Here is a 107,108-nt window from a genome sequence, read left to right as displayed (position 1 = left end):
TAGCGGCGGCGATGCACCGGTGCTGGCGCGCCTGATCCGTGCCAAGCTGGAAACCTGGATTCCGTCCACCTATGGCCAACTGGCCGGTTTGGCGGCGCGTTTTCGCGCTCAGGTCAAAGGTTTGTACCCGGATGTGCAGCAGCGCCGCGCATTTTGGGAAGACGTGTTCCAGGGCCCGATTGCCGACCGTCAATTGGCCGGGCAGGGTGCTGAAGCCGAGCGCCTGTTGATCGAAAAGGTCAACGGCGCGCCGCCGAATGCACCGGGCGAAGTCTACTTGGTGGGCGCAGGCCCGGGTGATCCGGACCTCCTGACCTTCCGCGCCCTGCGCCTGATGCAGCAAGCCGATGTGGTGCTGTATGACCGCCTCGTAGCCCCCGCGATTCTCGAACTGTGCCGCCGTGACGCCGAACGTGTGTACGTCGGCAAACGCCGCGCCGACCACGCCGTGCCGCAAGACCAGATCAACCAGCAATTGGTGGACCTGGCCAAGCAAGGCAAGCGCGTGCTGCGCCTCAAGGGTGGCGATCCGTTCATCTTTGGCCGGGGTGGCGAAGAGATCGAGGAACTGGCGGCCCACGGCATTCCGTTCCAGGTGGTGCCGGGGATCACGGCGGCCAGCGGCTGCGCGGCGTATGCCGGGATTCCGCTGACTCACCGCGACTATGCTCAGTCGGTGCGCTTCATTACCGGGCATTTGAAGGACGGCACTTCGGACCTGCCCTGGCATGATCTGGTCGGGCCTTCGCAGACCCTGGTGTTCTACATGGGGTTGATTGGCTTGCCGATCATCTGCGAGCAACTGATCAAGCACGGGCGTGCATCGGATACCCCTGCGGCATTGATCCAGCAGGGCACCACGTCCAACCAGCGCGTGTTTACCGGCACCCTGGCGGACTTGCCGCGCATGGTGGCGGAGCATGAAGTGCATGCGCCGACACTGGTGATCGTCGGTGAGGTAGTGGTGTTGCGCGAGAAGCTGAAGTGGTTTGAGGGCGCGCAGTCCCAAGTCTGACAACGCTATGGTGGCCGGTAAGCCTGCTGTGGTGAGCGGGCTTCTGTGGTGAGCGGGCTTGCCCCGCGCTGGGCTGCGCAGCAGCCCCCAAAACCAGACGCCGAGTTCTTTCTGAAAGAACTCGGCGTTTTTACTGGGGCTGCTGCGCAGCCCAGCGCGGGGCAAGCCCGCTCACCACAGTGACTGATCAGCTCCAGACACTTTTGCCGTTCAGTTGTGCCCGATCATGCTTTCCATCAAACACCTGCAACGGCCCCTTCGGCACAATCCCGGTCGGGTTGATCGTGCGGTGACTGGCATAGTAATGCCCCTTGATATGCGCAAAATCCACCGTCTCGGCCACACCCGGCCATTGATACAGCTCCCTTAGCCAGTTCGACAGGTGCGGATAATCCGCAATCCTGCGCAGGTTGCATTTGAAGTGGCTGTAATACACCGCATCAAAGCGAATCAGCGTGGTAAACAGGCGTACATCGGATTCGGTCAGGTATTCGCCGGCCAAGTAGCGATGATCGCCCAGATGCTGCTCCAGGTGATCCAGCTCCGCAAACACATCCTCAAACGCACGTTCATACGCCTGCTGCGACGTCGCGAAGCCCGCGCGGTAAACGCCGTTATTCACGGCCGGGTAAATACGCTCATTCAGTGCGTCAATGGTCGGACGTAGCGGCTCGGGGTAGAAATCCAGGGTATTGCCGGTCAATTCATTGAACGCACTGTTGAACATGCGGATGATCTCCGCCGATTCATTGCTGACGATGCGTTTAAGCTTTTTGTCCCACAGTACCGGCACAGTGACTCGCCCGGTGTAGTCGGCCGTGTCAGCGGTGTAGCGTTGGTGCATGAAGTCGAAATCATCCAGCTTATCGCCGGTGGAGCCGTGGGCCTTGTCGAAGGTCCAGCCGTTTTCCAGCATCAACCAACTGACCACGGACACGTCGATCAGGCTTTCCAGGCCCTTGAGCTTACGCAGGATCAGGGTGCGATGGGCCCAGGGGCAGGCAAGGGAGACGTAGAGGTGATAACGGCCGGCTTCAGCCTTGAAGCCGCCTTTGCCACTCGGGCCCGGCGCGCCATCGGCGGTCACCCAGTTGCGGCGTTGCGCCTGTTCCCGTTGGAATGCGCCGTCTGCGCTACTTTCGTACCACTGGTCTTTCCAGTGTCCTTCGATCAGCAAACCCATGACTGGCTCCTTGGCTAATAAGCGTTGGAGACCAGTCTAAAGTGCTGAGTTCGATTTAAAAGCGCAAAGACCGGGCGCTAATGATCGATTAAATCGATTTGTCCCGCGCGTCCCAGTATTGCTGGGCCAGGACGAACGCCTGTTCCCGTGAATGGCCCAGACCGCGCAAGGCCAGGGCCATAGTCGCGATCAAGGCGAGTTGCGGGTAACTGTCTTCGACATCACCGCGCCACAACGCCTTCAGGTGTTCCGGTTCGAGTGTGGCGGGTTTGACGTGGCGCTGGGCGGAGAGGGCGGGCCACTCTTCGTCCCAGCTTTCGCCGCCGGTGGTGCCGTAAAGGTGGCTGGCCGAGTCGGGGTTGATCTCGATTTCGCCGCCATCGCCCTTCACCACGATCACGTTGTCGCCTAGCAGACCGCTGGCATCGCGGTGCACGCCCTGATAACCCGGATGGAAAATACTTTGCAGGCCCAGGCGCGCATTCAAGGGATTGAGCAAACGCGCCAGGGAGTGGATCGGCGAGCGCAGGCCCAGGGTGTTGCGCAGGTCGATCATGCGTTGCAATTGCGGCGCCCAGTCGCCCAGTGGAATAAACGCCAGGTTGCCTTGCGCATAGGCGGCTTCGACCTGCTGCCAGTTGCGGCACAGCGGGATCTGCAAACCTTCCAGCAGTTGTTCGGTGTACAGCCGGCCCGCCGTGTGCGCGCCGCCGCCGTGCATAAGGATGCGCACACCGTTCTGCGCCAGGCACTTGGCCGCCAGCAGGTACCACGGCAGGTGGCGCTTCTTGCCGGCGTAGGTTGGCCAGTCGACATCCACGTTCAGCGCCGGGGCATCCAGGCGTTCGCGCACGGCTTCGGTGAAGCCGGCGAGTTCTTCCGGGCTTTCTTCCTTGTGGCGCAACAACATCAGGAAGGCGCCGAGCTGGGTGTCTTCGACTTTTTCATCGAGCAGCATGCCCATGGCTTCGCGGGCTTCCTCGCGGGTGAGGTTGCGCGCGCCGCGCTTGCCTTTGCCCAGGATGCGCACGAACTGTGCAAACGGGTGCTCGGCAGGGGTTTCAAGGGTCAGCGGGGCAAAGTCGGTCATAAGCAATTCGTCGGCCTGGGCAGGCCCGCCAGCTTGGCGGCGAGTTTGGCGGGAGTGCCGTTGAACAGTTTGTTGAGGTGCAGGCTGTTGCCCTTTTCCGGGCCGAGCTTCAAGGCGGTGTACTTGATCAGCGGACGTGTGGCCGGGGACAGTTGGAATTCGGCATAGAACTCGCGCAGCAGTTCGAGGATTTCCCAATGGGCCGGGGTCAGCTCCAGCGCCTCGGCGGCGGCCAGGGCATGGGCGACGTCAGCGGACCAGTCGTTCAGGTCGGCCAAATAACCGTCCTTGTCCAGTTCCAGGGTACGTGCGCCTACGGTCAGGGTGTTCATAGCCAGGTGTTGACCTTGTCGTAGTCAATCGACAGCTGCACGAAACCTGGGTAGTCCACGCTGTCAGCCCAGTCCGGGAGCGGCAGGTTGCGCGCCTGCATGTCTTCGGCCAGCACGAACACCTTCACGCCCTGGGTGTGCAGGGCGGGGACGTGCAGCCCATAGGCGCCGTCGCCGCACAGCAGGATCGCGTCCTCGGCGCCGCAGATACGCAGGCAGCTGTCGAGGCGACTGTCGGAAAACGGGGAATGAGACACCACGTGTAAAGTCGACATCAGAGGGTAATCACCTGGTCATAACGGTCAATCAATTGGGAAATAGCGTCGTTGCTCAACGGTTGCGCCTCGGTGGGCGGCGTCAAGCCACGCACGGCCATGCTGTGGCGGCAGACAAAGACATCGTCGATGCCGAACAGCTCCAGTGCCTGCAGGTTGGCACTCAGGTCCTTTTGTTGCACGGCCTTGGCGTTCTGGTGCGCAGCGAGCTGGAACACACCGTCATCCATGAACAGCAAGCCGATGGGCAGATCGAATGCGCCACCGGCCAGCACGATATCCAGCGCTTCCCGTGCACTCGGCCCGGACCACGGTGCCTGACGGCTGATCACCAATAAGGATTTAGACATCTCACGGCCCTCCAAAACAGATCAGGCGGTCGGCATCCTGGATCGCATCATGTAATTGCCCCAGGCCAGACAGCGCCCAGGGCGCATCCAGATTCACCGCTGTGCGCTGATACCGCGTGGCTTCCTCCTGGTTGAGAACGCCACGGCGTAACGCAGCGGCAATGCACACCACGCCATCAAGCTGGTGCTGGCTGACAAACTCACGCCATTGGCGGGCGATGTCTTGCTCATCCTGGGGCGCAACAATGTTGTTGGATGCGCTGTGCACGCCATCCTGATAGAAAAACAGCCGCACAATCTCATGCCCACCGGCCAGCGCCGCCTGGGCGAACAGCAGGGCGCGGCGCGAGGAGGGCGCGTGGGCGGCGGAAAACAGGGCAATCGCAAACTTCATGGAACACTCGGCAAGCAAACGTGGGCCAATGATAAAGCCGCGGCCACGAAAAAGCCCGCCGTGATCAAAACGGTCATCTTTGCTGACTGTTTCGGCGATTGCCGTGAGGGGCAAGGCTGCCTAGTCTGTGGGCAGTCGAAACGGAAATGGAGTGCCCATGTCAGGTCCTTTGGCGTCCCTCAAAGTGCTGGATTTTTCCACCCTGCTGCCCGGCCCGTTTGCCTCCCTGATGCTGGCAGACATGGGCGCCGAGGTGTTGCGTATCGAGTCGCCCACGCGCCTGGATCTGTTGCGGGTACTGCCGCCCCATGATCAGGGCACATCGGCGAGCCACGCCTACCTCAATCGCAATAAACGCAGCCTGGCGCTGGACCTCAAGCAGGCCGAGGCGCTAGAGATCGTGCGGGCGCTGGTGAAGGACTACGACATCCTGCTCGAACAATTCCGACCGGGTGTGATGGAGCGTCTGGGTTTGGGTTATGAGGCATTGAAGTCGATCAATCCCCGGCTGATTTATGTGTCGATCACCGGTTATGGCCAGACAGGGCCCTATAAAGACCGCGCCGGGCACGATATCAACTACCTGGCGTTGGCCGGCGTGGCCAGCTACACCGGGCGCCAGGACAGCGGGCCGCTGCCATTGGGCGTGCAAGTGGCGGACGTGGGCGGTGGTTCGTTGCATGCGGTGGTGGGGTTGCTGGCGGCGGTCATCGCCCGGCAGCAGAGCGGGGTGGGTCAATACCTGGATGTGAGCATGACCGACTGTTCGTTCAGCCTGAACGCCATGGCCGGCGCGGGTTACCTGGCGTGTGGGGTGGAGCCGGAGCGTGAGGGCCATGTACTCAATGGCGGTAGCTTTTACGATTACTACCGCTCGCGGGATGGGCGTTGGATGTCGGTGGGCAGCCTGGAGCCTGGGTTTATGCAGCAGCTCTGCGAGGCGCTGGGGCGGCCGGAGTTGGCGGCACTGGGTTTGTCACCCAAGCTCAAGACGGCGCTGCAGGTCGAATTTGAGAAGCGCAGCTTTGATGAGCTGTGCGCGTTGTTCGCCGGAGTGGATGCGTGCGTGGAGCCGGTGTTGAGCCTGAGTGAGGCGGTGGAACATCCACAGCTCAAGGCGCGGCAACTGGTCAGCCAGGTGCCACGGGGCGATGGGTCGACACAGGCGCAACTGGCTTGCCCGCTGAAGTTTTCCGAAGGGTTACCGGCACCGAGGCATATGGGGGCCGCGATGGGGGCGCACAGTGATGAAGTGTTGGCGGAGCTGGGCCTGAGCCCGCAGCGAATCAGCGAGCTGCGCACAGCCCGCGTCATCGCCTGACGCCTATTCGACGCGGGTTTCGCCGGTAAACACCAAGGTCTGCCGACAGCGCCGACACAAATACCGCCGCCCCTGAGCCACCATGCCATGGCGTTGTGACGAGAACGGAAAGTCACTGTCCGCACACGGGCATCGGTAGATGTAACGGGTCACCTGGCGACGCTTCACCTCATAGGTGTGGCACCGGTCCGGCGGCAGTTCGTAGACCCCGCGCATGATCAATTGCCACTCCTCGCCATGGGGCTGGATGCGTTCGCCAAACAACTGGTGCGCAATCAGATGCGCCACTTCATGGGCCACGGTCTGTTTCAGGAAGTGTTGGCTGTTTTCACGGTACAACTGTGGGTTGAAACGCAGCAGGTTCTCGTGCAAATGCGCGACACCGGCTTTCTGGCCCCGCAGCTTGAGGCTGACCTGGGGGCGTTTGAAGCTTCGTTTGAAAAAGGATTCGGCTTGTAGGAAACAATCTTCGACGCGGGTATTGAGTTGCTCGGGCATGCTGTACATATCTCCAGAGACGTCCAGTATGCCGCAAAGCTGGGTGTTTCCGAATCTGTCAGGCGCCGAATGGTCATGCATGATGCACAAAGCCACCTTGCGGTGGCTTTGCCTAAGGCTTTAAACGGTCAGTTGGTGTAGATCGGGCCCACGCCCAGCCCCCACACGATCACGGTAAACGCCATGATCGCTACCAGTACCACCAGGCCCACGGCCAGTACCGAGCTGGAAAATAGAAAGCCTTCATCCGGGTCGATGTTCATGAAGGTCGGCAGCCCCACATAGAGCAAATACACCGTGTAACAGATGGCCGCCGTACCCACGACCATACCCAGCCACATATGCGGATAAAGCGCGGCCAGCCCGCCGATAAACAGCGGCGTAGCCGTGTAGGTGGCAAAGGCCACGCAGCGCGCCATGCTGGGGTTGGCGTCGTAGGTGCGCGCCATCCAGTGAATGAACGCACCCATCACCGCCACGCCGCCCAGCATGGCGGCGTAGGACATGATGGTCATCCACAAGGCACTTTCCTGGGTCAGCATCACCGGCGCACGGTTGCCGATGACCCAGCCAACCTGGGTGGTGCCGATAAAGGCGGAAACGGCGGGGATCGCCGCAAGAATCAAGGTGTGAGTGAGGTACATGTGGCCGATGCTTTCTTCTTTATCGCCACGGATTTCCCGCCATTCCTGGTCGGGATGGGTAAACAGCCCCACGACGTGATGGATCATGCCAGTCACTCCTGTCGTTATTACCATCGCCCCCCATCGGAGCGCCCACGGGCCAAATGGCCTCAAAGGTCTGGATAGATGTGCGACCTCTAGTCGCAGTATAGGAAGTGATGACCGGAATAACTGTAGGGCCTTTAGAGCAAATTGCGCTGTAAACATTGGGCTTAATCGCGGTGGGGTCTTTTACCGCTAGCCCATTTGATGGTTTTTTTGCGTAAAATACCCGGCTTTTCGTCACACACCTCTAGCGGATCCAAGCGCCATGGGCACTCTTACGGTCAACCAGAACAAGCTGCAAAAACGCCTGCGTCGCCTGGCCGGTGAAGCGGTCGCCGATTTCAACATGATCGAGGACGGCGACAAGGTCATGGTCTGCCTCTCCGGTGGCAAAGACAGTTACACAATGCTCGACGTGCTGCTGCACCTGCAAAAGGTCGCACCGATCAAGTTCGAGATCGTCGCCGTCAACATGGACCAGAAACAGCCGGGCTTCCCCGAGCATGTGCTGCCGGCCTACCTCAAGGCGCTGGGCGTCGAGTACCACATCGTCGAGAAAGACACCTACTCGGTGGTCAAGGAGCTGATTCCGGAAGGCAAGACCACCTGCTCGCTGTGCTCGCGCCTGCGCCGTGGCACGCTGTACACCTTCGCGGATGAAATCGGCGCGACCAAGATGGCCCTGGGTCACCACCGCGACGATATCGTCGAGACCTTCTTCCTCAATATGTTCTTCAACGGCTCGCTCAAGGCCATGCCGCCCAAGCTGCGTGCCGATGACGGGCGCAACGTGGTGATCCGCCCGCTGGCGTATTGCAACGAGAAGGACATCCAGGCTTACTCCGACTTCAAGCAATTCCCGATCATCCCGTGCAACCTGTGCGGCTCCCAGGAGAACCTGCAACGCCAGGTGGTCAAGGAAATGCTGGTGGATTGGGAGCGCAAGACCCCAGGCCGTACCGAAAGCATCTTCCGCAGTCTGCAGAATGTGCAGCCGTCGCAGTTGGCCGACCGCAACCTGTTTGACTTCACCAGCCTGAAAATTGATGAAACCGCCGCCTCGCGCTTTGTCAATGTGGTGAACCTCTGAGCCATTTCAACGCTCTGACACACGGCGCTCGCGGGCGCCGTTTTCAATTCAACTGCCAGGAGAGGGCATGCGCGATTACAAATGGCTGCACGAATACTGTCTGAACCGCTTCGGTTCGGCAGCCGAGCTGGAAGCCCATCTGCCTGTAGCCAAGACCCCGGCGCAATTGCGCAAGATCAGCGATGATCGCTACCTGTCGACCCTGGCGCTGCGCGTGTTTCGTGCGGGCTTGAAGCACAGCGTGGTGGATGCCAAGTGGCCAGCGTTCGAAAAGGTGTTTTTCGGCTTCGACCCGGAAAAAGTCGTGCTGATGGGGGCCGAGCACCTGGAGCGGCTGATGCAGGACACCAGCATCATCCGTCACCTGGGCAAGCTCAAGAGCGTGCCGCGCAATGCACAGATGATCCTTGACATCGAGCAGGAGAAGGGCAGCTTCGGCGCGTTTATCGCCGACTGGCCGGTGACCGATATCGTCGGGCTGTGGAAGTACCTGAGCAAGCATGGACATCAACTCGGCGGGCTGTCAGCGCCGCGCTTCTTGCGCATGGTTGGCAAGGATACCTTTGTGCCGAGTTATGACGTGGTGGCGGCGCTGAACGCGCAGAAGATCGTCGACAAGGCACCCACCAGCCTGCGCGACCTGGCGACGGTGCAGGGCGCGTTCAACCAATGGCACGCCGAGAGTGGGCGGCCGATGTGCCAGTTGTCGATGATGTTGGCTTACACGGTGAATCATTAACCTGTAGTGAGCGGGCTTGCCCCGCGCTGGGTGGCGAAGCCACCCCATCTCAGGCACTGAGTTTTTCCCGCTAGAAATGAGGTGTCCGGGTTTGGGGCGGCTTCGCCACCCAGCGCGGGGCAAGCCCGCTCACTACAGAATCAGTTCACGAGGCGGCGGTTTAGCTGATGCCGCCACCGCACATACAACAACGCCGTACAAAACACCGCCAGACTCGCCAGCATCTCCAACACCCCGAACCACTGCCGGTTCGGGTCATACGCCGCCAGCGCGCCCTTGATGAAATACAGGTTCACCACAAAGCACATCCACGAATGCCCGCGCGCGCTGCCCAACAGCATGCCCGGCGTCAGCACCAGCAGCGGCACCAACTCGATCAGCAGGATCACCCAGGGCCGCGCGCCATGCAGGTCGGCGACGAACAGGTAGTAAACGCAGAGCAAACCCACCAGGCCAAAAAACGCCAGCAGGCTCAGCACGCGTGTCAGCTTGACCCGTGGCTCCAGCCACGCTTGGGGTGGCAGGACCTTAGGCTTTCTGGCCACTGCCGCTCTCCAGCAAGGTAGCGGTCGTTGCCAGGCGCAGGCCCAGGGCACGGCACAGGGCGATTTCATGTTGATCGAGCATGCGCTTGCCGTCGGGGCCGGCGTGATGGCTGGCGCCATACGGCGTGCCACCGCCCTGGGTGTCGAGCAAGGCCTGTTCGCTGTAGGGCAGGCCCGTGATCAGCATGCCGTGGTGCAGCAGCGGTAGCAGCATCGACATCAACGTGGTTTCCTGACCGCCGTGCAGGCTGGCGGTGGAGGTGAACACCCCGGCCGGCTTGCCGACGAGGGCGCCGGTGAGCCATAGGTTGCTGGTGCCGTCGATGAAATACTTGAGCGGCGCTGCCATGTTGCCGAAACGGGTCGGGCTGCCGAGGGCCAGGCCGGAGCAGTGCTTCAGGTCATCCAGGCTGGCATACAGTGCGCCTTCGTCCGGAATGCTCGGTGCCACGGCTTCGCACTCGGTGGAGATCGCCGGCACGGTGCGCAGTCGCGCTTCCATACCGCCTTGCTCGATGCCCCGGGCGATCTGCCGGGCCATTTCGCTCACCGAGCCATTGCGGCTGTAATACAGCACCAGCACATAGGGCGACGTCACGGCAGGATCTCCAGCACGTTTTCCGGCGGACGGCCAATGATGGCTTTGTCGGCGGTTTCCAGGATCGGGCGTTCCATCAGCTTTGGATGTTCGGCGATGGCCGCAATCAACTGGGCTTCGCTGAGGCTGGCGTCGGCCAGGTTGAGGGCCTTGTATTCATCTTCACCGGTGCGCAGCAGTTGGCGGGCACTGATGCCCAGCTTGCCCAGCAGCGCCTTTAATTGCGCGGCGTTCAGCGGGGTTTCAAGGTAGCGCACCACGTTGGGGGTGAGGCCGCGGGCTTCCAGCAGTTCCAGCGCACCGCGGGATTTCGAGCAGCGCGGGTTGTGATAAAGCGTCAGATCGGTCATGTGCGGGTCGCATCTTGCGTAAGGTGGCGGGTATTCTACCCGCGCAGCGACCTGTCCTTAAACCGTAAGAGGCGATAGGTCGCAGCCAACGTTCATTTTTGCGAAGGATTACCCCATGACAAGGCGACTGATCGGTGCATTGGCGATCATCACAACCCTGCTGCTCAGCGGCTGCGGTAACGATTACGGCGTTGACCAATATGGCAAGAAGGTGGCTGCCGAACGCTTGGACAAGCAGTGGCTGGTGGTCAACTACTGGGCCGAATGGTGTGGCCCGTGCCGCACGGAAATCCCCGAGCTCAATGCCTTGGCCGACCAACTGAAGGCGCAGAACGTGGGCGTCTTTGGAGTGAACTTCGACAATGTGCAGGGCGAAGAGCTGAAAGCCGCCAGCGACAAGCTGGGCATCAAGTTCACGGTGCTGGCGCAGAACCCGGAAGAGATTTTCGATATCCCGCGCAGCGAAGCCTTGCCGGTGACCTACATCATCGATGACAAGGGCAAGGTACGTGAGACGTTGATGGGCGAGCAGACGGCGGAAGGGGTGCTGGCCAAACTCAAGGCGTTGCGCGGATAACAAAATGGGAGGGGTTTTGCCCCTCCCATCGATCAGCCTTCTTCAAGCCACAAACGAATCGGCTTGCCCTCGGCCGGCCAGAAACGCGTTTGTTCGATCGGCGAGATGTCCCAACGCTGCACGCCTTGCAGGGCCTGGAAGAAGCGGTGTTCCTGCTCCATCAAGGCCTCGGCGCAGAGTTTGCGGGTGCTGCCGATCTGGCCGAAGCTGAGCTTTTCGCCGTCGACGGTGTAGGGCGCGAACCAGTGGTTGCAGCCGCCGTTGCCGTAGGCACGGCCATCGGCGCCGAGGGTGACGGTCAGGTGCGCGTAGTCCATCAGCGGCCGTTCACCAATCCATTCCACCACATAGCTGTGATCCTGCTTGAGCTTGACCGCATCCCCGGCGCAGCCCGTCAGGGCCGCTCCGACGGCGGCGAGCAGAAGCAGGCCTTTCATTGCGCGGCCTTTTGGCATTTCGGGCAGCGGTGCTTGTCGCCCTCGCTGGCCCAGCCCAATTCGGCAATGCGCGCGTTGGCGGCCGGTTGCAGCGGTTCTTTGGTCAGCTTGGTTTCCACCGCGAATTCAAACTCCAACACGGCCTCGCAGCTGTCGCAGTTGACCTTCCAGGTGTGAATCTCCAGCTCGCCGAACTTCGGCCCTTGGGCCATGGCGACCCATTGGCCCGCCGGGCGGATGGAATAGCGCGCGTCACCTTCGACGGTGAGGCGCATCGACAGGGTTTTACTGCCGCGCAGGGAGACGATCAAAATGTCGCCATGCTTGATCGAGCCACCGTTGCCGGTGACTTGGTAACGGCCCGGCACCAGGGCGCGGCATTCGATCAAGGTGTGTTGCGGGCTCAGCAAACTGAAGCGGAAATCGTGTTCGGCCATGGATCCTCCAAATAGGCGCGGCATCCTATCACGGGTGCTGGCTCATCATGAGCCTGGTATGTGACCGCTGATCATCCTTCGACGAGGTTCTGCGCCTGCCCATCGGCCCACGCGGCAATGTTGGCCAGGGTGGTGCCAGCAATGGCCGCCAGGGCTTCGCGGGTGAGAAACGCCTGGTGGGCGGTAATGATCACGTTGGGGAAGGTCAGCAGGCGCGCGAGGACGTCGTCCTGCAGGGGCAGGTCGGAGCGGTCCTCGAAAAACAGCTGGGCCTCTTCTTCATACACATCCAGTCCCAGGTAGCCCAGCTGGCCGTCCTTGAGCGCCTCGATCAGCGCCGGGGTGTCGACCAGCCCACCGCGCCCGGTGTTGATCAGCATCGCGCCTGGCTGCATCTGCGCCAGGGAGTGGGCGTTGATCAAGTGCTTGCTGTCAGCGGTCAGCGGGCAATGCAGGCTGATGATCTGCGCCTGGGCCAGCAGTTCGGGCAGGCTCACGTAGCGCGCGCCCAGGGCCTGCACCTGTACGTTAGGGAAGGGGTCATAGGCGAGCAACTGGCAACCGAAGCCGGCCATGATTTTGGCAAAAGTGGCGCCGATCTGCCCGGTGCCGACCACGCCGACAGTCTTGCCTACCAGATCGAAGCCGGTGAGGCCGTGCAGACTGAAATCACCGTCGCGGGTGCGGTTATAGGCGCGGTGCAGGCGACGGTTGAGGGCGAGGATCAGCGCGACCGCATGCTCGGCCACCGCATGGGGCGAATAGGCCGGCACGCGCACGATGGTCAGGCCCAGGCGCTTGGCGGCGGCCAGGTCCACATGGTTGTAGCCCGCCGAGCGCAGCGCGATCAACCGCGTGCCGCCCTTGGCCAGGTGCTCCAGGACCGGGGCGCTGAGGTCGTCGTTGATAAAGGCGCAGACCACTTCGTGATGCTCGGCAAGGGCCACGGTGTCGAGGTTGAGGCGGGCGGGCTGGAACTGCAGTTCCAGGCCGGGCGGCAAGGGTTCGCCGAGAAAACTGTCGCGGTCGTAGGTTTGGCTGCTGAAAAGAATGACGCGCATCAAAGGCTTCCTTTTTGATGAGTTCAGGCGTTGACCCGCGCTTCACTGGCGAGTCGGGCAATGGCCATGTCCAGTTCGTCCAGAGCATGCTGGGCCTTGGCGTCGTCTTGCTTGAGCAAGGTTTCGGCGCGGTGGCAGGCAGCCCGCAGTTGCGGTACGCCGCAATAACGGGTGGCGCCATGCAGGCGGTGCACGCGTTCGATCAGCGCGTTGTTGTCGTTGGCGTCACGGGCAAGGGTGATAGCCAGGCGGTCAGCTTCCAGGGAGGCGAGCAACATGGCGAGCATGTCCGCCGCGAGATCTGCCTTGCCGGCGGCCAGGCGCAGGCCTTCTTCATGGTCAAGCACAGGCAGTTGCACGCCAGGGCCAAGACCATCTGTTGCCCTTTCCGGGCCTTGATTGCGCAGGGCCAGGCCGGTCCACTTCAACACCACCTGGGCCAGTTGCCGCTCGCTGATGGGTTTGGTCAGGTAATCGTCCATGCCGCTTTGCAGCAAGGCGCGTTTTTCGTTGGCCATGGCGTGGGCGGTGAGGGCGACCACCGGCAATGGCGTGCCGCTGCGTTCGCTTTCCCACTGACGGATCGCCTCGGTGCTTTGGCGGCCGTCCATGCCGGGCATTTGCACGTCCATCAGCACCAGGTCGAAGGTGTCCTGTTTTACGGCGTCGATGGCGGCATACCCGCTTTCCACGGCACGCACCCGTGCGCCCATGTCCTCCAGCAGCGTCTGCACCAAGAGCAGGTTTGCCGGGTTGTCGTCCACGCACAACACGCGTGGTGCACGGCTGGACAATGGTTCGCCCGGTTCGCTGCGTGACGGGCGCGGGCTGATCAGGTCGGACAGCGCGCGACGCAACTTGCGCGTACACGCCGGCTTGGCCTGCAATTGGCTGTTGGGGTTGGGCACGGACTGGTTGAACAGCATCTGCTCGGTGGTCGGGCACAGCACCAGCACCTTGCAGCCCAGGTGTTCGAGGTCCCACAGGTGCTGGTTGAGGCGCTCGGGCGGGATGTCGTTGGCGGTGACGCCGAGTACCGCAAGGTCGATGGCCTGCTCGGTCTGGTGGGCGCTGGTGATGCCGTTGGTCAGGCTTTCCAGGCTGTTGAACGGTGTGACTTCCAGGCCACAGTCTTCCAATTGATGTTGCAGCGCCTGGCGTGCCAGTTCGTGGTTTTCCAGCACCGCGACACGATGACCCAGCAGCGGCGCGGAAGGCAAGTCTTCGACGTCGTCGCGGGTCTTGGGCAGGTTCAGGCTGATCCAGAATTCCGAGCCTTCGCCCGGCGTGCTGTCGACGCCGATTTCACCGCCCATCTGCTCGATCAGGCGTTTGGAAATCACCAGGCCCAACCCCGTGCCGCCCGGTTGGCGCGACAGCGAGTTGTCAGCCTGGCTGAAGGCCTGGAACAACGCGCGCACGTCCTGGCTGGACAAGCCGATGCCGGTGTCCTGCACACTGATGCGCAATTGCACGCTGTCTTCTTGCTCGTCCTCGATCATCGCGCGGGCGACGATAGTGCCTTCGCGGGTGAACTTGATCGCGTTGCTGATCAGGTTGGTGAGGATCTGCTTGAGGCGCAGCGGGTCGCCCACCAGCGCCAACGGCGTGTCGCGGTACACCAGGCTCACCAGTTCCAGCTGCTTGGCATGGGCGGCGGGGGCGAGGATGGTCAGGGTGTCTTGCAGCAAGTCGCGCAGGTTGAACGGGATGCTGTCGAGCACCAGTTTGCCGGCCTCGATTTTCGAGAAGTCGAGGATTTCGTTGATGATGCCCAGCAGGTTGTCGGCGGATTTCTCGATGGTGCCCAGGTAGTCGAGTTGGCGCGGGGTCAGTTCGCTTTTTTGCAATAAGTGGGTGAAGCCGAGAATGCCGTTGAGCGGCGTGCGGATCTCATGGCTCATGTTGGCCAGGAACTCCGACTTGATGCGGCTCGCCTCCAGGGCCTCCTTGCGCGCAAGGTCCAGCTCGATGTTCTGGATCTCGATGGTTTCCAGGTTCTGGCGCACGTCTTCGGTGGCCTGGTCGATGCTGTGTTGCAGTTCTTCCTGGGCGTTCTGCAAGGTCTCGGCCATGCGGTTGATGCCTGAGGCGAGCTGGTCCAGTTCCTGGCTGCCCAAGGGCGGCAAACGGGTTTCCAGGTTGCCGTCCTTGAGTTGAGCCACGGCTTGCTTGATCTGGCCGATGGGCGAGTTGATCGTGCGGCTGATGCGCAGGGCCAGCGCTGCGGTGCAGATCAGGCCGATGGCGATCAGCAACAGGCTGGCGAACAGGCTGCGGTAGCCACGCAGCAACATGCCGTTGTGGGACAGTTCCACCTCGACCCAGCCCAGCAGGCGGTCGGCTTCATCCGGGATCAGGTCGCCCGCGAGGTTGCGATGGCGGCCAAACACCGGCAGTAAATAGCGGGTGGCGTCATTGCCGGTGCGCTGCAATAAATGGGAACTGTTGCCGACAGGCGGCTGGTTGAGCATGGTCGGGCCGGCGTGAGCGAGGGGCGCGCGGTCTGGGCTGAGAAAGGACACGGCACGCACGTCCGGCTGTTCCAGGGACTGAGTGGCGATGCGTTCGAGCAAATCGGTGTTGCGCGCACTGAGGGCGGGCGCGACCAGGGGCGCCAACTGTTCGGCGATCATTTCACCGCGTTGCAGCAATTGGGTCTGCAGTTCCGAGAGCTGCATCCAGGTGAAATAGCCGCCCAGCAACGAGGCCATCAGGCTGGTCGGTAATAAGGTCAGCAACAGTACGCGGCCTTTTATCCCCATTCTTGTCAGCACGCCACTCTCCTGCTACCACATTGATATCTACGGAATTGCGCGGGCATCCGGCCCGCGCCACCTGCGCAGTGTAGCCATTTGCGCGGCGAGGAATCTTGCAAATTAATGACATACGGCAATCTTGAAGGCATTTGGCGGCCAGTGGCGATTGCCTGCGGCGGGGTTATCTTGAATAATCAGTCATTGAGAATGACTTGCAGATACTAATGAATCCCGTAGCAATTGGCCTGCCCAGTATCCTGACCATCGAAGATGACCCCGTGCTGGGCGCCTATGTCCATGAGCACCTGGAGCGCTGTGGTTTCCACGTCACCTGGTGCCAGAACGGCCAGCAAGGCCTGCAGATGGCGCGCGACCAAGTGTTCGACGTGGTGTTGATGGATATTTTGCTGCCGGGGCTGGATGGGTTGTCGATCCTCACCCATCTGCGCCAGAGCCATTCGATCCCGGTGATCCTGATGTCGGCACTCGGTGCCGAGGCTGATCGCATCAGCGGTTTTCGCCTGGGCGCCGATGACTACCTGCCCAAGCCGTTCAGCATGATCGAGTTGCGCGTGCGCATCGAAGCCATCCTGCGCCGTGTCGCGTTGGACCGACGCCCCTTGCCGAGCCTGGCGCCCGCGCGTGGCGATGCCCGTACCCTGCGTTTTGACGATGAACTGTGCGATGTCTTCCACCTGGACCACTGGGCTGGCCTGACCCGCAGTGAATATCGCCTGCTGGAAACCCTGCATCGCAACGCGGAAGAAGTCCTCAGCAAACCCTTCCTTTACCAGCATGTGCTGCAACGCGGTTATGCGCCCCATGACCGCAGCCTGGACATGCATATCAGCCAGATCCGCCGCAAGCTCAAGGCCATCGGCTACACCGAGCGCGAAGTGCGCACGGTGTGGGGCAAGGGCTATGTGTTGAGCGGTGCCGATGACAGCCTTTAAACGGCCCTTTAAACGCCTGCCGGGCAAGCACTCGTTATTCTGGAAGCTGGCTTGCCTGTTGATTGCCTTCTGCTTGCTGATGATCTGGCTCAGTTGGTCGTGGGGGCGATACATGGAGCAGCAGAACGCCTACCTGTCCGATGAAGCGCGGATCACCTTGAGTGGCTACGCGGTACGTGCGGAACAGGCCTGGAACCGAGGCGGCAATGCGGGCGTCGATGCGTGGCTGCAGGAGATGGGTAAGCGCGAAAGTACCTGGATCGGCGTGATCGGAAATGACTTGCAATCGCTGAGCAGCTACCCGCTGACCGATAAGGAAAGCCAGCGCCTGACCTTTCTGCGTGGCCTGGACTGGCCGGTGAGCCGGCATACCAAAGGCCTGCCGTGGCTGAAAATCCCTTTTCCCGCCGACCCCAGCGCGGGTTCGCTGGTGATCGAATTGCCACAGCGTTTCATGCCGGGACGCTATCAACTGTTCTGGCGGGTAGTGACCAATGGTGTGATTCCCGGTCTGTTTACGCTGTTGCTGTGCGTCGGTCTGTATCGGCTGCTGATCATGCCCCTCAATCAATTGCGTGAGCAGGCCAACGCCTGGCGGGCCGACCAGTTGAATACGCGGCTGTCCCACGACGCCACCAGTCGTCAGGATGAGTTGGGCGAGCTGGGCCGCGCGTTCGACCATATGTCCGAGCGTTTGCAGGGCACCGTGGTGTTGCAGCAGCAACTGCTGCGAGACATGTCCCATGAACTGCGCACACCGCTGAGCCGCCTGCGGGTGGCCTGTGACAGTGAGCAGGACCTGACGCAGCTGCGCGAGCGGCTCGGCCGTGAGATCGACGCCATGCAGCGCCTGGTGGAAGACAGCCTGCAACTGGCCTGGCTGGACACCGAGCGGGCGCCGCTGCCCCAGGAAGATATCCAGCTTCAGGCACTGTGGGACATGCTGCGCGAAAACGCATGTTTCGAGAGCGATTGGCCGGCACCGCGCCTGCCGTGCCTGCTCGGCCCGGAGTGCTGGGTGCGTGGCAACCTGAATGCGTTGGCCCAGGCCCTGGAAAACATCCTGCGCAATGCCATTCGCCATTCACCTTTGGGCGGTGTGGTCAGCCTGGATGGGCGGCGTGAAGGTGACTATTGGCATGTGTGGCTGGAGGATCAGGGCGGCGGGATTGATGACGGCGACCTGGAACGGATCTTCGCACCCTTCACGCGCCTGGACGGATCACGCCCCGGCGACGGTGGCTTCGGGCTTGGGCTGAGCATCGCGCGCAATGCCGTGCAACGCCAGGACGGCAGCCTGTGGGCGGAAAACACCGGAAAAGGGCTGCGCGTGCATCTGCGCCTGCGGGCTTGCTAGGCGCGACGTTGTTTGCGTTTTTTCCATTGGTGGGCCACCCACCAGCGCCAATAGCCCATGGTCAGGCAATACGCGATCGCACCCAACACCAGCCCCAGCACCACTGAACCCAGCAGGAATGGCTGCCATAACGTACTCAATTGGCCGCTGATCCATTCCCAGGTCAGGTCATCCGGCAGGCTGCGCGGCGGCACATTCATCAGCCAGGCGCCAGTCATGTAGGTACAGATAAACACCACCGGCATGGTGATGGGGTTGGTCAGCCACACCAGGCTGACCGCGATGGGCATATTGCCGCGCACGGTGATTGCCAGCACGGCCGCCAGCAGCATCTGCAACGGAATCGGGATAAATGCCGCGAACAAACCCACGGCCATTGCGCGTGCGACCGAGTGCCGGTTCAGGTGCCAGAGGTTCGGGTCATGCAGCAAAGTGCCGAGAAACTGTAATGACTTGTGTTCCCTGATACTGCTGGGGTCAGGCATGTATCGTTTGAATAAGCGCCGGGGCATAAGGGGTCCAGGTCAGTTCGAGGGGCAAGTATGCCCGCATTCTATAAACAGAAAATTCAGACTTTGTGACAAAACATCATAGGCCGTGCTGGGCATCCGGCTAAGACTGAGTGGATCACTGGAAAAGGATGATCCATGAGGACAGGGATGTGCGCGTTTGCGCTGGGGTTGCTGGCCTTGCGCTTTTTACCGGCGTTGCCGACGACCGGTTGGCTGATTGCCTTGCTGGTGCTGGCCTTGATGTTGTTGCCGTTTCGCACGTATCCCTTGGCGTTTTTCCTGTTCGGGCTGAGTTGGGCGTGCATGAGTGCGCAGTGGGCGCTGGATGACCGCCTCAGGCCGGTGTTGGATGGCCAGACGCGCTGGGTAGAAGGGCGGGTCATCGGTTTGCCGCAACAGACGGGCGATGGCGTGCGCTTCGTGCTGACCGACAGTCGGTCGCGTAATGCCCGGTTGCCCACGCGTATCCGGGTGTCCTGGCATGGCGGGCCGCCTGTGCGCAGTGGCGAACGCTGGCGCCTGGCAATCACCCTGAAGCGGCCGGCCGGGTTGCTGAACTTCCATGGGTTTGATCAGGAGGCCTGGTTGCTCGCCCAGCGGATTGGCGCCACGGGCACGGTAAAGGACGGAGAACGCCTGGCACCGGCTGCCAATGCCTGGCGCGACGGTGTGCGTCAGCGCTTGCTTGCGGTGGACGCCCATGGCCGGGAATCAGGCCTGATTGCCCTGGCGTTGGGCGATGGCTCTGGATTGACCGCCGCTGATTGGCAGGTGCTGCAGGACACAGGGACGGTGCATTTGCTGGTCATCTCCGGCCAGCACATCGGTTTGCTCGCGGGCTTGATCTACGGCTTGATCGCCGGCCTGGCGCGCTATGGATGCTGGCCTCGAACCTGGCCGTGGTTGCCATGGGCCTGTGCGCTGGCGTTCGCCACGGCGTTGGGCTACGGCTTGCTGGCCGGGTTTGGCGTGCCGGTGCAGCGCGCATGCGTGATGGTCGGGTTGGTGTTGTTGTGGCGATTGCGCTTCCGTCACCTGGGGCTGTGGTGGCCTTTGTTGCTGGCGCTCAATGGGGTGTTGGTGTTGGAGCCGCTGGCCAGTTTGCAGCCGGGGTTCTGGCTGTCCTTTGCGGCGGTGGCGGTGCTGATCCTGGCGTTTGGTGGCCGGCTGGGGCCTTGGAGCCTGTGGCAAGCGTGGACCCGGCCGCAGTGGTTGATTGCCATCGGGTTGTTTCCGGTCTTGTTGGTGTTGGGGTTGCCCATCAGCCTGAGTGCGCCGTTCGCTAACCTGGTGGCGGTGCCATGGATCAGCCTGGTGGTGATGCCGCTGGCTTTGTTGGGCAGCGCATTGCTGGGGCTGCCCTTCGTGGGTGAAGGATTGCTGTGGTTGGCGGGTGGGGCACTGGATGTCTTGTTCAAGGGCTTGGCGTGGCTCGCCGGGCAAATGCCCGCCTGGATTCCGGCCGAAGTGCCGTTGGTCTATTGGCTGGTGAGTCTGCTGGGGGCCGTGCTGCTCCTGCTGCCCAAGGGCGTGCCATTTCGTCTGCTCGGATTGCCGATGGTACTGTTGGCGGTGTTTCCCCCGCGAGAATTGGTCCCTCATGGACAAGTAGAGGTCGTGCAACTGGACGTCGGCCAGGGCCAATCGCTGATTCTGCGCACCCGTCATCACACCTTGCTCTACGACGCCGGCCCGCGCTCCGGAAGTTTTGACCTGGGCGCACGCGTTGTCCTGCCGTCTCTGCGAAAACTCGGGGTAGAGGAGTTGGACATGCTGCTGCTTAGCCACGCCGATGCCGATCATGCCGGTGGTGCGGCAGCCGTTGCCAAGGGCATGCCGATCAGGCGCGTAGTGGGCGGAGAAACCGACGGTCTGCCTCTGTTGCTGGGCACTCAGCCGTGCGTCAGCGGCGAGCGATGGACCTGGGACGGTGTGACCTTCGAACTCTGGCAGTGGCCGGACGCCATTAGTGGCAACGCGAAGTCCTGCGTCTTGCAGGTGCAGGCCAATGGCGAGCGCCTGCTGCTGACCGGTGATATTGACCGCGCCGCCGAACACGCCTTGCTCGCGTCACCCCTGGCGGTGCGCACTGATTGGCTGCAAGCGCCGCACCACGGCAGTCGCAGTTCTTCGTCCTGGCCCTTTGTGGAACGGCTTGCTCCGCGATCCGTGCTGATCTCGCGAGGGCGCAACAACGCGTTCGGCCATCCCCATCCACAGGTGATGGAACGCTACCGGCGGTTGGGCAGCCAGGTGTATGACAGTGCCGAGCAGGGCGCCGTGCGTCTGCAGTTGGGGGCTTTTACGCCGCCGATTGTTGCGCGCAGTCAACGCCGGTTCTGGCGCGAGCGGTTACCTTAGGCGCGGCCGATGGGGTCTGTGGTCAACGCACCTATATGGTAAAGTGGCGCACTTTTTCGAGGGGACATTCACTGTGTGGGAATTGGTCAAATCCGGCGGCTGGATGATGTTGCCGATCATCATGAGCTCTATCGCCGCACTCGGCATCGTCGCCGAACGCCTGTGGACCCTGCGCGCCAGCCGCGTGACCCCCGAGCATTTACTGGGGCAGGTCTGGGCCTGGATCAAGAACAAGCAGCTCGACAAGGAAAAGCTCAAGGAACTGCGCGCCAATTCCCCGCTGGGTGAAATCCTCGCCGCCGGCCTGGCCAACTCCAAGCATGGTCGCGAGATCATGAAAGAGTGCATCGAGGAAGCCGCCGCCCGCGTCATCCATGAACTGGAACGCTACATCAACGCCCTCGGCACCATTGCCGCCATGGCGCCGTTGCTCGGCTTGCTCGGCACGGTGCTGGGCATGATCGATATCTTCAGCTCGTTCATGGGCTCCGGCATGACCACCAACGCAGCCGTACTGGCCGGTGGTATTTCCAAGGCGCTGATCACCACGGCCGCAGGCCTGATGGTCGGTATCCCTTCAGTGTTCTTCCACCGTTTCCTGCAACGTCGCATCGATGAACTGGTGGTCGGCATGGAGCAGGAAGCCATCAAGCTGGTGGAAGTGGTGCAGGGCGACCGTGACGTGGACCTGGTTGGGGGCAAAGCGTGAAATTTCGCCGCAAGCAACGGGAAAACGTCGATATCAACCTCGCGTCGCTGATCGACGTGGTGTTTATCCTGCTGCTGTTTTTTGTCGTCACCACCACCTTCACCCGGCAGACCGAGCTGCGCGTCGACCTGCCGGAAGCCGTGAGCGGTTCGCCGGCCGAAGACCAGCAAGTCAAGCAACTGGACATCGCCATCAGCGCCGACGGGGTGTTTTCCGTGAATAACCAGTTGCTCGAGAAAAACGACCTGGCCAGCCTGATGGACGCCTTGCAGAAAGAGTCCGGCGGCGACACTAAGCTGCCGCTGTCCATCAGTGCCGATGGCAAGACCCAGCACCAGGCTGTGATCACTGCAATGGACGCTGCCGGCAAGCTCGGTTTCAGCCATTTGCGCATGACCACCGTCGAGGCGGCGGGCCAACCCTGATGGCCCTGTCCGATCGTTTGCTCAAGGCCTGGTACGAGGGCCATCCGGCACTTGCGCTGCTGCGGCCGTTGGAGTCCTTGTATCGCCGGGTGGTGCAGGGCAAGCGTGCACGCTTCCTGGCGGGAGAGGGCGAGATCTATCAATCGCCGGTGCCGGTGGTGGTGGTCGGTAATATCACCGTGGGTGGCACCGGCAAGACGCCGTTGATCCTGTGGCTGATCGAACACTGCCGACGCAGCGGCTTGCGCGTGGGTGTGGTCAGCCGGGGGTATGGCGCCAAGCCGCCGCAGTTGCCCTGGCGGGTCGAAGCCAGCCACAGCGCCGACGTGGCGGGTGATGAACCGCTGTTGATCGTGCAGCGCAGCGGCGTGCCGTTGATGATCGACCCCGACCGCAGCCGTGCGGTCAAGGCGCTGCTGGCCAGCGAAACCCTCGACCTGATCCTCTCCGACGACGGCCTGCAGCACTACCGCTTGGCCCGTGACCTTGAACTGGTGCTGATCGACGCCGCCCGTGGCCTGGGCAACCGCCGTTGCCTGCCGGCCGGGCCGTTGCGTGAGCCGGTGGAGCGCCTCCAGAGCGTCGACGCGTTGCTGTACAACGGCGCCGCCAGTGATCGAGACGATGGCTTTGCCTTTCGCCTGCAACCCACCGCGCTGGTCAACCTGCTGACCGGCGAACGGCAGCCGGTGGATCATTTTCCAGCCGGCCAGCAGGTGCATGCGGTCGCCGGTATCGGCAACCCGCAACGTTTCTTCACTACCCTTGAAACGCTACACTGGCAGCCGATACCCCATGGCTTTGCCGACCACGCGACTTACAGCGCCGAGGTCCTGAATTTTACGCCGTCATCGCCACTGGTCATGACCGAGAAGGACGCGGTGAAGTGCCGCGCCTTTGCCCAGCCCGACTGGTGGTACCTTGCGGTGGATGCGCTGCCGTCGCCGGCGTTCGTCGCTTGGTTCGACACGCAGCTGATGCGTCTGCTGCCTGCCCGTCTTTTGCCTTAAACCGCTGCTTTCCAGGAAACACTCATGGACACCAAATTACTCGACATCCTCGCTTGTCCGATCTGCAAAGGCCCGCTCAAGCTCAGCGCCGACAAAACCGAGCTGATCAGCAAAGGCGCTGGCCTGGCTTACCCGATCCGTGATGGCATCCCGGTGATGCTGGAAAGCGAAGCCCGCACCCTGACCACCGACGAGCGCTTGGATAAATGACCACCGCCTTTACCGTTGTCATCCCTTCCCGCTACGCTTCGACCCGCCTGCCGGGCAAGCCGCTGCAACTGATCGGCGGCAAGCCGATGATCCAGTTGGTGTGGGAACAGGCCTGCAAAAGCAGCGCTGAGCGCGTGGTAGTGGCCACCGACGACCCGCGCATCATCGAGGCCTGCAAGGGCTTCGGCGCCGAGGCGGTGCTGACCCGCGAGGACCACAACTCCGGCACCGACCGCCTGGCCGAAGTGGCCACCCAGCTTGGCCTGGCGCCAGACGCCATCGTGGTCAACGTGCAGGGTGACGAACCCCTGATCCCTCCGAGCGTGATCGACCAGGTGGCCGCCAACCTCGCCGCCCATGGTGAAGCGCGCATGGCGACCCTGGCCGAGCCGATCGAAGACATCGAAACCCTGTTCAACCCGAACGTGGTGAAAGTGGTCAGTGACATTAATGGCCTGGCGCTGACGTTCAGTCGTTCGACCTTGCCTTGGGCGCGCGACGCCTTCGCCAAACAGCCTGACGTGTTGCCGGAAGGTGTGCCTTACCGTCGCCATATCGGCATTTACGCCTACCGCGCCGGTTTCCTGCATGACTTTGTCAGTTGGGGCCCGTGCTGGCTGGAAAACACCGAGTCCCTGGAGCAACTGCGCGCCCTGTGGCACGGCGTGCGCATCCACGTGGGCGATGCGCTGGAAGCGCCGCCCGCCGGTGTCGACACTCCGGAAGACCTTGAGCGCGTCCGTCGCCTGCTGGGGGCCTGATGGAGGTTCTGTTTGTCTGCCTGGGCAACATCTGCCGTTCGCCCACCGCAGAGGGCGTACTGCGCCATAAATTGCGCGAAGCGGGGCTGGCGGGGCAAGTCGAGGTCGCGTCCGCCGGCACGGGCGAATGGCATGTCGGTAACCCGCCGGACCAACGCAGCCAGCGCGCGGCGTTGGTGCGCGGGTACGATCTGTCGGCCCAGCGTGCCCAGCAGGTTTCTCGCGCCGACTTTGCGCGCTATGACCTGATCCTGGCCATGGATCACAGCAACCTGCGCAACCTCAAGGCCCTGCAACCGGGCCAGGGCAAGGCGGAGCTGGACCTGTTCCTGCGCCGTTACGACGCCGAAGTGGACGAAGTGCCAGACCCGTATTACGAAGGTGAACAAGGCTTCGAACGGGTCCTGGACCTGATCGAGCGCGCCTGTGATTTATTGGTGATCGAATTGAAGGGGCGGTTATGACCTTGCAGGTGCTTGCGCAGGTGTCGCTCAAGCCATTCAACAGCTTTGGCATTGATGTGCACGCCCAGCTGTTCGCCGAGGCCCACAGTGACGATGATGTCCGTGAGGCCTTGGCCTATTCAGCCGCTCATGCGGTGCCGCTGCTGGTGATCGGTGGCGGTAGCAACTTGCTGTTGACCCAGGACATTCCGGCGCTGGTGCTGCGCATGGCCAGCCAGGGCATCCGTGTGTTGCACGACGACGGCACGCAGGTGGTGGTCGAGGCCGAAGCCGGCGAGGCCTGGCATCCGTTCGTGCTGTGGACCCTGGAACAAGGCTTCTGCGGCCTGGAAAACCTCAGCCTCATCCCCGGCACCGTTGGCGCAGCGCCCATGCAGAACATCGGCGCCTACGGTGTCGAGATCAAGGACGTATTCGCCGGCCTGACCGCCCTGGATCGCCACACCGGTGAGCTGCGCGACTTCAGCCTGGACGAGTGCAACTTTGCCTACCGCGACAGCCTGTTCAAGCACGAAACCGGACGCTGGCTGATCCTGCGGGTGCGCTTTGCCCTGAGCCGTGCCAGCCATCTCAAACTCGACTACGGCCCGGTGCAGCAGCGCCTGGCGGAGCAGGGGATCACTGAGGCAACACCGAGTGACGTCAGCCGCGCGATCTGCAGCATCCGCCGGGAAAAACTGCCCGACCCGGCAGAGCTGGGCAATGCGGGCAGCTTCTTCAAGAACCCGCTGGTGTCCCAAGTGCTGGCGGCTGAGCTGCAGGCGCTGTATCCGGACCTGGTGGCGTACCCGCAGGCCGATGGGCAGATGAAGCTCGCGGCCGGCTGGCTGATCGACAAGGCCGGCTGGAAGGGCTTCCGTGACGGCGATGCCGGCGTGCATAAATTGCAGGCGTTGGTGCTGGTCAACTACGGCGACGCCACGGGGCACGATATCGCGAACTTGGCCCAGCGTATCCAGCGCGACATTGCAGAGCGCTTCAAGGTCGATCTGGAAATGGAGCCCAACCAGTATTAAGTCCCTTGAAACAAAAATGCCCCGCATCTTTCGATGCGGGGCATTTTTTATTGCGCTGACAATCAGTCGTCGCGGCTCATGATGCCGAAGATCTGCAACAGGCTGATAAACAGGTTGTAGATCGACACATACAGGCTGATGGTTGCCATGATGTAGTTACGCTCACCACCGTGGATGATCGCACTGGTCTGGAACAGGATGCACACCGAAGAGAACAGCACGAAACCTGCGCTGATCGCCAGTTGCAGGCCGCTGATCTGGAAGAACATGCTCGCCACCACGGCCGCCAGCAGCACGAAGAAACCAGCGGTGATGAAACCACCCAGGAAGCTCATGTCCTTGCGGGTGATCAGCACGTAGGCCGACAGACCACCAAACACCAGTGCGGTCATGGCAAACGCCGAGCTGACCACTTCCGCGCCGCCGGCCATGCCGAGGTAACGGTTGAGGATCGGGCCGAGGATAAAGCCCATGAAACCGGTCAAGGCAAATGCCGATACCAGGCCCCAGGCCGAATCACGCAGCTTGTTGGTCAGGAAGAACAGGCCATAGAAGCCGATCAGCACGACAAAGATATTCGGGTAGCCGACGCGCATCTGCTGGGCCACGAACGCCATCACGCCGCTGAATGCGAGGGTAAGGGCGAGCAAGCCATAGGTGTTGCGCAACACGCGGCTGACTTCAAGCTGCTCAGCCTGCGCGTTACCATTCACTGCGTAATTCTGTTCGCGCATGGCGACACTCCTTCGGTTTTGAAACGTTCAGTCGCAAAGATCATAACAGACGCTCTGTAACAAGCTATGGCAAGAGTTTGACAGTGTGTTTCATTCGGGTATTATGGCGCCCGCTGAGACGGGATGGGCTACTATAATCCTGTGATGCACAAGGGAAATTGGCAGAGTGGTTGAATGCACCGGTCTTGAAAACCGGCGGACGTTAATAGCGTCTCCAGGGTTCGAATCCCTGGTTTCCCGCCAAATTAAACGATAAGGCCTCGATTAGTCGGGGCTTTTTCGTATCTGGGGTTTGAGAAGGTTTTTGCTGCTTTTGGCAGGGGTTCCGAAACTTTCGAGTAGGAGTTCCGAAACTTTGCCTATTTGGAGGGTTTCGCAGTCGCCCCGATCCTCCTGTAAACCCTCTTTGTGATCTCCTGTTTGCTGTGTCCCAGCAGCAGGCTTGCATCACCGATATCGATGATTTCCGAAGCGGCCTTCGGTCGGATGTCGCGGAACTGAAACCCTCCTATTTTGGCCGCAAGCAGCGGGTCGCCTTGTTCGATGGCGTTCTGCTGAGCTTTTTCGCGCGCCTTGTCCCAGCGCAAGCGCAACATCCCCTTTGTCATCCGCTTTCCATGCTTGTTGATCAACAGGTATTTGGACGGGTGCCCGGCATTCCTTTCGCCAATTTCCCTGACTAGCCTCCCCAAGCTGTTCTCCCCTGCATCCGTACGCATCAGGATTCTGAGCTTCTGCCCGGTCTTGCCCTGCGTTACCAGGAAGTAATCACCCTCGGTATCGTCGCTGCGCATGATCAGCACGTCAGCAGGCCGCTGCCCGGTCAAATAGCCCAAGTCCATGGCTTCCTTCAGTTCTTGTTCGGCAACGGCGTAGACGGCATTCCAGACAGCCGCATTGGCGTAATAGTCGCGCGGCGCCTCCTTGTTCTTCCTTATGCCCTGACATGGGTTCTCCCGCTCGGTCAGGCCCCATTCCCTGGCCATGTTGAAAACGTGGGAGAGAAGGGCTATCTCACGGTTGGCACGAACCTTTGCTGAACGGGCATCTCGATAACCCGCGATGTTGAAAGGCGTAATTGAATCGATGGGGGCCTCATCAAAGGTTGGACGAAGCTGTTTCAGTTCGGCCATGTTGTCCTTCTGGGTCCGCTCCCCCTTTTTTGGGATGACGTCACGCACGTACCGGTCGAAGATGCCCTTCATCGTTGTCAGATCAGCAGGCTTTTCTTTGGCCTCCAGCTCGGCCCATTTCAGACGAGCTTTGCTCAAATCCGTGCCTAAAGGGATCTCTTTGCCAGCAGAGTCCCGATAGTAGTAGCCGATCCAGACCTTACCGTTTTTTCTTGGACGCTTGCGCCGCACCATCCCGGGTGGCAAGTCCCTGTTTTCATTGTTTCTGGGGCGCATATCAGTTCACTCTGGAGAAGTCAGGCGTCCAAACCGAGCGCGCCGGCGGCGGGTTCGTATCTACGATTGCAGCGTTGACCATGCCAAGCTTCATGCGCGCGAACATCCGGCCCACCAGTGGGCGGCCGCCACGGCTCTCGATGTATACCCAGTTTCTGTCTTTCAACCATTTGCGCTGATGAGCTCGCTGCTTGTAGCCAGTAATCTCGGCGAGTTCGTCGTCCGAGAGGATCTCTGCTTGCATAACTACCTCCCGCCGCCCGTACTGGGCCGCTCTGTCTTGATACTTTCCATTTGGTGTCCTTGCCGCGCTGGGCGTCAGTGGGTGGGTTAGGTCGGGAGAAGGCCTTTCGCTTTGGCTTCGTCCCGGCATTGCGCTCGGAACAGTCGCGCAGATTCCAGCGCCTGCTGCCTGGTGGATGCCTTCCAGGTCGGGCCGACTTGCACGAACTTTCCGCGCAGCTTCCCGCACCAGTGATTGACGAAGTTGCCGTTCTCGATCTGGCTGATGATCCCGGCAGTGGCTTTGGGCGCTGTCGCGTAATCGACCAGCTTTTGTTCGTAGGTCATTTCAGGCATAGGAATACCTAGCCCGCCGCTCACCGGCAGGCATGTAGGGGAATGGAGTGGTGGCTTTTTGCTCGTATTCACCGTTCGCGAATACAGGTGTACAACTTCTAGTAATTCACCCCGATCAAAAGGAGGGCACGTGTCACACAACCTCGATGTACCGATTGCCCACGTTTATCGGGGTCACAAGATGTTTCTCAAGTTCGCCTGGAAGCGTCCAAACGACGATGCACCAGCGGCTGCCAAGGTCATTGAGCCAGCGCCCATCGATGGTATGGGCGAGGTAGCAGCAGAACTGGAAGGCCCATGGCAGGATTACGCTGCAGCGCTGGATGAAGCGATGGTGGCTGCTGAGCGGTGGATCGACAGCCAGTTGCCCTAAGCCCGCTCACCGGCAGGCATGTAGGGGGATTGGGGTTAGTCGCCGCAGAAGCAGTCGATGTCTTCGGCGAGATAGTCAAAATCGAAGTCTGTTTGCCTGGCGCGCTGCTCAGCTGACCAGCCCATTGTTTTGTAATCTGCTCGGTCTTGCCGGAATACCTGGCCGAAGCGTTCTTCGGTGCCCGACCACCAGATCACACGCGACGGGTCTTCGATGATGGTTTTTATCAGCTTCCCTTCGCTCTTCTTCCAGCACAGGTCGCAGTTGCCAAAGTCTGAATCCATGCCCAGATCGAACGGCTGGGCCTTCCAGAACTCTGCTACGTCTTCCTTAGTGACGCCGGCGGTGTAAGAGGGGCAAAGGTTGTCCCAGCGTGTACCGCCGCGGTCGTTGGCAGCCATCATGCGGTGGTAGCGCTTCGGCTCGTCGTATCGAATCCCGACAACACAGTCCCACTCGGTGTAGCCAAGGGCGCGCATGTGCTTCTCGCCGATCTTGACCTTCAGGTAGGCAGTGCACATGTTGTTGGAGAAGTTCGGCAGCACTGGCGGAAGGTTTTTTTCTGTCTTCCGATACGCCGCGTAATACTCAAGCATCATCGTGAAGGGCTCGCCGTTGCGGCTTGCTGTCTCAAAATTCACCAGCTTGTACCACGGTGCATCGTCAGGCTGGCCGTACACTCGGCACCACTCCATCCAAACAACCGGGACATCCCATCGCTTTGAAATCTGGTCTATGAAAATCAGTGTTTCTTCGCGCTCTTTGCCGGTGTTCTGGAAGAAAAAGTGAATATCTGGCGGTAGCTTGAAGTTGTGTGCCTCCAGTATCATCCGGCTCATATGGGCGCTGGTTCGGCCGCCGCTAAGCCCGATCTGGGCCGGGCCCTTGATCAAGTAAGGATTCATGGCCTTGGTCCTTTGTAGATGAACACGTAGGCGAACCAGAGGGTGGCGATCATGGCGTCACCACCTGCTGTTCCTGGCGCAAAGCGTCTTGAACGGCCTCAACGACGCGACGCAAATATGTGAATTCGTGGTTTTCCTCGATCGCCTTGTCGTCGACTGGGTAATGCCATTCATCTCCGAACAGCTCCGTCAGCAGCTTGCTGTGATGCCAGCACTCGTTTGGCGACTCGACGCTGGTCAGAAGCTCGATGTCCTGCCATAGCTCGCGTGCCTCGCTCTTGCTCAGCTCGCCAAGCTCCCAGTCGTGTCGCCCGGTCTGTTGCCGGCGGCGCTGGACGATGCACTTCTTGGCGAAGGCATGGAGCGCGTCACCGCTGAATCGCGTGCTACTGATCCCGCGATCCAGACAGTTCAGAACATATGGCCAATCGCACTTGACCACGAACTCGGCAACCGTGCGAGGCCCCATTCCACCCCAGTAGGCGTTCCAGCTCTTATCCCAGCAGTTGATCGTGATCTTGCCCTGGGCGGTCTGGTAGTTCGGATCAGATTCAATCGGGCAGTCGCGCCTGCCGAAGTCCTCGAGGAATACGGTGATCGGATCAAGACGTGGTGTGCCCGTGATCACCAGCTTCGTTACTGTCGATCGCTCCACCTGGAGAGGCTTGGCGACTTGGCTTTCTTCAGGCATGCCGGGTTCCTTGCCGCTATAGCGGCTGACTTTGAAGGGGGAGGGGTTTATTTAAAATCGGCCTAGACGAGACCGTGGGATGTGCTAGAAATGACATGTCGCGCATGCATTTCAGAGATTTGCTGTTGGGGTGCTGTGTGGCAGACGCTCTATTACTCTGTTGGAGCGGGCCCTCCAGCTGTGGGCATTGATCGGTAGGCTGTCGCATTTAGCCACGAGTTAAACAACTCCCTTCCTCTGGGCTACTAACTCAACGCCTTGGCCTGCCGATCATTTCTACTGATTCAATACCTCCGTCGTTATCAGACGAGCATTCACAATGGTCATTCATGCGTTGGTGTAAAGAAGCGATTTTGTAAGCGAGATGGAGCCAGCGTGACAGTAATTTTCGAATGCGGGATACCTTGCATTTATGAATTGCGTTAAAGTGGAGGTGTATCTTCATGGGGGCGGTGAAATTGGAAGTTAGAGCAATTATTAATGGCTTGGATGTTGTGGCGTCTGGCATTGTTCATGTTGTAGGGCCTAGCATCACGTTGATGCTGGATACTATGCCTGTCGAAATTGTATTCATATCTGATAGTCTAGGGCTTCGTTATACGTCCGAAACTGTAGGTGCGTCCGTAAGAATTAGCCTTTATAATTTTTCAACTATTGGCGACGGAATGGTTGTTCCCGTGTCTATTGCAACATCTGATGGTCGGCCCGTCTATATAACTTTTTGGGTAAATACTATCAATGCTTCGCAACTGGCACGGGAGCTACGATATACCATTTTGATGGGGCCAAAGTTTAATGCTTGAACCAATACAACAGAATCATCCTGAAAAAGTGGACCTTGGGCATGAACGACCCCAGCCAACTGCTGCCTCGTCTGGCCGAATAGCTGAGACGATAGGCACAGGCGATAATGCAAAAAACTCTATTGTTTGGATGACTATTACGTGGAGTTTTTTCATAGGTTCTGCTTTGAGTCTTTTGCTTTTCTCTTTGGTAGTCGCTGAGAAGAATTTTGAGTACGTCAGTGAGATCAAGAGTATTTGGTCAACATTCATTCCGCTCATCACCTTAGCGCTAGGTTATGCGTTTGGTAAGAGTAAGTAGATCAAAGTAAGTGATGCTCATTGTTACGCTGCCTTAATCAACGCTTCAATTATCCGACGCCCCACTAAGGGAGGGACTGCGTTGCTAGTCATGTGCATCGTCAGCCGATGATTGTCCGGGCGCTGTGTATCTTTCGGGAAGGACTGAGCGGACATGGCCTCGTCGGCGGTGATCATGCGCATCCGGTCACCATCGACCACGGCCCATCGGTCCAGGGTCGTGATGGTGCCGATCGGGCGGTCCAGGCTGCGGCCGGTGAGCCCAGACCCGGAACCGTAGTAGGGCATCACGAACCGCTCCCCGAACCGTTCCCGCCCATTTTTCACTCGCCTCTGCGTCGATTCGGCACGGCCTGCTTTGATGATTGGAGACCACTTGCCGGCATTGAAGTCGATAATCTCGCTGGCCGGCACGTGTTGGTGTTGCTATAGCTCTAGGTGTAGCGGTGCCTTGCTGCGTGAGCAGACCATGAACAGCCGCACCCTATGTTTAGGAAAGCCGAGATCCGCACAGTCCACGATGTGCGGGGCAAGCGAGTAACTCAGGCGCCGCATCGCATCTGCCCAGGCCGGGTAGAGAATCCAGTCCATGAACTCCGGCACGTTCTCGATGACGGCAAAGTCGGGCTGGTTTACTTCAGCGTTCGCCACCGGCGCCCAGGCTGTCGAGCGCGAGTTGTCGTGCTGTGGGTTGCCTGCGGTTTTGCCTCGGGCCTTCGCGTGTCCCTGGCAGCAAGGAGAGGCCAGCATCACGTCATGCTTTGGCACTCGCGACCAGTCAGCCTGGTGCAAGTCCTGGCAGACGTGCTGCGTGTCCGGGTTGTTCCTAGTGTGCCACTCGACCGCTGCGGGCCAGTGGTTGGCGGCCCAGAGCACGTTGAGGCCAGCATCTTTTCCGCCGCGGGTCCATCCGCCGAAGCCGGAAAACAGGTCAATTGCTTTGAGCATGAGGGGTCCTTTTCGGTAGGGGCCGGATCATTGATGGTCGTGAGTTCATGCGGTAGCGGATAGGGCGAGAATGTCTTGGCCGCCTCGTGCAATTCCCGCGTGCAGTTCGACCTTGCTCCCGGCCAGCATCCCGGCGATCTGGGCGTTCAGATCCAACTCAACGGACTTTCCTTTTCTCGATTTCCCGATTTCCTGGGTGGCGAGATATTCGCTAATCAGCGCTTTGTCCTGAGCCTGAATCGCAACAAGGTCATGGCCGGTGGCGGGGTGCCCGAGAGGGTCATCGTCGCCTTGAGGTACGAGCGCTTTCAGCTTTGACTGAACCTCCCAAACCCAAGCCAATGCGAAGTGATCGCCGGCTGTTTCTGCCGAATACTGACTGCGATGAACTCCGGATCTGACCTCTGAGCAATAGGTTTTCCGCGCCTGGGTTAGCTTCGTGTGCAGTGCCTCGTACGCGTAAAGGGCGATGTTCTGGGCGGGAGACACTCCGACGAATGTTGCGCATTCAATGACCTGGCCTTTCGCAGAACTCCATGTCCTGCGCCGTAGGGTTGTGCAGCTGAAGGCTTCTGCTACAGCGATGCTGAGCTGCTGATCCCATGCTGGTCGCCGTTTGGTTCGGAAGAGGGCGGACTCAACCTCACCAACATCGCTCAACTTCACATCCATTTCAGTCAGCCGGTACTCCCGCATCAGTGCCTGAGCCTGCCGAAGAGCCGTCGCCGCTTCGTTCTCGTTGGCGCTTTGGGCCATTGCCAGGCAGTGCTTGATCTTGCGGATCGCGCGTTCGAGTTTCTTTTCGTCGGTCTGTTGTGCGGACATAGGGGGGCCTCGCGGGTATAGTTTGCGAACAATTGAAAAGGAGGTCGTATGGAATGCTTGGTTTGTCAGACGCCTGAGGCGGAAACAGCCCGCGACGTTGATCGGGCGCGATTCGATTGCGCTGACTGTGGCGCCTTTGAAGTCACCGGTACTGTTATGCGAATTCTTGATCGTGGCCAGTGGCTCCGCACCACCGCGATGCAGCAATGGATCAGAGAGCAACACGATCTTGGTGTAAAAGTCCCTGTGATTCATAGCGAGATTGCCGAGTACGAGGGGATCACCGGCCCGCTGGCGTGATTCGTTGATATGGGGTATTACGGGTGACCGGCATGGAGCCGGATCAAGAGGAAAATTGATGTTTCAAAGAACAAGTGTTTATCAGGAGTTTTTGCGGGCCTTCCCGAATGCGCAGTTTGTGGCGCTAAGTTACGCGAACGGGTTCGCTGGAGAGGTTGCGGTCGGGGAAGTTAATAGAGTGGCAACTGTAGTCTTCGCCGGAATCTACGAAACAGATGGTTCGACAGTGGGCGAAAAAACATTGACCAACGCAGATGTATCGCCAGCTACGCTACAAGGCCATGACATGCTTCACGCAATTACCGTTGCCGCCCACTTGGCTGACTCCATAGCCAACTCTGTCAGAACACCCTAGTTTTGGTTCAGTGCTGCTGGGGAAGGCGGATCAGGGAGTGTTGCTTGTTCCGCAGTTCCGGCAGTCTTCCCGATAGCGCTGCGCGTCGCTGATGAATCGGCCGCAGCCATCGCAATTGAACATCATCATTTTGGGCCTTCTCGGCTTTGGCAGCTTGATGCCGGTGCCGCGCAGGGCTTCCTTGATATTCACGTCATAGTGTTCGACCAACCGACGGCTATGCGCGTCGATGTAGGGTCTGGGCCAGACCACTGCGCCTGATTGACCGAGCTTTCCGATCCAGACCACGGTGTGAGCTCTCGGCACCACTACAGCCTTCGACAGATCGCTGGTGAATACTCCATCCTCACAAATCCAAATCAGGTTGTTGCCGTTCCGGCACTGCGGCTTCTGGATGTAAAACTCGGCTGCGTCGGGGTTCTGGTCCAGGGCTTCGCTCAACGTCACACACTGGCAGTCGATACCAATACGCGCCCGGGCATCGACGTAGGCCTTTGGCCACGGGATGTCAGTATCGCGGTGATCGCAAGCACCGTCCCGGGTGAACACCTGGGCCTTGGCCAAGTCGGTGACATATCCGGAGCCGCCAAAGCCCCAGAACGACAACCCGTCGCCGACGTAGGCGTGGCTGCGGCTGTCTTGCAGATAGAACTGGTCGTCCATGGATTATCTCCAGTCAGGCGCCGCCCTCCGTGACCGGTGGTGGCAATTCGGTTTGGGTTGGGGTTGAATGCTGCGCTCATCCATAAGGAACTGGAGATTGGCATGTGGAAAGGGCAAGTGTTGCGGGTATTAGGATTAGCTCTGGTGATCTCTGTCACCAGTGGCTGTATCTCTTACACCGAAAAAGCAGCTGAAGGATTACCCACTCTGACGTTGCGCGTATCGGCCTAACCGACAAGTCACTGTTCATTGCCACAATTGATGGCAGGAAAACCAATTTCGCGCTCGGCACCCAAACGGAATATCGACTAGCTCCCGGCAGACATCGACTGGAACTGAGGAAGTGGATCGGCACCAATCCTTCTTTGGAGCAGAAGATTCGGGATGTTGATTTTGTTGCTGGTCGCACGTACAAGCTCACCAACCCTCCTGCAAACACTTGGTGGGACATAATCATTGTCGACACAAGCACCGGGGAGCGCGTAGATCAGCACGTCTCGCCCAAGTGATTGTCCGGCTGCCGCGCCTGGTGGCAATTTGGTTTGGGTTGGGGTATTAACGAGTTCCGGCATCGGGCCGGATCACGGAGAGAAAGATGAGCAATCAGGCGCAAGTTGATGCACTGGAACATCTATTGATCGCAGTCCTGAGTAGCACGCCAGGTGCTCCAAAGGACTATCTGATCGAAAAGGCACAAGGCTCGCTTGCCGGAAGTGATGGCCCCGGTGGCCCGGAGCAAAAGCTTGAAGCGGGAAAATACCTTGCCTACATCGCTTCCCGTATCAGGTAATCGGGTCTTTCGATCTCGTCGTCAGGCTCAGGTGGGTCTTCGGCGAGTGACTTCAGGCCTGCCGCACGAATAATCTGCGACACCTTTTCAGTTACAACAAAAGGTGTCGTGACACACTTGAGCATCTGCGCCGCTGTTTCGAAGTCAGCGGTTATTACGTTGCGCAGCAGGTTCTGAAACACTTCCTGCTGATTGTTGAACCCGTGTTGCTTCATCAGGCGGTTGAGGTCGGCCTTGAATACGCCGGCGACCTCAACCGTAAATTTCTCGACGCCAAATGCAACGTTCTTTTCGTTCGCCCTCTCGCGTTTGCGGCGCTGCTTCTTGGCTTCCGCCGTCAGCTCTTCCTCGGCCATGGCCTACCTCTTCGATTCCACTTGCTGGCAGTGCCAGCCATGTCGGCCGGCGCCGCGCGGCGTTGATCGTGCTGATGCGCCTCATCGGGTTACGCTGATCACTGGGACCATCCCTCGATGTTGATGTTCTTGCCGTCGGCGCGAGCCTCAAGTACCTGGGCGCGGATGACCGCAGCTTTCCAGGTGAAGCACATGCCCATGACCTTGCCGGTGGAGCGCTCGACGACGTGGTAGGCGCCGGCGCCCTTATTGATTACCTGGAAGCGAACCTCTTGTACGGGCTGCTCCTTGCCGATCATGGCGTACATCGCGCTAGTGGCGATGGTTGCGCGGACACGGAGTGCTGCAAGTCCTTCGGTGCGTTCTTGCATTGATGGAGGCATGTCTTTTCCCTCGAGGTTTGAATTAGGCGAGCAGCACCGGTTGTTCGGCGCGGCGTACCATCCGGACTTGCGCTGTACGGCGTTCCGGCACGCGGCGGTCACGTCGCATCGACTCGTCACCGATCATTGCGTGCATGGCGATCAGTGCTGCCAAGACGAAGCACATCGGCGAGATGATCTGGCGACGCATTGCCTCGGCGATCATCGCTGTCTGGCGGGTCACGCCGAGCTTGAACATGGCGCAGGACAGGCGCTTGGCCACGGTGCAGGCTGCAACGTCGAATTGTCTGGCGATCTGCTTGGCCGTCATCCCTTGGGCAGCGGCCAGTAGGTACTGAAGTTCTTTGGGCGCAAGGCCTCTACCGAGGTGACCCTTCCACTCGCCGCTGATGATCTCGTTCATCGTTGTGACTCCCGGTTGTTTTCCCGCTGCACCCGTCACCAGGTGCAGAAGTGAAATCTTCTGGTGTCGCTGCCGGCTTCCCGCTACTGGCGCTGCCGCCGGCCCCATCAAATTATTTGTCCAGCCGCGGGCCTTTCGGCTTGTGCTCCCGCTGGATAACTCGTCTTGGCGCTTTACGCTGCACGCCCGGGTCAGTTGCCAACCCTCTGAACTGTTAAGGCCGGTTCATCGCTGCCTTCCACAAGACCGGTAGTTATCCGGCAGAAATAGAAGTTAACCGCCGGTAAATTGTTAGTCAACACCGCCGGTTAATTATCTTTCTAAGCAGATCGCCTAAGCTATGGGTGTTGTGGATGGATATACAGTGTTTTGGGCGGGGTAGAATCGGGTTGAAAAGCGCATCTAGCAATTTGTCGCGTGGCGACAACTTGAGCGGCATGGACCGTCTAGGACTTCGCGTATCTGCAATGATTAGCTCGCCGCAGGCTCAATTCGGTAGGAAGGTGCTTATCCATCGATTGGATACCGATTGTGATCAGGATTGGGAAAAAATCATGGAGTTGCTTTTGGAGACTGATGGACTAGAGGTGGCTTACTGTGATGATGCTGCTGTGGCGTTACAGTGGGATATTCCTACGGATGACGATCTAGTGATCGAGAGGGAGGTGGATCTAGACGTGGTGAGACAAACCGAGGTTGAGCCGCCTTTCTGATCCTCTTTTCAATCTACAAAGCTGTTCGGTCGACTTTCAAGGTGCAATAATATGATATCGAGTGGATGGCTATCTGCCATCATTTTGGAGAGTGTCTTGTTTCAATCTAGAGGATTCCTACTCAGTGCTGTCTGAGAAAGATATAAAAATTCTGCTTGTTGACTGGCTATTTGAGAGAAAGATGGTCGATGATGCAGTGATTATAAACGAAATGGTCGTAGCCAACTGGTCGCGTAGAGCAGATATTGCCGTCGCAAATGGGAGGCTGTATGGATTCGAGATTAAAAGTCAATTTGACAGCCTTAAGCGCCTTCCGGGTCAGCTCGAGTCTTTCCAGCAGTATTTTGATAAAGTATTGGTTGTTGCCGCTCCAAAATTCATATCAGCTATTCAGAGAGACTATCCTGAGCATATTGGAATTCTTGAGGTTTCAGCGGCTTCAGGCCGACCTCGGTTAAGGCAAGTTCGAGCCGGTAGAATTAATGAGGTTAAAGATGTTGCGAAGCTCACCAGCCTTATTACAAAGATTGAGCTTGAGCGATTCCTTAGAGCTGGCGGAGTTGGTGGCATCGCTAATTTATCGCGGGCAGAGATGGTAAAAATGTGCTCCGATAAAAATATTAAAAGGCTGAGGGGGTATGTGCTTTCTTGCATTAAAGAAAGATACTCTGAAAGTTACGCATCTTTTTTGCGAGAAAGGGAGTTTTTGTCTACGGCAGAATCTTTCGATATGCTGAGCCGGACTGCTAACAGTAGGGTAAAACTTGAGCGGCAATTAGCAGGTTTTGGTCAAGTTGACGGCGTGGAGCCTCGTGCTGAGAAGTTAATTAACTTTGCTGCTCTAGGGGTGGGGGCTGAGGCACTAATCGATTGCATGCCTCAGTCTGTATTGGTGCGTAAGCGCAATTAGATAAGGTCGTCGAAATCTTCTTCGTCAGTCACATAAGAACTAGTAAGGTCAATTTGTCTGCTTATGTGCATGTTAACCCTGGCTGCGATCCAAGATGCTGGTTGCCTCATGTTATCAATCTCACTGTTTGCCGCACTTACTATTTTCTTGGCTCCCCATGTGTCGTCCTCTAGTATCTCTGGGAAGTTTTCGATGAGATCTTCGGCCGCAGAAATATATCCCTGAGAGTTAGTATCAGCCCTGCGTTCGAATACCCAGGCATCGTTCAAGGGGTAGTCAATACGTGCGATAAACTTTCCGCCCTTGGTGGGGTAGACTCTGGAGTGGATTGATCCGTGATCTCCATAGATCACCGCTTCTCGGCCAATTGCAGCGAAAAGCTTAGTTTCAAGCATATCTATGACTCCGCTTTTGCCCTTACTTTTAGGATCAACAAAAGGTATGACCGATGAGGGGAAGCTAGTGGATGTGACGCTTATGATCGCATTATCGACCTCTTCTCTAATTGAGTTGATAAGTGCCACGCTCCCAGCAAGCGATGGGTGGAGAGTGTCGCGAATGTATCCCGCGTCTATAATAACTAAGGCATTGTCTGCGGAGTCTAAGGCTGAAAGGGCTGCGATTATATTATTTGTTTGATCGCTGAAACTGTTGATTTTAAAGGCTAGTTTTTTGAATCCCGAGTTTTCGAAGTGTCGAGCCTGTCGTATTACTTGTGATATTTTTGAGTCCTCAGTGATCTGTACCACTGGAATGACTGGGTGCTCGATTCGCTCAATAAACTCTCTCCATTCTTTGAAATTTGAAGACGGGTTTTTTAGTTCGTGTGTGTCTTTGGTGAGATATGCTGGGTCTGACGTGAGGTCAAGAATTATCGGGCGCCCGCTTGATGCGGTGATGACTTCGCTAAGAGACAGCTTAGTGTCGTCTTGCCGAGGCCATGCACCTAGAGTAAAAATAGGGGTTATAGCATCCTTACAGGCTTCTGCTAACTCGCTATAACCTTTTACCTCTGCTGGACGCGTACGTAAGTTGGGGTAATAATTGAAATTATTAAAGTCAAATGTCATCCGTAACCTCTTCACTTTCGTTGGTTTGAGCTTTTAGTTGAACGTCTTTTTTAGCGCGTGCTGTATTGGAGGTGGGGCGTCTAGCCTTGACCTGGGGTATTGATGTGGTGGAAACAATAAAAGAATTAATTTCGGTTAGGCGCGTTATCGCATATTCGAGTTCACCAACTTTTTTTGTTAGTTCAAGAGCTCTCTGTGCACTCTCCTTGGCTTCGTTTTGTGCTTGCTGAATATTTTCTTTTGCCTCGCAATGAATGCCTGTATTAATGTGAATGAGTTTCACGCATAGTCGAGTTAAGAATATGCCAGTTAAGATTGATGAAATCCATCCTGATAAGCTAAGCCAAAGAGACTTTCCGCCTGAATTGAGCGCGTAAACGGACAAAGCTATACCCACTGCGCTTAGGAAAACCCCAATTAATCCAAAATACAATCCAGATAGTGAGGTGCTATCTGGAAGTTTTGATTCATGCTCATTTGATTTGGTCACTTTCCTTGTAACCCTCTCGTTTCTAAAAGTCTAAATTTTGCGAGCGTTCCAAACCATCAAGACTTTGGCGTGAATAATCACGTCGTCGACCCGCGCAGATTGCTTTTCATAATTACGGTTGTCGGAAATCAGCCATACGTGTTCTTCATCCTTGCGCTGCAGACGTTTGATCAGCAGATCTCCGTGCCAAGTGAGTACATATACGCCTTCGCCCTGGTAATCGTTGACACCTCGATCAACGATTACGGGATCTTTGTCGTTTATAGTTCCTTCCATGCTCTGACCCCATCCGGTGATCATTGCCAAGGCCTGGGCAGCGGTGTAGGTCACGCCTTTCTCACGCAGCACTTCTTCGCGAATCACAACGTTGCGGATGACCTCGCTGTATTCAGCCGGAACCTGGCCGTGCCCCATCGCTGCTCGGATATCGTATTGAGGGATAGAGATGTCTCCATGCTCTAGTGCGTTAGGAAACTTTGATCGGTCAACGGGTGGAGCGGGCGCGGCAAAGTTAGATAAGTCTTCGGCAACCGCCTTAGCGATCTTGTCTTGGGCAGCAGCGTCCAGTGACTTGCCGCCATGCTTGCGCAGCATCTCCAACACTTTCTCAGCTGCCCCATTTGTGTTTCCCGTGCGGCCGTCAATTCTGGCGCCCTGCATTTGGGTGAGCTCCGCAGCTAGCCTTGGGCTGAATCGGGATACAGGCTCGTTCAAAAGTCGCGACAGCACGACTGCGAACTTCGCGTTCAGCGGGTTGGTTCCATTTAAATACATGGCTACTCCCGCCGGAGAAATATCGGCGGCTTCAGCCACTTTGGCCTGCGTCAGGCCGAGAGCATTCTTCTTCTGCGTGAACAGCTTTTTCGCCGCTTCACACTCAGCTTTTAGCTCAGGGGATAAATCTTTCTTTTTCGTCATGCGCGGAATTTAACCGGAGGTTAATTTGGCTGCGTCAACCGGCGGTATTGAATAAATCATAACCGGCGGTTAATATCGTGATCATTCTTCAGTGAGGCAATGCTATGAACCGAACACTGCTGCCCGAGCTTGTTAAGAAAATTGGTCAGATCGCTGTCGCCAAAGGGCTCGATGTAAGCGCTCCTGCGATTGTCAAGGCCGTTAAGGCAGGGCGGACCATTTTCGTAATCGAGAACGACGACGGAACGATGACAGGAGAGGAAGTTAGGCCTTTCCCGAGTCGTCCATTGGCACAAAGTCCAAACGTCTGAGGGAGTTGAGTATGCGTGATCTGGTTTGGCACCAGCAGTGAGCTGATTCAGCTGTTAATTCATACAGTTAATTCGCTACCACTGAAGCATGTCGGGTTCCAAGACGCTTGAATCGCAGAAATAAAAAAACCGCCTGGCAGGGCGGTTCGATACAGCGTTAGAACGAGATGAATAATGATCAAAGATGCCCTCACAGTCAACAGTTCCGGCGATGTCGCGACACTTTCAGGCGAGTCCGAAAAAGTGTCACGACACCACGACTTAAACCAGTCTTCCGCGATGAATGCCGCTCTACTGACTGGCGGCCAGTACTCGCAGACATCCAAATCTCAATTCCGCAAGGCATGCCTCAATCAATTGCAGGCATCTCTGGCACCTGCCCAGGATATTTCCACATGAGCACCATCATTATGAGCTTGTGTTGGCCGTTGCAAGGCATGAGCGGCCCACAGAAGGCTGTCCTGATTTCGTTGGCTGACAACGCAAACGACGAGGGTGTTTGCTGGCCTTCAGTTGCGCGCATTGCTGAGCGCACCTGCCTTGCCGAAAGAACGGTGCAGGGCGCCATCAAGTGGTTGGGGCAGGCTAGAATTTTGTCTGTTCGTGAGCGCATGGGGCGTTCAACGATGTACACGCTCACCCCTGCATCCTATGCACCCCCGCAAGGCATGCACCCCGCAGCAGATGCACCATCACCCCCGCAGCAGACGACGAAAACCCCCGCAGCAGGTGCACCCAGAACCGTAATAGAACCATCAATTGAACCATCACAGGGTGGCAATCGCGCAATGCGATCGCCTTCTTGCCCGGTTCAGGACATCGTTGATTTGTTCAACAAGCTGCTCACTCCTGCACTGCCTGCTGTGATCCTCGTTTCCGAGTCGCGCAAGCAGCAACTTCGTGCCCGCTGGAACCAAAGTGATGTTCACCAGAGCCTTGATTTCTGGGTGGAGTACTTTGGCACGGTGGCCCAATCTGATTTCCTGATGGGGCGTTCGGCCGGGAAGCATGGTTCGACGCCTTTCCGGGCAACGTTTGATTGGTTGATCGCGCCCTCCAACTTCGTGAAGGTGGTGGAGGGTAACTACCATGCGTGATCCGTACAGCGTCGAGGCTGAACATGGCCTTCTCGGCGCGATGATGATGCGCCCTGAGCTGATCGACACCTTGTCCGAAGACTTGTCCGCCGAGGCGTTCTACTTCGCCGAAAACGCCGACGTGTACCGCAGCATTATGGCCGTTCGTGCTGCTGGTCATGCCGTGGACTTTCTTTCCGTTGGTAACCACATTGGCGACCTTGACGGCGGCAGCCCAGGCTTTGCGTATTGCGCGGAAATCGTCAAGAACACCCCGAGCGCGGCCAACGCCAAGACCTACGCCGCCATTGTCAGAGAGCGCGCCGTTGAGCGGGCTCTCTACGCTTTGGGCAGCGAAGCGATGGACATTGCCCACGGTAGCCAGGGCCTGCAGGCGAAGATCGCGGCAGTCCAGGCGGCGGCCATGGCGATCGACTGCGGTTCTGGTGACGACGATATCGTGAAAGCCGGCGATGCCCTGGCGGACCAGCTAGAGGTTTGGCAGGAACGTCATGACTGTCATGCCCGCGGGGAAACTCTGATCGGCTTATCCACTGGCCTGGCGGATCTCGATGAGAAAACAGGAGGGTTGCAGCCCGATCACCTGTACATCGTGGCGGGTCGCCCTGGTATGGGTAAAACCACCCTGGCCATGGGTTTTGTTGTGGATGCAGCAGTGCGGCAGGACAAGTCTGCACTGGTCATCAGCCTGGAGATGAACAAAGGCCAGTTGATCGATAGGGCTGTAGCCGCCGAAGGCCGAATCCCATTGAGCTTGGTTAAGAACGGTACGGCATGCCAAAGCCATGGCGCGGAACTGTCTGCGGCAGCGGGTGTGTTGCGTCGTGCGCCCCTGTACATCGCGGACCGGGCCGGCTCGTCGATTGGTCGCATCCGCTCATTGGCTCGCCGTCACAGGCTGCGCTATGGGCTTGACCTGCTGATGATTGATTACTTGCAGTTGCTGGAGGGCGAGGGTGGCAATCGCACTGAAGAGGTCAGCAGCATCAGTCGCGGCTGCAAACTGCTCGCCAAAGAGCTGGGCATCCCTGTCGTGCTGCTCAGTCAGCTTTCCCGTGAGTGCGAGAAGCGCCCGAACAAACGTCCGGTGCCGTCCGATCTACGTGAGTCCGGCGCCATTGAACAAGACGCTGATGTGATCCTGTTCGTGTACCGCGACGAGGTCTATCACGAGAACACCGAGCACAAAGGTATCGCCGAAATCATCATCGGCAAAGGCCGGGATATTGAGATGGGCACGGTCCGCGCCGCTTTTCTCGGCCAGTACAACCGGTTTGAAAACCTTGCCGCCGGCTGGAGGCCGGAGCCAGTCGAAGAGCTGCCGAAGAAGGTGACCAGCATGGCCGAGCGCTACGCTCCTAAGGGGCGTGTAAATGCCTGATCGCAAACTCGCGGTTCCAAACCCCGATTCCTATCGTTTCGCAGTGTTCTGCTGCTCTTTCAAACTCGACTTGGGCGATCTGCCGGACCATGCCTTGGCGCTCTTCGCGGATGAGGCCATGGCCCGCCGCTATGGAGCCTGTATGTGGCCGGAGACGTACCAGGTCATCGACCGCCTTGCCGCCCAGGAGGGCGTCTATTGAACATTCAAATCCAAACCCTGACGGTCAAACTGTCGGATGCCGAGATTGCGCGAAACGCCAAGATTGAACATGTGCGCGATCTGCGGGATGCAAGTCACCCAGCGCTTCACTTTCGCTACTTGAAGAACCGCACGCGCGGCTCCTGGTATTTGCTCCATAAACGCCAATGGCACCTGATCGGCCATTTTCCCGACCTCAGCAGCAAACAGGTGGTCGCCGCGCTCCCCGCGGTGCGGTTGCGGGTGGCGGCTGACGGCGTGGCCAGCGTATCGGGCTGGGTGTCCGTGGGTGAGCTGCTCGACTGGTTCGGCGAGCGCATGGCCAAGTCGCGGGCGCTCTCCGAAAAGCGTCGCGCGGCCATCAAGTCAGCGATCAGCTGCCAACTCAAGCCGCGGCTGAATGATTTGCTGCTGAGCGACCTCAACGCCCAAACCCTGGACAGGCAACTGATGTGGCCGGCGCAGGAAGAGCTGTCGCTGTCCTACGTTCAGCAGCTGTTTCGCCTCGTCGCCACGGCCTTCCGGCAGGCGCGCAGGCTGGACCTGATCCCTGTCAACCCGATGGCCGAGCTGAAATTTAGCAACTTCACGTCGGCGCGCATTCAGCCCAAGCCTGCCCGGCTGCGCGATGTGCAGGTGCCCGAGTTGGTGACGCTGCTGGCTGAGCGGTTCGACAGTGCGCCAAGTGACGCCATGCTGGCCTTAATGATGCTGTGCCACGGCACCCGAATCGGTGAAACCCGACAGGCGCGTTGGGCTGACATTGCGCTGCCGGAGCGCGAGTGGTTCCTGCCGGCCGAGCACACCAAGACGAAGACTGAGCTGCGCGTGCCGCTGACCGATCAGGTGTGCGGGCTGCTGCGTCGTTACCGTGACCGCCAGGCCGCGCAGGGATATGAGGGGGCTTTCCTGTTCCCGTCGCGCCGTGGCAAGCCGCTGAGTGATAACCAGGCCAGTGCCGTGTTCACTCGGTTGGGGCAGGGCGCCTGGACCAGTCACGATCTGCGCAAGGTCGCCCGCACCGCCTGGACTGACCTCGGCGTCGACGGCCACATCGGCGAGATGCTGCTGAACCACTCGCTGGGCAAGATCGCTTCCACCTACATCAACACCCAGGCCAAAGAGCAGCGCCGCCTGGCCTTGGTGAAGTGGCACCACTGGTTAGATGCGCGTGGCTTCAAGGCGATTCACGCGCAGACAGGCGTTAGATATGAAGATTCGCAAAACCTCGTAGACGCCTTGAACGGCGGGGTCTGTGAGCCAGAACCACAATTTGTTAAGGGCGAGGTTTGAAAATGATGAAAAAGAGTAGTGGCCCAGCATTCCGCACCGCACAGCTCGACCTTGCCAAGTGCCCTGCATGCGGTGGACGCGCGGTGATCAGTGGCGTCTTTCATAAGTTGGCCTGCGTGCAATGCAACGCATCGGGCTGGGTCGCCGCTGAATCTGGTGAGGCGTTGCCGCTAGAGGTGCTGGTGACGCAGCTGAGCATTCGGCTCCAGGCGGCTGACCATCAGATCGAACAATTGAAACGGCCGGCGTTGTTGGGCGGACCGGCAACCCAATACGACGAGAACAACCGCTTCGGCGCCGGCGGCACCAACTACACGGGGGATTGAGCCATGACTATGTACAAAGACGTGATGGGCACCCTTGTGCGAGTGCTGGCAGCGGACAACATCGACAACAGCACCAAGCAGTCTTGGCAGAAGCTGATAGACGCCGACCTTCGCCAGGGCGGCAGCGGGAGCACGTTGTCCGTGCGCGACAAGTTCGATTACGACTGCTGCCTGTACGCGCTGCTGCATCGTCAACTCGATCCTGCGCAGTGGGATGTGCTGGTGGCCAAGTACTCTACGCACAAGGCCAACAAGGTGGGTGCCATTGGCAGGCTGGTGTCTCGTATGGTCTCCCCGGCACCTCAGTTGTTCATCTACAAAGCCCTCACAGCCTGGGCGATCCCGAAGCTTAAAGGTTTGCAGGTAGGCAAGCGTTCTACCGACATGATCGTATTGCCTGCAGAGTTCTACGACATGAACACATGGGATCTTGCGGGTACTCCCGAGCGAACTCGCCGTAACTGGCGAGGCGGTATCTACAAGCGTTTGGAGCAACTTGAAGAGCAGGCCGTGATTCATGCGACCGAGATATTCGACAACGAGCAAATCTTTGTAGATGCCGCTTGACCTGTTGGCCGACTGGCCGTAAATTGCTCCCATCATGTCGATCTTGCGTGTAATGAAAGACGACAAAATAACCCGGCTTCTGTGTCGGGTTTTTTTATGGAGAGTTTAAACATGGAGCCGGTTCAGGTTACGGCATCTGCACTCAGCGGTATTGACATCGCTAAGATCGTTTTGGCAAGTGGTGTGGTGGCTGCTGTAATTGGTTGGATCAAGGACTATTTGTTTAAAAGCCGTGATCGAGCTCGAGATGCGAAGTTTAACGCCATCAGCGTCATCGCAAAACTCGACTTGTACTCGCTCCAGTCGCGGCAAAAGATCCGGGATTATCACGAGCTTACTGCTCAGCTTGTTCCAGAGCGCGACTATCAAAATTGGCCCAGATGTACTTATCCTGAGTTGGAAATAACGACCGATGAGTTAAGACTCTTGGATTCAAAAAATGCCAGTGTTCTAACGTGGCTGAATACAGAGAAGATGCTTGCTAGCGAGTACCTTTATGGAGTTTACGAGTCCTCTTTTGACCCTACAGATGTGCACTCGCATAAGGCTGATATCGTCGGTTATTTCGGGTATGAGGCGTTCCTTTTGGCAGAGGCGCTGAGAAAGAAGCACCGCCTTCCTGCCTTTGGGCAAAGGTGGGGTGTAGATGATGATTTTTCGGATCTCTGCTCTAGCTGGGAAGATACAAAGAAGGCAGTAGCTAAGCAGAAATAGAACCCAGCAGGGGCGAAACCTCAACCGGACTATCAGCATCACTAATTTTGAGCCTCGGCACGTGCCGGGGCTTTTTCATTCATAGCTCCCAGATGGGAGGAACCCGAGATGCCGAACATGCCAGATAAGCCAGACACCTGGGCGTTGATGCTTGCGTGGCTGAGCCAGCATGCGCCGATCCTTTACCCGGCCGGGCTGTCCTTCGCCATGGCCGTGCTGCGCATCACCTACGGTGGTGGCTCGCGCCGGCAGATGCTTGTGGAAGGCGTGCTGTGTGGTGGCCTAACGCTGACTATCATCAGTGGTCTTGAGTTCTTCGGACTGCCTCAGAGCATGGCGACCTTCGTAGGAGGTTGGGTCGGCTTCCTGGGCGTGGAAAAGATCCGGGCCATCGCTGATCGTGTGACTGACTTCAAACTCCCCGGCCGGAACGTCGAATGATGCGAGTTGCGCACCAAAATGGCGCGCCACGGACGGCCGGGGACCCTGGGGATCTTCGAGGGACACGGGGCATAGAACCCGCGGGAAAGCGTTAGCCACAGGGTTTGAAAGTTAGTTGACAGCGGTTGACAGGTTGACAGGATTTGCGTGTAAAAAATTCTCCACATCGGGAACGCTATCAGTAATCCGGAGGGCGGTATTTTCCACGCTCATCCCCCGTGAACACTGGTGTTAGCGTCCTTTTTTTGCGCAAGAGGATTTGACAGCGAACGTCGAAAAAAACGACAGGAAACCACCGAAAATCGCTGTCAACCTTGCCGGGTTAGTTGACAGAGTTAGTTGACAGGATTGGTTGACGAGGTCGACCTGGTTTCAAAAGGGAGGCCACATGACTTTTATGACTCGCAAGCAGTATGGCGAGATGAAGGGATGGTCCAGGCAGTATGTCGGGAAACTGATTCAGTCCAGGCGACTGGTCTTGAACGAATCCGGATTAGTGGACGTTGGCGCGAGCGAAAAGCTGCTGTCTATGACCAGTGATCCAAGCAAGGCAGGTGTTGTTGCGCGTCACAAGCGCGAGCGCTCTCCCAAGGACGCGCCTACGAGCAGTACAGCAGTCGTTACATTGCCGAGCCTCGATGGCTCCGCAATGCTGCAAGTTGGTGATGAGCCTGACTTTCAGAAGTCTCGCGCTATGCGTGAGCATTATTTGGCTCTGCAAGAACAAGCTAACTTTCACCAGCAGCAGGGCTCGCTTGTTTTACGTAAGGCTGTGGAGGACGGCGCATATGGCGCGGGACGTCTAGTACGCGATCAGTTGCTTGGTATCGTCGCGCAACTAGCGCCGGAGTTGGCCGTTATGACCGACCCATGGAAAATTGAAAGACACTTGACGGCGGCCATCCGCCGCTCACTAGAAGACGCCGAACGAATTTCTTCAGCGGACCGAGAACACGCCCTGACTCCGAGTTGACCTTATGCTAGCGGAACACCCTGACGGTACAGAACTGTATCGCGAGGCGTACTTCCGTGGCTTGCGCCCGGACCCGGACGTGTGGGTGGATGAGTGGGCTGATGAGTTCATGCGTATTCCGCGTGATACCGGTGCCGCCGAGCCTGGTCAGTACCGCACATCGCGAACGCCCTATGCTCGTGAACCGATGCGCTGTCTGTCGCCTGCCCACCCTTGCAAGCGGGTAGTGACCATGGTCGCTTCCCAGTTGATGAAAACGCAGATCGGCCTGAATTGGATAGGCGGCCTGATCCACATGGCACCGTCGAACATCCTGGCCCTGCTGCCCAGCCTCGGGTTGGCCAAGCGGGTGTCCTCGCGCATCGGCAAAACCATTAAGGCCACTCCCGTCTTGCGCGAGCGTGTGGCGGCCAATCGGTCACGCGATGCACGCAACACCCTGGACACGAAAGAGTTCGAAGGCGGCACGCTGTATGTGACAACCGCGGGTTCGGCTGCGAACCTTTCGGAGTTGTCCGCTCGCTACATCTACGGCGATGAGATTGATCGCTGGGAGACTGATCTTGGTGATGAGGGTGACCCGGTTGAGCTCGCAGAAACCCGAGGCAGTACCTTCGGACGCAATGCCAAGTTCTACTTTTCCAGCTCGCCGACGATCAAGGGCGCGTCGCGCATTTCCGATCTTTTTGAGACCAGCGATCAACGCTATTACTACGTGCCGTGTCCGGACTGCGGTCACCTGCAGGTTTTAGAATGGGAGCGCCTGCATTACTCCGAGGACTACAGCGTGGTGCACTACCAGTGCGCCGGCCCTGAATGTGATGTGCTCATCGAGGAGCATCACAAGGGTGAGATGTTGAGCAAAGGGGAGTGGCGAGCCAGCTCAGCGGGTGACGGTGAAACCGTAGGGTTCAATCTCAACGCCCTTTACTCACCGCCAGGCTGGACGAGCTGGGCATCGCTGGCAAAGCAGTTCGAAAAAGCGAAAAAGGCCCAGGGCAAAGGCGATATGGAACCTATGCAGGTGTTCTACAACACCCGCTTGGCCAAGGTATGGGACAACGCGCAAGAACAAACCAGCGCCGACGTGTTGCGCAATCGCGCTCGATTGGAAGCCTACAGCCTTGGTTCGATGCCTGACGGCGTTCTGATGTTGACCTGTTCGGTCGATACTCAGCATGACCGCCTTGAACTCATGGTGATGGGCTGGGGTGTCGGTATGGAGCGGTGGGTGATCGATTATCAGGTGATCGCGGGCAACCCTTCGGATGAGCGAACCTGGTTAGCGCTGGATGAGTTGCTTAAGGCTCGTTATCGGCATCCGTGTGGTGCCGATCTGGGGATACTTGCAACAGCGGTGGATTCTGGTGGTAACCACCATGATGAGGTTTACCAATTCTGTCGACTGCGCCGGTGGCGAAACATTTTCGCGATCAAGGGAGCAAGCAAGCGGGGCAGGCCGGTGATTGCGCAGCGGCCATCCAAGGTTGATGTGACGTGGAAGGGCCTGACCGAGCGGCACGGTGCGGAGCTTTGGATTGTCGGCACTGACACGTCCAAGGATTGGATCTATAACCGTTATCTGATCGAGGAAGGCCCAGGCGCACTGCATTTCGCCAATGATTTGCCGGATGATTTTTTCGACCAGTGCGTTGCTGAGCGCAAGGTGACTCGCTACGTCAAAGGCTATAAAAAAATCGAGTGGGTCAAAGGCAAAGCTGAGCGTAACGAAGCGCTCGACCTGATGGTGTACTGCCTAGCGATGGCGCATTACTTGGGTATCAATCGTTACCAGGAACACGATTGGGAAAGAGTGAGCCAGGCTGTGTTCAACGCCGGTTCGGAGGCGGTTCAGAGCAAGCCGATTCAAGGGGAGCGTATGAGTCGCCCAGTGGGCGCGCCGTTATTGGCTACACCTTCATTGGCGCAACACGAACAACCTGTTGCTCCAGTCGCCCTGGCGCGGCCCGCTGCACCCCCACAACGCCGCATATCCACCAGCGGTTACCTGAAGAGACGTTGATATGTCGTTTACCCTGAAGCACCTCGAAGCCATCGAGCGCGCGATTGCGCGCGGTGAAAAGACTGTGCGCTACAGCGACCGAACGGTGGAGTACCGCTCCATCGACGAACTGCTCAAAGCCCGCGACGAGATTCGTACATCGCTAACCAACGCAGCCGGGCCGCGTTCTCGCTTGGTGCGGCTGACCCACGGAGGCAAAGGACTCTAATGGCCCGACACTATCCGACGCTGACCCGTAACGGATTCCTGCTGCCGTCGAACATCAAGGCCAGTTATGAAGGCGCCGGGGAGGGCCGGCGTTCGGCCAGTTGGGAGGCCAGCGACAGCGGCATTAACAGCATCAATACCCCGGCCTTGCGCAACCTGCGCGCTCGTTCGCGGGCGGCGGTGCGCAATGACCCGTACGCGTTCAACGTCATCGACAAACGCGTCAGCAACCTGATCGGCACCGGCATCACGCCCAGGCCGACCACGGATGACGTGGCACTGCGCAAAATCAAACAGCAGCTATGGGATGATTGGGTTGACGAGGCGGACGCCGATGAGCTGACCGACTTCTACGGTATGCAGGCCCTTGTAGCACGCACCGTTGAAACGGTCGGCGAGTGCTTTGTGCGGCTCCGGCCACGCAGCCCCAGCGAAGGCTTGGCGGTGCCGCTGCAGTTGCAGGCGCTGGCCCCTGAGTTCGTTCCTCACGACAAGTTTGAGATGGCCAAAAACGGCAACGTTATCCGCGCGGGGATCGAGTTCAACCCGGCCGGCAAGCGTGTGGCGTACTGGATGTACTTGTCGCACCCGCGCGACTCGTCGTCGTTGAATGCGGGTTACAACCAGTTGGTGCGCGTTCCGGCAGCACAGGTGTTACACATCTTCGAACCCATGGAGCCTGGGCAACTGCGCGGTGTGCCGCGTTTGGCACCAGTGTTGAAGCGCTTGCGCAGCTTGGACAACTACGACGACGCGGTGCTGTTTCGCCAGGAAGTGGCGAACCTTTTCGCGGGCTTCATCAAGCGACCTCCTCCAGAGGGCGGGCCACTGACACGCAACCCTATGACCGGGGAACCCTTGGTCACTGACCGCGATGGTTTCACGCCGATGGTCGCGCTGGAGCCAGGCACCATGCAGGAGCTGGGCCCGGGTGAAGAGGTGGAGTTCTCCAAGCCACCGGACGCCGGCAACAACTACCCGGACTTCATGCGACAGCAGCTGATGGCTGCGGCGGCCGGATCGGGCACGCCGTACGAGATCCTTACTGGCGACATGCGCGAGGTCAATGACCGGGCGCTGCGGGTGGTGCTCAACGAGTTCCGGCGCCGCCTGGAGCAGCTTCAATTCGGCGTGTATGTGCATCAGCTGTGTCGCCCGGTGCGGGCTGCGTGGATGGACATGGCGGTGCTGTCCGGCGCCCTGGCGTTGGAAGACTACGCGCAACGTCGGCGCGAGTACCTGCGTACACGTTGGGTGCCGCAGGGTTGGGCCTACATCCAGCCGGTGCAGGATGTGCAGGCGCGTCAGATGGAAGTGCGGGCTGGCTTTGCCTCTCGCAGCGAGATGGTGCTGCGCACCGGTTACGACGCGGAAACAGTCGACACGGAGAACGCCGCCGACCTCGCTAGAGCCACGGGCCTCGGCCTCAACTACAGCACTCTTGAAGCCATCGAGACGATCGATGACAAGGAACAACCATGAGCAAAAAAGCGAAACCTCGTGTTTATGACAAGGCGGGCAAGCAGGTAACGGTCGCAGACAAGAGCTGGTACACCGTCCAGGCCAGCGGCGAGGCCGAGCAACGCAGCATTGAGATCTTCGTCTACGGCGAAATCGGCGCCTGGGGCATCACCGCCAATCAATTCGTACAAGCGCTGCACGCCATCGATGACGGAGTTTCTCCGGTGGTCGTTGCGTTCAACAGCATCGGCGGTGATCTGTTCGACGGCCTTGCGATCCACAACGCTCTGTCGCGCTTGGGCGAGCGCTGTACCGGGCGCATTGATGCGCTGGCGGCCAGTGCGGCCAGCGTGGCGGTCTGCGGCGCTCACCGGGTGGTGATCGCAGCCAACGCGATGTTGATGATTCACAACCCGTACACCTTCACCGGTGGCGATGCGGAAGACTTCCGCCGCGTCGCCGATGTGCTGGACCAGACCCTGGAAGCGATCATCGCGGCCTATAAAACCAAGGCACCGGACATCGACGAGGCCGAGCTGCGGCGCATGGTCAACGCTGAAACCTGGCTCACGGCCAACGAAGCTCTGGCACTGGGCCTGGCCGATGAAGTGGGCGATGGCCTCAAGGTCAGCGCCTGTCTCGGCCAGGGCAGCGTGCTGCAACGCTTTCAGCATGCCCCGCCTGAGCTGCTCGCCCAGCTGGATGAAGAGCCGGAAACCGATCCACTGGAACCGGATCCCGTACCGGTACCGGATGCGGCAAAGCTGGCGCTGATGGTTACGCAAGGCTGCGCAGCAGCAGGCATCAGCAACCTGGTGGAACCTCTTCTTGCTGCCACCAAGCTTGAGAGCGAAGCGGTGATCCAGGCGGCACTGACCAATGCGAAAGCGTTGCATGGCCTTTGTGTCGCGGCACGTCTGCCAGAGCTGACCGTCGAGTTCGTCGCCGCCGGTTTGGATGAAGCTGCAGTCCGGGCGCGGCTGTTCGACAAACTGGTGAGCAGCGGCGGCACCTTTGAAATCAATAACAGCCTGCCGCTGGACAACGACCCGGCCCCCAAGGTCCAGGCCAAGCAGACCGACCCTCAATCGATCTGGGCTTCCCGTCAGGCGGCGCAGAACGGCAACTCGAAAGGAGCAAAAGCATGAAAATTGAATCGATGCACGCGGGCGAGTTTTTGCTGTCCGAAGGTGCCGGCAATATCTCCCGCGAAGCGATCAACGTCGCTGCCGGTGCCGCCCTGGAGCCGGGTCAGATCCTCGGCCTGGTCACGGTCACCAGCGAGTTCGCGCCGTATCAGCCGACCGCCGAGGACGGCTCCGAGAACGCTATTGCGATCCTCTACGGCCCGCTGGGTGAATCGGACGTTGTTCGTCGCGGCCGTGCCATCGTGCGGCTGGCCGAGGTCAGCGAAGCGCATTTGACCGGCCTCGACCTCGCTGCTGAAAAGGCACTGGGCGTTAATCACATCATCGTCCGTTAAGGCGATACCCACTTAATTCATCCCGCCGAGTGCGGGATTTTTCGTTTCTGGAGAGTACCCCATGGCCGATATCGCCATTTTTGAAGACGATGCATTCAGCGTCTCCTCGTTGACAGCTGCAATCAATGACCAGGAATACCTGCCGGGCCGCATCAGCAGCCTGGGTCTGTTTCGCGAAGAGGGCATCAGCACCCTGACCGTGCAGATCGAGAAGGACGGCGACACTCTGGCACTGGTGCCATCGGGTGAGCGGGGCACCTCGGGCTTGGTGGTTGGCGGGACCAAACGTACGCTGATCCCATTCAACACCGTACACCTGCCGGAGCGCTTCACTATTAAAGCGGATGAGATCCAGGGCATTCGCGCCTTTGGCACCCGCAGTGAGCTGCAAGCGGTGCAGGATGTTGTCAACAAGCGATTGGCCAAGGCTCGCCGCCAGTTGGATGCCACCCACGAATTTCAACGCATGGGCGCTTTGAATGGCCAGGTGCTGGATGCCGACGGCAAGACCGTGCTGTTGGATATCTATGATCGCTTCGGCGTGGAGCGTCAGAAGTTGAAAATGGGCCTCAATGCTCCTGATACCGAACTTCGGGTCAAATGCGGCGAAGCCCTAGATATGCAAGAGGACGCACTGGGAAGCGTTACCAGCACTGGCTCCCGCGCCATGTGCGGCAAGAACTTCTGGAACAAGCTGATCGTTCATAAGTCGGTCAAAGAAACCTACCTCAACACCATGCAAGCCGCCTCCCTGCGTGGTGATGCCCGTGAAAGCTTCGAGTTCGGCGGGATCGTCTGGGAGCGTTATCGCGGCAAGGTGGCTGGCATTTCGTTTGTCCACGACGATAAGGCTCTGTTGATCCCCGAAGGCGTGCCGGACCTGTACATCTCGTCCTTCGCACCGGCCGATTACATGGAAACGGTCAACACGCAGGGCATTCCGTACTACAGCAAGATCGAGCCGCTGCCATTCAACAAGGGCGTGGCCGGGGAAGCCCAGTCCAACCCGCTGCATATGTGCACGCGGCCTCGGGCGCAGATCCTGCTGGAGATGTAAGCGTGGGCTTCCGCGAACTGATCGATGACATCGACGGCGTGGTGTTCGAAACCCTGGGCGACACCGCCCAGATCGAAGGTCGCGCCGAGCCGGTGTTGGGTATGTTCATGGCGCCATGGACGGCGCCGAAGTTTGGCAAAACCCAAACGGCCATCCGAGAACCGCGCTTTGAGATCCGCGTACGTGATTCGGACGGCCTGAGCAAAGGCCTGCGCGTCACTGTCGATCTGCCTGTTCTGGACGGCGGCGGGGAATATGACCTGCTGCAGCTGGAGCCCGGCGGTGATGGCCTGGTGGCCCTGATCTTGAGGAAGCGTCCATGAGTGTCGGCAGCTACGTACAGCAGAAGCGCGACGGCGGATTGATCAACATTCAGCCGTCACTGGCGGATGTGAAGCGCTTTCAGAATTTCGGCCGGCTGGTGCCAAAGGCAGCCGCCGCTGCACAGCGGCGTGCGATCAATAAAACCTTGGGGTGGCTGCGTACGCATATTGCCAGGGCGGTGGGTAAACAAGAGCGCATCGCCATTGGCGCCGTCCGGCAGCGCTTGCGGGCTTACCCCACCAGTGGCGGTGCGATGCGCGGCAAGCTGTGGTTCGGCCTCAACGCGATCGAGGCCAGCCGCATCGGTCGGGCACATCAGACCGGCAGGGGCGTTTCGGTGGCAGGGCGTCGCTATCAGGGCGCATTTTACAAACAGGTGTACGGCAACAGCGCAGATATCTGGATCCGTACTGCCAGCAAGCACTTCAACAGCGATGACTACCCTGAGGCGACTCAGGGCCGGCGACGCAGTGGTTTCGTTGAGGAAAGCGACAATCGCTTTCCTCTGGCAAAAGCCAAGGTATCGCTGGAGCAGGCCCGGCCGCACTTTGAGGCGTGGATCAAACGCGCCGATGAACAGCTGCTGGTTGTCCTAGAGCAAGAGCTCAACTACGAACTGCAGAAGTATCTGAAGGGGAGCGCCAATGTCCGATGAGCCGTTCAGCCTGAGTCAGCTGTACCAGGCTATCGAGCAACACCTGACGGAGCATCTGTCGGGTATTAAGTCGGTGGTTTTTTGGCCGGAGATCGAGGAAAACCGAGGAATCCCACTGCCTTCTGTGTTTCTCGAAATGGCCGAATTTGAGCCGGGCATCGATACCGGTACCGGTGAATCCAGCCTGATCTGTAAGTTTGAGGCCCGGGTGATTGTTGACCCGATCCAGGCCAATCATCATGAGCAGGCCGTGCACCTGGTTTCGCAGCTCGCGGTGTTGCTCCGGCAGCAAAGCTGGGGCCTTGAAGTCAACGTCGCGCAATTTGTGCGGGCGACTCAGGATTGGACCAAGCCTGAGCTGGATGGATATGTCGTCTGGGTCGTTGAGTGGACTCACCATGTCTATCTGGGGGCTGAGGTTTGGCCTTTCCCCGCGGAGAAACCGAGCATGCTCAAACTCAACCTGGAAGCCTACCGGAACGATGATAATCCTGGCGGTGCGCCATGAGCTGGGCCCAGGGCGAGCATGACCGCATGATCGCCGCGATGATCATGCCGTGCGTGGTTGTCGGAGTGGATCTGATGGCCCCGGCCGTGCGGGTCAAGTCCGGCGATTGGGTCAGTGCCTGGGTGCGCTGGCACAGCCAGGCCGCCGGCAAGGCCCGGCATTGGCGCGCGCCGAGCCTTGGCGAGCAAGGGATTTTGTTCAACCCCAGCGGCCAGGCCGGTATGGGAACGTTTGTCCCTGGGTTATTCGGTGGTGCCGGTGCTGCCCCGGATAATCGGGATCACGTCGAGGTGTGGCGCTTCGATGATGGGGGCTCTCTAGTCTATGACTGGGAGGCTAAAAGCTACACCATCACCGTGCCCTCGGGTACGGTGAGCATCAAGGTCGGGGAGACTGAGGCCGTCGTTACGGATAACGCGGTGACGGTCACGACGACCAACGTCAAGTTGATTGCTGACGTGGCCATCGAAGGGTCGTTATCCGTAACGCAAGATGTATCGGTCCAGGGTGCTTTGCATGCGGTGCAAGACATCACCAGTGCCGGCAAGATCCTCGACGCAGGCGGCAACAGCGCAAACCACAAACACTAGCCGTTCAATTTCACAGGCCCGCCGCGCGCGGGCTTTTTTGTGCCCGGGGGAAACCATGGCCAAGACTTCTGAAACACCAGTCGCCGGCGCCGAGCCAAGCTCAACGTTTCGCGACAAGTTCTACAACTCGCGCACTCTGATCCTACCGCGCAGCGGCCGCGCTCTGGCGGTTTTCAAGGCGCACGTGTCGGTACAGGCAACGGATGCCGAGGCGCTGGAATACCTCAAGGCCCATGAGGAATTTGAACTGCTGCAGGAGTGATTTAGATGATCGGAATGGACCGCCATACCGGCCAGCCCATTTCGGGCCTCGCGCGTCTTCGACAGAGCATTGAGGACATTCTGAGTACCCCGCTGGGCAGTCGCCGGCAGCGCCCTGAGTACGGCAGCAAGCTGCGCCGGTACGTGGACCTGCCGGTTAACGAGGGTTGGAAGGGGGCCGTTCAGGCCGAGGCGAGCAGGGCGTTGGGGCGCTGGGAGCCGAGCTTGAAGTTGGAGCGCTTGCAGGCTGTCTCTGTCCTGGGCGGGTTGATTAAGATTCAAGTCACCGGTAGCTACCTGGGCGACAGCGTATTTCTAGAGGTAAGTGCATGAGTATCGTTGACCTGTCGGAGTTGCCGGCGCCGGACGTGCTTGAGCCCCTGGACTTTGAAGAGGTCTACACGGAGTCGCTCGGCGTGTTCCGTGAGTTCATGGGCGACAACTGGAGCGCGCCACTTGAAAGCGATCCGGTGGTCAAGTTGCTGGAAGCCGGCGCCTACGCGCGCATTGGTGATCGCGCCCGGGTTAACGATGCGGCCAAGGCGCTGATGCTGGCCCATGCGATTCGGGGTGACCTCGATCAGCTTGGGGCGAACGTCAACACGCCGCGCCTGGTGATCCAGGCCGAAGACCTGCGCGCGGTTCCGCCGGTGGAGAAGATCACCGAAAGTGACGACGCTTACCGCGAGCGTATCCAGATGGCCTATGAGGGCCTGACGACGGCCGGGCCGCGCAACAGTTACAAGTTGCATGCGCGCAACGCCTCGGCCCTGGTGGCGGATGCGTCCGCTGAAAGCCCCGAGCCGGCATGCGTTACGGTAACGGTGCTGGGGCTGGAAGGCGACGGGTCAGTCGGCCCCGATTTGCTGGCCGTGGTTGCAAAGGCCGTCAACGATGAAAACGTCCGACCGCTGGGCGACCGGGTGACGGTGCAAAGCGCCCAGGTGCTGCCGTATCGAATTGATGCAGTGCTGTACATGAAGGGCCCGGGCCCTGAAAGCGCTGTAGCGCGGGACGAAGCTGAAAGGCGCCTGGCGGCCTGGATCAACCCGCGCAAACGCCTGGGTGTTGAGGTGGCGCGTTCTGCTGTAGACGCGCAGCTCCACGTACCAGCGGTTTCGCGGGTCGAGCTGATCGGCTGGCAGGATCTGGCCCCTACAGAGGCGCAGGCGGCGTTCTGCACAGGTTACAGCGTCAAGCTGGGGGAGTGACATGAAAAGCCTACTCCCGATCAATAGCACACAGCTGGAGCGTGCCATTGAGGCGGCGAGTACGGATCAAACCGTGATCCCGCTGCGCTCGCTCTACAACCCCGCGACGTGCCCCGTTCATTTGCTGCCACACCTTGCGTGGGCCTGGTCTGTCGATCGCTGGGACGATCGTTGGACCGTGGCGGCCAAACGCAACGCGGTACGGGCGTCGTTTTATATCCACTCACGCAAGGGAACCATCGGCGCGCTGCGCCGTGTGGTCGAGCCGCTTGGCTATCTGCTGGAGGTGATCGAGTGGTGGCAAACGGTGCCCGAAGGCCCGCCCGCGACATTCGCCTTGCGGGTTGGCGTACTCGACACCGGTATCACCGAAGAAATGTTCGGTGAGCTTGAGCGCCTGATTGACGACGCAAAGCCCGTGAGCCGGCACCTGACCGGCCTCGACATAACGCTAGAAACGCGCTTGGACGCCTATGCCGGCTTCGCTGTTTATCACGGTGATGAAATCGACGTTTACCCCTGGGCCAACCCGGATATCGAGGTGGTGATCCAAGGGCACACAGGCGTAAGCGAATACACCCTCGACGAACTGGATGTGTACTCACATGGTTGATAAAAACTCTCTTTTTGGCGGCATGATCACCACGCAGGGGGCCGCCAAGAAAACCAACTGCGATGCCCTCGGTATTCCGTGGGAGCCGCGTTACATGCTGATCGGTGATGCCAATGGTACCGATCCGGTGCCCAGCCCATCACAAACCAAGCTGGTTAATCAGGTCTATCGGGCACAAATCAATCAGCTGCGGGTGTCTCCGACTGACGCCAATGTGTTGATTGCCGAGGTGGTGTTGCCGCCTGACGTGGGCGGCTGGCATGTCCGCGAGCTTGCTCTGGAGGACAAGGACGGTGTGTTTAGCGCGGTGGCTAATGTGCCGCCGAGCTACAAGCCGTTGCTCGCTCAAGGCTCGGGGCGTAACCAGGTGGTGCGGATGCACATCATCACCAGCGGAACCTCGAACATTCAGCTGAAGATTGACCCGTCGGTGGTGCTGGCAACGCGTCAGTACGTCGATGAGGCGGTTGGCGGGCTTCTGCCGGCGAACAAGCCCGCAGGGACTTACACCAAAGTCACGGTCAATGACCGGGGTGTTTTCGTTTCTGGATCCAACCCGACCACACTGGCGGGTTATGGCATCACGGATACCTACACCAAGGATCAAATCACGGCGATGATCGCTCAGGCATCGGCGTTGCCGGTGGGCTCGATGATTGCTTTTCCCGTGAACAAGGTGGCGCCTGGCTTTCTGGAACTGGACGGGAGCGTCAACAGCGCCGCTACATACCCCGACCTGGCCACGTTTATGGGCGGGGCGTTCAACAAGGGCGATGAGGGGGCTGGTAACTTCCGCCTGCCTGAGTCGCGCGGCGAGTTCCTGCGGGGCTGGGACCACGGACGGGGTGCAGATGTAGGACGGGGTCTGGGTAGCTTGCAGGCGGAGGCGATAAAATCTACCCCACTTAACCCTGGATTTAATGTGCTTACTGGTGGGGCCACAACCGCAAACGTATCGGTGGGGGGCGGTCAATTCGCTTCGCGGCCTGCTACCGAACTCTCAGTCGGTAGCGGTTCTGAAACCCGTCCACGTAACTTGGCTGTTATGTGGTGCATCAAAGCCTGGAATGCGCCAATCAATCAGGGAAACATTGATATTGCCGCGCTAGTTGCGTTGGCGGGGCAAGGAACGGAAACCAATCAGGGCACGGCTAAGATTTCCACTCAAGCACTGGTTGATCAGGGCGCGGACGACTCTACAATCGTCACGCCAAAGAAATTACGCTGGGGTGTTTACTTTAGTTTTGGGACAAATGGATATGTGGCTTTTCCAACTTGGCTAGGAGGCTGGATTATTCAGTGGGGATCAGTGAACGATAACGTCTCAGATGCTTTCAACGCGCCTTTTCCAATTGCCTTTCCAGCGGCGGTTTATAAGGTTATTCCTGTTATGCGTGGCGCTATGAGTGACAATCAAAGCGTTAGTTGTTACTGGGATAAGTCAGTAACTACGTTAAACACTGCGCGAGTTGCACGGCGTTACAATAATAACGGCGGCAGTGTTGGTACGGCTGCTCAAGGCTACGAGTATGTGGCGATTGGGAAATAACAGGATATCTCATGCAAAGGCTTTACAGTAAGAGTACACAGACAACTTACCTTCTTGGGCTTCACTCAATGATCCCCGATGATGCCGTCGAAATTAGTGAAGAATTGTATTTATCTGTTATTGGGAATCCTGGTCCTGGAATGGTTCGCGCTCATGACGAAAAGGGACTGCCCTATTTGATCGATGCGCCTGTGCTAGTTCTTGATCCTGCTGCGCAGGAGCGCGAATGGCGCGACGCTTCGCTTGCTTCGGTTATGTGGTTGCGCGAGCGTCATCGTGATCAGGTCGAAATTTTGGAGCAGACGACGCTGACCGCCGAGCAGTTCGCGGCGTTGCTTGTATACATGCAGTCTCTGCGAGATTGGCCGCAATCGCCGGAATTCCCGGATAGCGAGCATCGACCCCAAGCCCCGGCCTGGATCGCCGGCCAAACCGAATAACGCCCCGCACTGACGGGGCGTTTTCTTTTTCCGTTACGCGTAACACGACAACCCCACGGCCTCGCTTATGCGGGGTTTTATCATTTCTGGAGTTCAATCATGAGCGGATTTTTTCACGGCGTTACCGTGACTAACGTGGACACCGGCGCGCGCATTGTCTCGCTGCCGTCTTCCTCGATTATCGGCCTTTGCGACACCTTCACCCCGGGACCGAAGGCAACGGCCAAGCCTAACCAGTTACTGCTGATCACTCGCGAAAGCGAAGCGGTGGCGGCCTGGGGCGAAGACGCGGCGATCACCAAATCCATCAAGGCGATCTATATGCGCGCCAAGGCGGTGATCGTGGCGTGCGGCGTCGAGAAGCTTGCTACCCCGGCTTTGCAAACCTCGGCCATCATCGGCGGCGAACTGGCCGACGGCCAGCGTGCCGGCCTACAGGCACTGTTGGACGGTAAGAGCCGCTTCAATGCCCAGCCCCGCCTGCTGATTGCACCGGGGCATAGCTCGACGCAGGCCGTGGCTACGTCGATGGACGCGCTTGCCGGCAAGCTGCGCGGCCTTGCCATCGTCGACGGCCCGAACACCACCGATGAGGCGGCCATTGCCTACGCCAAAAACTTCGGCAGCAAGCGTGTGTTTCTGGTTGATCCGGGTGTGCAGACCTGGGACACGGCTCTGAGCGAGACCGTCGATGCGCCGGCCTCGGCCTGGGTGGCCGGCCTGTTCGCCTGGACCGATAACGAATACGGCTTTTGGGCCTCGCCGTCGAACAAGGAGTTTGTCGGCCTCACTGGTACCACGCGGCCTATCGAGTTTTTGGACGGTGACACGACGTGCCGGGCCAACGTACTCAACAACGCAAACATCACCACGATCATTCGCGACGATGGCTACCGCCTGTGGGGCAACCGTACCTGTTCCAGCGATCCGAAGTGGGCCTTTGTGACGCGTGTGCGCACCCAGGACATCGTCATGGACGCGATCCTGTACGGGCACAAGTGGGCGGTCGATCGCTCGATCACCAAAACCTACGTCAGCGACGTGACCGAGGGCCTGGAGAACTTCATGCGCGATCTGAAGAAACAAGGCGCGGTTATCAACTTCGAAGTGTTTCCCGACGATGAGCTTAACACGGCCAGCCAGTTGGAGCAGGGCAAGGTCACTTGGCGCATTCGTTTCACCGACGTGCCACCGGCGGAAAACCCTACGTTCCTCGTTGAAGTCACCAATCAGTGGCTCACCGAAGTAATTGATTCCAAGGCCTAAGGAGGCTTCGCGATGTCCATGATTCCCCAAACGTTGTTCATGATGAATATGTTCATTGACGGCATGAGCTTTGCCGGCGACGTGCCGACCTTGAGCTTGCCCAAGATGAAAATCAAAACCGGCGAGTATCAAGGCGGCGGTATGGATGCCCCGATTGATATGGATCAGGGCATGGAAAAGCTGGAGGCGTCTTTCAGCACCAAGGGCGTTCGCGTGGCTGCAATGAAGCTCTTTGGCCAGGCCGATCAGACTGCGTTCAACGGTGTGTTCCGAGGCTCGTTCAAGGGCCAAAAGGGCGCCACCACGGCGGTGGTCGCCACCATTCGCGGCATGCTCTCGGAGCTGGACCCTGGCGAGTGGAAGCCAGGCGGTGACGCTGAATTCAAGTACGCCGTGAGCGTCAGCTATTACAAGCTGGAAGTTGGTGGCGTGCGCATGTTTGAAATCGATCCTGTCAACGCGGTTCGCGTTATCAACGGCGTTGACCAACTGGCAGCTGTTCGCCGCGACCTCGGCCTTTAAGGAAAACACCCATGCCTCAAGACATCAACAAAATCCCGGAATGGCTGACGATCGCCGCTGACTCGGCAACCATCAAGCTGTCCAAAATCGTCAAGGTCAATCAGATCGAAACTGATCAGCTGACCATACGTTCCCCAACCGTTCGCGAGGTTCGTGCCGCGACCAAAGCCGCCCCGGACGATGAGGAACAAAGCGAAATGATCCTGTTTGCCAGCCTGACGGATGCAGGCCAAAACGATCTGGGGGAACTGAGCGTGCGTGATTACAAGCGCCTGCAGGCCGCCTATTTTCGCCTGGTGCGCGAGGACCGGGTTTAACGAAGAAATACAGAGGAAGCTGGCTCAGCGGCTGGCCCGGGAAATGTCATTCTCGGCCAGCGAGATTGAGGCCATGCCGTTCTCAACGATGATCTGGTGGCTCAAGGAGTGAGCCGCCTTCACCTTTTCGGAGTGACCCCATGGCGAATAACCTGGCGCTTGGTGTCGTGATCGGCGGTGCTATCAGTTCGACCGTCGGCGCTGCCTTCAAGGATGTTGAAGGGCGCATCAAGAAACTCAGTGACCAGGGCACCAAGGCCCGGGTACTTCAAAGCACCATTGGCGACACAATCCGCCTGCGTGATGAGTGGAAAAAAGCCCATGACACCGGCTCTGCTTCAGCAGATGGCCTGCTCAAAAAATTGGAGTCCAATCTCAAGACCCTGAAGGAGCAGGGCGTCGAGGTCGGCAAATTGCGTAATGAGTACCAGAAGCTCGGCCAGGTGGCCCGTGGGGCTGAGCTGAAAACGCTTGGTCATACCCAAATCCAGCAGGGCAAGGAAGGGCTAAAGGGCTCGCTCGGCCAGGCTACAAAGCTGACAGCGGCAGTCGCCATACCCACCAAGATCTCCGGCGACTATCAGGCGCAAGTGCGCCAGATGTCGCTATGGGCGCACACGGCCGGTACTGAAGACGAAGGCAAGATGGCGCAGATGGTTTCGACCATCGCAGACGACAAGGGCATGAGTCGCCAGCTGCTCGCCAACGCGGTCGGTGGCCTGATCGAAAAAGGCGTTGAGTGGAAGGAGGCGAGCGAATACGCCGGCCAAATTGCCGACTTGATCGACGGCCAGGGCATGGAAGCCGAAACCATCGCAACCTTGATCAACTCGTTCAAGGAGGCCGGGGTCAAGAAAGAGGACATGGCCGGCATGCTGGGCCAGGTGGCGGCGGCGGGCGATATCGGCGCCTTTGGCCCCAAGGACATGGCGCGGTACCTGCCGTCCATGCTCGGCAACATCAAGCGCCTGGGCATGGAAGGCCCGGAGGCGGTGCGCTTTCTGGGGGCCAGTTTGCAGTCGCAATACTCGCAAACGCAGGACTCTGCGGCCGCTGCAACGAACATGAACAACCTGTTGAGCGCTGTGATCAGCAGCACCAGCCAAGAGCGTTTCGCCAAGGAAGGCTATGACCTGGCCGGCTCTATTCTGGCTGCGACGAAAACCGGCAAGGCGGCCAACCCGGTCGATGCCTTCATCATGCTCAGTCAGGAAATGATCAAGCGTCAGGATCCCGCGAAGGCCAAGAAGATCGAAGCCCTCAAGGCGAAGATCAAGGTGGCTGCGGATGGCAGCGCCGAGGAACAGCAGGCCATGGTGGCCCTGACTGAGGCGGCCGGCCTGGCCAACATCGTCAGCGATCAGAGCGCCAGTGCGGGTTTGCTCGCGCAAATCAAATACGGCGACAAGATCAAGGCCGATATGGTCACGATCAAGGACACCGACGGCAAGACCAAGATCGAGGCCGACGCGGCCAAGGCCCGGGAGACTTCCAATCGCAAATGGTCGGCGGCCACGGCAGGCATGGAAGCGTCCATGATCAGCCTGGGTGACGGCCTGCGACCGCTGACCGACAAGGTGGCGGATGGCTTGGGCAAGGTCGGTTATGCACTGGCTGACCTGGCGAACAAGTACCAGCCCGTAACGGCGGTGATTGCCGGCGTGGCGGCCGGCGCTGTCACGCTGGGCGCGGCCTTGAGTGCGCTGAAGATTGGCCGGGGGCTGTTGAACATCGGCCGTGGGTCGCTGATGGGCAACCCGAACATCCCTCAAAAGGTGATCGTGACCAACCTTCCGGCAGGCGGATTGGGTGGCTTGGATGGCGGTGTGGACGGCGGCAGTAAGGGCAAGGGCGGTAAGGGTGGCAAGGTTGGCATGGCGGTGAAGGGGATCGCCGCGCTGGCGGTCGTTGAGGCCGGTTTCAAGATCAAGGACACCTACGACAACGCCACGACGCGGGATGAAAAGGCCGAAGGCTACGGCGAAGCGGCAGGCGGTTTGGCGGGTACGCTCGCCGGCGCTGCGGCCGGTGCGGCGATTGGCTCGGCGGTGCCGATCATCGGCACGGTGGTTGGCGGGTTGCTGGGCGCTTACCTGGGCAGCATGGGCGGCGATGCCCTGGGCGGATACCTGGGCAAGTCATTCTTCGGTGGCGATGATGGGCTGAAGAAAATGCCGGACGCCGGGCCGCTGATGATGGCCAATGCCGGCAAGGACATCCCGCCTGTGATGGGCGGTATCGCGGCGTCCTTTGCGCCCAAGGGCACTGGCACCGGCCCGCTGTTGATGCCAGTGGCGGTGAAACCGCCAGGCCCAGTGGGTGGCGACGTGGTGCGCTCACTGGCCTCACAACCGACATCGAGCCCGCCCGGGGCGCTTTCGCTGATGGCCGTGCCGGCTAAGCCACCAGCGCCGAAGATCGAGCAGAAGGTTGATATCAGCGCGCCCCTGCATCTGACGGTCCAGGGCGATGTGAAAGATCCTGCGCAGCTTGCTCGTGAGCTTCAGCCGTACCTTGATCAACATCATCGGGATCTCGCCCAGCAGCTGGAGAGCCGCAAGCTCTACGACGACGCGCATCTTTGACCTGGGGGATTTATGGGCTACATGGATCAGTTGCAATCAAGCGTGAAGTACCTGGCTGCGGCGGGTGAGACCGGCCGCCGTAGCCTGGATGGGATGATCGGGCCAGTGGACGGCGCGATCAGTGAACTCAGCGGGGCCGCGTCGGAGCTGGAGGGCGCGCCCTTTGTGGGGCCTGCCATTGGCGAAAAGCTACAGCGCGTTATGCGTGGCGTTACGGCGGCCCAGGCGAAGGTTGGCCAGGTGGTGTCGGTTTACAGCGCGGCAAGCCGGGCGGCGTCTCAGATTGATGAGCGCCTGGGGGCACTGAAAGAGCAGGCCGGGCGGGCGGCAACGGTGATCAACAGCCTTGCCGGAAAGGCCAACCCTTCGCTGTCGGGCATTCTCCCAACCGGGGCCTTTGCAGCGGATGCCACGCCGGCGCCGGAGGCTGTGAAACCCTTCCCGCACCTGATGATTATGCAGCCGCGTGATCCGAAACAGCAGCCGTACTTCTTCAACCTGGGCACGGCAGCCTTTGATGAGCTGCGCCGCTCGACTGCTTTTCGTTGGGCCTCTCAGGAGCGTCTGACGCGTCGACCGGCACAGCAGGCAATCGGCATGGGTGAGGAGAAACTGACGCTCAAGGGCGCTATTTTTCCGGGCTTCAGGGGCGGCATTAAGCAGTTGGACACCTTGCGAAGCCTGGGCGGCAAGTTGCAGCCCCTGACACTGACCACCGGTTACGGCGATGTGCTGGGTACTTGGTGCATGACCAGTGTTGAGGAAGAACAAAGCGCGCTGCTGGCTGGCGGCATTCCGCGTAAGCAAGGCTTTACCCTGGAGTTTGTGCGCTATGGCGACGACATGCAGAACGTCTGATGGGGATCTGCTGGATACCATCTGCAACAACTACTACGGACACCTGAACGGCACGCTCGAGGCCGTGCTGGATGCCAATCAGGGCCTGGCTGATGAGGCCCAGCCTTACCGGGCAGGGGTTGTGATTGTCCTGCCGGACATGCCGGCACCGACTGAAGAACTTGTGATGCTTTGGGATTAGCCAGGCCTGGCTGTCCTTTTTTTCCGTTACGCGTAACGGCCGCCAACATTCCCCCGCGTTGGCGGGGTAACTGGATGAACCATGACCCCTCGCTTTCGCGTCGTTGCAGACGGTAAAGACATTACCGCGCTGATCAATGACCGCCTGTTGCTGCTGAAAACCACTGATAAGCCTGGCATGGAGTCGGACGACTTTGAGCTACGCATTGACGACCGTGACAGCGCCGTAGCGCTGCCCAAGCGCGGCGCCGGCATCGAGATCTACCTGGGCTACGCCGAGACGTCCATGGTTCGCCTGGGGCGTTACATGGTGGACGAAGTCGAGATATCCGGCCCGCCTGACACCATCGTCGTGCGCGGCAAGGCTGGTGACATGCGCGGCACCGGCAAGACGGTGCGCAGTGGCAGTTGGGAAGACGTGCCACTGTCCAAGATCGTGGCCGACGTGGCCGCCCGCAACGGCTGGACGCCGGTGTGCAACGTCTCCACGAACGTGCCCCGGGCTGATCAGCTCAGCGAGTCGGACTTTAATTTCATCACCCGCATTGCCAAGCAGCACGACTGTACGGCCAAGGTGGCCGATGGGAAGTTGATTGTCATGACCCGCGACGGCGGCACCAGTGCAAGCGGTAAGACCTTCGGCGCCGTCACCATCACGCGCCAGGACGTTAGCCGGTGGCAGTTCCGCCTAGGTGATCGCAACACGCACAAGGCGGTGGCCACCAAGCACCAGGACAAGAAAACAGGTGAGCTGAAGCTCATCAGCCTGGACAACACCGATGCGCCTGATGGGTTGCCGGCGGTTCACACCGACCGGCATATCTACCCCAACAAGACCGCTGCGGAACAAGCCGCCAAGGCTCGCCTGACGGCCTTCAATCGGTCCTCGGCAAGTGTTCGTCTTGAAATGCTTGGGCGCACTGATCTTTTTGCTGAGCGATCAGTTAACGCCAGTGGCTTTAAGGCCGGCATTGATGGTGAGTACCTGGTTGACTCGGTGGAGCAGGTTTTCACCCAGGCGGGCTGGTCGACCACCGTTGAGTGCAACGGCGGCAAGAAAGGTAAGGCCAAGGCCAAAAGCAAGCAGACGAAGAAATCCAAGGAGGTCAAGGTTTTAGAGCTTTGACGTCACCCCCTGAAACGCCCGCTTAACCACTTTGACCGCCGCCGCTTGGCGGCTTTTTTATGCCTGGAGAAAACTAATGGCGCGACTTTCCGAATCACTCGCCGGCAGCAGTAACGTGCTGGCCTTCCTCGATATGCTCGGATGGAGTGAGGGCACGAGCACCTCACCGGCCACGGCTATGGACGGTTACGACGTGATCGTGACCGGCATCGACCGCAAACCCGAAGTGTTTAAGGACTTCACTGATCACCCTTTCGCGAAGGGGCGTGCATCGAAGGTCATCAATAGTAAGGGGCTGACCTCCAATGCATCTGGCCGCTATCAGCAGATGCTGAGGGACTGGCCGCACTACAAGGCCCTGCTCAAGCTGTCGGACTTCAGTCCGATCAGCCAGGACCTGTTGGCGCTGCAGCACATTCGCGAGTGCAGGGCATTGCCTGACGTCCTTGCCGGACGGATTGAGACGGCTATCGCGAAGTGCCGGAACATCTGGGCCAGTCTACCGGGCGCCGGGTATGGCCAGCGCGAGCACCGGCTGGGGGATCTGCTGAAGCGGTATCGGCTGGCGGGCGGAGTGATGTCATGACGCCCGCGCAGATCCTGGCAGCAATCCTGCTGGGGATGGTGATCAGCGCCGTCGGCACCTGGCAGCTCCAGGATTGGCGCCTCGGCAAGACGTTAGCGGAGCAGGGCGCCCAGTTCCAGACGGATTTAGCCGCGATTGGCAATGCTGCTGCAGCTCAGGCCCGCACTGAGCAGGTCAGGCGGCTGGCCACGGAGCTGCAGCTTGCTTCCTCCGATCAACAACATACCAAGGAATTATCCGATGCCAAGCGTAATCAAGCTTTGCTGCGTGACCGCATTGCTACTACTGAACTACGGCTGTCAGTCCTTCTCGACGCCACGGATTCAGCCAGTGGCTGCAACATGCCTGCTACCACCCGCACCGTCGGCGTGGTTCATGCAGCCCGTCGAGCCCAACTTGACCCAGCGCATGCTCAAAGAATTATCGCCATCACCGACACCGGTGACCAAGGACTGATCGCGCTGAGGGCGTGCCAGGCTTACGTCCGTGCAATTGCACCGTGAGATCAATGTACTACTCTCTCGGGGCGGGTTCGTATTGCGGTCATTTAGTTTATTGAAGGGCGCCATGGATAAGAGGCTTGCAGGCCTTTCGTTTCTGCTAACCCTAGGCTGGGTAACGGCAGTAGCGTTTGTAATGTGGTATTTCTCGGAGCCTTAGCGAAGGGGGCGGATCAGTTCGGGCCCCTTGTTCCTGACGTTTCCAACAGCTGCATCGACCTTGAACCATTCAAAGGCCTCGGACGGCTCTCCCTGATGCAAAACTATCTGTTCGGCACGTTCCTTGGGGGTTGCCGGATCAAGCCATTCGCGGGCTAGATCAGGCGTCAGCACCACGGGCCGCCTGTCGTGAATGTCCACCATCCCTCCTGCGCTGTCGGCCGTGATGATCACGAAGCCGTCATGCTCGCCGGGACCTTCATCGGCGTCGGGTAGTTGGCCAATGGAGGCACACAGTACGGGCGCGCCATCGCGGCGGCGGATCAAATAGGGCTGCTTCTTCGGGCCACCTTCATCCACCCACTCAAACCAGTTGTCGATAGGCGTGATTGCCCGATGCGGCCAGATCGTCCGAAAGAACGGGCCGTGAGCGACTTTCTCGACGCGAGCATTGATAGGCGCGGCGCGGTCCTTGGCCCAGCGTGGCCGCCATCCCCATCGTATGGAGTCGGCGTGCAACAGATCGCCCTGAATGTGCAGCAATGCCACCTGGGTACTGGGAGCAACGTTGTAGCGTTCGATTAGCTGGTCGCCCACGGAGTTGGCCAGGGCATTCGGCATGCTCAGCGCTGCAACGAAGTCGTGGATTCCTCGGTACTGCGTCAATCTTCCGCACATGGCCAAGCCCTCTGTGTTCGCGTGAGCTTAGACAATCGTGGTTGGGCGAGGTCTCATTTCATTCACGATCAGCCGAAGTGCTTCCGCCTCTCGTTTGTTCGCGTTGTTTGAGGTTGTCAGGTCCGCGATGTGCTTCCTCATTTCTGCTGCTTCGGCCCCACGCTGCCGGAGGTAGCCAGAGAACTGATCCTTAATCGCTCGAGTTTCGTCGAGCATCGCGATCAAACCAAAGATGTCCTCTCTCGCCTTGCGTAGTTGCAGGTTTAGTTCTTGGATCTCGTTCTCCAGCAGCAGGCAATGCTGTTGATACATTTCGAGAGGCGAGGGGAGGCCAAGCCACTCGCAAGTGTCTTCATCGATGAGCATGGTTTAGGTAGTCCGATAGCTGTGTGTGTATACAGTAATCGGCGTTTGAGCCTGACGCGATTTGAGGCGACGAGCTGTAGTGGATTGGATTACTCCGGGGACATCAAAACAGCGAGGGTGAGCTTTATGAACTCTTCGTTCTCATCGATGGTGTGTAACGCTCCTCGAATGTTCTCTGCGACTTCAGCGGAGCCACGCTGCTCAACCCAGTTCGACAGCTCCATGATGGAAGCTTCAAGGGCTAACTGGTTTTCGTATAATTTGGAGAGGAGGGAAGGCAGTAGATCCGAGTTCGGCATGGCTGATTCTCCTTAGAATTGTCAGCGTAGCAGGTGGGACCTTTTGCGCCTTGAGCCTTGAATTTGATCAAAGCTCCAGCGAGATGTGGTGGGGCTATAAACTGACCAGTTTCGCTTCTATTTTGGGCTTAGGTGAAGCTTGGCGCTTTCCCAAGCACGTCGGGCTTCCTCATATTTTGCATCGGCCAAGTCTTTCGCCGCTTGGAAATTTCTCACTGTTTCATCGGTTGTGGGACGATCACTGAGCAACGCGTAAGCCAATTCATTTAGTACATCTGCTTCAGCAAACAAACGATTACTCTCCGCTGTTTCCTCGGCCCAAGCACGTTTGGATATCGCCTTACATCTCATTTCGCCTCCTTGTGGTGATTGATGCCACAATTCTGGCGCCAAAAATATCTACCTCAAATGTGGACTCAAAATAGATATATGCAATGATGGCTTAATGCCTCTCTGTGATTGATTTCGTCGAAAAATACCTTCCGGTAGTGATCGTCTGGCTGGGTCTTCGATAAATGGTTATAAATTATTCTTGGTGATCATTAATCGATTAGCAATTACCGCTTCTGAATCTATGTTATACCCGCATATCTTTAACCTTGCTATTGAACGCCTATCAAGTACTGATACGCCTGAAAGAATTGGTTACGTACTACAACGGCGCATAGTTACCCTGCAACCGCACGGTTGTCCGTTTTTACGACATTCGTCTGAACTTCTCCTCGTGGCTAACCCTCGCAAAGGTATCTATTGACGGAGAAAATATGATGAAAAATTATCCGAAGCCGCCCTTCAAGGCTCAACAGCAGCCCGTACCAGGGGATCAACGCAAGATGGACCCGTTGCCCGATTGCGGTGAGAAAACATACATAGGCTCAGGCCGATTGGCCAACAAAGTAGCGTTGATTACCGGTGGCGACAGCGGCATAGGGCGTGCAGTGGCCATCGCATTTGCACGTGAGGGTGCAGATGTGGCGGTTTCTTATCTGGATGAGCACGAGGACGCCAAGGAGACGGCGAGTTGGGTTGAAGCGGCGGGTCGTAAATGCCTTCTGCTGCCAGGTGATCTCGAAAGCGCAGATCAGTGTGTAGCAGTCGTTAAAGACACTGTAGGGGAGTTTGGACGTATTGATGTGCTGGTCAATAACGCGGCGTTCCAAATGACCTATGAAAGCCTAGAAGACATACCCGACGAGGATTGGTTGAAAACCTTCAACGTTAACGTCACTGCGATGTTTCGCATCTGTAAGGCTGCACTGCCTCATATGGACAGAGGTAGTTCGATTATCAATACCAGCTCAGTCAATTCCGACGCACCCAACCCTACCTTACTGCCATATGCAGCGACGAAAGGCGCAATAGCTAATTTCACAGCAGGCCTAGCGCAGATGCTTGGCAAGCGTGGTATTCGCGTCAACAGTGTTGCCCCAGGGCCGATCTGGACCCCACTAATTGTGTCGACGATGACAGAGGATTCCGTGAAGGAGTTTGGTGGTAGCACGCCACTGGGACGTCCTGGACAGCCGGTAGAGGTTGCACCTATCTACGTTCTGCTAGCGTCAGATGAGGGCAGCTATATATCGGGTGAACGCTTTGGCGTGACGGGGGGTAAACCTATTCTTTAAGTAAAGCGCGGCATTGAATGAATCGCCCCTGGTTTCCTAGACACTCTCCAAGCTCAGGAAATAGCGTTTCTCATATTCTATTGGAGACAGCTGCATAGCACTGCTGTGTCGGCGTTTAGGGTTATAGAACATTTCGATGTAATCGAAAATATCACTTCGGGCTTCTTCACGGGTTGTGTAGATCTTTCGTCGGATTCGCTCCCGCTTCAAAAGCTGGAAAAAGCTCTCGGCTACGGCATTGTCGTGGCAGTTTCCCCGCCGGCTCATGCTGCTGATTACATTGTTAGCCTTCAAGAAGCTTTGCCAATCTGAGCTACTGAACTGACTACCTTGATCTGAGTGAATCATCACTTGCTGCTGTGGCTTACGTCGCCACACAGCCATCAACATTGCGTCGATAGCCAGGTCGCTGCACATCCTTGGCTTCATTGACCAACCAATTACTTGGCGTGAGAACAGATCCAGCACTACCGCCAGATAGAGCCATCCTTCATAGGTGCGGATGTAAGTGATATCTGTCACCCAGACCTTGTTCGGCTCACTGACCTTGAACTGCCGCGCGAGGTGGTTGGGCGAGGCCACTGTTGGTTTTCCACCGTAAAACCCTGGACGCCGCCGATAGCCCGTTTGCGAACGCAGCCCCTCCGCCTGCATCAAGCGCCCGACTCGATTTCGTCCGCATTCCTCTCCCAGCTCACGTAGGTCATCGTGAATTTTGCGGTAGCCGTATACACCTCCGCTTTCTAGCCAAGCGTGTTTGATCAAGCCAAGCAGACGTTGATCTTCTTTTGCTCGGGCAGATTGAGGCTCGGCCAGCCAGGCGTAGTAGCCGCTGGGGTGCACCTTGAGGGTTTGGCAAAGGCGCCGCACCGGGTAATCAGTCGAGTGCTTCTTGATGAAGGCGTACTTCAGCCGCACTCCTTGGCAAAGTACGCGGCGGCCTTTTTTAAGATGTCTCGCTCTTCCGTCACGCGCTTGAGTTCAGCGCGCAGCTTGCGCAGTTCGGCCTGCTGATCGTCGTCTTGCTGACGCTGCTCTTGGGGCTTGCTGTAGACCTTGATCCAGGCGTAAAGGCTATGCACGGACATGCCCAGGCGCTGGGCGACATCGGCGACAGGTTTGCCTTTTTCGGTCACTTGCTTGACCGCTTCGATCTTGAATTCTTCGGGGTAACGCTGACGACTCATGGCACCTCCTATTTGGGCCTCATTATGAGGCTTGGAGGTGTCTAGGAAACCAGGGGCGATTCAGATAGAGAAAGGCCTGCTCTAATCATTACTGATTTTATGATGCCGGTCATGGACGGCCTAGAGTTCGCTACAGCTGTGCGAGCACTTCCTTCCGGTAACGATTTGCCGATCATCTTGATGAGCGGTGCTCAGGCGCACATCGGCATGCAGAGATCGGATCTGTTTGATGCAGTATTGGCAAAGCCATTTAATATCGATTTGATCATCGCCGAGGTTAGAAAGCTCTTAAGGTCCGAGTAGCTGGCAACCGTTCAAAACAATGTGAGCCACCCTGGGTTTCGTAGATACTCTTGGTATCCGTTTTTGGATGATAGAACCCATTCATGAACTGCCGCCTCGGGTTGATTGCGGTCTGCCTTGACAGGCAGCAACCGGCCAAAGGCGGACGCTTGTTCACGACCCGATGAGCACGAAAGGGGCAATTTCAGGGATCATGCGAGGTTGCTCATTTCGATTTTTTTAAGCAAATACCTCCCAATGATCACAGCACGCCGCTCTGTATGTGCACTGCGTAGGCTCCGCATCTGATATGCGTCGCAACGCTTCAAGCACAAAACTTCTGTTGTTACGCAATGCGACTCCTCTTTTGTGGTCTGTAACCCTGACTCCGCAAAAGGAAAGGCTTCATGTCGATACGCCCTCTGCTTGGCCTGATTGCATTGCCGTTGTTCGCAGGTTGCCAGTATTTGCCCCACACCAACTACTTCACCGCGCCCGAAAACGAGCCCAATCCTGCTTGGGTACGTATCGTCGACTACACGCAACATGCCGAAGTTTACCAATACGAAAACGGTAAACGTTCGGGCGGAGCCGTTCGCACCGGCCTCCTGCCGTTCACCCATACACAGGACGTGGGCATGCCCAAGGCAGGGCAATACCTCACATGGGACTATTACGAAACGCAGATCCGGCCCGGTATCGAAACGCAGGTGGATCTTTTCTGGGAGGGGGCACGCACTCGCTCCTGCCACATCTCGACGAAGTTTACTCCCCAAGCCGGACTCTATTACCAGTTCAGGCTGACATCCGGCTCATCAGGCAGCTGTAGGGTGTACGCATCGCTGATTGAGCGCGACAGAGAAGGAGAAGGTTGGCATCTCACGACGAATCCGCAGGTGACCTATAACGGTGATGGACCGACGGCCCAAACCTATTACCAGAACAGTAGGTTTAAGGACCCCGATTATCATCCACCTGAAGCTCTGTATCCGGGGACGGACATTCGCTAGACAGGTGCACGACTACAAGGAATCGTTAATTGGCTAGCGCAAAATACTTCCGAACGCTCGGCGAGCGAGCCTCAAAAGATGTCTTCGCATGGGCGGCATTTGTTGCGCAAACAGAATTCCTGTGGAAAGACAGAACGTCAGTCCAGGACGCCGTCGCCTGGCAGCGTATTTGGTTCGAGCTGGAAATACTCAACGGGCTTGCGTTGGCGCATTGGGAGGATGATGGAAAGCCTATTAACTGGTCGTGTCGCTGGAACACCGACTATCGACAAGAAGCGTCGGCCCTGGCGAATGACTTGCTGGAGCTTTTGGGCAATGCAGAATCATCTGGAGGCTGAACCATCACGCTGGCCTCACACATAGTGCCCAGAAGTCGGATTGCGGCGAACAACAACCCGACGGTCAGCTCAATAGGCATCTAAACCGCTCTTCAGGGAGTTCCTCTGCAAAAATTGCGTAGGCTTTCAGCAGCACACCCTCAAAATATGCCAGATTATCCATCCCCATCCGCGCGCTTGTGCAATAGAGCATTTTATAAACCGCTCACACCGTATTGTTCCTCGCTGCGTTGATGCTCTTTTGGCTCATACTGCGCGTCGAGGTTGTAGAGTGATCACGGAGTGACTGCTTCTGGCCGAACGCGGCCATATGATTTGTCTCACGAGTCGTGGGCTATTGGTGGATTGTGTTCGGTCGGCAGGACGTTGGGGGAGGGGCAAAACCGTTCCCAAACCAAAACCGCACCCCTTGCAGAATGCGGCCTGTAGCTTGGTTGGTAGCTGCAAGTAAAGGAACGCCAGCGACCGTCAAGGCACCAGCCCGCTTGATTTTGCATAGCGGTCTTGAAAACCGGCGGACGTTAATAGCGTCTCCAGGGTTCGAATCCATGGGTTCCCGCCAAACATGAACGAGAAATCCCGCGAGCCAGAGGCTTTGCGGGATTTTTTATGCCTGCGATTTCGTTATCGCCGGGTGCGGTATCCCCATAGTGCATTGCCGATGTAAGTCGATGAAAGAATCGACCCGACATCCATGGCAGGAACGCACAGATGAATTGCAACGAACCGATAAAAAACGAAAATGCGCGGGGCATCGATGTGTCGCGCTGGCAGGGCGATATTGACTGGAGCCGCGTTGCGAAGGCGGGCATCACCCATGCAATCGCCAAAATGACGGAGGGTGGAGACTACACCGATCCAAAATTTGTCACGAACTTCCAAGGCATGCAGGCTAACGGTTTGAAAGCCGGGGTCTATCATTATTTCCGTGCCTTGAGCAGTACGCCGTGCGAGCAGTTGAACAACATCAAGGGGCGTTTGGCCGAGGTGGCGTTCAAAGCCGGGCGGGATAGGCTGGTGATTGATGTCGAGACCAATCGCAACGAAGGTGCCAGTCCGGATCAGATGGCCGATGCCCTGTTTCAGTTGGTGACGCTGGTCAGGGTTTCGCTGCTGGAGGGGGCATACCCGCATATTTACGCCTCTCCCAGCATCTGGAGTAGCCGCGTGGCCTGGCGCAAGTACGACTTCAGTGAGTGCCCGCTGTGGATTGCCCATTGGGAGGTGGCTCAGCCCACGGTACCTGAAACCTGGAGCGCCAAGGGCAAAAGCTGGGAGTGGTGGCAGCACAGCAGCAAGGGTCAGGTTGACGGCATTCAGGGGGCGGTAGACTTGGATTGGGTCAAGTCTTAATGGCCAACATCACAACGGCCCCATTCTGGGCCGTTGCTATTGAGGACCTTCAGCATAGGTGCTCCGAAATTTTGCCTATTTGAAGCGCTTGGCGGATGCATGTCTTGCATGGCCCCTATCATCTGCTCTGCGAACGAGCTTTTTCTCGTCATCTCTTTGTTTTTTTACTACTATTACCCGTCTGTGCGCTCAAGGAAGAGAGGCTGAGCGCCTTGAGTCTGGTAGAAATTTACACTCGAACATTGAGTGAGCTATTGCTTTTACCCAGAACCTTACGACTCAGCCAACCATAATTACTTCTTGGTGAAACCGATGGATAAAATGTGTGGCATCGTTGTAGTGGTAGGACTTGCCCTCGCGGGATGCGCTACGAAAACTCCAGAAAAAACTGAAGTGACTCCACCCCCCGCCGTCGTCCATGAAGTACCACCTGAAGTCGCACCTGCGTCGTCTGCCAATTACACTGTGCGATATGAGGCTGCACCTGCTGCTGACGCCCAAGCCCACGCCTCGCCAGAGGCCGCCCAGCCAGAGTCGGAAACAACTCGCGCCGAGCAATGCCGTAAAGAGCTGGATGTTCTGAAGGTTTACAACAAGCCGTCCTACGTTAAATACGAGGCGGAATACCAAGCCATTGCTGCCAAGACCGCTAAATACATGGAAATCAAAGACTCATTGGGTCCTGATTTGAACTATATGGTCATGCCCGCCTATCAATTTCAAATTCGTGAATTCTGCTTCCGGGTGAAGACTCGTCTGTCGGAGCTTGTGCTGCGCCAAGCCAAGTAATGCAGGCAGACCCACCGCGAGTGCTTCTTGGTCCAAGAAGCTCTGGTGAGTCGCGTAAGGCTTGAAAATGCCCTGACCTGTCGGGGCATTTGCTTGGTGTCGGTCAGTTACAGCGCAACCTTTTCACCCGATACATCTCCCCATCGGCATGACTCAGCAGCGTATCCGCATCCTCCCCGTCCCCTGGGTAATACGCCACGCCGACGCTGCAGGACGGCATCTTCACCCCGCCAAACTCAGCGCCCAACGGCTCAGCCATGACCGCCAGGATCTGCGCCACTTTCCCGGCTACTGCGTCCTGCGACTGGATGTCCGTGATCAGCACCGTGAATTCGTCCCCGCCCATCCGCGCCACCAAGTCGCTTTCGCGTACGCAGCGCTCCAGTCGTCGGGCAATCACGCACAGTACGCGATCGCCCATGGCATGCCCGTGGACATCGTTGATGCCCTTGAAGTCATTGATGTCCAGAAACAGTAAAGCCAGGGTGTGGTTGTGGATTTTTGCGGTGTGCAAGGCACTGTCGAGGCGCTCATTGAACAGCGACCGATTGGTGAGGGCTGTGAGCGGATCATGATGGGCAAGGAAGCGTAGTTCTTCCTCGGCCTGGGTGAGCGCCGTGACGTCGCGCGCGACACCGATCCGCGCACCGACGTCCTTGGACCAGAAGGCCGCCCACAGGATGTGCACAACGCTGCCGTCCTTGCGCAGGTAACGATTGCGGAAGTCGACATGGGCTTGGCCATTCATGACCCGAACAATGGAGGCACGCGTGCGCGCCAGGTCTTCAGGGTGCATGTAGTCGGTGATCAGGGTGCCGGTGAGCTCTTGGGCGCGGTAACCGAGCAGTGCCTCGCAGGCATCACTCACGAATACAATCTGGTTATCGCTGTCGACGACGAAGACCGTATCCAGCATCAAGTGGATCAGTTTGGGATAGAGGGCTTGCAGGTCAACGGGCATGGGGCATAGGGCGTCCGGTTCAGATGGCCGATCATAGCCCGATCATCACGTAAGGCGGCTAGGGGGATTGCAAATTTTTAGTGCCGTTCATGCCAATTGTGCCCCGAGTGTTCAAAACCGCCGGCCAACCGTATGATCGGAGCCAGCGTCTTATGGAGGCGCCGAGACTCACCCCCTATATAAGGACATGAGCATGCAAAAGCACTTCGGCAATTCAGGCCTGTTCAAGGCTGCTTCGTATCTCTGCGACGACACCCTCGGCAGTGGCATTGCCCGCTGGGCGTTGAAAAACAGTGCGTTGAATACGAAGGAGTTTTTGATATGTCCAAAGAATTACTCGGAGTTTCTGCTCTAGGCTTGATGATCGTTGGTGAGTTTTGTGCAATCTACAGCGAGGTCGTTACCGCCAGGCTGGCCCAGGCCGGCGACGGCTCATGGCAAGCCTTCATCATGCCGGTAGTGGTGATGTGTTTTGCGGGGCTTTGTCTGTTGGGGGCGTATTGGCTGGGTTATCGGGCGGTGGGTGATATCTGGGTGGTCACGGTGGTTTCCGTCACTTCGTTATTGCTGCTGGAGCCGGTCGTGATCTGGGTGCTGTTCCAGGAGTTTCCCGGACGAGGCGCATTGATCGGGTTTTGCCTGGGCGCCTTGGGCATGCTGGCCACTGTCTTGTTGTAGCTGCACGGTCTGGCCCGGCAATCACTTGTCGGGCCAGAGGCGGGGTTGTCGTTGGCAATACCTTCCACCGCCGCAACGGCGGCTGGGTTTTAACGCCGTGAAACGCAGCTCAGCAAAAAAGCTGGGCTACCGAAAGCAGGCAAATCACTTGAACAACCATTTGTGCACGAATTGGATGTTTCATTGCCGTCACCCTCATATACAGCTGCTGGTGAGTATGCCGTGGGCGATGTAGACAAACGCGCCAGGCCGTTCAAAGGTTGAAATTCCACCCTGGATCGCCAACAACACACGCAACTGTTGCAATCAGTATAGAGCCTGGAAAAAATTCTTCACGTTTGAGCGGATTCATCGGCCCAGCGGTCTCTGGTTACAACTATCTGCCTGGGGCCACTGCACTTTTCTGGATTTCTCCGCTCTATCCTTGTCCCAGCCCCGCCGATCCCCCGCGTGGGCAGATGAGCCAGATCGGGTGCCGATGGATCGCACGTTTCCTTGTTTCAACCTTCGACGGATTCGCCAGCCCTTGCTGCTGGCAGCCTTGCTGATGCTCTGTGCCGCCGGTTGCAGCCAGCAACAGGGCCGGGATATCGCCAAGCAGTTCAGCAATGGCAAGCCCGATGAGTTCTTCCAGACCAGTGTCGATCGCATGGCGACGCTGGGCATGCGCGACAACCTGCAGAGCTTGTATTTGCTGATGAACAAGCTCTATCTGCGCAATCCCAGCCAGTGGCGGCAGTCGGGGTACCCGGACGCTGTGACGGCAGCGCGGGAGATTCGCCAGGCCATCGAGCAACGTCGATCCCTGCCGCCACTGGGCGATCGTCGTGACCTGGCGGCGCTGAGTTATTCCTTGGGGCCGGACTTCAAGGGCGACCGGGTCGGCGCTTTCATCTATGCCATTGGCAGCATGATCGTTACCGCGCACGGTGGACGCACCGAGTTCTATATCACCGATTCGATCAACCCGCAGTTCGTCAGCAATGCCGCGCGTAATATCGAAAAGGCCACCTGGCTGCTGAGCAAGCGCCAGGATGCGAATGGCGTTCTGCTGCTGTTTTCCAACGAGATTTCGGAGGAGGGCAGCAACCTCAGTTTTGCGGTGGAGTTCGGCAAGATCGTCGCGCGCCTGGACCTGCTGACCCAGATGCTCGATGAACGCTACCGCCGTATCGGTTTGAACTATGCGCAGAGTTTGTTGCTGATGAACTTTCTGCCGGTGCAATAAACGGCGCAGCGTCAGCATAAAGGTGCGGTGTTTCCCTTTCCCACGTAGGAATCGGCCTATCTTGCCGCCCAATGCTTGAAACACCCCTCAGTCATCAATAGCCTCGGATTTTTCTGAAATGTGAGGCCTTTACCATGGGTAAGCGAAAAACGGTTTGGCCTACTGAAAGAGAAATTCGTTTGCGCTTTATCCTGTTTGCCGTGATCGATGCGGCGAGTGTTCAGGGTGTCTGCGCCGAACTGTTGTTGCCTGCGCACAAACTCTTGCGTGATTCGCCGACCGAGGCGCAGTTGCTCGATGCCCTGCGCGAGATTCTAGCGACAGATGAAATGGAGGGTTTCAGGCTTACACCAGGGTCGGAAGCCGATGAATTGATGCAAATGCTGATGCGACCTGAACGTTAAGCGTGTCCTGTTAGATCGTTTATTTCCATAACGTTGGTCGACATTCCTGGAACGAATATCCATAACGTCGTTTTGGCTCGCCTAACAAGCGCGCTGGATGCAATAGCGTCCAAATGTCAGCTATCACATCCAATGTCACTGTTTTATTCAACTAAGCTTCCCTCCGAACACCCATTCCTGCTGCTCTGCCGCCGTCTTGCGCCGCCGTTCTCCGGCTTTAGAATCGGCGCCAGAACTTGCTCATTTCCTGTCGATTACGGAGTTTCGAAGATGATGAATGCCATGCAGATGCCAATGAACACCGCCATGCCGATGATGCCGATGATGGGCATGCCGATGATGATGGCCACCCTGAAATGCGAAATGGCCGCGGATGCCATGATGTGCACCATGAAGCCGGCCGCCGGCATGGACATGGCTCAGTTCAAGACCAACGCCGAAATGATGGCGATGATGATGAACTGCGGCATGCCGATGATGATGCAGTGCGCCAACATGTCGATGATGTGCATGTCGGCCGATGCCATGGCCATGATGACCGGCATGAACATGATGCCGATGATGGGCATGCCAATGCCGATGATGAAGTGCGTGATGGAATGCACCCTGATGGGTGACAGCATGATGTGCAAAATGATGCCAATGCCGGGCATGAGCATGGACATGATGAAAAACTGCTGCATGCTGATGAACAAAATGATGAACGACTGCGCCATGCCGATGATGATGAGCTGCAACGGCATGCCGATGATGTGCTGCACCTGCTGATAGGTCCGGCGCACTAAAAAACGCCCCGATGATTCGGGGCGTTTTGCATTTCAGTCCAGGCGCTCTGGGTAAGTGATCACCAGGAAGGCCACCGCCTCGCTGTCTGCCGGGTTGCGGTAGCGGTGGGGCTGATCGGCGTAGAACAGGATCGAGTCGCCGGTAGAAAGGAGGTAGCGCTCATCGTTGACGCTGACCTCCAACACCCCTTGGGCCACCACCAGGTTTTCCTGGATACCGGGCCCGTGGCCTTCGGAAATTTCCTCGCCCAGCGCCCGCAGGCGGATCTCGTAGAACTCTGACTGGCGCGCCGTATCGTAGGGGAACAACGCTCGGCTGATAAACGCACCATCAGCACTGACCAGGCGCTTGCTCTGTTGCGCCGGCAGCACCTCCACCCCCTCAAACGCGCGGTCCTCCAGAAACGCCGCCACCGACACCTTCAGACCCTTGGCAATTTTGCACAGCACCTTGATCGACGGCACGCTACGCCCGGATTCGATCTGCGCCAGCATCGCCCTGCTCACGCCACAGGCGCGCGCCAATCCATCCAGGGACAAATGGCGTTTACTGCGCAGGCGTTGCAGGTTGTGGGCGACGCACTGGCTGATCACATCGTCGTCAGTGCTGGGCTTGGGCAGTGGTTCAGGTGGTTCGGGAATCACGTGCAGGGAATTCATCGGCCTTACGCCCGGCGGGTATCGCTGGACGAGGCGGCTTGAGCGGTAAACACCGCCAGCCCGGCACGCGCTGCGTACATCACCCACATCAACTCGGCCGCTGCACGCGCTTGGCGGCGTTTACGGTGGAGAGTGAAGTCGATGACGGTGGCGGATACTGGCATGGGGGCGATCTCGGGGTGCGTGGGTGACTCAGTCACTCCACAGTAATGCGTGGTGGTTATTTCTTTAAATACTGAGTTTGCATGTGGTAATTCGATTTTGGACTTAGCAAATAATCTCGATCCGACCCTGTTGTCGGAAGGGTCTGCTCCGTTAATAAGGAGTGACCTGGCGGGCGTCCCAGCCTTCCCACCACGTGCCCCCCCGAATTCCAAGGACCTGCCCGATGCTGTTGCGCCACCCTCCGTTGCTGTTTGCCGCCCTGACGTTAAGCTCGCTGGTGCATGCCGAAGACCTGCAATTGGCCCCGGTCGAAGTCACCAGCAGCGAAGCCAGCGCCGGTGAAGTGGCCGAGGCGCAGCTCAAGAGCGTGCCCGGCGGCACCAATTACATCGACATGAACAGCGTGCAGCAGGGGCGGGTGAGCACCAACGAAGACGTATTCAAGTACCAGGCCGGGGTGTACGCCAAGGCGGCGAACAACGAAGGGGTGAAGCTCTCGATTCGTGGCTCGGGCCTGAACCGCAGCCCCGGTTCCCATGCCTCCGGCCTATACGAAATGTTCGACGGCCTGCCGCTGACCGGCCCCGGCGGCACACCTTATGAGCTGAAAGACCCGTTGTGGCAAAGCCGCGTCGAGGTGCTGCGTGGCGCCAACGGCTTTGACCAGGGCGCCTTGGCCCTCGGCGGCGCCGTCAACTACGTGACGCGTACCGGCTACGACGCGCCCAAGCTGCAACTGCGCTATGAAGCGGGTAGCAAAGGTTATGCCCAGAGCGAAATCAGCTCGGGCCAGGTGCTGGGGGATGCCGACTACTACATCAGCCTCACCGACTCCGAGTCCGACGGCTACCAACGGCAGAGTGCCGCCACCGGCAAGGGCGTGGCCGCGAACTTCGGCTACCGGTTCAACCCGGACCTGGAAACCCGCTTCTACTTCCGCTACCGCGAAACCACCAACGACACCCCTGGCAAACTCACGCGCAGCCAGATCAGCCACGACCCACGCGCGGCCAACAGCCTCAACGCCGCCCGCGATTCCAAGCGCCTGCAACCGGGCTCCACCTGGATCGCCAACAAGACCACCTTGCAGCTGGATGACAATGCCCGGGTCGAAGTCGGCCTGGCGTACCACGACTACCCGATGGACCTGCGCGAAGGCACCAATCGCCTGAAAGTCGCCTACACCGATATCAGCAGCACCCTCAATTACATCCGCCAGGACACGCTGTTCGGCCACGACAGCAAAACCACCGTCGGCCTGCGCACCACCCAGGCGATGCCCAACAACGGTGCCTCGGAATACGTGCGCACGCCGGCCGGCAACACCGCTGGCTACGCGCCGGGCACCAAGACCCGTGACTACAGTTACCTGGGTTCCGATACCGTGCTGCACATCGGCAACGACCTGGAACTGGCCCCCGACTTGTGGTTGACCACCGGCCTGGCGGCGATCTATACCCGTCGCGAAACCCGGGTCACTTATCCCGAAGGCCAGGCACCGCTTAGTCAGCACGATTGGGACTACGCCCCGCGCATCGGCCTGCGGTATGACTTCACCCCGCAACTGCAGGTGTACGGCAACCTGAGCCGTTCGGTCGAGCCGCCGCATGCGTGGTCGATGATCTGGGGTTCCAACAAATACTTCCCCGCAGGCAGTGGAGCGGCCACCGGCCTGCAGCGCGAAGGCGTGAGCCTGAAAAACCAGACCGCCACCACCCTGGAAATCGGTGGCCGTGGTGAAGCATGGCTCGGCCAGTGGGACCTGGCGCTGTACCGCTCCGAAGTGCGCCATGAATTGCTCACCGTGGAGACCCAGGCCCAGACGTCAACCAGCAACGCTATCGTCGCTGAAAACAATGCCAGTCCGACGATTCACCAGGGCGTGGAACTGAGCCTGTTGAGCCCGTTGTGGGAGGGCGGCCGCAACGGCCGGCTCACCCTGCGCCAGGCCTACACCTTCAGCGACTTCCATTACCGTGATGACGACCGTTTCGGCGACAACACCTTGCCGGGCATCCCCAAGCACTACTATCAGGCGCAAGTGCGTTACAGCCATCCGACCGGTTTCTACACCAGCCTCAACACCGAGCATTCATCAAAAGTGGCGGTGGACTACGCCAACTCCTACTACGCCGCGTCCTACACCCTTCTCGGCGCCACCTTCGGCTACGACGCCCCCCAGCAGGATTGGCAAGCCTGGGTCGATCTGCGCAACCTCACCAACCGCCGTTACGCCAATACCGTCACGCCGGGGTATGACGATAAAGGCTTGGATGTCGCGCGTTCCACCCCGGCGGATGGCCGTGGCATCTACACCGGCGTCTCCTGGAGCTGGCGCTGAGCCCTTGCCCAAACCCCGTTTTACTGGCATTGTCTGCGCAATTGGTAACTCTTCCCATTTGAGATCTTTTTGCGCATGCATGACATTCCGGCCGCGCTGGGCGATTCCGCCCGGCAGCAGACCCTCACGGCGATGTACAGCGAGCACCACGGTTGGTTGCATGGCTGGTTGCGCAAGAAACTTGGGTGTTCCCAACATGCTGCCGACCTTGCCCATGACGCGTTCATTCGCGTCTTGATGCTGGCCGAACCCCAACAGATCAAAGAGCCGCGCGCGTTCCTGGCCACCACGGCAGGGCGGTTGCTGATCGACGGCGCCCGCCGCCGTCGCATCGAAAAAGCCTACATGGAAGCCCTGGTGATCCAGTGCGAAGACGCCGGCATGCCCGACCCGGCGGCGATTCATGTGGCGCTGCAAGCCCTGGAGCGCATCGCCGAAATGCTCGCCGGGTTGCCGGCCAAGGCGCGCGAAGCGTTTCTGTTGAGCCGCCTCGATGGGCTGACCTACAGCGAAATCGCCACGCGCCTGGACGTGTCCTCCAGCACCGTCAAAAACTACATCTCCAGCGCCTTGGTGCACTGCTACCACAGCCTGCACCCGGCAGACCCGCTGGCATGAGTTCCGAACAGATCATCCAGCAAGCGGCGCAGTGGCTGACCCGCCTGCACGACGAAAACGTCACCGAAGCCGACCGCCAGGCGTTCAACACCTGGCGGTCGGCCGACCCGCGTCACGCCGTGGCCATCGAACGCATGGGCGCACTCTGGGGCAGCCTCGATACGCTGCCGGCCAAACCCGCACGCATGGCCCTGAACCGCGCATTCGCCCCACGACGTCCGCGCGGTGCGCAGGTGGTGGGTTTGCTTGGCGTAGTCTTGTGCGGCTGGCTGGGCCTGCAACATCTGCCGGTCTGGATGGCCGACCAACGCACTGGCGTTGGCGAGCGCCGCCAGATCGCCCTCGAAGACGGCAGCCAGTTGCAGCTCAACAGCAATTCGGCGGTGGACGTGAAGTTCGACGGCCATCAACGGGTCATCGAACTGCTGCAAGGCGAGCTTTGGGTGGACGTGGCCAAGGATGCGCAACGGCCCTTCGTGGTACGTACCGACCAAGGGACGGCTACGGCATTGGGCACCCGTTATCTGGTCAAGCGTGCGGCAGACGGCACCACGGTGGTCACGGTGATTGAATCCACCGTCGCGGTCCAGGGTGATGCCAGTGACGGTGTGAAGGTCACCGCCGGCCAGCGTTCGGTCCTCGATCACGGTCGCGCCCAGCCGCCGCAATCCATCGGCAACAGCGACCCGGACGCCTGGACCCGTGGCCTGCTCAAGGTCAACGACCAACCCCTGGGCGAGGTGCTGCAAACCCTCGCCAGCTACCGCCACGGCATGCTGCGCTTCGATCCCCAGGCCCTGCAAAACCTGCGGGTGTCCGGCGTGTTCAAGCTGGATGACACGGCGGCGGCGCTGTCGTCACTGGCGGACAACTTGCCGATCCAGGTGGAGTACTTCACCGACCTGCTGGTGGTGGTCAAGCCGCGCTAGCTTTCGTGCTGGCGCAGGCGCTTGTACAAGGTGTTGCGGCTCACCCCCAGCTCCCGCGCCAGGTGGGAGATGTTGCCGCCGGCCGCCTTCAAGCGCTGGTTCAGGTCGATGCTGTCATCCAGGTATTCACTGGCGGGCAGTGGCGGCTCCACCTTCAAGTCCACAAAAAAATCATCCGGCAGATGTTCCGCGCGGATCGGCTGTTCTTCAGCCATGGCCAGCGCCACCTGCAACACGCTGCTCACCTGACGCAGGTTCCCCGGCCACGGATGCTGCTCAAACAGCGCCAGCACTTCGGCGCTCAGGCCCGCCCATTGAGTCGGCTCGCGGTGTTGCTGCCACAGTTGCTGGAACAGTGCCTGCTTGTCGGTGCGCTCGCGCAACGGCGGCAGTTCCAGGGTCAAGCCGCCGATGCGGTAGTACAGGTCCTCACGGAAACGCCCGGCCTGTACCAAGTCCCGCAATGCGCGGTTGGTGGCCGAGATGATGCGCAAATCCACCGGGAACAACTCGCTGCTGCCCACCGGCTGCACGCAACGTTCCTGTAGCACCCGCAGCAGACGCGCCTGGGTCGGCAGGGGCATATCGCCGATTTCATCGAGAAACAGCGTGCCCTTGTCGGCCTTGCGGATCAGGCCGATGCTGCCTTTCTGATTGGCGCCGGTAAAGGCGCCTTTTTCGTAGCCGAACAGTTCCGATTCCACAAGCTCAGCCGGAATCGCCGCACAGTTCACCGCGATAAATGCCTTCTGGCTGCGCGAACTGGCCTGGTGCAGGGCTTTGACGAACACTTCCTTACCCACGCCGGTCTCGCCGTGGATCAGCAGCGGAATGTCCTTCTCCAGTAAACGTTCGGCCTGGCGCACGGCTTTTTCCACGCGCACGTCGCCGAAGTGCAAGGTCTTGAGGCCAATCGGCGCGGGCTTCGGTGGCGTCGGTTCGGTGAACACCCGTGCCTGCACCGATGTCTGTTTGGGGCGTCTCAGCAAGCACTGGAAACGGTTGCGTCCCGCGGCTTGCAGAGAGAAGGGCAGCCCTTCTGGCTGGTTCAACAGCTCCAGCAATGACACCTTGAACAAACTGTCGATCATCACCCGCGACAAGCTGATGCCCAGCAGGTTGTCGGCACGCCGGTTGGCCGACAGCACCTGGCCGCTCTCATCAAAAATCAACAGGCCGGCCCACTGGCTGTCGAGGTTGCTCAGGCCGGTGTTGAAGGTCAGTTGGAAGTGCTCACCGCGAAACAGGTTGAGGATCAACCGGTTTTCCACGGTCTGGCTCATCATCTTGACCATGCCCAGGGTGTGGGAGGGCGGCAGGTAGCTGTCGCTGGACACATCCAGCACCGCGATGATCTCGCGCTGGGCGTCGAAGATCGGCGCCGCCGAGCCGGTCATGAAACGGTTGGCCTTGAGGAAGTGTTCATCGTGCTCGATATGCACGGCCTGGGCACACGCCAGCGCGGTGCCGATGGCATTGGTGCCGCTGGAGCGCTCCATCCAACTGGCGCCAGGGTTGAAACCGCGCGCCAGCTTGGGCTCGATAAAACGCTGGGTGCCCCAGCTGGTCAGCACCTGGCCCTGGTTGTCGGCCAGCATGATCAGGCAATTGGAATTGCTGAGGATGTTCTCGTAGTAGGGCAGCACTTCCTGATGGGTGGTCTGCACCAGCGAGTGCTGGCTTTCCAGCAATTGGCTGATGCCCTCGGCGGGGAGTTGGTCGAAGCTGGGCGTGCTCTGGTGGTCCAGGCCGAAGGCGCGGCAACGGCGCCAGGATTCCTGGATAAGGGTGTCGTGAGCCAAGGGTTCGGCCATGGGCGACCTTCTGCTTTTTATTGTTTTTATGGGGCCCCGCAGGCGCGGGGGCCTAATTAGTGTTGTTCAGTACTGTTCATTGTCAACCCCCTGAGTGTTCAGTTGTTCAGCCAGGGTTGTTCATTTCTGTTCACTCCTGAACATCGAATTCTTGCCATTTCCTTGTGGATCAAGCACCTGACGGTTCTGGCACGAAACTCGCTCTAGCTGATTGCCAGATTCATTCCAATAATAAAAAAGGTCGTGTCATGTCATTGACCCTGGAAAATGTCTCCCGCGTTGTCGAAGGCCAGACCTGGATCGACGACGCCACCCTGCGTTTCGAAGCCGGTTCCTTCAACGTCCTGCTCGGTCGCACCCTGTCCGGCAAGACCAGCCTGATGCGCCTGATGGCCGGCCTGGACAAGCCCAACAGCGGTCGCATCCTGATGAACGGCGTGGATGTCACGCAAAAACCGGTGCGCCTGCGCAACGTGTCGATGGTGTACCAGCAGTTCATCAACTACCCGACCATGACGGTGTTCGAGAACATCGCTTCGCCGTTGCGCCAGGCCGGTGTGTCCCACGAGGTGATCCAGAGCAAGGTGCTGGAAACCGCAAAAATGCTGCGCATCGAAAAATTCCTTCAGCGCCACCCGCTGGAACTCTCCGGCGGCCAGCAGCAACGCACGGCCATGGCCCGCGCGCTGGTCAAGGACGCCGAGTTGATCCTGTTCGATGAGCCGCTGGTGAACCTGGACTACAAACTGCGCGAAGAACTGCGTCAGGAAATGCGCGAGCTGTTCGCCGCGCGCCACACCATTGCCATTTACGCCACCACTGAGCCCAACGAAGCCCTGGCCCTGGGCGGCACCACCACCATCCTGCACGAAGGCCGGGTGATCCAGAGCGGCAAGGCCGCCGAGGTGTATCACCAGCCGCAGACGGTGCTGGCCGCCGAGCTGTTTTCCGAGCCGCCGATCAACCTGATGCCGGGGCGCATCAGTGGCAATGAAGTGAGCTTCGCCAATTTCGTGCACTTCCCGCTGAACGTCGACCTGCGTCCCATTGGTGAAGGCGAGTTCCGTTTCGGCGTACGCCCCAGCCATATCAGCCTGGTGCCGAGCAACGATGACGACCTGGAGCTGGCGGTCACCGTGGAAGTCGCGGAGATCAGCGGTTCGGAAACCTTCCTGCACGTGCGCAGCGAGCATTTCCTGCTGGTGCTGCACCTGCCGGGGGTGCACGAATACGACGTCGATGCGCCGATCCGCGTGTACATCCCCACCCATAAACTGTTTGTGTTCGATGGTCAGGGCCGTTTGGTCCAAGCCCCCGGACGCCGTGTCGCGAGGGTTGCCTGATGGCCGAGATCCATTTGCAGAACCTGGCGCATAGCTACAGCCCTACGCCGAGCGGCCCTGAGGACTACGCCATCCGGGAAATGAACCACGTGTGGGAGCAGGGCGGGGCCTACGCCTTGCTCGGGCCGTCGGGCTGCGGCAAGTCGACCTTGCTCAATATCATCTCCGGCCTGCTCAGCCCGTCCGAAGGCCAGGTGTTGTTCGACACCAAAGTGGTCAACGACCTCACCCCGGAAAAACGCAACATCGCCCAGGTGTTCCAGTTCCCGGTGGTGTACGACACCATGACGGTGTTCGACAACCTAGCGTTTCCGCTGCGCAACCAGGGCATGGCCGAGGCGAAGATTCACAGTAAGGTGCAGGAAATTGCCGAAGTCCTCGACCTGCAAAACCTGCTGAGCAAAAAGGCCCGCAACCTCACCGCCGACGAAAAACAGAAAGTCTCCATGGGCCGTGGCCTGGTGCGTGACGACGTGTCGGCAATCCTGTTCGATGAACCGCTGACGGTGATCGACCCGCACCTCAAGTGGAAGCTGCGGCGCAAGCTCAAGCAGATCCACGAGCAGTTCAACATCACCATGGTCTACGTCACCCACGACCAGTTGGAGGCCTCGACCTTCGCCGACAAGATCGCGGTGATGTACGGCGGGCAGATCGTGCAATTTGGCACGCCCCGTGACCTGTTCGAACGGCCGAGCCACACCTTTGTCGGCTATTTCATCGGCAGCCCCGGGATGAACCTGATCGAGGTGCTGGCCGAGGCGGGCGGGGTGCGCTTTGCCGGCACCCATCTGCCGTTGTCCGAGGCCCTGCAGCAACGCATTGCCAACACCGATTACAAGAAATTGCAGGTGGGCATCCGCCCGGAATTCATCCACGTGTGGGACGAGCACAACCCTGACGCGCTGCAGGCCGATGTCACACACCTGGAAGACCTCGGCACCTACAAGATCATTACCCTCAACCTGGATGGCGCCATGCTCAAGGTGCGCCTGGCCGAAGACAAACCGGTGCCCGAAGGCCAGGCCTCCATCAGCTTTCCTGCGCAGTGGCTGATGGTGTACGCCGACGATTACCTGCTGGAGGTGCAGCCATGAACAAGGTGCAGAACAACAAGGCCTGGTGGCTGGTGTTGCCGGTGTTCCTGCTGGTGGCGTTCAGTGCGGTGATCCCGATGATGACCGTGGTCAACTACTCGGTGCAGGACATCTTCGACCAGTCCAGCCGCTACTTTGTCGGTGCCGATTGGTACAAGCAGGTGTTGCTCGACCCACGTTTGCATGACTCGCTGCTGCGCCAGTTCATCTACTCGGCCTGCGTGCTGCTGATCGAAATCCCGCTGGGCATCGCCATCGCCCTGACCATGCCGACCAAGGGGCGCTGGTCGTCGCTGGTGCTGATCATCCTCGCCATTCCGCTGCTGATCCCGTGGAACGTGGTGGGCACGATCTGGCAGATTTTCGGCCGTGCCGATATCGGTTTGCTGGGGTATAGCCTCAACGCCTTGGGCATCAGCTACAACTACGCCGCCAACACCATGGACGCCTGGGTGACGGTGCTGGTGATGGACGTATGGCACTGGACGTCGCTGGTGGCGCTGCTCTGCTACTCAGGGCTGCGGGCGATTCCGGATGTGTACTACCAGGCCGCGCGGATTGATCGCGCATCGCCCTGGGCGGTGTTCCGACATATCCAGTTGCCGAAGATGAAAAGCGTGCTGCTGATCGCGGTGATGTTGCGCTTTATGGACAGTTTTATGATCTACACCGAGCCGTTCGTCCTCACCGGCGGCGGGCCGGGTAACGCCACCACGTTCCTGAGTCAGACGCTGACCCAGATGGCTGTAGGCCAATTCGACCTGGGCCCGGCGGCGGCTTTCTCGCTGGTGTATTTCCTGATCATCCTGTTGGTGTCCTGGCTGTTCTACACCGCCATGACCCACTCCGACGCCAACCGCTGAGGCCGCCAACATGAGCAAGCGCAAGGTTATCCCGCTGCTGATCTACATCCTGTTTCTGCTGGTGCCGATCTACTGGCTGCTGAACATGTCCTTCAAGAGCAACACCGAAATCCTCGGCGGGCTGACGCTGTTTCCGCAGGATTTCACCCTGGCCAACTACAAGGTGATCTTCACCGATCCGAGCTGGTACACCGGTTACCTCAACTCGCTCTACTACGTAAGCCTGAATACGGTGATCTCCCTGAGCGTGGCGCTGCCGGCGGCCTATGCGTTTTCGCGCTACCGCTTCCTGGGCGACAAGCACCTGTTCTTCTGGCTGCTGACCAACCGCATGGCGCCGCCGGCGGTGTTTTTGCTGCCGTTCTTCCAGCTGTATTCGTCGATTGGTCTGTTTGACACGCATATCGCGGTGGCTTTGGCGCACTGCCTGTTCAACGTGCCGTTGGCGGTGTGGATCCTGGAGGGCTTCATGTCCGGGGTGCCCAAGGAAATCGACGAAACCGCCTACATCGACGGCTACTCGTTTCCCAAGTTTTTCGTGAAGATCTTTATCCCGTTGATCGGCTCCGGCATCGGCGTGACCGCGTTTTTCTGCTTCATGTTTTCCTGGGTCGAACTGCTGCTGGCGCGCACCCTGACCTCGGTCAACGCCAAGCCCATCGCGGCGGTGATGACGCGCACGGTCTCGGCGTCGGGTATCGATTGGGGCGTGCTGGCGGCGGCGGGGGTGTTGACTATCCTTCCCGGCATGCTGGTGATCTGGTTTGTTCGCAACCACGTGGCCAAGGGCTTTGCCCTTGGCCGGGTCTGAGGAGTCGATGATGGAATGGATGGCCTGGACCACCCCCACCGCGCTGTTCTTTGGTGCCATAGCCCTGATCCTCGCGGGCATGACCACCTGGGAATTGCGTTCGCCGAGCATCCCTCGGCGCGGTTTGTTACCGATCAGCACCACCCGTGGTGATCGTTTGTTTATCGGTCTTCTCGGCAGCGCCTACCTGCATTTGCTGGTGATCGGCGCTACCGACTGGAGCATCTGGGTGGCGTCCGCGCTCTCCCTGGTATGGCTGTTGAGTGTGATGCGTTGGGGCTGATGCCCTTGTGAATAAACAACCTGGAGGTCTCTATGTTGAATAAGAACAATAAGCTGCGACATAGCATTTCATTGGCCGCCGTACTGGCCCTCAGTGGTTTGAGCGCTTCGGCCTGGGCCGATGCGTACGAAGATGCCGCGAAAAAATGGATCGGCAGCGAATTCAAACCGTCCACCCTCACGGCTGAACAGCAGCTTGAGGAACTCAAGTGGTTTATCAAGGCGGCGGAACCGTTCCGTGGGATGAAGATCAACGTGGTGTCGGAAACCCTCACCACCCACGAGTACGAGTCCAAGGTGCTGGCCAAGGCCTTCAGCGAAATCACCGGGATCAAGCTGACCCACGACCTGCTGCAGGAAGGCGACGTGGTGGAGAAGCTGCAAACCCAGATGCAGTCCGACAAGAACATCTATGACGGCTGGGTCAACGACTCGGACCTGATCGGTACGCACTTTCGCTACGGCAAGACCGAATCCATCACCGACCTGATGGCCAACGAGGGCAAGGACTACACCTCGCCGACCCTGGATATCAAGGACTTTATCGGTATCTCCTTCACCACCGCGCCGGATGGCAAGATTTACCAGTTGCCCGACCAGCAGTTCGCCAACCTGTACTGGTTCCGCGCCGACTGGTTTGAGCGCGCGGACCTGAAAGCCAAGTTCAAGGAAAAATACGGCTATGACCTCGGCGTGCCGGTGAACTGGTCGGCCTATGAAGACATCGCCAAATTCTTCAGTGAAGACGTCAAGGAAATCGACGGCAAGCGCGTGTATGGGCACATGGACTACGGCAAGAAAGACCCGTCCCTGGGCTGGCGCTTCACCGATGCCTGGTTCTCCATGGCCGGTGGCGGCGACAAGGGCTTGCCCAACGGCTTGCCGGTGGACGAGTGGGGCATTCGCGTGGAGGACTGCCACCCGGTCGGCTCCAGCGTCACCCGCGGCGGCGACACCAACGGCCCGGCCGCCGTGTACGCTACCCAGAAATACGTGGACTGGATGAAAGCCTACGCGCCACCGGAAGCGGCAGGCATGACCTTCTCCGAATCCGGCCCGGTGCCTTCCCAGGGCAACATCGCTCAGCAGATCTTCTGGTACACCGCGTTCACCGCCGACATGACCAAGCCGGGCCTGCCGGTGGTAAATGCCGACGGCACGCCGAAATGGCGCATGGCGCCGTCACCGGTCGGACCTTATTGGGAAAAGGGCATGAAGAAGGGCTATCAGGACGTAGGTTCCTGGACCTTCCTCAAGTCGACACCTGAGAAGCAAAAACTCGCGGCGTGGCTCTACGCGCAGTTCGTGACCTCGAAAACCGTCTCGTTGAAGAAAACCATCGTCGGCCTGACGCCGATTCGTGAGTCCGACATCAACTCCCAAGCGATGACCGACATGGCACCGAAGCTCGGTGGCCTGGTGGAGTTCTACCGCAGCCCGGCACGCGTCGAGTGGACCCCGACCGGCACCAACGTGCCGGACTACCCACGCCTGGCACAACTGTGGTGGAGCAACATCGCCGCCGCCGCCAGCGGCGAGAAAACCCCGCAGCAAGCACTGGACAACCTGGCCAAGGAACAGGACGCGATCATGACGCGCCTGGAACGCTCCAAGGTGCAACCGGTGTGCGGCCCGAAAATGAACCCCGAGCGTGACGCGCAATACTGGTTCGACCAACCGGGCGCGCCGAAACCGAAACTGGCCAACGAGAAGCCGAAAGGCGAGACCGTGGCTTACGGCGACTTGCTCAAACAGTGGGAGGCTGCGCGCAAGTAATTGCGTTGAGTGAGGGAAAAGAAGAACGGCACGCTTGTGTGCCGTTTTTTTCGTTCGCTGGTTGGGCTGCATTTCATCAGGAGGTCCAAGACAGTGCAGCAAGTTGCGACTAAACTGCTGCGTATTCATACAGGAGATTCTCTGATGGGTGTTCCACTTTCCCCTATCGTTTCCGAATTTGAGACCGAGGAGCAGGCGAGTCGCCATGATCTCTGGTTCCGGGCAAAAGTCGAAAAAAGCTTGGCCAATCCTGGCCCCGGCGTACCTCATGACGAAGTGATGGCGCGGGCTGAGGCAATCATTCTGGAAGCGGAGCGCAAACAAAGGGCTAAGGCCTGATGCTGGGGGTTGTTTGGCTTGATGAAGCCATTGCCGACCTGATTGATATCGTTACCTTCATTGCCGCAGAAAACCCAAGCGCTGCAAGACGTCTCAAGAATCGCCTTGAGAGCGCGCCTTTACCGTTGACTGAACATCCTTACCTCTATCCCAATGGTCGAATACCGGGTACCCGCGAAGTCGTGGTGCACCCTAATTATGTATTGGTCTATCGAGTGACGGCTGAACGGATAGAGATCATCAACGTCCTGCATGCCCGTCAGGAATATCCCTGATTTATCCTTCGCGCCGCCTGGCATCCCCCAGAATCCGCGCCGTATCCCTCGCCGGCGGCAACCCGAACACCCGCGCATAGTCCCGGCTGAACTGGGTCGCGCTTTCATACCCCACCTCAAACGCCGCACTGGTCACGCTGCTGGCACTGGCCACCATCAACGTGCGCGCCTGCAGCAGCCGCACACGTTTCTGATATTGCAACGGGCTCAGGTTGGTCACCGCCTTGAAGTGTCGGTGAAATGCCGAAACGCTCATTGCAACCTTCTGCGCCAACGCCTCCACACGAATCGGCTCGGCATAGTCACGCCGGATCCACTGGATCGCCCGGCTGACCCGCGCCATGGCCGTGTCCGGCGCGGCAATCTCGCGCAACATCCAGCCGTGCGGGCCTTGCAGCACGTGGTAGAGGATTTCCCGTTCATACGCGGGCGCCAAAGCGGCAATCGCCACCGGGTCGCCCATCAGGCGCAGCATGCGCACCCAGGCATCCATCAAGGCGGGCGTGACGGCCGCCACGGAGAAACCGGCTTCCTGTTCGCAACGCCCGTTGGGGGCCGGCAGGTCATTGAGCAGGGTGGTCAGCACGGTCGGATCAAGCGTCAGGCTCACCGCCAGGTAGGGTTCGCCCGTGATCGCCGGGTTCACCACGCCGACTGCGGGTAACTCGATGGACATCACGAAATACGTCGCCGGGTCGTAATGCAGCGTGCGGTCGCCCACAGTCATGCACTTACTGCCCTGCAGGATCAGGTTGATCATCGGGTCATACACCGCCGCCAGCATATGCTCGGGAATCGCGCCCTGGACCATCGCCACGCGCGGGATGCCGGTCTCGGTGCGGCGGTTTTCGGCCTTGGCAGCCAAGGCGCGCAGTTCGATCAATTGAGTATTCATGGTGGCCATGCTGTGCCTTGCGTTGAGCCTTGCGCAAGCAAAAAGCAGAAACAGGCAAGATTGGAGTAGGAACGGCTGCGTCGAGGAGTGGGGCGATGGCTACTGTGGTGACTCAACTTTTCAGCAGTGGAGCAGGCCATGGGCGTTATCGTGATTACCGGAGGCAGCCGTGGGATCGGTGCCAGTACCGCCGAGCTGTGTGCACGTCAGGGGCATGGCGTGATCCTCACCTTTAAGCGCAACCCGGATGCGGCACAGGCGGTGGTCCAGCGCATCGAGGCCAGCGGCGGTAAAGCTGTTGCGCTGGAATTGGACGTTGCGGCTGTCAGCACATTCCCTGTCTTCCGTGAGGCGGTGACGCACGTCTTACACACCACCTGGGGCGCAAGCACCTTGAGCGGCCTGGTGAACAACGCCGGCTACGGCCTGTTCAACCCCCTTGAGTCGGTGACCGAGGCGCAGTTCGACGGCTTGTTCAATGTGCACCTCAAGGGGCCGTTTTTCCTGACCCAAACCCTGCTGCCGCTGCTGGAAGAACACGCCAGCATCGTCAACCTCACCAGCGCCACCACCCGCGTCGCGACGGCGGGCGTCGCGCCTTACGCCGCATTCAAGGGCGGCCTGGATGTGCTCACGCGCTACATGGCCAAGGAGTTCGGTGAGCGACGTATCCGCGCCAATGCGGTGTCGCCCGGAGCGATTCGCACCGAACTGGGCGGCGGCTTGAACGATGAATTCGAAGCGCTGCTGGCCGGGCAAACCGCCCTCGGCCGTGTAGGCGAACCGGAAGATGTGGCACGGGTTATCGCCCTGTTGCTGTCGGAAGAAGGTCGCTGGATCAATGCCCAGACCGTCGAGGTCGCGGGCGGCTACATCATCTGAATCAGGAGGCTCCACCATGCTCGATCATCTGTTTATTTCAGTGAGCGATATCCAACGGTCGATCCGTTTCTACGAAGCCACCCTGACGCCGCTCGGCATCACCGCGCGGCATGACTACGACGGCAAGGACGGCCCACCCGGCCATCCGGACCTGAAGGGCTTTGGCGCCCACGGCCGGATGTTCTTCTGGCTGCGCGAAGGCGTGGTGGAAGGGCGAGCGGTGCATGTGGGCTTCGTCGCCAATAACCGCGCCGAGGTGGAAAACGCCTACGCCGCCGCCCTGGCCAACGGCGCCACCGACAACGGCGCACCGGGCGCACGCCTGCACTACGACCCCAACTACTACGCGGCCAATGTCCTCGACCCGGACGGCTACAGCCTCGAATTCGTCTACAAGAACTGGCAGCACACCCCATGAAAACCCTGATGATCTACGGCGCCACCGGCTACACCGGACGCATGGCGGCGCACCACGCGAAAACACTCGGACTCAACCTGGTGCTGGCCGGCCGCAACGCCGAGCGCCTGGCCTCCCTGGCCGCTGAGTTGGACGCGCCTTACCGCGTGTTCACAGCGGATGCCGCCCAGTTGGACGGCATCGACGTGCTGCTCAATTTCGCCGGGCCGTTCGCCCAGACTGCCGGACCGCTGATGCGCGCTTGTATCGTCAATGGCACTGACTACCTGGACATCACCGCCGAAATCAACGTGTACCGCCTTGCCGAGCAACTCGGCGCCGAAGCGGATGTGATGTTGCTGCCCGGCGTGGGCTGGGACGTGGTGCCCACCGACTGCCTGGCCATGCACGTCGCCAGTCGTGTGCAGCAGCCGCAGTCGATAAAAATCGCCTTGCAGGTGCCCGGCGCGATGTCCCGTGGTTCGGCCCTGAGTGTCAGCGAGATCCTCGGTGCTGGCGTGATGGCGCGCATCGAGGGTGAACTGGTCGCCACACCGGACGCCCAGCCTCAGCACCTGGACTTTGGTGACGGACTCGCACTGTGTGCGCCGCTGTCGTTTGGTGACCTGGTGACCGCCTGGCACTCCAGCGCCATCCCGACGATCGCCATGTACGTGCACATCACCGGCGACGCCTTCCCCGAGGGCGACTTGTCGCTGCTGCCCGACGGCCCCACCCAGGCCCAGCGCGACGCCCATCGCGCACGCGCCGTGGCCGAAGTCACCGGCCTCGACGGCTCGGTGGCGCGCTCTGTGATCGAGACCGTCAACGGCTACAGCTACACCCCACTGGCCGCTGTGGAAGCGGCACGCCGGGTGCTCGGCGGCGAACGCCGGGCCGGTTTCGAAACCCCGGCCAAACTGTTCGGCGTGGGCTTTGCCCAGACGATTGCCGGCACCCAGATCATCGATTATTAATCGCCACAGGAATCGCCCCATGACGTCTACTGAGTTTCAAACCACCGTCGACACGTTCGCGGTGATCGACACCCTGCATCGCTTTGCTGCGGGCATCGACCAGAACGATCCGACCCTGCTGGCTTCGGCCTTCACTCAAAACGCCGTGTCGGATTTTCGTCCGGCGGCCGCCAAGGCCGGCTTTGAATACCCCGTGCTGGAAGGCCGCGACACCATCGTCGCCGCGCTGTCGGGTGCGCTCAGCCAGCTCGACACCACACACTCCGTGAGCAACGCGCGCGTGACGCTGGACGGCGACAGCGCCCGCCTGGACGCGCTGGTAGAGGCGCAACATGTGCCGCAAAGCGACCCGTCGCGGCACTACTTGATGAAGAACCGTTATGACGTTGAGTTGGTCAGGGAGGCCAGCGTCTGGCTGATCCAGCGGGTGACGGTGGATAACGTCTGGCGTTCGGGCGACCCTGCGGTGCTGGCGGGCGTTTAGGCCGCCTGCGGCTGAACCTGCAATACCCCCTCTACCTCCTTGACCAACCCACTGGCCAAAAACAGCGGTGCCAGGCGTTTGTGCAGTTGCGGTTCGACAAACTCCTTCACCGTGTCCAGCGCCAGCACACCGCTCAATGGCAACTCGGCCTTGGTGTAAGACAACCAGGCTTTCTTCAACGCTTGCAACACATCGCTGCCCGCCGTGGTGGCGAAGCGGCGGTGGGTGGGTTTGCCGTCGAAGGTGAAGGTGTGCTGGAACTCATAGCCGGTTTCATTCCCTTGGCTGGCCGTGCAGCGGATGCAACTGCATGGGCCGTCGCTGAAGGCGCTGCGCAGGTAGGCGTTGAAGTCCACCACGGGTTTGAGTGACAGGCGCTTATCCACCTCGAACAGGTCCCCGGTCATTTTTTCGTCAGTGTTCAACGTCCATTTCCTCGCAGGTTCGGCAGTATTTCAAAGCGCGGCACAATACCAGCCGAGCGCCTGTTTGTGGGGTATTTGCATAACAATAGACCCCGATATTCTTTTCCAGTCTTAAAAATCGCCGCTAGGCTCCATCACCTTCTTAAAAAACCGGCAGATTCCTATGACGTTCAAGCGTTCTTCCCTGACCTTGCTGGCTGCTGCAACCGCCCTGATCAGTATCGGCGCCCAAGCCGAAGGCAAGATCAGCATCGCCCAGCAATTCGGGATCGGCTACCTGATCCTCGATGTGGTGCGCGACCAGCACCTGATCGAAAAGCACGGCAAGGAACAGGGCCTGGACATCCAGGTGGAGTGGAACAGCATTTCCGGCGCCACGGCGATGAACGAGTCGCTGCTGGCGGGTGCGTTGGACGTGGTCTCGGCCGGGGTGCCACCGATGCTCACCCTGTGGGACCGCACCCAGGGCAAGCAGAACGTCAAGGCCATCGCCTCCCTCGGCTCGATGCCCAACTACCTGCTGACCAACAACCCCAACGTGAAAACCCTCAAGGACTTCACCGAGAAAGACCGCATCGCCGTGCCCGCCGCCGGCGTGGGTTTCCAGTCGCGCACCTTGCAGATCGAGACTGCCAAGCAGTTCGGCGACGCCAACTACAAGAAGTTCGACGACATCTCCATCAGCCTGGCTCACCCGGACGCGACCGCCGCGCTGATTGCCGGTGGTTCGGAGATCAATTCGCACTTCTCCAGTCCGCCGTTCCAGTACCAGGAACTGTTGAATCCCAACGTGCACAAGGTGCTCAGTTCCTACGACATCCTGGGCGGGCAGGCGACGTTCAACGTGCTCTACACCACGCAGAAATTCCACGACGAAAACCCCAAGACCTACAAGGCGTTCTATGACGCGCTGGCCGAGGCCGAGACAATTATCAAGGCCGACAAACCGGCTGCGGCCAAGGCCTATATTCGCGTAGAACAGTCGAAGTTGCCGTTGGACCTGGTGGAGAAAATCGTCCAGGACCCGGAAATCGACTTCACCATCGTGCCGCAGCGCACTTACATCTACGCCGAAAAATTGCAGGAACTCGGTGTGCTGAAAAACAAGGCCGCCAGCTGGAAGGACTACTTCTTCGAAGAAGCCCATGGCGGCAATGGCAGCTAAGCGGCAATCAAGCTGCGCTTGATCCAGTCATACAAGTCATTCCCCTCGCTCGACAATTCACTGTTGGCCCGCCGGCACAGGTAGTACTGGCGGCCATCATTGACCTCCCGTTCAAACAACTTCACCAACTCGCCACTGGCTACCAAGGGTGCCACCAGCGGCTCGCGCAGCAAGGCGCAGCCGAGGCCGGTGAGCGTGGCGGTGAGCGCCAGTTGGCCGTCTTCCAGCAACAGCCCATTCAGCGCCGTGGCGTCCACGTCGGCTGCTTCGAACCATTGGCCCCAGGTGCCGCGTTCTTCGTCGTGCAGCAGTGGCAGCTGGCTTAACGCCTCGGGCGAGTCGATGGGGCCGTGTTGCGCCAGGAAATCACGGCTGCAATAGGGCGTCACCGCGCCGGAGATCAGCGGCTCACTGTGATAACCCGGCCAATGCCCGGTGCCGAAGCGGATCGACAGGTCGGCCGCATCGCTGGGGTAACTGCGGTGGTTGGCGTAGGTCACGTTGATGTCCAGCGCCGGGTGGTCCTTCAGAAAATCCGCCAGGCGTGGGATGAACAGGTTGATGCCAAAGAGCGGGATCAGGCTGATGGTCACCTGGCGCGTGGCGCTTTTTTCGCGCACGTGCTCGGTGGCGCTGCGCAGTACGGCGAAGGCCGAACGAATCGCGCGGTAATACTCGCGGCCTTCATCGGTCAGCACCAGGTTGCGGCCCTGGCGCAAGGTCAGTGGCTGTTGCAGGAAATCTTCGAGCAAGTGCAGTTGATGGCTGATGGCCGAGGCGGACACGTCCAGCTCGCGCGCGGCGGCATTCACGCCGCCATGGCGCGCGAACGCTTCGAAGGTGCGCACGGCACGCAGGGGAGGGTCGTTGGCTAATTGTTCTGATTTATTCATGTATTGAATTAAATACTAACTTTTAATCTGAATAAAGAGCCATAAGTGCCGTATCTATGGCGTAAATGGCCTGTTATTCGTTTGATATATGCATATGACTTTCTGATATTTGATAAAAACAGAATAGATGCTTAGTGTGCCGCCCTTGCACGCACTGAGGTTTCTGGTCCTGATGGATGGGTTTATCCAACAACTGCTCAATGGCTTGATGACGGGCAGTCTCTACGCGCTGGTGGCCCTGGGTTACACCATGGTCTATGGCATTTTGCGCATCATCAACTTTGCCCACGGCGACGTGTTGATGATCGGCGCGTTGGTGGGGTTATCGGTGATCCGCCTGGTGCAGGCCACCTGGCCTGCGCTGCCGCCAGTACTGGTGCTGTTCTGTGCAACGGTGGTGGCCATGGCGTTTTGCGCGGTCCTCGCAGTGGTCATTGAACGCGTCGCCTATCGCCGCCTGCGCCATGCTCCGCGCCTGGCGCCCCTGATCAGCGGGATCGGCGTGTCGCTGTTGCTGCAAACCATTGCCATGCTGGTCTGGACCCGCAACCCACAGATGTTCCCGCAACTGCTGCCACTGGCGCCGATTGAAGTGTTGGCCGGAGCCTCGGCGCACCCGGCGATTACCAACGTCACGGCGCTGACCACCATTGCCATCGCCTTGTCGGTGATGGTCGCGCTGCTGGTGTTGGTGGAGCGCACGCGCTTCGGCCGGGCCATGCGTGCCGTGGCGGAAAACCCCCAGGTCGCCAGCCTGATGGGCATCAGCCCCAATCGGATTATCGTGATCACCTTCGCCATCGGCGGCGCCCTGGCAGCACTCGCCGGGATCATGATGGCCAGCAACTATGGCAGCGCGCATTTCTACATGGGCTTTTTGCCTGGCATCAAAGCCTTCACTGCCGCGGTGCTGGGCGGTATCGGCAACCTCAAGGGTGCCATGCTCGGCGGCCTGCTGCTGGGGCTCATTGAAGCCCTGGGTACCGGTTACCTGGGCGCGGCCACGAATGGCGTGTTCGGCAGTAATTACCAGGATGTGTTTGCCTTTATCGTGTTGATCGCGGTGCTGGTGTTCCGTCCTTCCGGGTTGTTGGGTGAACGTTTGGCGACCCGCGCATGATCAAGTCTCTCTCGCCTAATAAACGCGCCAGCCTTGGCTTGCTGCTGTTCGCCGTGGCCCTGGTATTGGCGCCTTGGATCGTCGGGCATGCCGGCGGCAACACCTGGGTGCGTACCCTGGACTTTGCCCTGCTGTACATCATGCTCGCCCTCGGCCTGAACATCGTGGTTGGCTACGCCGGGCTGCTGGACATGGGCTTCATCGCGTTTTATGCGGTGGGCGCCTACCTGGCCGCGTTGCTCTCGTCACCGCATTTGCTGCAACAGTTCCCGGCATTGGCGGCGCTGTTGCCGGCAGGGATGCACACCTCGATCTGGCTGATCTTGCCGTTGGGCGCACTGCTCGCTGCCGGTTGCGGCGTGGTGCTCGGCGCGCCGACCCTACGCCTGCGCGGCGATTACCTGGCCATCGTGACCCTGGGCTTTGGCGAAATCATCCGCATCCTGCTGCGCAACCTCGATCGCCCGGTGAATATCACCAACGGGCCCAAAGGCATTGCCCAGGTCGATCCGGTCAACCTGCTGGGCGTGAACCTCGGTCGCGCCCAGGAGCTGTTCGGCCTGCGCCTGCCGTCGGTCTACCTCTATTACTACCTGTTTGCTGCGCTGGTGGTGCTGATTCTGTTTGCCTGCATCCGCCTGGAGCGCTCGCGCATCGGCCGCGCCTGGGTGGCGATCCGTGAAGACGAAGAGGCGGCGCAGGCCATGGGCGTGAATACCGTGCGCCTCAAGCTGTTGGCGTTTGCCATCGGTGCGGCGTTCGGCGGGGTAAGCGGGGCGCTGTTCGCTTCGTTCCAGGGCTTTGTTTCGCCGGAGTCCTTCACCCTCAACGAGTCCATCGCCGTGTTGGCCATGGTGGTGCTGGGTGGCATGGGCCATATCCCTGGCGTGATCCTCGGCTGCGTGCTGTTGGCCGCCTTGCCCGAAGCCTTGCGCGCGAGCATGGGCCCACTGCAACAGGCGCTGTTCGGCCAGGTGTTGGTGGACCCGGAAATCATCCGCCAGTTGTTCTACGGCCTGGCGCTGATCCTGGCGATGCTCTACCGACCGGCCGGGCTGTGGCCCAAAGGAGTGGCACGATGAACGCACCCCTGTTGCAGATAGACCAGGTCAACAAGCACTTCGGCGGTGTTGCGGCGCTGACCGATGTGAGCCTGAGCATCCAGCCCGGTGAGATCTACGGGTTGATCGGTCCGAACGGCGCGGGCAAGACCACGTTCTTCAATGTGATGACCGGCCTGTACACCCCGGACTCCGGGCGCTTCCAGCTCGATGGCCGTGACTACCAGCCCACCAGCGTGCATCAGGTGGCCGAGGCCGGCATCGCCCGTACGTTCCAGAATATCCGCCTGTTCAATGCCATGAGCGCCCTGGAAAACGTCATGGTCGGGCGCCATGTGCGCACCCGCAACGGCTTGTGGGCGGCCTTGAGTCGTCACCGCCGCGCGCAGGAAGAAGAGGCGCAAACCCGCGCCCATGCCCATCGTTTGTTGGCGTATGTAGGCTTGGCCGGCTTTGCCCATTACCGCGCCGACAGCCTCAGCTACGGCCATCAACGCCGCCTGGAAATTGCCCGCGCCCTGGCCACCGAGCCACGCTTGCTGGCCCTGGATGAACCGGCGGCGGGCATGAACGCCAGCGAGAAAGTGCAACTGCGCGGCCTGCTGGAAAAGATCCGCGACGACGGCCACACGCTGTTGCTGATCGAACATGACGTCAAGCTGGTGATGGGCGTATGCGACCGCATCAGCGTGCTCGACTATGGCCAGGTTATCGCCGTCGGCCCACCCGCCGAAGTGCGTCAGCATCCGGCGGTGATCCAGGCCTATCTGGGAGCCAGTGCGCATGTCTGAAGCCTTGTTGAGCGTCGAGGGCTTGCAGGTGCGCTATGGCGCCATCGAAGCCGTCAAGTCCCTGGACCTGCATATCGCTGAAGGCGAGCGCGTCACGCTGATCGGCGCCAATGGCGCGGGCAAGTCCTCCAGCCTCAAGGCCTTGACCGGCTTGCTGCCGGCGGCCAAGGGGTCGATCCATTTTGCCGGGCAATCGATTCTCGGCCAGGCCCCGGAACAGCTGCTGCGCCAGGGCATCGCCATGGTCCCCGAGGGGCGCGGGATTTTCGCGCGCATGAGCGTGTTGGAAAACCTGCAGGCTGGCGCCTTTTTGCGCCGCGATAACGCGCACGTGCAGCGCGAAATGCGCCAGTTGTTCGAACACTTCCCGCGCCTGGAAGAGCGTCTGCACCAGTCCGCCGGGCTGCTGTCCGGTGGTGAGCAACAGATGCTCGCCCTGGCCCGTGCACTGTTGTCACGCCCGCGCTTGTTGATCCTGGACGAACCGTCCATGGGCTTGGCACCGATCATGGTCGAGAAGATTTTCCAGGTGATCGACGACGTCTGTCGCCAGGGCATGACCCTGTTGCTGGTGGAGCAGAACGCACGGCTGGCGCTGCAAGTCACCGACCGTGCCTACGTGATGGACACCGGGCGCATCACCTTGACCGGCCCTTCCCAGGATTTACTTGAACACCCCGAGGTGCGCAGTGCTTACCTCGGTGAATAAAACCATGACGCTACCGGACGCCCGGCGTGTTCCGACCCGCCCGACACTTAGCAGGAATAACCCATGAACACCTTGAAGAAAACCGCATTGATCGGCCTGACCCTGAGCAGCCTGGCCAGCGCCGTGGCCCAGGCTGACCAGACTGTGTTGATCGGCCTCGCCGGCCCGCTCACTGGCCCGTCGGCCCGGATCGGCAAAGACCTGGAAAACGGCGCGCAACTGGCCATCGACCAGGCCAACGCCAAGCACCCGAAGATCAACGGTGAAGCCGTGACCTTCAAGCTGGTGTCCGAAGACGACCAGTCCGACCCACGCACTGCCGTCACCGTGGCCCAGCGCCTGGTGGATGAAGGCGTGGTGGGCGTGGTCGGCCACTGGAACACCGGCACCAGCATCCCGGCGGCACGGGTTTACCATGACGCGGGTATCGCCCAGGTGGCGCCGGTGGCTACCGGTCACGCTTACACCCAGCAAGGGTTCGACACCAGTTTCCGCATCATGGGCCATGACGACGATGGTGGTCAGGTCGCCGGCGACTATGCCCTGAAAACCCTCAAGGCCCAGCGTATCGCCGTGATCGACGACCGCACCGCGTTTGGCCAGGGCCTGGCGGACCAGTTCGTCAAATCCATCGAAGCCGGTGGCGCCAAGGTGGTGTCCCGCGAATACGTGGACGACAAGACCATCGACTTCAGCGCGGTGCTGACCAATATCCGTAGCCAGAACCCGGACCTGATCTTCTTCGGCGGCGTCGACGCCCAGGCCGCGCCGTTGGCCCGTCGCATCAAGCAACTGGGGATCAAGGCGCCGCTGATGGGCGCCGGTGGTTTCGTCAGCCAGACCTTCCTGCAATTGGCGCAGAACGAAGGCGAGGGCGTGATCGCCCTGGAGCCGGGCCTGGCGATTGCGCAGATGCCAGGCGGCAAGGCGTTCGAGCAGGGTTACAAGGAACGCTACAAAACCAACATCGAACTGCACGCGCCGTTCGCCTACGACGGTGTGGGGGTGTTGGTGGCGGCTATCGAGAAAGCAGATTCGGTGGACCCGCAGAAATACCTGCCGGTGCTGCGCGCCATCAGCTATGAGGGCGTGACCGGCACCATCGCCTTTGACGGCGAAGGCAACTTGAAGAAACCGACGTTCACCGTTTACCAGGTCAAGGCCAATCAATGGCAGCCGGTGAGTGTGGCGGGCGGTCAATAATCGTATTGTCGGGTGCCTGCCGGGCACCCGATTCTGTGGAGCTGATGGAGGCACACAATGAGCAAACTGGAAGGTGAACTGGGCATCCTCGCCCGGCGGCGCATCGAGGCCGAAATCATCAAGCCGATCTACGAGATCCTCAAGCGCGAACAGGGCAAGGACTTTGCCGCTGCGGTGATCGGTGAAGCCGTGGGCAATGCCGCGATCCAGGCCGGCAAGCATTTTGCGTCGCTGGAAGAGCAGGGCGCTGACCTCAAGAGTTTCGTCGAGCTGCAAGTGCTGTGGGAGAAGGACGACGCGCTGAAGGTCGAGATCATCGCCAGTGACGCCGAGCACTACGACTACGACGTCAAACGCTGCCGCTACGCCGAGATGTACCACGAGATGGGCCTGGGCGAGATCGGCCACCTGCTGTCGTGCAACCGTGACGAGTTGTTTATCGTCGGCTACAACCCGGACATCCAGTTGACCCGCACCCAGACCATCATGGGCGGCGATCACCGTTGTGACTTCCGCTATCGGGCCAAACCCCATGAGTAAGCTGGCCCGTGTGAACGGCGAACGCCTGTGGGCTTCGCTGATGGAAATGGCGCAGATCGGCGCCACCGAAAAAGGCGGCGTATCACGCCTGGCGCTGACCGACGAAGACCGCCGTGGCCGCGACCTGTTCGTGCAGTGGTGCGAGGCGGCCGGTTGCAGCATTCGCGTGGACGCCATGGGCAATATCTTCGCCCGTCGCGCAGGGCGCTTCGACGATTTGGCCCCGGTGATGACCGGCTCCCACGGCGACTCCCAGCCCTTTGGCGGCAAGTACGATGGCATCTACGGCGTGCTTGCGGGCGTGGAAGTGCTGCGCACCCTGAACGACCTGGGTATTGAAACCGACAGGCCCATCGAAGTGGTCAACTGGACCAACGAAGAAGGCTCACGCTTTGCGCCGGCGATGATTTCGTCGGGCGTCTACGCGGGCGTGTTTGACCTGGAATACGGGCTGTCCCGTGAAGACAAAGCCGGCGTGACCATTGGCCAGGCGTTGCAGCAAATCGGCTATGCTGGCACCGAGCCGGTGGGCGGCCAAGCCATCCACGCCGCGTTCGAACTGCATATCGAACAAGGCCCGATCCTTGAAGCGCAGGGCATTACCATCGGCGTGGTCACCGGCGCCCAGGGCCAGCGCTGGTATGAATTGGAACTGAGCGGCCGCAGCGCCCACGCCGGCACCACGCCCATGGACCATCGCCTGGATGCCTTGCTCGGTTTTGCCCGGGTGGTCGAGGCCGTCAACGGGTTGGGCCTGGAGCAGGGCGCCGAAGGGCGGGCCACGGTGGGCATGGCGAATATCTTCCCCAACTCACGCAACGTGGTGCCGGGGCGGGTGTTTTTCAGTGTGGAATTCCGTCACCCGGACGAAGCGGTCTTGGCACGCCAGGACCAGCAGTTGCGCGATGCCGTGGCGCAGATTGCCGACGGCATTGGCTTGCAGTACAGCGTGAAGCAGATCTTCCAGTACGCGCCGATTGCCTTTGACGCAGGCTGTGTCGAGGTCGTGCGGGCGTCGGCGCAGGCGTTGGGCTATAGCCATCGGCCGATGATTTCCGGCGCCGGGCACGATGCCTGCTACCTGAACCAGGTGGCGCCGACGGCGATGATCTTTGTGCCCTGTGTGGATGGGTTGAGCCATAACGAGGCGGAAGACATTTCCCAGGAGTGGTCGACGGCGGGTGCGGATGTGTTGCTCCAGGCGATGCTGGCGAAAGCCTCAGCCTAGCGAAAGAACTCACCCGGCGTCGCCTCGAACTGCTGGCGAAACGCATTGATAAACGCCGAGGTGGATTCATACCCACACCCCAGTGCCACATCCGTTACCCGCTCGCCCTGCTCCAGGGCGGGCAGGGCGGTGAGCAATCGCAAACGCTGGCGCCACGCCCGAAAGGTCAGCCCGGTGTCGCTCAGGAACAAGCGGCTGAGGGTCTTCTCGCTCACCCCCAGCTTCTGGCTCCACTGGCCCAAGGTCGTCTGCTGCTCCGGGTGTGAATTCAAGCTGCGATAGATCTGGCGTAAACGCGGGTCCAGCGGCAGCGGCAGCATCAAGTCGACTTGCGGCGCCGCCGCCAGTTGGTCCAGCACCACTTGGGCCAAACGCCCATCCGGCCCATCCTCGGCATACTCCACCGGCAGTTCGCTGAAACTGCGGATCAACTCCCGCAGCAAACTGCTCACCTCCAGTACATGACAGCGCTCATCCGCCCAGGTGGTGACGCTGCAATCCAGGTACAGGCTGCGCATCTCCGTGTGGGGCGAACTGAACACGCGGTGCGGCATACCGGCCGGAATCCACACCGCGCGCTGAGGCGGCGCGACGAAGCGGCCGACACTGGTCTGGATCTCCAGCACCCCGGAAATCGCGTAGGACAATTGCACCCACGGGTGGCTGTGGCGACGGGTCAGCGCACGATTGGGCAAGGATTCGGTGCGTCCGTACACCGGCCGTGGCAGGCTGGAAAGCCCAGGCACACTGCGGCGGACGGTCTTGTCATGTCCTTTAGACGG

Annotated in this window: 133 protein-coding genes, 1 tRNA gene and 2 pseudogenes (2 of these 136 only partly in view); 92 read left to right on the top strand and 44 right to left on the bottom strand. The window is 59.3% G+C overall.

The window, feature by feature from the left end:
- Positions 1–1,015: the 3' portion of a siroheme synthase CysG gene (gene cysG, locus OZ428_RS20510; protein ID WP_269131108.1), read on the top strand. It extends 380 nt beyond the left edge of the window; the window shows 1,015 of its 1,395 coding nt (coding positions 381–1,395); its start codon lies beyond the left edge, outside the window; it ends in the stop codon at positions 1,013–1,015.
- 187 nt (positions 1,016–1,202) lie between these two features.
- Here cysG and OZ428_RS20505 read toward each other — a convergent pair whose 3' ends face one another.
- From OZ428_RS20505 to tusD, 6 genes are all read right to left on the bottom strand, one after another.
- Positions 1,203–2,198, bottom strand: a complete 996-nt coding sequence (locus OZ428_RS20505) for a glutathione S-transferase family protein (RefSeq protein WP_269131107.1) — start codon at positions 2,196–2,198, stop codon at positions 1,203–1,205.
- A gap of 88 nt (positions 2,199–2,286) precedes the next feature.
- Positions 2,287–3,288: a glycosyl transferase family protein gene (locus OZ428_RS20500; RefSeq protein ID WP_016977545.1), complete on the bottom strand. Its 1,002-nt coding sequence runs from the start codon at positions 3,286–3,288 to the stop codon at positions 2,287–2,289.
- A complete protein-coding gene (locus OZ428_RS20495) occupies positions 3,285–3,620 on the bottom strand; it encodes a TusE/DsrC/DsvC family sulfur relay protein (protein WP_269131106.1) in 336 nt (111 codons plus the stop codon). Before OZ428_RS20495 ends, OZ428_RS20500 begins: the two co-directional genes overlap by 4 nt.
- On the bottom strand, positions 3,617–3,895 hold the full coding sequence (tusB, locus tag OZ428_RS20490; RefSeq protein ID WP_033896811.1) for a sulfurtransferase complex subunit TusB: 279 nt from the start codon (positions 3,893–3,895) through the stop codon (positions 3,617–3,619). Before tusB ends, OZ428_RS20495 begins: the two co-directional genes overlap by 4 nt.
- Positions 3,895–4,245 (bottom strand): sulfurtransferase complex subunit TusC, encoded by a 351-nt coding sequence (gene tusC / locus OZ428_RS20485; protein WP_033896810.1) that lies wholly within the window; start codon positions 4,243–4,245, stop codon positions 3,895–3,897. The genes tusB and tusC overlap by 1 nt, the downstream gene beginning before the upstream one ends.
- Position 4,246: 1 nt before the next feature.
- Positions 4,247–4,639 (bottom strand): sulfurtransferase complex subunit TusD, encoded by a 393-nt coding sequence (gene tusD / locus OZ428_RS20480; protein WP_033896872.1) that lies wholly within the window; start codon positions 4,637–4,639, stop codon positions 4,247–4,249.
- Between the two features lie 157 nt (positions 4,640–4,796).
- Here tusD and OZ428_RS20475 point away from each other — a divergent pair, with 157 nt between their 5' ends.
- Positions 4,797–5,960 carry a CaiB/BaiF CoA transferase family protein gene (locus OZ428_RS20475; protein WP_269131105.1) on the top strand — a complete coding sequence of 388 codons (1,164 nt, stop codon included), beginning with the start codon at positions 4,797–4,799 and terminating at the stop codon, positions 5,958–5,960.
- A 3-nt stretch (positions 5,961–5,963) separates the two neighbouring features.
- On the opposite strand, the gene OZ428_RS20470 is transcribed toward OZ428_RS20475, so the two are convergent.
- Together OZ428_RS20470 and OZ428_RS20465 are read right to left on the bottom strand one after the other, a co-directional pair.
- Positions 5,964–6,458 (bottom strand): SprT family zinc-dependent metalloprotease, encoded by a 495-nt coding sequence (locus OZ428_RS20470; protein ID WP_010209629.1) that lies wholly within the window; start codon positions 6,456–6,458, stop codon positions 5,964–5,966.
- Positions 6,459–6,586: 128 nt separating this feature from the next.
- Positions 6,587–7,189 carry a Yip1 family protein gene (locus OZ428_RS20465; protein ID WP_016977555.1) on the bottom strand — a complete coding sequence of 201 codons (603 nt, stop codon included), beginning with the start codon at positions 7,187–7,189 and terminating at the stop codon, positions 6,587–6,589.
- 262 nt (positions 7,190–7,451) lie between these two features.
- Here OZ428_RS20465 and ttcA point away from each other — a divergent pair, with 262 nt between their 5' ends.
- Together ttcA and OZ428_RS20455 are read left to right on the top strand one after the other, a co-directional pair.
- Complete coding sequence (gene ttcA, locus OZ428_RS20460; RefSeq protein ID WP_269131104.1) at positions 7,452–8,276, top strand: tRNA 2-thiocytidine(32) synthetase TtcA; 825 nt, start codon at positions 7,452–7,454, stop codon at positions 8,274–8,276.
- Positions 8,277–8,343: 67 nt separating this feature from the next.
- On the top strand, positions 8,344–9,015 hold the full coding sequence (locus OZ428_RS20455) for a DNA-3-methyladenine glycosylase I (protein ID WP_028616779.1): 672 nt from the start codon (positions 8,344–8,346) through the stop codon (positions 9,013–9,015).
- 140 nt (positions 9,016–9,155) lie between these two features.
- Here OZ428_RS20455 and OZ428_RS20450 read toward each other — a convergent pair whose 3' ends face one another.
- The 3 genes from OZ428_RS20450 to arsC are packed head-to-tail and all read right to left on the bottom strand — an operon-like array spanning position 9,156 to position 10,508.
- Positions 9,156–9,560: a DUF2069 domain-containing protein gene (locus OZ428_RS20450; RefSeq protein ID WP_269131103.1), complete on the bottom strand. Its 405-nt coding sequence runs from the start codon at positions 9,558–9,560 to the stop codon at positions 9,156–9,158.
- Positions 9,544–10,158 (bottom strand): NAD(P)H:quinone oxidoreductase, encoded by a 615-nt coding sequence (gene wrbA, locus OZ428_RS20445; RefSeq protein WP_028616777.1) that lies wholly within the window; start codon positions 10,156–10,158, stop codon positions 9,544–9,546. Before wrbA ends, OZ428_RS20450 begins: the two co-directional genes overlap by 17 nt.
- Positions 10,155–10,508 (bottom strand): arsenate reductase (glutaredoxin), encoded by a 354-nt coding sequence (gene arsC, locus OZ428_RS20440; RefSeq protein WP_028616776.1) that lies wholly within the window; start codon positions 10,506–10,508, stop codon positions 10,155–10,157. Before arsC ends, wrbA begins: the two co-directional genes overlap by 4 nt.
- Before the next feature lie 115 nt (positions 10,509–10,623).
- On the opposite strand from arsC, the gene OZ428_RS20435 reads away from it, so the two are divergent.
- Positions 10,624–11,085, top strand: coding sequence for a TlpA disulfide reductase family protein (locus OZ428_RS20435; RefSeq protein WP_033896806.1), 462 nt, complete (start codon positions 10,624–10,626; stop codon positions 11,083–11,085).
- A 32-nt stretch (positions 11,086–11,117) separates the two neighbouring features.
- Here OZ428_RS20435 and OZ428_RS20430 read toward each other — a convergent pair whose 3' ends face one another.
- The 4 genes from OZ428_RS20430 to OZ428_RS20415 form a co-directional block, all read right to left on the bottom strand.
- On the bottom strand, positions 11,118–11,522 hold the full coding sequence (locus OZ428_RS20430) for an META domain-containing protein (protein ID WP_033896805.1): 405 nt from the start codon (positions 11,520–11,522) through the stop codon (positions 11,118–11,120).
- Positions 11,519–11,959 carry a hypothetical protein gene (locus OZ428_RS20425; RefSeq protein WP_033896804.1) on the bottom strand — a complete coding sequence of 147 codons (441 nt, stop codon included), beginning with the start codon at positions 11,957–11,959 and terminating at the stop codon, positions 11,519–11,521. The genes OZ428_RS20430 and OZ428_RS20425 overlap by 4 nt, the downstream gene beginning before the upstream one ends.
- A gap of 71 nt (positions 11,960–12,030) precedes the next feature.
- Complete coding sequence (locus OZ428_RS20420; protein WP_269131102.1) at positions 12,031–13,020, bottom strand: 2-hydroxyacid dehydrogenase; 990 nt, start codon at positions 13,018–13,020, stop codon at positions 12,031–12,033.
- A gap of 23 nt (positions 13,021–13,043) precedes the next feature.
- Entirely contained in the window at positions 13,044–15,797 is a 2,754-nt protein-coding gene (locus OZ428_RS20415; protein ID WP_269131101.1) for a response regulator, read from the bottom strand.
- Positions 15,798–16,003: 206 nt separating this feature from the next.
- Here OZ428_RS20415 and OZ428_RS20410 point away from each other — a divergent pair, with 206 nt between their 5' ends.
- Together OZ428_RS20410 and OZ428_RS20405 are read left to right on the top strand one after the other, a co-directional pair.
- Entirely contained in the window at positions 16,004–16,732 is a 729-nt protein-coding gene (locus tag OZ428_RS20410; RefSeq protein WP_269131100.1) for a response regulator transcription factor, read from the top strand.
- Positions 16,719–18,089 carry a sensor histidine kinase gene (locus OZ428_RS20405; RefSeq protein ID WP_269131099.1) on the top strand — a complete coding sequence of 457 codons (1,371 nt, stop codon included), beginning with the start codon at positions 16,719–16,721 and terminating at the stop codon, positions 18,087–18,089. Before OZ428_RS20410 ends, OZ428_RS20405 begins: the two co-directional genes overlap by 14 nt.
- Here the strand turns inward: OZ428_RS20405 and OZ428_RS20400 are convergent.
- Positions 18,086–18,601 carry a DUF2062 domain-containing protein gene (locus OZ428_RS20400; RefSeq protein WP_033896799.1) on the bottom strand — a complete coding sequence of 172 codons (516 nt, stop codon included), beginning with the start codon at positions 18,599–18,601 and terminating at the stop codon, positions 18,086–18,088. The two genes, OZ428_RS20405 and OZ428_RS20400, sit on opposite strands and share 4 nt — an antisense overlap.
- 135 nt (positions 18,602–18,736) lie before the next feature.
- Between OZ428_RS20400 and OZ428_RS20395 the strand changes: the two genes are divergently transcribed.
- The 8 genes from OZ428_RS20395 (at position 18,737) to murB (ending at position 25,557) form a co-directional block, all read left to right on the top strand.
- Positions 18,737–20,962 carry a DNA internalization-related competence protein ComEC/Rec2 gene (locus OZ428_RS20395; protein WP_269131098.1) on the top strand — a complete coding sequence of 742 codons (2,226 nt, stop codon included), beginning with the start codon at positions 18,737–18,739 and terminating at the stop codon, positions 20,960–20,962.
- Positions 20,963–21,035: 73 nt separating this feature from the next.
- Positions 21,036–21,671, top strand: coding sequence for a MotA/TolQ/ExbB proton channel family protein (locus OZ428_RS20390; RefSeq protein ID WP_033896796.1), 636 nt, complete (start codon positions 21,036–21,038; stop codon positions 21,669–21,671).
- Complete coding sequence (locus OZ428_RS20385) at positions 21,668–22,096, top strand: ExbD/TolR family protein (protein ID WP_010209650.1); 429 nt, start codon at positions 21,668–21,670, stop codon at positions 22,094–22,096. The genes OZ428_RS20390 and OZ428_RS20385 overlap by 4 nt, the downstream gene beginning before the upstream one ends.
- Entirely contained in the window at positions 22,096–23,106 is a 1,011-nt protein-coding gene (gene lpxK, locus OZ428_RS20380; protein WP_269131097.1) for a tetraacyldisaccharide 4'-kinase, read from the top strand. Before OZ428_RS20385 ends, lpxK begins: the two co-directional genes overlap by 1 nt.
- A gap of 24 nt (positions 23,107–23,130) precedes the next feature.
- Complete coding sequence (locus OZ428_RS20375) at positions 23,131–23,316, top strand: Trm112 family protein (RefSeq protein ID WP_003174668.1); 186 nt, start codon at positions 23,131–23,133, stop codon at positions 23,314–23,316.
- Positions 23,313–24,077, top strand: coding sequence for a 3-deoxy-manno-octulosonate cytidylyltransferase (kdsB, locus tag OZ428_RS20370; RefSeq protein ID WP_269131096.1), 765 nt, complete (start codon positions 23,313–23,315; stop codon positions 24,075–24,077). Before OZ428_RS20375 ends, kdsB begins: the two co-directional genes overlap by 4 nt.
- A complete protein-coding gene (locus OZ428_RS20365) occupies positions 24,077–24,541 on the top strand; it encodes a low molecular weight protein-tyrosine-phosphatase (protein WP_010209653.1) in 465 nt (154 codons plus the stop codon). Before kdsB ends, OZ428_RS20365 begins: the two co-directional genes overlap by 1 nt.
- The gene (murB, locus tag OZ428_RS20360) at positions 24,538–25,557 is read left to right on the top strand and encodes a UDP-N-acetylmuramate dehydrogenase (RefSeq protein WP_269131095.1); all 1,020 of its coding nucleotides are present in this window, start codon (positions 24,538–24,540) and stop codon (positions 25,555–25,557) included. The genes OZ428_RS20365 and murB overlap by 4 nt, the downstream gene beginning before the upstream one ends.
- Before the next feature lie 62 nt (positions 25,558–25,619).
- Here murB and OZ428_RS20355 read toward each other — a convergent pair whose 3' ends face one another.
- Positions 25,620–26,291, bottom strand: a complete 672-nt coding sequence (locus OZ428_RS20355; protein WP_016977342.1) for a Bax inhibitor-1/YccA family protein — start codon at positions 26,289–26,291, stop codon at positions 25,620–25,622.
- Positions 26,292–26,443: 152 nt separating this feature from the next.
- Here OZ428_RS20355 and OZ428_RS20350 point away from each other — a divergent pair.
- Positions 26,444–26,534, top strand: a tRNA-Ser gene (locus OZ428_RS20350).
- Between the two features lie 116 nt (positions 26,535–26,650).
- On the opposite strand, the gene OZ428_RS20345 is transcribed toward OZ428_RS20350, so the two are convergent.
- The 3 genes from OZ428_RS20345 to OZ428_RS20335 form a co-directional block, all read right to left on the bottom strand.
- A complete protein-coding gene (locus OZ428_RS20345) occupies positions 26,651–27,700 on the bottom strand; it encodes a tyrosine-type recombinase/integrase (protein WP_269131094.1) in 1,050 nt (349 codons plus the stop codon).
- A 1-nt stretch (position 27,701) separates the two neighbouring features.
- Complete coding sequence (locus tag OZ428_RS20340; RefSeq protein WP_269131093.1) at positions 27,702–27,944, bottom strand: DUF4224 domain-containing protein; 243 nt, start codon at positions 27,942–27,944, stop codon at positions 27,702–27,704.
- An 86-nt stretch (positions 27,945–28,030) separates the two neighbouring features.
- Positions 28,031–28,279, bottom strand: a complete 249-nt coding sequence (locus tag OZ428_RS20335; protein ID WP_218646907.1) for a hypothetical protein — start codon at positions 28,277–28,279, stop codon at positions 28,031–28,033.
- Between the two features lie 130 nt (positions 28,280–28,409).
- Between OZ428_RS20335 and OZ428_RS20330 the strand changes: the two genes are divergently transcribed.
- Positions 28,410–28,652: a hypothetical protein gene (locus OZ428_RS20330; RefSeq protein ID WP_269131092.1), complete on the top strand. Its 243-nt coding sequence runs from the start codon at positions 28,410–28,412 to the stop codon at positions 28,650–28,652.
- A gap of 35 nt (positions 28,653–28,687) precedes the next feature.
- Here OZ428_RS20330 and OZ428_RS20325 read toward each other — a convergent pair whose 3' ends face one another.
- Complete coding sequence (locus tag OZ428_RS20325) at positions 28,688–29,557, bottom strand: hypothetical protein (protein WP_269131091.1); 870 nt, start codon at positions 29,555–29,557, stop codon at positions 28,688–28,690.
- A gap of 49 nt (positions 29,558–29,606) precedes the next feature.
- Positions 29,607–30,248, bottom strand: a complete 642-nt coding sequence (locus OZ428_RS20320; RefSeq protein WP_269131090.1) for a hypothetical protein — start codon at positions 30,246–30,248, stop codon at positions 29,607–29,609.
- A 443-nt stretch (positions 30,249–30,691) separates the two neighbouring features.
- Between OZ428_RS20320 and OZ428_RS20315 the strand changes: the two genes are divergently transcribed.
- Positions 30,692–31,051 carry a DUF6864 domain-containing function gene (locus OZ428_RS20315; protein ID WP_269131089.1) on the top strand — a complete coding sequence of 120 codons (360 nt, stop codon included), beginning with the start codon at positions 30,692–30,694 and terminating at the stop codon, positions 31,049–31,051.
- Between the two features lie 324 nt (positions 31,052–31,375).
- Here the strand turns inward: OZ428_RS20315 and OZ428_RS20310 are convergent.
- Together OZ428_RS20310 and OZ428_RS20305 are read right to left on the bottom strand one after the other, a co-directional pair.
- Positions 31,376–32,299, bottom strand: a pseudogene (locus OZ428_RS20310) (DNA cytosine methyltransferase).
- Between the two features lie 45 nt (positions 32,300–32,344).
- Positions 32,345–33,124: a DUF2786 domain-containing protein gene (locus OZ428_RS20305; RefSeq protein ID WP_269131088.1), complete on the bottom strand. Its 780-nt coding sequence runs from the start codon at positions 33,122–33,124 to the stop codon at positions 32,345–32,347.
- Between the two features lie 48 nt (positions 33,125–33,172).
- Between OZ428_RS20305 and OZ428_RS20300 the strand changes: the two genes are divergently transcribed.
- Complete coding sequence (locus tag OZ428_RS20300; RefSeq protein WP_259174949.1) at positions 33,173–33,424, top strand: hypothetical protein; 252 nt, start codon at positions 33,173–33,175, stop codon at positions 33,422–33,424.
- A gap of 385 nt (positions 33,425–33,809) precedes the next feature.
- Here OZ428_RS20300 and OZ428_RS20295 read toward each other — a convergent pair whose 3' ends face one another.
- Positions 33,810–34,442, bottom strand: coding sequence for a hypothetical protein (locus tag OZ428_RS20295; RefSeq protein ID WP_269131087.1), 633 nt, complete (start codon positions 34,440–34,442; stop codon positions 33,810–33,812).
- A 595-nt stretch (positions 34,443–35,037) separates the two neighbouring features.
- Here OZ428_RS20295 and OZ428_RS20290 point away from each other — a divergent pair.
- Complete coding sequence (locus tag OZ428_RS20290) at positions 35,038–35,232, top strand: hypothetical protein (protein ID WP_269131086.1); 195 nt, start codon at positions 35,038–35,040, stop codon at positions 35,230–35,232.
- Here OZ428_RS20290 and OZ428_RS20285 read toward each other — a convergent pair.
- The 3 genes from OZ428_RS20285 to OZ428_RS20275 all read right to left on the bottom strand — a co-directional run bounded on the left by OZ428_RS20285 (position 35,208) and on the right by OZ428_RS20275 (position 36,374).
- Positions 35,208–35,588: a hypothetical protein gene (locus tag OZ428_RS20285; RefSeq protein ID WP_269131085.1), complete on the bottom strand. Its 381-nt coding sequence runs from the start codon at positions 35,586–35,588 to the stop codon at positions 35,208–35,210. The genes OZ428_RS20290 and OZ428_RS20285 overlap by 25 nt on opposite strands.
- 98 nt (positions 35,589–35,686) lie before the next feature.
- On the bottom strand, positions 35,687–35,971 hold the full coding sequence (locus OZ428_RS20280; RefSeq protein ID WP_259174946.1) for a hypothetical protein: 285 nt from the start codon (positions 35,969–35,971) through the stop codon (positions 35,687–35,689).
- 22 nt (positions 35,972–35,993) lie between these two features.
- A complete protein-coding gene (locus OZ428_RS20275) occupies positions 35,994–36,374 on the bottom strand; it encodes a LuxR C-terminal-related transcriptional regulator (protein WP_269131084.1) in 381 nt (126 codons plus the stop codon).
- Between the two features lie 437 nt (positions 36,375–36,811).
- Between OZ428_RS20275 and OZ428_RS20270 the strand changes: the two genes are divergently transcribed.
- Both OZ428_RS20270 and OZ428_RS20265 read left to right on the top strand, forming a co-directional pair.
- Positions 36,812–37,087 carry a DUF1654 domain-containing protein gene (locus OZ428_RS20270; protein ID WP_269134209.1) on the top strand — a complete coding sequence of 92 codons (276 nt, stop codon included), beginning with the start codon at positions 36,812–36,814 and terminating at the stop codon, positions 37,085–37,087.
- Positions 37,088–37,211: 124 nt separating this feature from the next.
- Positions 37,212–37,997, top strand: coding sequence for a sce7726 family protein (locus tag OZ428_RS20265; RefSeq protein WP_269131083.1), 786 nt, complete (start codon positions 37,212–37,214; stop codon positions 37,995–37,997).
- On the opposite strand, the gene OZ428_RS20260 is transcribed toward OZ428_RS20265, so the two are convergent.
- Genes OZ428_RS20260 through OZ428_RS20250 form a run of 3 tightly spaced genes read right to left on the bottom strand, consistent with a single transcriptional unit; the run spans position 37,994 to position 40,475 of the window.
- The gene (locus OZ428_RS20260; protein ID WP_269131082.1) at positions 37,994–39,067 is read right to left on the bottom strand and encodes a beta family protein; all 1,074 of its coding nucleotides are present in this window, start codon (positions 39,065–39,067) and stop codon (positions 37,994–37,996) included. The two genes, OZ428_RS20265 and OZ428_RS20260, sit on opposite strands and share 4 nt — an antisense overlap.
- Complete coding sequence (locus OZ428_RS20255; RefSeq protein ID WP_269131081.1) at positions 39,057–39,557, bottom strand: hypothetical protein; 501 nt, start codon at positions 39,555–39,557, stop codon at positions 39,057–39,059. Before OZ428_RS20255 ends, OZ428_RS20260 begins: the two co-directional genes overlap by 11 nt.
- Before the next feature lie 30 nt (positions 39,558–39,587).
- Positions 39,588–40,475 (bottom strand): LexA family transcriptional regulator, encoded by an 888-nt coding sequence (locus OZ428_RS20250; RefSeq protein ID WP_269131080.1) that lies wholly within the window; start codon positions 40,473–40,475, stop codon positions 39,588–39,590.
- A 104-nt stretch (positions 40,476–40,579) separates the two neighbouring features.
- On the opposite strand from OZ428_RS20250, the gene OZ428_RS20245 reads away from it, so the two are divergent.
- The 36 genes from OZ428_RS20245 (at position 40,580) to OZ428_RS20070 (ending at position 68,104) form a co-directional block, all read left to right on the top strand.
- Positions 40,580–40,786 (top strand): Cro/CI family transcriptional regulator, encoded by a 207-nt coding sequence (locus OZ428_RS20245; protein WP_269131079.1) that lies wholly within the window; start codon positions 40,580–40,582, stop codon positions 40,784–40,786.
- A gap of 174 nt (positions 40,787–40,960) precedes the next feature.
- The gene (locus OZ428_RS20240; RefSeq protein ID WP_269131078.1) at positions 40,961–41,185 is read left to right on the top strand and encodes a hypothetical protein; all 225 of its coding nucleotides are present in this window, start codon (positions 40,961–40,963) and stop codon (positions 41,183–41,185) included.
- On the top strand, positions 41,182–41,883 hold the full coding sequence (locus tag OZ428_RS20235) for a helix-turn-helix domain-containing protein (protein WP_269131077.1): 702 nt from the start codon (positions 41,182–41,184) through the stop codon (positions 41,881–41,883). The genes OZ428_RS20240 and OZ428_RS20235 overlap by 4 nt, the downstream gene beginning before the upstream one ends.
- Entirely contained in the window at positions 41,876–43,264 is a 1,389-nt protein-coding gene (gene dnaB, locus OZ428_RS20230) for a replicative DNA helicase (protein ID WP_269131076.1), read from the top strand. Before OZ428_RS20235 ends, dnaB begins: the two co-directional genes overlap by 8 nt.
- The gene (locus tag OZ428_RS20225) at positions 43,257–43,466 is read left to right on the top strand and encodes a hypothetical protein (RefSeq protein WP_269131075.1); all 210 of its coding nucleotides are present in this window, start codon (positions 43,257–43,259) and stop codon (positions 43,464–43,466) included. The genes dnaB and OZ428_RS20225 overlap by 8 nt, the downstream gene beginning before the upstream one ends.
- Positions 43,463–44,758: a tyrosine-type recombinase/integrase gene (locus OZ428_RS20220; protein WP_269131074.1), complete on the top strand. Its 1,296-nt coding sequence runs from the start codon at positions 43,463–43,465 to the stop codon at positions 44,756–44,758. Before OZ428_RS20225 ends, OZ428_RS20220 begins: the two co-directional genes overlap by 4 nt.
- A gap of 5 nt (positions 44,759–44,763) precedes the next feature.
- Positions 44,764–45,084 carry a hypothetical protein gene (locus OZ428_RS20215; protein ID WP_185706757.1) on the top strand — a complete coding sequence of 107 codons (321 nt, stop codon included), beginning with the start codon at positions 44,764–44,766 and terminating at the stop codon, positions 45,082–45,084.
- A gap of 3 nt (positions 45,085–45,087) precedes the next feature.
- Entirely contained in the window at positions 45,088–45,651 is a 564-nt protein-coding gene (locus tag OZ428_RS20210) for a hypothetical protein (protein WP_269131073.1), read from the top strand.
- Between the two features lie 111 nt (positions 45,652–45,762).
- Entirely contained in the window at positions 45,763–46,365 is a 603-nt protein-coding gene (locus OZ428_RS20205) for a hypothetical protein (RefSeq protein ID WP_269131072.1), read from the top strand.
- A gap of 108 nt (positions 46,366–46,473) precedes the next feature.
- Positions 46,474–46,806, top strand: a complete 333-nt coding sequence (locus OZ428_RS20200; RefSeq protein WP_178918740.1) for a phage holin, lambda family — start codon at positions 46,474–46,476, stop codon at positions 46,804–46,806.
- Positions 46,807–47,194: 388 nt separating this feature from the next.
- The gene (locus tag OZ428_RS20195) at positions 47,195–47,779 is read left to right on the top strand and encodes a terminase small subunit (RefSeq protein ID WP_269131071.1); all 585 of its coding nucleotides are present in this window, start codon (positions 47,195–47,197) and stop codon (positions 47,777–47,779) included.
- Positions 47,780–47,783: 4 nt separating this feature from the next.
- Positions 47,784–49,802 carry a phage terminase large subunit family protein gene (locus OZ428_RS20190; RefSeq protein WP_269131070.1) on the top strand — a complete coding sequence of 673 codons (2,019 nt, stop codon included), beginning with the start codon at positions 47,784–47,786 and terminating at the stop codon, positions 49,800–49,802.
- Between the two features lies 1 nt (position 49,803).
- Positions 49,804–50,010, top strand: a complete 207-nt coding sequence (locus tag OZ428_RS20185; protein ID WP_269131069.1) for a phage head-tail joining protein — start codon at positions 49,804–49,806, stop codon at positions 50,008–50,010.
- A complete protein-coding gene (locus OZ428_RS20180; protein ID WP_269131068.1) occupies positions 50,010–51,491 on the top strand; it encodes a phage portal protein in 1,482 nt (493 codons plus the stop codon). Before OZ428_RS20185 ends, OZ428_RS20180 begins: the two co-directional genes overlap by 1 nt.
- Positions 51,488–52,618 (top strand): head maturation protease, ClpP-related, encoded by a 1,131-nt coding sequence (locus OZ428_RS20175; RefSeq protein ID WP_269131067.1) that lies wholly within the window; start codon positions 51,488–51,490, stop codon positions 52,616–52,618. The genes OZ428_RS20180 and OZ428_RS20175 overlap by 4 nt, the downstream gene beginning before the upstream one ends.
- Positions 52,615–52,953 carry a head decoration protein gene (locus OZ428_RS20170; protein ID WP_269131066.1) on the top strand — a complete coding sequence of 113 codons (339 nt, stop codon included), beginning with the start codon at positions 52,615–52,617 and terminating at the stop codon, positions 52,951–52,953. Before OZ428_RS20175 ends, OZ428_RS20170 begins: the two co-directional genes overlap by 4 nt.
- Positions 52,954–53,014: 61 nt before the next feature.
- Positions 53,015–54,010 carry a major capsid protein gene (locus OZ428_RS20165; protein ID WP_269131065.1) on the top strand — a complete coding sequence of 332 codons (996 nt, stop codon included), beginning with the start codon at positions 53,015–53,017 and terminating at the stop codon, positions 54,008–54,010.
- 2 nt (positions 54,011–54,012) lie between these two features.
- A complete protein-coding gene (locus OZ428_RS20160; protein ID WP_269131064.1) occupies positions 54,013–54,333 on the top strand; it encodes a head-tail joining protein in 321 nt (106 codons plus the stop codon).
- Positions 54,330–54,989: a hypothetical protein gene (locus tag OZ428_RS20155; RefSeq protein WP_269131063.1), complete on the top strand. Its 660-nt coding sequence runs from the start codon at positions 54,330–54,332 to the stop codon at positions 54,987–54,989. The genes OZ428_RS20160 and OZ428_RS20155 overlap by 4 nt, the downstream gene beginning before the upstream one ends.
- Positions 54,979–55,497 carry a hypothetical protein gene (locus OZ428_RS20150; protein WP_269131062.1) on the top strand — a complete coding sequence of 173 codons (519 nt, stop codon included), beginning with the start codon at positions 54,979–54,981 and terminating at the stop codon, positions 55,495–55,497. The genes OZ428_RS20155 and OZ428_RS20150 overlap by 11 nt, the downstream gene beginning before the upstream one ends.
- Positions 55,494–56,087 (top strand): phage baseplate assembly protein V, encoded by a 594-nt coding sequence (locus OZ428_RS20145; RefSeq protein ID WP_269131061.1) that lies wholly within the window; start codon positions 55,494–55,496, stop codon positions 56,085–56,087. The genes OZ428_RS20150 and OZ428_RS20145 overlap by 4 nt, the downstream gene beginning before the upstream one ends.
- Positions 56,088–56,142: 55 nt before the next feature.
- Positions 56,143–56,349 carry a hypothetical protein gene (locus OZ428_RS20140; protein ID WP_269131060.1) on the top strand — a complete coding sequence of 69 codons (207 nt, stop codon included), beginning with the start codon at positions 56,143–56,145 and terminating at the stop codon, positions 56,347–56,349.
- Between the two features lie 5 nt (positions 56,350–56,354).
- Positions 56,355–56,681 carry a GPW/gp25 family protein gene (locus OZ428_RS20135; protein ID WP_269131059.1) on the top strand — a complete coding sequence of 109 codons (327 nt, stop codon included), beginning with the start codon at positions 56,355–56,357 and terminating at the stop codon, positions 56,679–56,681.
- Positions 56,678–57,559: a baseplate assembly protein gene (locus tag OZ428_RS20130; RefSeq protein WP_269131058.1), complete on the top strand. Its 882-nt coding sequence runs from the start codon at positions 56,678–56,680 to the stop codon at positions 57,557–57,559. The genes OZ428_RS20135 and OZ428_RS20130 overlap by 4 nt, the downstream gene beginning before the upstream one ends.
- A 1-nt stretch (position 57,560) precedes the next feature.
- Positions 57,561–58,172 (top strand): phage tail protein I, encoded by a 612-nt coding sequence (locus OZ428_RS20125; RefSeq protein ID WP_269131057.1) that lies wholly within the window; start codon positions 57,561–57,563, stop codon positions 58,170–58,172.
- Positions 58,165–59,721 (top strand): phage tail protein, encoded by a 1,557-nt coding sequence (locus OZ428_RS20120; protein ID WP_269131056.1) that lies wholly within the window; start codon positions 58,165–58,167, stop codon positions 59,719–59,721. Before OZ428_RS20125 ends, OZ428_RS20120 begins: the two co-directional genes overlap by 8 nt.
- An 11-nt stretch (positions 59,722–59,732) precedes the next feature.
- Positions 59,733–60,161: a phage tail assembly chaperone gene (locus tag OZ428_RS20115; RefSeq protein ID WP_269131055.1), complete on the top strand. Its 429-nt coding sequence runs from the start codon at positions 59,733–59,735 to the stop codon at positions 60,159–60,161.
- Between the two features lie 99 nt (positions 60,162–60,260).
- The gene (locus OZ428_RS20110) at positions 60,261–61,427 is read left to right on the top strand and encodes a phage tail sheath family protein (RefSeq protein ID WP_269131054.1); all 1,167 of its coding nucleotides are present in this window, start codon (positions 60,261–60,263) and stop codon (positions 61,425–61,427) included.
- Positions 61,428–61,445: 18 nt separating this feature from the next.
- Complete coding sequence (locus OZ428_RS20105) at positions 61,446–61,949, top strand: phage major tail tube protein (protein ID WP_269134208.1); 504 nt, start codon at positions 61,446–61,448, stop codon at positions 61,947–61,949.
- 11 nt (positions 61,950–61,960) lie between these two features.
- Positions 61,961–62,266, top strand: coding sequence for a phage tail assembly protein (locus OZ428_RS20100; RefSeq protein ID WP_269131053.1), 306 nt, complete (start codon positions 61,961–61,963; stop codon positions 62,264–62,266).
- Between the two features lie 140 nt (positions 62,267–62,406).
- Complete coding sequence (locus OZ428_RS20095; RefSeq protein ID WP_269131052.1) at positions 62,407–64,851, top strand: phage tail tape measure protein; 2,445 nt, start codon at positions 62,407–62,409, stop codon at positions 64,849–64,851.
- 12 nt (positions 64,852–64,863) lie between these two features.
- A complete protein-coding gene (locus tag OZ428_RS20090; RefSeq protein WP_269131051.1) occupies positions 64,864–65,709 on the top strand; it encodes a phage tail protein in 846 nt (281 codons plus the stop codon).
- Positions 65,684–65,890 carry a tail protein X gene (locus OZ428_RS20085; RefSeq protein WP_269131050.1) on the top strand — a complete coding sequence of 69 codons (207 nt, stop codon included), beginning with the start codon at positions 65,684–65,686 and terminating at the stop codon, positions 65,888–65,890. Before OZ428_RS20090 ends, OZ428_RS20085 begins: the two co-directional genes overlap by 26 nt.
- Before the next feature lie 81 nt (positions 65,891–65,971).
- Positions 65,972–67,015, top strand: a complete 1,044-nt coding sequence (locus OZ428_RS20080; RefSeq protein ID WP_269131049.1) for a phage late control D family protein — start codon at positions 65,972–65,974, stop codon at positions 67,013–67,015.
- A 76-nt stretch (positions 67,016–67,091) separates the two neighbouring features.
- On the top strand, positions 67,092–67,601 hold the full coding sequence (locus tag OZ428_RS20075) for a glycoside hydrolase family 24 protein (protein ID WP_269131048.1): 510 nt from the start codon (positions 67,092–67,094) through the stop codon (positions 67,599–67,601).
- Positions 67,598–68,104, top strand: a complete 507-nt coding sequence (locus OZ428_RS20070; protein ID WP_269131047.1) for a lysis system i-spanin subunit Rz — start codon at positions 67,598–67,600, stop codon at positions 68,102–68,104. Before OZ428_RS20075 ends, OZ428_RS20070 begins: the two co-directional genes overlap by 4 nt.
- Positions 68,105–68,257: 153 nt before the next feature.
- Here OZ428_RS20070 and OZ428_RS20065 read toward each other — a convergent pair whose 3' ends face one another.
- From OZ428_RS20065 to OZ428_RS20050, 4 genes are all read right to left on the bottom strand, one after another.
- Positions 68,258–68,938 (bottom strand): SOS response-associated peptidase family protein, encoded by a 681-nt coding sequence (locus tag OZ428_RS20065; protein WP_269131046.1) that lies wholly within the window; start codon positions 68,936–68,938, stop codon positions 68,258–68,260.
- A gap of 27 nt (positions 68,939–68,965) precedes the next feature.
- On the bottom strand, positions 68,966–69,304 hold the full coding sequence (locus tag OZ428_RS20060; protein WP_269131045.1) for a hypothetical protein: 339 nt from the start codon (positions 69,302–69,304) through the stop codon (positions 68,966–68,968).
- An 89-nt stretch (positions 69,305–69,393) separates the two neighbouring features.
- Positions 69,394–69,603, bottom strand: coding sequence for a hypothetical protein (locus tag OZ428_RS20055; protein ID WP_269131044.1), 210 nt, complete (start codon positions 69,601–69,603; stop codon positions 69,394–69,396).
- A 117-nt stretch (positions 69,604–69,720) separates the two neighbouring features.
- Positions 69,721–69,954: a hypothetical protein gene (locus OZ428_RS20050; protein WP_269131043.1), complete on the bottom strand. Its 234-nt coding sequence runs from the start codon at positions 69,952–69,954 to the stop codon at positions 69,721–69,723.
- Between the two features lie 416 nt (positions 69,955–70,370).
- On the opposite strand from OZ428_RS20050, the gene OZ428_RS20045 reads away from it, so the two are divergent.
- The gene (locus tag OZ428_RS20045; RefSeq protein WP_269134207.1) at positions 70,371–71,228 is read left to right on the top strand and encodes an SDR family oxidoreductase; all 858 of its coding nucleotides are present in this window, start codon (positions 70,371–70,373) and stop codon (positions 71,226–71,228) included.
- 36 nt (positions 71,229–71,264) lie between these two features.
- On the opposite strand, the gene OZ428_RS20040 is transcribed toward OZ428_RS20045, so the two are convergent.
- Positions 71,265–72,415 (bottom strand): IS3 family transposase gene (locus OZ428_RS20040; protein WP_096010408.1). Its coding sequence is split into 2 segments (ribosomal slippage): positions 71,265–72,181 and positions 72,181–72,415, totalling 1,152 coding nucleotides; the frame shifts between segments, so codons are not numbered across the junction.
- Between the two features lie 63 nt (positions 72,416–72,478).
- Here OZ428_RS20040 and OZ428_RS20035 point away from each other — a divergent pair.
- The 5 genes and pseudogenes from OZ428_RS20035 to OZ428_RS20015 all read left to right on the top strand — a co-directional run.
- Positions 72,479–72,718, top strand: a pseudogene (locus OZ428_RS20035) (response regulator); the annotation flags it as partial.
- A 386-nt stretch (positions 72,719–73,104) separates the two neighbouring features.
- Positions 73,105–73,707: a hypothetical protein gene (locus OZ428_RS20030; RefSeq protein ID WP_269131042.1), complete on the top strand. Its 603-nt coding sequence runs from the start codon at positions 73,105–73,107 to the stop codon at positions 73,705–73,707.
- A gap of 29 nt (positions 73,708–73,736) precedes the next feature.
- Positions 73,737–74,045, top strand: coding sequence for a hypothetical protein (locus OZ428_RS20025; RefSeq protein WP_269131041.1), 309 nt, complete (start codon positions 73,737–73,739; stop codon positions 74,043–74,045).
- A gap of 711 nt (positions 74,046–74,756) precedes the next feature.
- Positions 74,757–75,398: a glycoside hydrolase family 25 protein gene (locus OZ428_RS20020; protein WP_269131040.1), complete on the top strand. Its 642-nt coding sequence runs from the start codon at positions 74,757–74,759 to the stop codon at positions 75,396–75,398.
- 312 nt (positions 75,399–75,710) lie between these two features.
- On the top strand, positions 75,711–76,187 hold the full coding sequence (locus tag OZ428_RS20015; RefSeq protein ID WP_269131039.1) for a hypothetical protein: 477 nt from the start codon (positions 75,711–75,713) through the stop codon (positions 76,185–76,187).
- A gap of 103 nt (positions 76,188–76,290) precedes the next feature.
- Here the strand turns inward: OZ428_RS20015 and OZ428_RS20010 are convergent, their stop codons facing one another.
- Complete coding sequence (locus OZ428_RS20010) at positions 76,291–77,148, bottom strand: GGDEF domain-containing protein (protein ID WP_269131038.1); 858 nt, start codon at positions 77,146–77,148, stop codon at positions 76,291–76,293.
- Between the two features lie 193 nt (positions 77,149–77,341).
- Between OZ428_RS20010 and OZ428_RS20005 the strand changes: the two genes are divergently transcribed.
- The 5 genes from OZ428_RS20005 (at position 77,342) to OZ428_RS19985 (ending at position 80,226) form a co-directional block, all read left to right on the top strand.
- Positions 77,342–77,503, top strand: a complete 162-nt coding sequence (locus tag OZ428_RS20005; RefSeq protein ID WP_269131037.1) for a hypothetical protein — start codon at positions 77,342–77,344, stop codon at positions 77,501–77,503.
- Between the two features lie 5 nt (positions 77,504–77,508).
- A complete protein-coding gene (locus OZ428_RS20000) occupies positions 77,509–77,826 on the top strand; it encodes a hypothetical protein (RefSeq protein ID WP_269134206.1) in 318 nt (105 codons plus the stop codon).
- A gap of 478 nt (positions 77,827–78,304) precedes the next feature.
- Complete coding sequence (locus OZ428_RS19995; protein ID WP_269131036.1) at positions 78,305–79,054, top strand: hypothetical protein; 750 nt, start codon at positions 78,305–78,307, stop codon at positions 79,052–79,054.
- 134 nt (positions 79,055–79,188) lie between these two features.
- Positions 79,189–79,458 (top strand): hypothetical protein, encoded by a 270-nt coding sequence (locus OZ428_RS19990; RefSeq protein WP_038843675.1) that lies wholly within the window; start codon positions 79,189–79,191, stop codon positions 79,456–79,458.
- Positions 79,459–79,728: 270 nt separating this feature from the next.
- Positions 79,729–80,226 carry a hypothetical protein gene (locus tag OZ428_RS19985; RefSeq protein WP_269131035.1) on the top strand — a complete coding sequence of 166 codons (498 nt, stop codon included), beginning with the start codon at positions 79,729–79,731 and terminating at the stop codon, positions 80,224–80,226.
- Between the two features lie 50 nt (positions 80,227–80,276).
- On the opposite strand, the gene OZ428_RS19980 is transcribed toward OZ428_RS19985, so the two are convergent.
- Both OZ428_RS19980 and OZ428_RS19975 read right to left on the bottom strand, forming a co-directional pair.
- Positions 80,277–80,903, bottom strand: a complete 627-nt coding sequence (locus OZ428_RS19980) for a helix-turn-helix domain-containing protein (RefSeq protein ID WP_269131034.1) — start codon at positions 80,901–80,903, stop codon at positions 80,277–80,279.
- Between the two features lie 5 nt (positions 80,904–80,908).
- Positions 80,909–81,067 (bottom strand): hypothetical protein, encoded by a 159-nt coding sequence (locus OZ428_RS19975; protein WP_269131033.1) that lies wholly within the window; start codon positions 81,065–81,067, stop codon positions 80,909–80,911.
- A gap of 224 nt (positions 81,068–81,291) precedes the next feature.
- Between OZ428_RS19975 and OZ428_RS19970 the strand changes: the two genes are divergently transcribed.
- The 3 genes from OZ428_RS19970 (at position 81,292) to OZ428_RS19960 (ending at position 84,956) form a co-directional block, all read left to right on the top strand.
- Complete coding sequence (locus OZ428_RS19970) at positions 81,292–83,409, top strand: TonB-dependent receptor family protein (RefSeq protein ID WP_269131032.1); 2,118 nt, start codon at positions 81,292–81,294, stop codon at positions 83,407–83,409.
- 75 nt (positions 83,410–83,484) lie between these two features.
- Positions 83,485–84,027 carry a sigma-70 family RNA polymerase sigma factor gene (locus tag OZ428_RS19965; RefSeq protein ID WP_269131031.1) on the top strand — a complete coding sequence of 181 codons (543 nt, stop codon included), beginning with the start codon at positions 83,485–83,487 and terminating at the stop codon, positions 84,025–84,027.
- Entirely contained in the window at positions 84,024–84,956 is a 933-nt protein-coding gene (locus OZ428_RS19960) for a FecR family protein (RefSeq protein WP_269131030.1), read from the top strand. The genes OZ428_RS19965 and OZ428_RS19960 overlap by 4 nt, the downstream gene beginning before the upstream one ends.
- Here the strand turns inward: OZ428_RS19960 and OZ428_RS19955 are convergent.
- Entirely contained in the window at positions 84,953–86,770 is a 1,818-nt protein-coding gene (locus OZ428_RS19955) for a sigma-54-dependent Fis family transcriptional regulator (protein WP_177077974.1), read from the bottom strand. The two genes, OZ428_RS19960 and OZ428_RS19955, sit on opposite strands and share 4 nt — an antisense overlap.
- 248 nt (positions 86,771–87,018) lie before the next feature.
- On the opposite strand from OZ428_RS19955, the gene OZ428_RS19950 reads away from it, so the two are divergent.
- The 8 genes from OZ428_RS19950 to OZ428_RS19915 all read left to right on the top strand — a co-directional run bounded on the left by OZ428_RS19950 (position 87,019) and on the right by OZ428_RS19915 (position 93,556).
- On the top strand, positions 87,019–88,113 hold the full coding sequence (locus OZ428_RS19950; protein WP_033896779.1) for an ABC transporter ATP-binding protein: 1,095 nt from the start codon (positions 87,019–87,021) through the stop codon (positions 88,111–88,113).
- Positions 88,113–89,210, top strand: coding sequence for an ABC transporter ATP-binding protein (locus tag OZ428_RS19945; RefSeq protein WP_269131029.1), 1,098 nt, complete (start codon positions 88,113–88,115; stop codon positions 89,208–89,210). Before OZ428_RS19950 ends, OZ428_RS19945 begins: the two co-directional genes overlap by 1 nt.
- Positions 89,207–90,073, top strand: a complete 867-nt coding sequence (locus tag OZ428_RS19940; protein ID WP_010209674.1) for a carbohydrate ABC transporter permease — start codon at positions 89,207–89,209, stop codon at positions 90,071–90,073. Before OZ428_RS19945 ends, OZ428_RS19940 begins: the two co-directional genes overlap by 4 nt.
- Before the next feature lie 10 nt (positions 90,074–90,083).
- Positions 90,084–90,884, top strand: a complete 801-nt coding sequence (locus OZ428_RS19935) for a carbohydrate ABC transporter permease (RefSeq protein WP_003174634.1) — start codon at positions 90,084–90,086, stop codon at positions 90,882–90,884.
- Positions 90,885–90,894: 10 nt separating this feature from the next.
- Entirely contained in the window at positions 90,895–91,167 is a 273-nt protein-coding gene (locus OZ428_RS19930) for a DUF2160 domain-containing protein (RefSeq protein WP_016977309.1), read from the top strand.
- Positions 91,168–91,199: 32 nt separating this feature from the next.
- On the top strand, positions 91,200–92,942 hold the full coding sequence (locus OZ428_RS19925) for an ABC transporter substrate-binding protein (protein WP_269131028.1): 1,743 nt from the start codon (positions 91,200–91,202) through the stop codon (positions 92,940–92,942).
- A gap of 144 nt (positions 92,943–93,086) precedes the next feature.
- Positions 93,087–93,281, top strand: a complete 195-nt coding sequence (relB, locus tag OZ428_RS19920) for a type II toxin-antitoxin system RelB family antitoxin (protein ID WP_095015673.1) — start codon at positions 93,087–93,089, stop codon at positions 93,279–93,281.
- Entirely contained in the window at positions 93,281–93,556 is a 276-nt protein-coding gene (locus OZ428_RS19915) for a type II toxin-antitoxin system RelE/ParE family toxin (RefSeq protein WP_269131027.1), read from the top strand. Before relB ends, OZ428_RS19915 begins: the two co-directional genes overlap by 1 nt.
- Before the next feature lies 1 nt (position 93,557).
- On the opposite strand, the gene OZ428_RS19910 is transcribed toward OZ428_RS19915, so the two are convergent.
- Positions 93,558–94,451, bottom strand: a complete 894-nt coding sequence (locus tag OZ428_RS19910; protein ID WP_269131026.1) for an AraC family transcriptional regulator — start codon at positions 94,449–94,451, stop codon at positions 93,558–93,560.
- 138 nt (positions 94,452–94,589) lie between these two features.
- Between OZ428_RS19910 and OZ428_RS19905 the strand changes: the two genes are divergently transcribed.
- From OZ428_RS19905 to OZ428_RS19890, 4 genes are read left to right on the top strand one after another with little or no spacing between them, the layout of a single operon-like run.
- A complete protein-coding gene (locus OZ428_RS19905) occupies positions 94,590–95,333 on the top strand; it encodes an SDR family NAD(P)-dependent oxidoreductase (protein ID WP_269131025.1) in 744 nt (247 codons plus the stop codon).
- 16 nt (positions 95,334–95,349) lie between these two features.
- A complete protein-coding gene (locus OZ428_RS19900; RefSeq protein WP_033896774.1) occupies positions 95,350–95,751 on the top strand; it encodes a VOC family protein in 402 nt (133 codons plus the stop codon).
- On the top strand, positions 95,748–96,707 hold the full coding sequence (locus OZ428_RS19895; RefSeq protein ID WP_269131024.1) for a saccharopine dehydrogenase family protein: 960 nt from the start codon (positions 95,748–95,750) through the stop codon (positions 96,705–96,707). Before OZ428_RS19900 ends, OZ428_RS19895 begins: the two co-directional genes overlap by 4 nt.
- Before the next feature lie 19 nt (positions 96,708–96,726).
- Complete coding sequence (locus OZ428_RS19890) at positions 96,727–97,191, top strand: nuclear transport factor 2 family protein (protein ID WP_061448885.1); 465 nt, start codon at positions 96,727–96,729, stop codon at positions 97,189–97,191.
- Here OZ428_RS19890 and OZ428_RS19885 read toward each other — a convergent pair.
- Positions 97,188–97,616, bottom strand: a complete 429-nt coding sequence (locus tag OZ428_RS19885; protein ID WP_269131023.1) for a hypothetical protein — start codon at positions 97,614–97,616, stop codon at positions 97,188–97,190. The genes OZ428_RS19890 and OZ428_RS19885 overlap by 4 nt on opposite strands.
- Positions 97,617–97,779: 163 nt before the next feature.
- On the opposite strand from OZ428_RS19885, the gene OZ428_RS19880 reads away from it, so the two are divergent.
- Positions 97,780–98,781, top strand: a complete 1,002-nt coding sequence (locus tag OZ428_RS19880) for an ABC transporter substrate-binding protein (protein WP_038847017.1) — start codon at positions 97,780–97,782, stop codon at positions 98,779–98,781.
- Here the strand turns inward: OZ428_RS19880 and OZ428_RS19875 are convergent.
- Positions 98,778–99,674, bottom strand: a complete 897-nt coding sequence (locus OZ428_RS19875; RefSeq protein ID WP_269131022.1) for a LysR substrate-binding domain-containing protein — start codon at positions 99,672–99,674, stop codon at positions 98,778–98,780. The genes OZ428_RS19880 and OZ428_RS19875 overlap by 4 nt on opposite strands.
- 172 nt (positions 99,675–99,846) lie before the next feature.
- Between OZ428_RS19875 and OZ428_RS19870 the strand changes: the two genes are divergently transcribed.
- The 7 genes from OZ428_RS19870 to OZ428_RS19840 all read left to right on the top strand — a co-directional run bounded on the left by OZ428_RS19870 (position 99,847) and on the right by OZ428_RS19840 (position 106,326).
- The gene (locus tag OZ428_RS19870; RefSeq protein ID WP_269131021.1) at positions 99,847–100,794 is read left to right on the top strand and encodes a branched-chain amino acid ABC transporter permease; all 948 of its coding nucleotides are present in this window, start codon (positions 99,847–99,849) and stop codon (positions 100,792–100,794) included.
- Positions 100,791–101,876 (top strand): ABC transporter permease subunit, encoded by a 1,086-nt coding sequence (locus OZ428_RS19865; protein WP_269131020.1) that lies wholly within the window; start codon positions 100,791–100,793, stop codon positions 101,874–101,876. Before OZ428_RS19870 ends, OZ428_RS19865 begins: the two co-directional genes overlap by 4 nt.
- The gene (locus OZ428_RS19860) at positions 101,873–102,646 is read left to right on the top strand and encodes an ABC transporter ATP-binding protein (RefSeq protein ID WP_016977293.1); all 774 of its coding nucleotides are present in this window, start codon (positions 101,873–101,875) and stop codon (positions 102,644–102,646) included. The genes OZ428_RS19865 and OZ428_RS19860 overlap by 4 nt, the downstream gene beginning before the upstream one ends.
- On the top strand, positions 102,639–103,355 hold the full coding sequence (locus tag OZ428_RS19855; protein ID WP_061448877.1) for an ABC transporter ATP-binding protein: 717 nt from the start codon (positions 102,639–102,641) through the stop codon (positions 103,353–103,355). Before OZ428_RS19860 ends, OZ428_RS19855 begins: the two co-directional genes overlap by 8 nt.
- A 63-nt stretch (positions 103,356–103,418) precedes the next feature.
- Entirely contained in the window at positions 103,419–104,558 is a 1,140-nt protein-coding gene (locus OZ428_RS19850) for a branched-chain amino acid ABC transporter substrate-binding protein (RefSeq protein ID WP_269131019.1), read from the top strand.
- 57 nt (positions 104,559–104,615) lie between these two features.
- Positions 104,616–105,098: an L-2-amino-thiazoline-4-carboxylic acid hydrolase gene (locus tag OZ428_RS19845; protein ID WP_016977290.1), complete on the top strand. Its 483-nt coding sequence runs from the start codon at positions 104,616–104,618 to the stop codon at positions 105,096–105,098.
- Positions 105,091–106,326 (top strand): Zn-dependent hydrolase, encoded by a 1,236-nt coding sequence (locus OZ428_RS19840; protein WP_269131018.1) that lies wholly within the window; start codon positions 105,091–105,093, stop codon positions 106,324–106,326. Before OZ428_RS19845 ends, OZ428_RS19840 begins: the two co-directional genes overlap by 8 nt.
- On the opposite strand, the gene OZ428_RS19835 is transcribed toward OZ428_RS19840, so the two are convergent.
- Positions 106,323–107,108 carry the 3' portion of an AraC family transcriptional regulator gene (locus OZ428_RS19835; RefSeq protein WP_269131017.1) on the bottom strand. The gene runs 3 nt beyond the window's last position, so 786 of the gene's 789 nt are visible here — the last part of the coding sequence; its start codon lies beyond the right edge, outside the window; its stop codon occupies positions 106,323–106,325. The two genes, OZ428_RS19840 and OZ428_RS19835, sit on opposite strands and share 4 nt — an antisense overlap.

The sequence above is a fragment of the Pseudomonas sp. GXZC genome (genome assembly GCF_026967615.1).
In the GTDB taxonomy this organism is placed as follows: Bacteria; Pseudomonadota; Gammaproteobacteria; order Pseudomonadales; family Pseudomonadaceae; genus Aquipseudomonas; species Aquipseudomonas azotoformans_A.
Note: the sequence above shows the minus strand (reverse complement) of the source record. Positions and strands in the feature narration are given on the sequence as shown.

Coding starts and splice junctions, on each gene's coding strand:
- OZ428_RS20095 (WP_269131052.1), top strand. CDS start 62,407: ATGGCGAATAACCTGGCGCTTGGTGTCGTGATCGGCGGTGCTATCAGT.
- OZ428_RS19905 (WP_269131025.1), top strand. CDS start 94,590: ATGGGCGTTATCGTGATTACCGGAGGCAGCCGTGGGATCGGTGCCAGT.
- OZ428_RS20155 (WP_269131063.1), top strand. CDS start 54,330: ATGAGTGTCGGCAGCTACGTACAGCAGAAGCGCGACGGCGGATTGATC.
- OZ428_RS20325 (WP_269131091.1), bottom strand. CDS start 29,557: ATGAATCCTTACTTGATCAAGGGCCCGGCCCAGATCGGGCTTAGCGGC.
- arsC (WP_028616776.1), bottom strand. CDS start 10,508: ATGACCGATCTGACGCTTTATCACAACCCGCGCTGCTCGAAATCCCGC.
- OZ428_RS19945 (WP_269131029.1), top strand. CDS start 88,113: ATGGCCGAGATCCATTTGCAGAACCTGGCGCATAGCTACAGCCCTACG.
- tusC (WP_033896810.1), bottom strand. CDS start 4,245: ATGTCTAAATCCTTATTGGTGATCAGCCGTCAGGCACCGTGGTCCGGG.
- OZ428_RS20125 (WP_269131057.1), top strand. CDS start 57,561: ATGAAAAGCCTACTCCCGATCAATAGCACACAGCTGGAGCGTGCCATT.
- OZ428_RS20120 (WP_269131056.1), top strand. CDS start 58,165: ATGGTTGATAAAAACTCTCTTTTTGGCGGCATGATCACCACGCAGGGG.
- OZ428_RS20170 (WP_269131066.1), top strand. CDS start 52,615: ATGAAAATTGAATCGATGCACGCGGGCGAGTTTTTGCTGTCCGAAGGT.
- OZ428_RS20430 (WP_033896805.1), bottom strand. CDS start 11,522: ATGAAAGGCCTGCTTCTGCTCGCCGCCGTCGGAGCGGCCCTGACGGGC.
- OZ428_RS19925 (WP_269131028.1), top strand. CDS start 91,200: ATGTTGAATAAGAACAATAAGCTGCGACATAGCATTTCATTGGCCGCC.
- OZ428_RS19990 (WP_038843675.1), top strand. CDS start 79,189: ATGGGTAAGCGAAAAACGGTTTGGCCTACTGAAAGAGAAATTCGTTTG.
- OZ428_RS20165 (WP_269131065.1), top strand. CDS start 53,015: ATGGCCGATATCGCCATTTTTGAAGACGATGCATTCAGCGTCTCCTCG.
- OZ428_RS20045 (WP_269134207.1), top strand. CDS start 70,371: ATGAAAAATTATCCGAAGCCGCCCTTCAAGGCTCAACAGCAGCCCGTA.
- OZ428_RS20145 (WP_269131061.1), top strand. CDS start 55,494: ATGAGCTGGGCCCAGGGCGAGCATGACCGCATGATCGCCGCGATGATC.
- OZ428_RS20395 (WP_269131098.1), top strand. CDS start 18,737: ATGAGGACAGGGATGTGCGCGTTTGCGCTGGGGTTGCTGGCCTTGCGC.
- OZ428_RS20270 (WP_269134209.1), top strand. CDS start 36,812: ATGGACCGTCTAGGACTTCGCGTATCTGCAATGATTAGCTCGCCGCAG.
- OZ428_RS20205 (WP_269131072.1), top strand. CDS start 45,763: ATGGAGCCGGTTCAGGTTACGGCATCTGCACTCAGCGGTATTGACATC.
- OZ428_RS20280 (WP_259174946.1), bottom strand. CDS start 35,971: ATGCCTCCATCAATGCAAGAACGCACCGAAGGACTTGCAGCACTCCGT.
- OZ428_RS20180 (WP_269131068.1), top strand. CDS start 50,010: ATGGCCCGACACTATCCGACGCTGACCCGTAACGGATTCCTGCTGCCG.
- OZ428_RS19855 (WP_061448877.1), top strand. CDS start 102,639: ATGTCTGAAGCCTTGTTGAGCGTCGAGGGCTTGCAGGTGCGCTATGGC.
- OZ428_RS20135 (WP_269131059.1), top strand. CDS start 56,355: ATGATCGGAATGGACCGCCATACCGGCCAGCCCATTTCGGGCCTCGCG.
- OZ428_RS20375 (WP_003174668.1), top strand. CDS start 23,131: ATGGACACCAAATTACTCGACATCCTCGCTTGTCCGATCTGCAAAGGC.
- OZ428_RS19840 (WP_269131018.1), top strand. CDS start 105,091: ATGAGTAAGCTGGCCCGTGTGAACGGCGAACGCCTGTGGGCTTCGCTG.
- OZ428_RS20055 (WP_269131044.1), bottom strand. CDS start 69,603: ATGCCGAACTCGGATCTACTGCCTTCCCTCCTCTCCAAATTATACGAA.
- OZ428_RS19980 (WP_269131034.1), bottom strand. CDS start 80,903: ATGAATTCCCTGCACGTGATTCCCGAACCACCTGAACCACTGCCCAAG.
- OZ428_RS19860 (WP_016977293.1), top strand. CDS start 101,873: ATGAACGCACCCCTGTTGCAGATAGACCAGGTCAACAAGCACTTCGGC.
- OZ428_RS19865 (WP_269131020.1), top strand. CDS start 100,791: ATGATCAAGTCTCTCTCGCCTAATAAACGCGCCAGCCTTGGCTTGCTG.
- OZ428_RS20000 (WP_269134206.1), top strand. CDS start 77,509: ATGATCGTTGGTGAGTTTTGTGCAATCTACAGCGAGGTCGTTACCGCC.
- tusD (WP_033896872.1), bottom strand. CDS start 4,639: ATGAAGTTTGCGATTGCCCTGTTTTCCGCCGCCCACGCGCCCTCCTCG.
- OZ428_RS20320 (WP_269131090.1), bottom strand. CDS start 30,248: ATGCCTGAAGAAAGCCAAGTCGCCAAGCCTCTCCAGGTGGAGCGATCG.
- OZ428_RS20355 (WP_016977342.1), bottom strand. CDS start 26,291: ATGCGCGAACAGAATTACGCAGTGAATGGTAACGCGCAGGCTGAGCAG.
- OZ428_RS20435 (WP_033896806.1), top strand. CDS start 10,624: ATGACAAGGCGACTGATCGGTGCATTGGCGATCATCACAACCCTGCTG.
- OZ428_RS20400 (WP_033896799.1), bottom strand. CDS start 18,601: ATGCCCCGGCGCTTATTCAAACGATACATGCCTGACCCCAGCAGTATC.
- OZ428_RS19995 (WP_269131036.1), top strand. CDS start 78,305: ATGGATCGCACGTTTCCTTGTTTCAACCTTCGACGGATTCGCCAGCCC.
- OZ428_RS20420 (WP_269131102.1), bottom strand. CDS start 13,020: ATGCGCGTCATTCTTTTCAGCAGCCAAACCTACGACCGCGACAGTTTT.
- OZ428_RS19870 (WP_269131021.1), top strand. CDS start 99,847: ATGGATGGGTTTATCCAACAACTGCTCAATGGCTTGATGACGGGCAGT.
- OZ428_RS20190 (WP_269131070.1), top strand. CDS start 47,784: ATGCTAGCGGAACACCCTGACGGTACAGAACTGTATCGCGAGGCGTAC.
- OZ428_RS20300 (WP_259174949.1), top strand. CDS start 33,173: ATGGAATGCTTGGTTTGTCAGACGCCTGAGGCGGAAACAGCCCGCGAC.
- OZ428_RS20130 (WP_269131058.1), top strand. CDS start 56,678: ATGAGTATCGTTGACCTGTCGGAGTTGCCGGCGCCGGACGTGCTTGAG.
- OZ428_RS20060 (WP_269131045.1), bottom strand. CDS start 69,304: ATGCTCATCGATGAAGACACTTGCGAGTGGCTTGGCCTCCCCTCGCCT.
- OZ428_RS19845 (WP_016977290.1), top strand. CDS start 104,616: ATGAGCAAACTGGAAGGTGAACTGGGCATCCTCGCCCGGCGGCGCATC.
- OZ428_RS20250 (WP_269131080.1), bottom strand. CDS start 40,475: ATGACGAAAAAGAAAGATTTATCCCCTGAGCTAAAAGCTGAGTGTGAA.
- OZ428_RS20365 (WP_010209653.1), top strand. CDS start 24,077: ATGGAGGTTCTGTTTGTCTGCCTGGGCAACATCTGCCGTTCGCCCACC.
- OZ428_RS20210 (WP_269131073.1), top strand. CDS start 45,088: ATGACTATGTACAAAGACGTGATGGGCACCCTTGTGCGAGTGCTGGCA.
- OZ428_RS19955 (WP_177077974.1), bottom strand. CDS start 86,770: ATGGCCGAACCCTTGGCTCACGACACCCTTATCCAGGAATCCTGGCGC.
- OZ428_RS20295 (WP_269131087.1), bottom strand. CDS start 34,442: ATGGACGACCAGTTCTATCTGCAAGACAGCCGCAGCCACGCCTACGTC.
- OZ428_RS19900 (WP_033896774.1), top strand. CDS start 95,350: ATGCTCGATCATCTGTTTATTTCAGTGAGCGATATCCAACGGTCGATC.
- OZ428_RS20495 (WP_269131106.1), bottom strand. CDS start 3,620: ATGAACACCCTGACCGTAGGCGCACGTACCCTGGAACTGGACAAGGAC.
- kdsB (WP_269131096.1), top strand. CDS start 23,313: ATGACCACCGCCTTTACCGTTGTCATCCCTTCCCGCTACGCTTCGACC.
- OZ428_RS20470 (WP_010209629.1), bottom strand. CDS start 6,458: ATGCCCGAGCAACTCAATACCCGCGTCGAAGATTGTTTCCTACAAGCC.
- OZ428_RS20235 (WP_269131077.1), top strand. CDS start 41,182: ATGAGCACCATCATTATGAGCTTGTGTTGGCCGTTGCAAGGCATGAGC.
- dnaB (WP_269131076.1), top strand. CDS start 41,876: ATGCGTGATCCGTACAGCGTCGAGGCTGAACATGGCCTTCTCGGCGCG.
- OZ428_RS20070 (WP_269131047.1), top strand. CDS start 67,598: ATGACGCCCGCGCAGATCCTGGCAGCAATCCTGCTGGGGATGGTGATC.
- OZ428_RS20260 (WP_269131082.1), bottom strand. CDS start 39,067: ATGACATTTGACTTTAATAATTTCAATTATTACCCCAACTTACGTACG.
- OZ428_RS20305 (WP_269131088.1), bottom strand. CDS start 33,124: ATGTCCGCACAACAGACCGACGAAAAGAAACTCGAACGCGCGATCCGC.
- OZ428_RS20290 (WP_269131086.1), top strand. CDS start 35,038: ATGAGCAATCAGGCGCAAGTTGATGCACTGGAACATCTATTGATCGCA.
- OZ428_RS20425 (WP_033896804.1), bottom strand. CDS start 11,959: ATGGCCGAACACGATTTCCGCTTCAGTTTGCTGAGCCCGCAACACACC.
- OZ428_RS20275 (WP_269131084.1), bottom strand. CDS start 36,374: ATGAACGAGATCATCAGCGGCGAGTGGAAGGGTCACCTCGGTAGAGGC.
- OZ428_RS20245 (WP_269131079.1), top strand. CDS start 40,580: ATGAACCGAACACTGCTGCCCGAGCTTGTTAAGAAAATTGGTCAGATC.
- OZ428_RS20110 (WP_269131054.1), top strand. CDS start 60,261: ATGAGCGGATTTTTTCACGGCGTTACCGTGACTAACGTGGACACCGGC.
- OZ428_RS20335 (WP_218646907.1), bottom strand. CDS start 28,279: ATGCCTGAAATGACCTACGAACAAAAGCTGGTCGATTACGCGACAGCG.
- murB (WP_269131095.1), top strand. CDS start 24,538: ATGACCTTGCAGGTGCTTGCGCAGGTGTCGCTCAAGCCATTCAACAGC.
- OZ428_RS20285 (WP_269131085.1), bottom strand. CDS start 35,588: ATGGCCGAGGAAGAGCTGACGGCGGAAGCCAAGAAGCAGCGCCGCAAA.
- OZ428_RS20010 (WP_269131038.1), bottom strand. CDS start 77,148: ATGCCCGTTGACCTGCAAGCCCTCTATCCCAAACTGATCCACTTGATG.
- OZ428_RS20455 (WP_028616779.1), top strand. CDS start 8,344: ATGCGCGATTACAAATGGCTGCACGAATACTGTCTGAACCGCTTCGGT.
- OZ428_RS20465 (WP_016977555.1), bottom strand. CDS start 7,189: ATGATCCATCACGTCGTGGGGCTGTTTACCCATCCCGACCAGGAATGG.
- OZ428_RS20080 (WP_269131049.1), top strand. CDS start 65,972: ATGACCCCTCGCTTTCGCGTCGTTGCAGACGGTAAAGACATTACCGCG.
- OZ428_RS20225 (WP_269131075.1), top strand. CDS start 43,257: ATGCCTGATCGCAAACTCGCGGTTCCAAACCCCGATTCCTATCGTTTC.
- OZ428_RS19915 (WP_269131027.1), top strand. CDS start 93,281: ATGCTGGGGGTTGTTTGGCTTGATGAAGCCATTGCCGACCTGATTGAT.
- OZ428_RS20195 (WP_269131071.1), top strand. CDS start 47,195: ATGACTTTTATGACTCGCAAGCAGTATGGCGAGATGAAGGGATGGTCC.
- OZ428_RS20185 (WP_269131069.1), top strand. CDS start 49,804: ATGTCGTTTACCCTGAAGCACCTCGAAGCCATCGAGCGCGCGATTGCG.
- OZ428_RS19975 (WP_269131033.1), bottom strand. CDS start 81,067: ATGCCAGTATCCGCCACCGTCATCGACTTCACTCTCCACCGTAAACGC.
- OZ428_RS19895 (WP_269131024.1), top strand. CDS start 95,748: ATGAAAACCCTGATGATCTACGGCGCCACCGGCTACACCGGACGCATG.
- OZ428_RS20150 (WP_269131062.1), top strand. CDS start 54,979: ATGTCCGATGAGCCGTTCAGCCTGAGTCAGCTGTACCAGGCTATCGAG.
- OZ428_RS20240 (WP_269131078.1), top strand. CDS start 40,961: ATGATCAAAGATGCCCTCACAGTCAACAGTTCCGGCGATGTCGCGACA.
- OZ428_RS19850 (WP_269131019.1), top strand. CDS start 103,419: ATGAACACCTTGAAGAAAACCGCATTGATCGGCCTGACCCTGAGCAGC.
- OZ428_RS20410 (WP_269131100.1), top strand. CDS start 16,004: ATGAATCCCGTAGCAATTGGCCTGCCCAGTATCCTGACCATCGAAGAT.
- OZ428_RS19935 (WP_003174634.1), top strand. CDS start 90,084: ATGAGCAAGCGCAAGGTTATCCCGCTGCTGATCTACATCCTGTTTCTG.
- OZ428_RS19880 (WP_038847017.1), top strand. CDS start 97,780: ATGACGTTCAAGCGTTCTTCCCTGACCTTGCTGGCTGCTGCAACCGCC.
- OZ428_RS20340 (WP_269131093.1), bottom strand. CDS start 27,944: ATGCAAGCAGAGATCCTCTCGGACGACGAACTCGCCGAGATTACTGGC.
- OZ428_RS19890 (WP_061448885.1), top strand. CDS start 96,727: ATGACGTCTACTGAGTTTCAAACCACCGTCGACACGTTCGCGGTGATC.
- OZ428_RS20100 (WP_269131053.1), top strand. CDS start 61,961: ATGCCTCAAGACATCAACAAAATCCCGGAATGGCTGACGATCGCCGCT.
- OZ428_RS20140 (WP_269131060.1), top strand. CDS start 56,143: ATGGCCAAGACTTCTGAAACACCAGTCGCCGGCGCCGAGCCAAGCTCA.
- OZ428_RS20475 (WP_269131105.1), top strand. CDS start 4,797: ATGTCAGGTCCTTTGGCGTCCCTCAAAGTGCTGGATTTTTCCACCCTG.
- OZ428_RS20065 (WP_269131046.1), bottom strand. CDS start 68,938: ATGTGCGGAAGATTGACGCAGTACCGAGGAATCCACGACTTCGTTGCA.
- OZ428_RS20030 (WP_269131042.1), top strand. CDS start 73,105: ATGTCGATACGCCCTCTGCTTGGCCTGATTGCATTGCCGTTGTTCGCA.
- OZ428_RS19960 (WP_269131030.1), top strand. CDS start 84,024: ATGAGTTCCGAACAGATCATCCAGCAAGCGGCGCAGTGGCTGACCCGC.
- OZ428_RS20075 (WP_269131048.1), top strand. CDS start 67,092: ATGGCGCGACTTTCCGAATCACTCGCCGGCAGCAGTAACGTGCTGGCC.
- OZ428_RS20115 (WP_269131055.1), top strand. CDS start 59,733: ATGCAAAGGCTTTACAGTAAGAGTACACAGACAACTTACCTTCTTGGG.
- OZ428_RS19910 (WP_269131026.1), bottom strand. CDS start 94,451: ATGAATACTCAATTGATCGAACTGCGCGCCTTGGCTGCCAAGGCCGAA.
- OZ428_RS20015 (WP_269131039.1), top strand. CDS start 75,711: ATGGATAAAATGTGTGGCATCGTTGTAGTGGTAGGACTTGCCCTCGCG.
- OZ428_RS20050 (WP_269131043.1), bottom strand. CDS start 69,954: ATGAGATGTAAGGCGATATCCAAACGTGCTTGGGCCGAGGAAACAGCG.
- lpxK (WP_269131097.1), top strand. CDS start 22,096: ATGGCCCTGTCCGATCGTTTGCTCAAGGCCTGGTACGAGGGCCATCCG.
- OZ428_RS20345 (WP_269131094.1), bottom strand. CDS start 27,700: ATGCGCCCCAGAAACAATGAAAACAGGGACTTGCCACCCGGGATGGTG.
- OZ428_RS20085 (WP_269131050.1), top strand. CDS start 65,684: ATGGCGACGACATGCAGAACGTCTGATGGGGATCTGCTGGATACCATC.
- relB (WP_095015673.1), top strand. CDS start 93,087: ATGGGTGTTCCACTTTCCCCTATCGTTTCCGAATTTGAGACCGAGGAG.
- OZ428_RS20215 (WP_185706757.1), top strand. CDS start 44,764: ATGAAAAAGAGTAGTGGCCCAGCATTCCGCACCGCACAGCTCGACCTT.
- OZ428_RS20500 (WP_016977545.1), bottom strand. CDS start 3,288: ATGACCGACTTTGCCCCGCTGACCCTTGAAACCCCTGCCGAGCACCCG.
- OZ428_RS19930 (WP_016977309.1), top strand. CDS start 90,895: ATGGAATGGATGGCCTGGACCACCCCCACCGCGCTGTTCTTTGGTGCC.
- OZ428_RS19950 (WP_033896779.1), top strand. CDS start 87,019: ATGTCATTGACCCTGGAAAATGTCTCCCGCGTTGTCGAAGGCCAGACC.
- OZ428_RS20505 (WP_269131107.1), bottom strand. CDS start 2,198: ATGGGTTTGCTGATCGAAGGACACTGGAAAGACCAGTGGTACGAAAGT.
- OZ428_RS20200 (WP_178918740.1), top strand. CDS start 46,474: ATGCCGAACATGCCAGATAAGCCAGACACCTGGGCGTTGATGCTTGCG.
- OZ428_RS19875 (WP_269131022.1), bottom strand. CDS start 99,674: ATGAATAAATCAGAACAATTAGCCAACGACCCTCCCCTGCGTGCCGTG.
- OZ428_RS20005 (WP_269131037.1), top strand. CDS start 77,342: ATGCAAAAGCACTTCGGCAATTCAGGCCTGTTCAAGGCTGCTTCGTAT.
- OZ428_RS19940 (WP_010209674.1), top strand. CDS start 89,207: ATGAACAAGGTGCAGAACAACAAGGCCTGGTGGCTGGTGTTGCCGGTG.
- OZ428_RS20020 (WP_269131040.1), top strand. CDS start 74,757: ATGAATTGCAACGAACCGATAAAAAACGAAAATGCGCGGGGCATCGAT.
- OZ428_RS19965 (WP_269131031.1), top strand. CDS start 83,485: ATGCATGACATTCCGGCCGCGCTGGGCGATTCCGCCCGGCAGCAGACC.
- OZ428_RS20405 (WP_269131099.1), top strand. CDS start 16,719: ATGACAGCCTTTAAACGGCCCTTTAAACGCCTGCCGGGCAAGCACTCG.
- OZ428_RS20090 (WP_269131051.1), top strand. CDS start 64,864: ATGGGCTACATGGATCAGTTGCAATCAAGCGTGAAGTACCTGGCTGCG.
- OZ428_RS19970 (WP_269131032.1), top strand. CDS start 81,292: ATGCTGTTGCGCCACCCTCCGTTGCTGTTTGCCGCCCTGACGTTAAGC.
- OZ428_RS20315 (WP_269131089.1), top strand. CDS start 30,692: ATGGGGGCGGTGAAATTGGAAGTTAGAGCAATTATTAATGGCTTGGAT.
- OZ428_RS20105 (WP_269134208.1), top strand. CDS start 61,446: ATGATTCCCCAAACGTTGTTCATGATGAATATGTTCATTGACGGCATG.
- OZ428_RS20175 (WP_269131067.1), top strand. CDS start 51,488: ATGAGCAAAAAAGCGAAACCTCGTGTTTATGACAAGGCGGGCAAGCAG.
- tusB (WP_033896811.1), bottom strand. CDS start 3,895: ATGTCGACTTTACACGTGGTGTCTCATTCCCCGTTTTCCGACAGTCGC.
- OZ428_RS19985 (WP_269131035.1), top strand. CDS start 79,729: ATGATGAATGCCATGCAGATGCCAATGAACACCGCCATGCCGATGATG.
- ttcA (WP_269131104.1), top strand. CDS start 7,452: ATGGGCACTCTTACGGTCAACCAGAACAAGCTGCAAAAACGCCTGCGT.